The 108523-nt window shown below is 65.8% G+C and carries 96 protein-coding genes and 1 riboswitch; of the genes, 50 read left to right on the top strand and 46 right to left on the bottom strand.

What is annotated here, in order from left to right; genetic code table 11:
• Positions 1 to 411 precede the first annotated feature (411 nt).
• The 9 genes from C4S73_RS24345 to C4S73_RS24305 form a co-directional block, all read right to left on the bottom strand.
• Positions 412 to 1095, bottom strand: coding sequence for a response regulator transcription factor (locus C4S73_RS24345; RefSeq protein WP_103875194.1), 684 nt, complete (start codon positions 1093 to 1095; stop codon positions 412 to 414).
• Positions 1096 to 1244: 149 nt separating this feature from the next.
• The gene (locus C4S73_RS24340; protein ID WP_160115897.1) at positions 1245 to 1892 is read right to left on the bottom strand and encodes an outer membrane protein; all 648 of its coding nucleotides are present in this window, start codon (positions 1890 to 1892) and stop codon (positions 1245 to 1247) included.
• A 278-nt stretch (positions 1893 to 2170) separates the two neighbouring features.
• Complete coding sequence (locus C4S73_RS24335; protein ID WP_103875163.1) at positions 2171 to 2929, bottom strand: SDR family NAD(P)-dependent oxidoreductase; 759 nt, start codon at positions 2927 to 2929, stop codon at positions 2171 to 2173.
• Positions 2926 to 4311 (bottom strand): MmgE/PrpD family protein, encoded by a 1386-nt coding sequence (locus tag C4S73_RS24330; protein ID WP_200828093.1) that lies wholly within the window; start codon positions 4309 to 4311, stop codon positions 2926 to 2928. The genes C4S73_RS24335 and C4S73_RS24330 overlap by 4 nt, the downstream gene beginning before the upstream one ends.
• Positions 4308 to 5804 (bottom strand): tripartite tricarboxylate transporter permease, encoded by a 1497-nt coding sequence (locus C4S73_RS24325; RefSeq protein ID WP_103875162.1) that lies wholly within the window; start codon positions 5802 to 5804, stop codon positions 4308 to 4310. The genes C4S73_RS24330 and C4S73_RS24325 overlap by 4 nt, the downstream gene beginning before the upstream one ends.
• Positions 5801 to 6295, bottom strand: coding sequence for a tripartite tricarboxylate transporter TctB family protein (locus C4S73_RS24320; protein WP_103875161.1), 495 nt, complete (start codon positions 6293 to 6295; stop codon positions 5801 to 5803). The genes C4S73_RS24325 and C4S73_RS24320 overlap by 4 nt, the downstream gene beginning before the upstream one ends.
• Before the next feature lie 18 nt (positions 6296 to 6313).
• Positions 6314 to 7273 (bottom strand): Bug family tripartite tricarboxylate transporter substrate binding protein, encoded by a 960-nt coding sequence (locus C4S73_RS24315; RefSeq protein WP_103875160.1) that lies wholly within the window; start codon positions 7271 to 7273, stop codon positions 6314 to 6316.
• A gap of 76 nt (positions 7274 to 7349) precedes the next feature.
• A complete protein-coding gene (locus C4S73_RS24310; protein WP_103875159.1) occupies positions 7350 to 8783 on the bottom strand; it encodes an MmgE/PrpD family protein in 1434 nt (477 codons plus the stop codon).
• On the bottom strand, positions 8780 to 9460 hold the full coding sequence (locus tag C4S73_RS24305) for an FCD domain-containing protein (protein ID WP_103875158.1): 681 nt from the start codon (positions 9458 to 9460) through the stop codon (positions 8780 to 8782). Before C4S73_RS24305 ends, C4S73_RS24310 begins: the two co-directional genes overlap by 4 nt.
• Positions 9461 to 9638: 178 nt before the next feature.
• Between C4S73_RS24305 and C4S73_RS24300 the strand changes: the two genes are divergently transcribed.
• The 3 genes from C4S73_RS24300 to C4S73_RS24290 all read left to right on the top strand — a co-directional run bounded on the left by C4S73_RS24300 (position 9639) and on the right by C4S73_RS24290 (position 13689).
• Entirely contained in the window at positions 9639 to 10733 is a 1095-nt protein-coding gene (locus tag C4S73_RS24300; RefSeq protein ID WP_244595758.1) for an ABC transporter ATP-binding protein, read from the top strand.
• Between the two features lie 55 nt (positions 10734 to 10788).
• Entirely contained in the window at positions 10789 to 11850 is a 1062-nt protein-coding gene (locus C4S73_RS24295) for an ABC transporter substrate-binding protein (RefSeq protein WP_103875156.1), read from the top strand.
• A 108-nt stretch (positions 11851 to 11958) separates the two neighbouring features.
• Positions 11959 to 13689: an ABC transporter permease gene (locus tag C4S73_RS24290; protein ID WP_103875192.1), complete on the top strand. Its 1731-nt coding sequence runs from the start codon at positions 11959 to 11961 to the stop codon at positions 13687 to 13689.
• Here the strand turns inward: C4S73_RS24290 and C4S73_RS24285 are convergent, their stop codons facing one another.
• Positions 13690 to 14376, bottom strand: coding sequence for an FCD domain-containing protein (locus C4S73_RS24285; protein ID WP_103875155.1), 687 nt, complete (start codon positions 14374 to 14376; stop codon positions 13690 to 13692). It abuts the gene before it with no gap.
• Positions 14377 to 14499: 123 nt separating this feature from the next.
• Between C4S73_RS24285 and C4S73_RS24280 the strand changes: the two genes are divergently transcribed.
• Together C4S73_RS24280 and C4S73_RS24275 are read left to right on the top strand one after the other, a co-directional pair.
• The gene (locus tag C4S73_RS24280; protein ID WP_103875154.1) at positions 14500 to 15918 is read left to right on the top strand and encodes an MmgE/PrpD family protein; all 1419 of its coding nucleotides are present in this window, start codon (positions 14500 to 14502) and stop codon (positions 15916 to 15918) included.
• Positions 15919 to 15934: 16 nt separating this feature from the next.
• Positions 15935 to 17002, top strand: coding sequence for an isocitrate/isopropylmalate dehydrogenase family protein (locus C4S73_RS24275; RefSeq protein WP_103875153.1), 1068 nt, complete (start codon positions 15935 to 15937; stop codon positions 17000 to 17002).
• On the opposite strand, the gene C4S73_RS24270 is transcribed toward C4S73_RS24275, so the two are convergent.
• Positions 16986 to 18560: a rhodanese-like domain-containing protein gene (locus C4S73_RS24270; protein WP_103875152.1), complete on the bottom strand. Its 1575-nt coding sequence runs from the start codon at positions 18558 to 18560 to the stop codon at positions 16986 to 16988. The two genes, C4S73_RS24275 and C4S73_RS24270, sit on opposite strands and share 17 nt — an antisense overlap.
• A complete protein-coding gene (locus C4S73_RS24265) occupies positions 18560 to 19525 on the bottom strand; it encodes an alpha/beta fold hydrolase (protein ID WP_244595757.1) in 966 nt (321 codons plus the stop codon). Before C4S73_RS24265 ends, C4S73_RS24270 begins: the two co-directional genes overlap by 1 nt.
• Before the next feature lie 77 nt (positions 19526 to 19602).
• Here C4S73_RS24265 and C4S73_RS24260 point away from each other — a divergent pair, with 77 nt between their 5' ends.
• The gene (locus C4S73_RS24260) at positions 19603 to 20619 is read left to right on the top strand and encodes a PdxA family dehydrogenase (RefSeq protein WP_103875151.1); all 1017 of its coding nucleotides are present in this window, start codon (positions 19603 to 19605) and stop codon (positions 20617 to 20619) included.
• 285 nt (positions 20620 to 20904) lie between these two features.
• On the opposite strand, the gene C4S73_RS24255 is transcribed toward C4S73_RS24260, so the two are convergent.
• Positions 20905 to 22398, bottom strand: a complete 1494-nt coding sequence (locus tag C4S73_RS24255; protein ID WP_103875190.1) for a Do family serine endopeptidase — start codon at positions 22396 to 22398, stop codon at positions 20905 to 20907.
• Positions 22399 to 22669: 271 nt separating this feature from the next.
• Between C4S73_RS24255 and C4S73_RS24250 the strand changes: the two genes are divergently transcribed.
• Positions 22670 to 23632, top strand: coding sequence for a LysR family transcriptional regulator (locus tag C4S73_RS24250; RefSeq protein ID WP_103875150.1), 963 nt, complete (start codon positions 22670 to 22672; stop codon positions 23630 to 23632).
• Here C4S73_RS24250 and C4S73_RS24245 read toward each other — a convergent pair.
• From C4S73_RS24245 to C4S73_RS24230, 4 genes are all read right to left on the bottom strand, one after another.
• A complete protein-coding gene (locus C4S73_RS24245; RefSeq protein WP_103875149.1) occupies positions 23599 to 24717 on the bottom strand; it encodes a YeiH family protein in 1119 nt (372 codons plus the stop codon). The genes C4S73_RS24250 and C4S73_RS24245 overlap by 34 nt on opposite strands.
• Positions 24718 to 24999: 282 nt before the next feature.
• Positions 25000 to 25347 carry a RidA family protein gene (locus C4S73_RS24240; RefSeq protein ID WP_103875148.1) on the bottom strand — a complete coding sequence of 116 codons (348 nt, stop codon included), beginning with the start codon at positions 25345 to 25347 and terminating at the stop codon, positions 25000 to 25002.
• A 23-nt stretch (positions 25348 to 25370) separates the two neighbouring features.
• The gene (locus C4S73_RS24235; RefSeq protein ID WP_103875147.1) at positions 25371 to 27695 is read right to left on the bottom strand and encodes a molybdopterin-dependent oxidoreductase; all 2325 of its coding nucleotides are present in this window, start codon (positions 27693 to 27695) and stop codon (positions 25371 to 25373) included.
• A gap of 40 nt (positions 27696 to 27735) precedes the next feature.
• Positions 27736 to 28491 carry a GntR family transcriptional regulator gene (locus C4S73_RS24230; RefSeq protein WP_103875146.1) on the bottom strand — a complete coding sequence of 252 codons (756 nt, stop codon included), beginning with the start codon at positions 28489 to 28491 and terminating at the stop codon, positions 27736 to 27738.
• A gap of 292 nt (positions 28492 to 28783) precedes the next feature.
• On the opposite strand from C4S73_RS24230, the gene C4S73_RS24225 reads away from it, so the two are divergent.
• The 9 genes from C4S73_RS24225 to C4S73_RS24185 all read left to right on the top strand — a co-directional run bounded on the left by C4S73_RS24225 (position 28784) and on the right by C4S73_RS24185 (position 37536).
• Complete coding sequence (locus tag C4S73_RS24225) at positions 28784 to 30709, top strand: TRAP transporter permease (RefSeq protein WP_103875145.1); 1926 nt, start codon at positions 28784 to 28786, stop codon at positions 30707 to 30709.
• Entirely contained in the window at positions 30706 to 31428 is a 723-nt protein-coding gene (locus tag C4S73_RS24220; protein WP_103875144.1) for an aspartate/glutamate racemase family protein, read from the top strand. The genes C4S73_RS24225 and C4S73_RS24220 overlap by 4 nt, the downstream gene beginning before the upstream one ends.
• 6 nt (positions 31429 to 31434) lie before the next feature.
• Positions 31435 to 32559: an NAD(P)/FAD-dependent oxidoreductase gene (locus C4S73_RS24215; RefSeq protein WP_103875143.1), complete on the top strand. Its 1125-nt coding sequence runs from the start codon at positions 31435 to 31437 to the stop codon at positions 32557 to 32559.
• Positions 32534 to 32839, top strand: coding sequence for a (2Fe-2S)-binding protein (locus C4S73_RS24210; RefSeq protein ID WP_103875142.1), 306 nt, complete (start codon positions 32534 to 32536; stop codon positions 32837 to 32839). Before C4S73_RS24215 ends, C4S73_RS24210 begins: the two co-directional genes overlap by 26 nt.
• A complete protein-coding gene (locus C4S73_RS24205; RefSeq protein ID WP_103875189.1) occupies positions 32836 to 34233 on the top strand; it encodes an FAD/NAD(P)-dependent oxidoreductase in 1398 nt (465 codons plus the stop codon). The genes C4S73_RS24210 and C4S73_RS24205 overlap by 4 nt, the downstream gene beginning before the upstream one ends.
• The gene (locus C4S73_RS24200) at positions 34230 to 34622 is read left to right on the top strand and encodes a carboxymuconolactone decarboxylase family protein (protein WP_103875141.1); all 393 of its coding nucleotides are present in this window, start codon (positions 34230 to 34232) and stop codon (positions 34620 to 34622) included. The genes C4S73_RS24205 and C4S73_RS24200 overlap by 4 nt, the downstream gene beginning before the upstream one ends.
• Before the next feature lie 6 nt (positions 34623 to 34628).
• Complete coding sequence (locus C4S73_RS24195) at positions 34629 to 35459, top strand: RraA family protein (RefSeq protein ID WP_103875140.1); 831 nt, start codon at positions 34629 to 34631, stop codon at positions 35457 to 35459.
• A gap of 12 nt (positions 35460 to 35471) precedes the next feature.
• A complete protein-coding gene (locus C4S73_RS24190; RefSeq protein WP_103875139.1) occupies positions 35472 to 36458 on the top strand; it encodes a TAXI family TRAP transporter solute-binding subunit in 987 nt (328 codons plus the stop codon).
• Between the two features lie 139 nt (positions 36459 to 36597).
• Positions 36598 to 37536, top strand: a complete 939-nt coding sequence (locus C4S73_RS24185) for a LysR substrate-binding domain-containing protein (protein ID WP_103875138.1) — start codon at positions 36598 to 36600, stop codon at positions 37534 to 37536.
• Positions 37537 to 37575: 39 nt separating this feature from the next.
• Here the strand turns inward: C4S73_RS24185 and C4S73_RS24180 are convergent, their stop codons facing one another.
• Positions 37576 to 38547 (bottom strand): agmatinase family protein, encoded by a 972-nt coding sequence (locus C4S73_RS24180; protein ID WP_103875137.1) that lies wholly within the window; start codon positions 38545 to 38547, stop codon positions 37576 to 37578.
• A 389-nt stretch (positions 38548 to 38936) separates the two neighbouring features.
• On the opposite strand from C4S73_RS24180, the gene C4S73_RS24175 reads away from it, so the two are divergent.
• From C4S73_RS24175 to C4S73_RS24160, 4 genes are all read left to right on the top strand, one after another.
• A complete protein-coding gene (locus C4S73_RS24175) occupies positions 38937 to 39710 on the top strand; it encodes an ABC transporter ATP-binding protein (protein WP_210201407.1) in 774 nt (257 codons plus the stop codon).
• Positions 39711 to 39814: 104 nt separating this feature from the next.
• Positions 39815 to 40591, top strand: coding sequence for a transporter substrate-binding domain-containing protein (locus C4S73_RS24170; protein ID WP_103875136.1), 777 nt, complete (start codon positions 39815 to 39817; stop codon positions 40589 to 40591).
• Positions 40592 to 40595: 4 nt separating this feature from the next.
• Positions 40596 to 41285 (top strand): ABC transporter permease, encoded by a 690-nt coding sequence (locus tag C4S73_RS24165; RefSeq protein WP_103875135.1) that lies wholly within the window; start codon positions 40596 to 40598, stop codon positions 41283 to 41285.
• Positions 41282 to 41962: an ABC transporter permease gene (locus tag C4S73_RS24160; protein ID WP_103875134.1), complete on the top strand. Its 681-nt coding sequence runs from the start codon at positions 41282 to 41284 to the stop codon at positions 41960 to 41962. Before C4S73_RS24165 ends, C4S73_RS24160 begins: the two co-directional genes overlap by 4 nt.
• 126 nt (positions 41963 to 42088) lie before the next feature.
• Here C4S73_RS24160 and C4S73_RS24155 read toward each other — a convergent pair whose 3' ends face one another.
• From C4S73_RS24155 to C4S73_RS24130, 6 genes are all read right to left on the bottom strand, one after another.
• Positions 42089 to 42856 carry an SDR family oxidoreductase gene (locus C4S73_RS24155; RefSeq protein ID WP_103875133.1) on the bottom strand — a complete coding sequence of 256 codons (768 nt, stop codon included), beginning with the start codon at positions 42854 to 42856 and terminating at the stop codon, positions 42089 to 42091.
• A 10-nt stretch (positions 42857 to 42866) separates the two neighbouring features.
• The gene (locus C4S73_RS24150) at positions 42867 to 43784 is read right to left on the bottom strand and encodes an ABC transporter substrate-binding protein (RefSeq protein WP_200828092.1); all 918 of its coding nucleotides are present in this window, start codon (positions 43782 to 43784) and stop codon (positions 42867 to 42869) included.
• Positions 43785 to 43988: 204 nt separating this feature from the next.
• On the bottom strand, positions 43989 to 44738 hold the full coding sequence (locus C4S73_RS24145) for an ABC transporter permease (RefSeq protein ID WP_103875132.1): 750 nt from the start codon (positions 44736 to 44738) through the stop codon (positions 43989 to 43991).
• The gene (locus tag C4S73_RS24140) at positions 44735 to 45511 is read right to left on the bottom strand and encodes an ABC transporter ATP-binding protein (protein WP_103875131.1); all 777 of its coding nucleotides are present in this window, start codon (positions 45509 to 45511) and stop codon (positions 44735 to 44737) included. The genes C4S73_RS24145 and C4S73_RS24140 overlap by 4 nt, the downstream gene beginning before the upstream one ends.
• The gene (locus C4S73_RS24135) at positions 45501 to 46949 is read right to left on the bottom strand and encodes an acyl-CoA reductase (protein ID WP_103875130.1); all 1449 of its coding nucleotides are present in this window, start codon (positions 46947 to 46949) and stop codon (positions 45501 to 45503) included. The genes C4S73_RS24140 and C4S73_RS24135 overlap by 11 nt, the downstream gene beginning before the upstream one ends.
• A gap of 4 nt (positions 46950 to 46953) precedes the next feature.
• Positions 46954 to 48051: a LuxE/PaaK family acyltransferase gene (locus tag C4S73_RS24130; protein ID WP_200828091.1), complete on the bottom strand. Its 1098-nt coding sequence runs from the start codon at positions 48049 to 48051 to the stop codon at positions 46954 to 46956.
• 103 nt (positions 48052 to 48154) lie between these two features.
• Positions 48155 to 48281, bottom strand: a riboswitch (TPP riboswitch).
• A 295-nt stretch (positions 48282 to 48576) separates the two neighbouring features.
• Here C4S73_RS24130 and C4S73_RS24125 point away from each other — a divergent pair.
• The 5 genes from C4S73_RS24125 to C4S73_RS24105 all read left to right on the top strand — a co-directional run bounded on the left by C4S73_RS24125 (position 48577) and on the right by C4S73_RS24105 (position 55285).
• Entirely contained in the window at positions 48577 to 49146 is a 570-nt protein-coding gene (locus C4S73_RS24125) for a TetR/AcrR family transcriptional regulator (RefSeq protein ID WP_103875128.1), read from the top strand.
• A gap of 61 nt (positions 49147 to 49207) precedes the next feature.
• Entirely contained in the window at positions 49208 to 50416 is a 1209-nt protein-coding gene (locus tag C4S73_RS24120) for an efflux RND transporter periplasmic adaptor subunit (RefSeq protein ID WP_103875186.1), read from the top strand.
• Between the two features lie 5 nt (positions 50417 to 50421).
• The gene (locus C4S73_RS24115; protein ID WP_103875185.1) at positions 50422 to 53577 is read left to right on the top strand and encodes an efflux RND transporter permease subunit; all 3156 of its coding nucleotides are present in this window, start codon (positions 50422 to 50424) and stop codon (positions 53575 to 53577) included.
• Between the two features lie 93 nt (positions 53578 to 53670).
• Positions 53671 to 54495 carry a hypothetical protein gene (locus tag C4S73_RS24110; protein WP_103875127.1) on the top strand — a complete coding sequence of 275 codons (825 nt, stop codon included), beginning with the start codon at positions 53671 to 53673 and terminating at the stop codon, positions 54493 to 54495.
• 94 nt (positions 54496 to 54589) lie between these two features.
• Complete coding sequence (locus C4S73_RS24105; RefSeq protein WP_103875126.1) at positions 54590 to 55285, top strand: pentapeptide repeat-containing protein; 696 nt, start codon at positions 54590 to 54592, stop codon at positions 55283 to 55285.
• A 62-nt stretch (positions 55286 to 55347) separates the two neighbouring features.
• On the opposite strand, the gene fhuB is transcribed toward C4S73_RS24105, so the two are convergent.
• The 4 genes from fhuB to C4S73_RS24085 form a co-directional block, all read right to left on the bottom strand.
• Positions 55348 to 57351 (bottom strand): Fe(3+)-hydroxamate ABC transporter permease FhuB, encoded by a 2004-nt coding sequence (fhuB, locus tag C4S73_RS24100; RefSeq protein WP_103875125.1) that lies wholly within the window; start codon positions 57349 to 57351, stop codon positions 55348 to 55350.
• Complete coding sequence (locus C4S73_RS24095; protein ID WP_103875124.1) at positions 57326 to 58216, bottom strand: ABC transporter substrate-binding protein; 891 nt, start codon at positions 58214 to 58216, stop codon at positions 57326 to 57328. Before C4S73_RS24095 ends, fhuB begins: the two co-directional genes overlap by 26 nt.
• The gene (locus C4S73_RS24090) at positions 58213 to 58992 is read right to left on the bottom strand and encodes an ATP-binding cassette domain-containing protein (protein WP_244595755.1); all 780 of its coding nucleotides are present in this window, start codon (positions 58990 to 58992) and stop codon (positions 58213 to 58215) included. The genes C4S73_RS24095 and C4S73_RS24090 overlap by 4 nt, the downstream gene beginning before the upstream one ends.
• 79 nt (positions 58993 to 59071) lie before the next feature.
• Entirely contained in the window at positions 59072 to 61309 is a 2238-nt protein-coding gene (locus C4S73_RS24085; protein WP_103875123.1) for a TonB-dependent siderophore receptor, read from the bottom strand.
• A gap of 222 nt (positions 61310 to 61531) precedes the next feature.
• On the opposite strand from C4S73_RS24085, the gene C4S73_RS24080 reads away from it, so the two are divergent.
• Positions 61532 to 62413 (top strand): AraC family transcriptional regulator, encoded by an 882-nt coding sequence (locus C4S73_RS24080; RefSeq protein WP_103875122.1) that lies wholly within the window; start codon positions 61532 to 61534, stop codon positions 62411 to 62413.
• Between the two features lie 3 nt (positions 62414 to 62416).
• Here the strand turns inward: C4S73_RS24080 and C4S73_RS24075 are convergent, their stop codons facing one another.
• The 3 genes from C4S73_RS24075 to C4S73_RS24065 are packed head-to-tail and all read right to left on the bottom strand — an operon-like array spanning position 62417 to position 66296.
• On the bottom strand, positions 62417 to 63667 hold the full coding sequence (locus C4S73_RS24075; RefSeq protein WP_103875121.1) for an MFS transporter: 1251 nt from the start codon (positions 63665 to 63667) through the stop codon (positions 62417 to 62419).
• A gap of 13 nt (positions 63668 to 63680) precedes the next feature.
• The gene (locus C4S73_RS24070; protein WP_103875120.1) at positions 63681 to 64055 is read right to left on the bottom strand and encodes a hypothetical protein; all 375 of its coding nucleotides are present in this window, start codon (positions 64053 to 64055) and stop codon (positions 63681 to 63683) included.
• Positions 64056 to 64058: 3 nt separating this feature from the next.
• The gene (locus tag C4S73_RS24065) at positions 64059 to 66296 is read right to left on the bottom strand and encodes a TonB-dependent receptor (protein ID WP_103875119.1); all 2238 of its coding nucleotides are present in this window, start codon (positions 66294 to 66296) and stop codon (positions 64059 to 64061) included.
• Positions 66297 to 66524: 228 nt separating this feature from the next.
• On the opposite strand from C4S73_RS24065, the gene C4S73_RS24060 reads away from it, so the two are divergent.
• From C4S73_RS24060 to C4S73_RS24010, 11 genes are all read left to right on the top strand, one after another.
• The gene (locus C4S73_RS24060; RefSeq protein WP_103875118.1) at positions 66525 to 67616 is read left to right on the top strand and encodes a helix-turn-helix transcriptional regulator; all 1092 of its coding nucleotides are present in this window, start codon (positions 66525 to 66527) and stop codon (positions 67614 to 67616) included.
• Positions 67617 to 67728: 112 nt separating this feature from the next.
• Positions 67729 to 69477 carry an ABC transporter ATP-binding protein gene (locus C4S73_RS24055; RefSeq protein ID WP_103875117.1) on the top strand — a complete coding sequence of 583 codons (1749 nt, stop codon included), beginning with the start codon at positions 67729 to 67731 and terminating at the stop codon, positions 69475 to 69477.
• A 97-nt stretch (positions 69478 to 69574) separates the two neighbouring features.
• Entirely contained in the window at positions 69575 to 69817 is a 243-nt protein-coding gene (locus C4S73_RS24050) for a type II toxin-antitoxin system ParD family antitoxin (RefSeq protein WP_200828089.1), read from the top strand.
• Between the two features lie 28 nt (positions 69818 to 69845).
• Positions 69846 to 70112 (top strand): type II toxin-antitoxin system RelE/ParE family toxin, encoded by a 267-nt coding sequence (locus tag C4S73_RS24045; protein ID WP_244595754.1) that lies wholly within the window; start codon positions 69846 to 69848, stop codon positions 70110 to 70112.
• A gap of 99 nt (positions 70113 to 70211) precedes the next feature.
• Positions 70212 to 71027, top strand: a complete 816-nt coding sequence (locus tag C4S73_RS24040) for an ImuA family protein (RefSeq protein ID WP_146071481.1) — start codon at positions 70212 to 70214, stop codon at positions 71025 to 71027.
• Entirely contained in the window at positions 70933 to 72483 is a 1551-nt protein-coding gene (locus C4S73_RS24035; RefSeq protein WP_103875113.1) for a Y-family DNA polymerase, read from the top strand. Before C4S73_RS24040 ends, C4S73_RS24035 begins: the two co-directional genes overlap by 95 nt.
• Positions 72480 to 75983 (top strand): error-prone DNA polymerase, encoded by a 3504-nt coding sequence (locus C4S73_RS24030; protein WP_200828088.1) that lies wholly within the window; start codon positions 72480 to 72482, stop codon positions 75981 to 75983. The genes C4S73_RS24035 and C4S73_RS24030 overlap by 4 nt, the downstream gene beginning before the upstream one ends.
• 109 nt (positions 75984 to 76092) lie before the next feature.
• On the top strand, positions 76093 to 76878 hold the full coding sequence (locus tag C4S73_RS24025; protein ID WP_103875112.1) for an SDR family oxidoreductase: 786 nt from the start codon (positions 76093 to 76095) through the stop codon (positions 76876 to 76878).
• A gap of 169 nt (positions 76879 to 77047) precedes the next feature.
• Positions 77048 to 77878, top strand: a complete 831-nt coding sequence (locus tag C4S73_RS24020) for a phosphoadenylyl-sulfate reductase (RefSeq protein ID WP_103875111.1) — start codon at positions 77048 to 77050, stop codon at positions 77876 to 77878.
• Complete coding sequence (cysD, locus tag C4S73_RS24015; RefSeq protein WP_103875110.1) at positions 77875 to 78777, top strand: sulfate adenylyltransferase subunit CysD; 903 nt, start codon at positions 77875 to 77877, stop codon at positions 78775 to 78777. Before C4S73_RS24020 ends, cysD begins: the two co-directional genes overlap by 4 nt.
• Positions 78777 to 80417: a GTP-binding protein gene (locus tag C4S73_RS24010; protein WP_103875109.1), complete on the top strand. Its 1641-nt coding sequence runs from the start codon at positions 78777 to 78779 to the stop codon at positions 80415 to 80417. Before cysD ends, C4S73_RS24010 begins: the two co-directional genes overlap by 1 nt.
• A gap of 49 nt (positions 80418 to 80466) precedes the next feature.
• Here the strand turns inward: C4S73_RS24010 and C4S73_RS24005 are convergent, their stop codons facing one another.
• From C4S73_RS24005 to C4S73_RS23975, 7 genes are all read right to left on the bottom strand, one after another.
• A complete protein-coding gene (locus C4S73_RS24005) occupies positions 80467 to 81111 on the bottom strand; it encodes an EF-hand domain-containing protein (protein ID WP_103875108.1) in 645 nt (214 codons plus the stop codon).
• A gap of 276 nt (positions 81112 to 81387) precedes the next feature.
• Positions 81388 to 81795 (bottom strand): RidA family protein, encoded by a 408-nt coding sequence (locus tag C4S73_RS24000; RefSeq protein ID WP_103875107.1) that lies wholly within the window; start codon positions 81793 to 81795, stop codon positions 81388 to 81390.
• 48 nt (positions 81796 to 81843) lie between these two features.
• Positions 81844 to 83484 (bottom strand): benzoate-CoA ligase family protein, encoded by a 1641-nt coding sequence (locus tag C4S73_RS23995; RefSeq protein ID WP_103875106.1) that lies wholly within the window; start codon positions 83482 to 83484, stop codon positions 81844 to 81846.
• Between the two features lie 2 nt (positions 83485 to 83486).
• Positions 83487 to 84716 carry an acyl-CoA dehydrogenase family protein gene (locus C4S73_RS23990; RefSeq protein WP_103875105.1) on the bottom strand — a complete coding sequence of 410 codons (1230 nt, stop codon included), beginning with the start codon at positions 84714 to 84716 and terminating at the stop codon, positions 83487 to 83489.
• Between the two features lies 1 nt (position 84717).
• Complete coding sequence (locus C4S73_RS23985) at positions 84718 to 85554, bottom strand: enoyl-CoA hydratase family protein (RefSeq protein WP_103875104.1); 837 nt, start codon at positions 85552 to 85554, stop codon at positions 84718 to 84720.
• Positions 85551 to 86087, bottom strand: a complete 537-nt coding sequence (locus C4S73_RS23980) for a MarR family winged helix-turn-helix transcriptional regulator (RefSeq protein WP_103875103.1) — start codon at positions 86085 to 86087, stop codon at positions 85551 to 85553. The genes C4S73_RS23985 and C4S73_RS23980 overlap by 4 nt, the downstream gene beginning before the upstream one ends.
• Position 86088: 1 nt before the next feature.
• Positions 86089 to 86844: an SDR family NAD(P)-dependent oxidoreductase gene (locus C4S73_RS23975; RefSeq protein ID WP_103875102.1), complete on the bottom strand. Its 756-nt coding sequence runs from the start codon at positions 86842 to 86844 to the stop codon at positions 86089 to 86091.
• A gap of 244 nt (positions 86845 to 87088) precedes the next feature.
• On the opposite strand from C4S73_RS23975, the gene C4S73_RS23970 reads away from it, so the two are divergent.
• The 3 genes from C4S73_RS23970 to C4S73_RS23960 all read left to right on the top strand — a co-directional run bounded on the left by C4S73_RS23970 (position 87089) and on the right by C4S73_RS23960 (position 90904).
• On the top strand, positions 87089 to 89413 hold the full coding sequence (locus tag C4S73_RS23970) for a bifunctional salicylyl-CoA 5-hydroxylase/oxidoreductase (RefSeq protein ID WP_103875101.1): 2325 nt from the start codon (positions 87089 to 87091) through the stop codon (positions 89411 to 89413).
• An 83-nt stretch (positions 89414 to 89496) separates the two neighbouring features.
• Positions 89497 to 89820 (top strand): hypothetical protein, encoded by a 324-nt coding sequence (locus C4S73_RS23965; RefSeq protein ID WP_146071480.1) that lies wholly within the window; start codon positions 89497 to 89499, stop codon positions 89818 to 89820.
• Between the two features lie 136 nt (positions 89821 to 89956).
• Positions 89957 to 90904, top strand: a complete 948-nt coding sequence (locus tag C4S73_RS23960) for a ring-cleaving dioxygenase (RefSeq protein WP_103875099.1) — start codon at positions 89957 to 89959, stop codon at positions 90902 to 90904.
• 133 nt (positions 90905 to 91037) lie between these two features.
• Here the strand turns inward: C4S73_RS23960 and C4S73_RS23955 are convergent, their stop codons facing one another.
• Positions 91038 to 92672 carry an AMP-binding protein gene (locus C4S73_RS23955; RefSeq protein WP_103875098.1) on the bottom strand — a complete coding sequence of 545 codons (1635 nt, stop codon included), beginning with the start codon at positions 92670 to 92672 and terminating at the stop codon, positions 91038 to 91040.
• 345 nt (positions 92673 to 93017) lie between these two features.
• Here C4S73_RS23955 and C4S73_RS23950 point away from each other — a divergent pair, with 345 nt between their 5' ends.
• On the top strand, positions 93018 to 94127 hold the full coding sequence (locus tag C4S73_RS23950; RefSeq protein WP_103875097.1) for a tlde1 domain-containing protein: 1110 nt from the start codon (positions 93018 to 93020) through the stop codon (positions 94125 to 94127).
• 54 nt (positions 94128 to 94181) lie between these two features.
• On the opposite strand, the gene topA is transcribed toward C4S73_RS23950, so the two are convergent.
• Positions 94182 to 96875 carry a type I DNA topoisomerase gene (gene topA / locus C4S73_RS23945; RefSeq protein ID WP_103875096.1) on the bottom strand — a complete coding sequence of 898 codons (2694 nt, stop codon included), beginning with the start codon at positions 96873 to 96875 and terminating at the stop codon, positions 94182 to 94184.
• 233 nt (positions 96876 to 97108) lie between these two features.
• Between topA and panB the strand changes: the two genes are divergently transcribed.
• From panB to dprA, 6 genes are all read left to right on the top strand, one after another.
• On the top strand, positions 97109 to 97930 hold the full coding sequence (gene panB / locus C4S73_RS23940; protein WP_103875182.1) for a 3-methyl-2-oxobutanoate hydroxymethyltransferase: 822 nt from the start codon (positions 97109 to 97111) through the stop codon (positions 97928 to 97930).
• Between the two features lie 95 nt (positions 97931 to 98025).
• Complete coding sequence (locus tag C4S73_RS23935; RefSeq protein WP_103875095.1) at positions 98026 to 98970, top strand: aspartate carbamoyltransferase catalytic subunit; 945 nt, start codon at positions 98026 to 98028, stop codon at positions 98968 to 98970.
• A gap of 5 nt (positions 98971 to 98975) precedes the next feature.
• On the top strand, positions 98976 to 99218 hold the full coding sequence (locus C4S73_RS23930) for a hypothetical protein (RefSeq protein WP_103875094.1): 243 nt from the start codon (positions 98976 to 98978) through the stop codon (positions 99216 to 99218).
• Complete coding sequence (gene pyrC, locus C4S73_RS23925; RefSeq protein WP_103875181.1) at positions 99211 to 100530, top strand: dihydroorotase; 1320 nt, start codon at positions 99211 to 99213, stop codon at positions 100528 to 100530. The genes C4S73_RS23930 and pyrC overlap by 8 nt, the downstream gene beginning before the upstream one ends.
• A 39-nt stretch (positions 100531 to 100569) precedes the next feature.
• The gene (gene plsY, locus C4S73_RS23920; protein WP_103875093.1) at positions 100570 to 101193 is read left to right on the top strand and encodes a glycerol-3-phosphate 1-O-acyltransferase PlsY; all 624 of its coding nucleotides are present in this window, start codon (positions 100570 to 100572) and stop codon (positions 101191 to 101193) included.
• Positions 101194 to 101209: 16 nt separating this feature from the next.
• Entirely contained in the window at positions 101210 to 102421 is a 1212-nt protein-coding gene (gene dprA / locus C4S73_RS23915; protein WP_103875180.1) for a DNA-processing protein DprA, read from the top strand.
• 21 nt (positions 102422 to 102442) lie between these two features.
• On the opposite strand, the gene C4S73_RS23910 is transcribed toward dprA, so the two are convergent.
• The 3 genes from C4S73_RS23910 to C4S73_RS23900 all read right to left on the bottom strand — a co-directional run bounded on the left by C4S73_RS23910 (position 102443) and on the right by C4S73_RS23900 (position 104152).
• Complete coding sequence (locus C4S73_RS23910; RefSeq protein ID WP_103875092.1) at positions 102443 to 102727, bottom strand: hypothetical protein; 285 nt, start codon at positions 102725 to 102727, stop codon at positions 102443 to 102445.
• Between the two features lie 82 nt (positions 102728 to 102809).
• Positions 102810 to 103061, bottom strand: a complete 252-nt coding sequence (locus C4S73_RS23905) for a hypothetical protein (protein ID WP_103875091.1) — start codon at positions 103059 to 103061, stop codon at positions 102810 to 102812.
• Between the two features lie 176 nt (positions 103062 to 103237).
• Positions 103238 to 104152 (bottom strand): AEC family transporter, encoded by a 915-nt coding sequence (locus C4S73_RS23900; RefSeq protein WP_103875090.1) that lies wholly within the window; start codon positions 104150 to 104152, stop codon positions 103238 to 103240.
• A 272-nt stretch (positions 104153 to 104424) separates the two neighbouring features.
• On the opposite strand from C4S73_RS23900, the gene C4S73_RS23895 reads away from it, so the two are divergent.
• Together C4S73_RS23895 and C4S73_RS28510 are read left to right on the top strand one after the other, a co-directional pair.
• Positions 104425 to 104856 carry a hypothetical protein gene (locus tag C4S73_RS23895; RefSeq protein ID WP_103875089.1) on the top strand — a complete coding sequence of 144 codons (432 nt, stop codon included), beginning with the start codon at positions 104425 to 104427 and terminating at the stop codon, positions 104854 to 104856.
• A gap of 220 nt (positions 104857 to 105076) precedes the next feature.
• A complete protein-coding gene (locus C4S73_RS28510; RefSeq protein WP_200828087.1) occupies positions 105077 to 105433 on the top strand; it encodes a hypothetical protein in 357 nt (118 codons plus the stop codon).
• 67 nt (positions 105434 to 105500) lie between these two features.
• Here the strand turns inward: C4S73_RS28510 and ruvX are convergent, their stop codons facing one another.
• The 3 genes from ruvX to C4S73_RS23875 form a co-directional block, all read right to left on the bottom strand.
• Entirely contained in the window at positions 105501 to 105992 is a 492-nt protein-coding gene (gene ruvX / locus C4S73_RS23885; protein ID WP_103875088.1) for a Holliday junction resolvase RuvX, read from the bottom strand.
• 64 nt (positions 105993 to 106056) lie between these two features.
• Positions 106057 to 107046, bottom strand: a complete 990-nt coding sequence (locus C4S73_RS23880) for a tripartite tricarboxylate transporter substrate-binding protein (protein ID WP_103875087.1) — start codon at positions 107044 to 107046, stop codon at positions 106057 to 106059.
• Positions 107047 to 107148: 102 nt separating this feature from the next.
• Entirely contained in the window at positions 107149 to 107913 is a 765-nt protein-coding gene (locus C4S73_RS23875) for a GntR family transcriptional regulator (RefSeq protein ID WP_103875086.1), read from the bottom strand.
• 90 nt (positions 107914 to 108003) lie between these two features.
• Here C4S73_RS23875 and C4S73_RS23870 point away from each other — a divergent pair, with 90 nt between their 5' ends.
• Entirely contained in the window at positions 108004 to 108291 is a 288-nt protein-coding gene (locus C4S73_RS23870) for a UxaA family hydrolase (RefSeq protein WP_103875085.1), read from the top strand.
• Positions 108292 to 108523: the final 232 nt, after the last annotated feature.

Here is a 108523-nt window from a genome sequence, read left to right as displayed (position 1 = left end):
GTGCGGCTGTCGAAGGACGACAGCCAGCTTGCGATCGCCGCGCCCGTATTGGCGATGCGAAGGCTCTGCCCGCTCGTCTCGTCGAACAGATCGAGATGATGCTTGGCGATATCGCAACCGATGAAGCAGGGGTGTATGGTCATGGTGCCTGTCCCTGTGCTGCGAGGTCCGGTGCTAGCGGCCTCGGTCAACTGTTCAGGATGGGGTTACGCAAACGCGGGCGGGAACCGAGCCGGAACACGGTGTTCCCCACCAGGGATCCAACGGCTTCCCGCCCGCACCAAACATGACACGAATCTGACAAACAGGGATCCATTCCGGAGCGCTTGCCGGTGGGGTTCCGGAATGGATCCCGGATCTCCGCTTCGCTGCGTCCGGGATGACGGCGCGTTTCCAGAGCCCGGCGTCCCGTCACAAGGACGCGCCGGGTTTCCTCAGGATGTAGCCGATGCCGCGCAGCGACGAGATTTCGACATCGGCGGCCGCGTCCCGGAGCTTGCGCCGCAATCTCGAGATCTGGGCTTCGAGCGTATTGGATTCGATCAGGTCATCGAAGCCATAGACCGCCTCGATCAGGACGTTGCGGGTTACGACCCGCCCGGCGCGCTGAACCAGCGCCTGCAGGATGAGCGCCTCGCGCCGCCGCAGTTCAAGCGGTACGGTGGCGACCAGAGTGTTCCCGCCGTCGAGATCGACCGAAACGTTGCCGGCCGACATCACGAGCGAGCGGCCGGGGAACTTGCGGCGGGCGATGACCCGCAGGCGCGCGACGAGCTCGCCGGGTTCAAAGGGCTTGACCAGATAGTCGTCGGCACCGCCGTTCAAGCCTTCGATCACGTCGCATTTCGCATCGCGTGCGGTCAGGACAAGGAAGGCGGGACGGGTCTCGACCGACTTCATCGCCTTGACGATCGACAGGCCGTCGCCGTCCGGCAAACGTCGATCGATGATGGCGAGGTCGAAGGGCGCGGCCTTCAGGGCAAGCAGCCCGTCTTCGACCGTGCCGGCGCGATCCACGACGAGGCCTGCGTCAAGCAGCAGCGACGACAGGAACGACATCAGCTCCGGTTCGTCTTCGACGATCAGAGCTCGCATGTCGTTCCCGTCGCAGCGCATGTCTGGAGCGCGAGGCCGGAAAGCTCGGGGCGACCTGCCAAACGCATCACACTCCGTCCATTCTTGTGAACAGTCGCTCCCGGCTTCCCGATGCGGTAGCCGGAACGACTGATCGAGATATCAGGGGCTTAGAACCGGTAGTTCACGCCGGCCTTGACCAGATGTTCGTTGACTTCGATCTTCTTGCGCGTCGGGCCGAACTGAAAGTCCTGCTTGCCGAGCGACACGTAGTTGTACTCGAGCTTTGCGGACCAGTTCTGCGTGATGCCGTATTCGACGCCCGCACCGACGACATAGCCGGTCTTGCCCTTGGTTTTCGAGAGATTGCCGCTGGTCGCCTTGAGGCTGCCATAGGCGAGACCGCCGGTTGCGTAGACCAGAGCCCGGTCGAAGGCCACGCCTACGCGAGCCTTGGCGGTTCCGGTATAGCGCATATCGGCATTCGTGCCGACGACGCCGCGCGACGAGCCCTTGCCGAAACCGTTCATCGAGAAATCGGTCTCGAGGCCATAGACCATGCTGCCGGCTTGCATGTTGTAGCCGATCTGGCCGCCGAGCAGCGCTTCGTTCCGGCTTTTCCTGGTCACTCCGGTGAACCTTTCGAAGGCGCCGCCGGAATGAAGACCGGCATAGACGCCATTCCAGTTGTAACGGAGCGGCTGGGCGGTATTGGCCTGCCACTCCTGGGCTCGCGGCTCCCTGCGATCGGCCGCAGCTGCTGGGATAGCGGCCACCGCCAGCAGGCAGAGGCTTATGATCGGGATATGACGATGCATCGATAACTCCTCGCAGCTGCCGTCCGGCATCGCCGCGTCTGCTTGCCCCCGAATCCGTCGATCGGATCAGTCGAGCGAGGTGCAGAAGACCGGTGAAGGTTACGCCAACATTGCCTGTCCGCTCCGAGCGGCGGGCGGGCGCGGCAATGCTTGCGAGCGTCAGCGACGGGGCGTGAGCTGACTGTCCTGTCAGGTCTCTAGGAAGAGCCAAATGATTCAGCTCGGGAACGGGTCGACCTTCGGTCGCACAGGATGACGGCGTGTTTCCACGCTCACATCTAGGGCAGGAAAGCGCCGCCGTTCACATGCATCGTCTGGCCGGTGACGTAGCGGGCGTCGGGGCCGGCCAGGAACCGAACCATGGCCGCGACCTCCTCGGGTGTGCCGCGCCGTCCGACGAGATTGGCTGCTTTCGCATGGTGGTGCGGCTGATGCCCGTCGGCGCGGACAGTCTCGATAAGGCCGGGAGACACCAGATTGACCGTGATTCCCTGGGGGGCGAGGTCGTGGGCGAGCGCCTTCGTCAGCCCGTCGAGCCCGGCCTTGGCGGCGACCACCGCGGCGCGGCGTGGCGCGCCGATATAGGCGGTGAGGCCGCCGATATTGATGATCGCGCCGGCCGGCGAACGGGCGAGATGCGGCAGCGCCGCTTTCGCGCACAGGAACGGCGCGTCGAGCGCCAGAGCCATCACTGCCCGCCACTGGGCCAGCGTCATCTCCTCGAAGGTTGCTTCGGTGCGGATCGCGGCGTTGTTGACGAGGATGTCTAGCCCGCCAAAGGCGGCGACCCCGGCTTCGACGATGGACGAGACCGCCGCCTCGTCGGTCACGTCGCCGAGAACGGGGAGGGCGCGTCCACCCTCGGCCTCGATCGTGCGGACAACCTCGTCCAGTGCCGCCCGGTCGGTGCGTGCGGCCACGATCACGGCGCAGCCAGCCCGCGCCAATGCGAGCGCGATGGCGCGGCCGATATTGCGCGAGGCGCCGGTGACGAGCGCGACGCGGCCCGAGAGGTCCTGCGCCACCGGACCGGTCATGCGCGGGCCGCTCCGAGATCGACGGGACCGCCATCCGCGATTCCAGCCAATGCCGCGCGCAGCGCCGCGATAGCGGGGGCATCGAGGCGGCCGAAGCGAAGGTTCGCTTCGAGCTTGGCGTCGAGTTCCGCATCATCCAGCGGCTCGCGGGCACCGCCACGCATATGCGGCTGCGTGAATTCGCGCGTCGTCCCGTCGACCAGCTCGGCCTTCAGATGGCCTGAGAAATTGCGCGGATACTCGTCATCCGGGTCGATCACATAGGACATCCTGGCAGCGAGCTTGCGCAAAGCAGGATCGCGCGCCCGCATGTCGGTGAACTGGCCCAGCCCGGCCTCGCCATCGATGAAGGCCACCGCCATGCAGTAGGGCGTCGAGAACTTGCCCGCATAGCCGTTGGGCGGATTATGCTTCTCGCTGAGCGGTTCCCAGAGGCGATGCACCGTGCCCTCGCCGACCTTGCAGGTTATGGCGACGATCTCGTCCGCCTTGACGCCGGAAGCAGCCAGGCGCAGCGCGCAATCCACGAAAGGCTGGGTCATCGTCCCGCAGGCATAGGGTTTGAAGGCCAGTGTCTCCATGACCCAGCGCTGCCCGAGCCCGTCGAGAAGCTTGCTGAAATCGGGTGTCTTCGATGGGGCGAACGCCTTGTAAAGCCCATGCGAGCCCTCGAAAACGGTGAGCGGGCCCGTGAAGCCGGCCTGGGCAAGATGGGCGGACCTGAGACCTGCCTGCGCTGCAGCTCCGGCATGGAGGCGCTTGGTCGAGCTGCCGTCAGCCAGATACTCGATGATGCCCGAGGCGAGGCTGCCGGCGATGCCGAAGGCGCGCGCGATCGCTTCCGCGGACAGGCCGAGCGCCACGCCGACAGCGGCCGCAGCGGCGGGAGCCCCGAAGATCGCGGTGGGATGGAAACCGGCCTTGTGCGTCGCCTGCGGCGCGACGAGGCTGAAGCGACACATCAGCTCGGCGCCGACCGTGATCGCGCGCATGACGGTGTCGCCGGAGAGGCCGTGCCGCTCAGCCGCTGCCAGCACGGCCGGCACGATCACGGCGCCCGCATGGATCGGGCCCCCCTCGAAGGTGTCGTCATAATCCTCGCCATGCGCCGCCGTGCCGTTGACGAGGGCGGCGTCATACATGGTCAGGCGACGGGCATGGCCGAGCGCCGTGCAGGGTCCCTCATCGACCGCGCTGGCCAGCGCCGCCGTCACGTAATCCGTGTCGCGCGCTGCCACCGCCAGTCCGGTTACGTCGAAAAGCAGGCGCCGGCTGATCGCGAGCGCCGCCTCGGGCGGCCGGGCCTCGACAGCGAAGGCGGCGAGTTGGCTGGCGATGGGCGTGGCGGCCTGCGATGCAGCGGGCGTGTGATGCTGGTTCACGAATGCGCTTCCTGGATTTTCGGCTTGCGGGCGTCGCGGAGTTCGCGGGTCAGCGAGAAGATGACGAAACCGAACGCGAAGAGGAGGAAGCCGACCGCGATCGGATCCTCCAGGAAGATGCCGTGATCGCCGCCCGACAGCACGAGCGAGCGCCGGTAGCTGGACTCGATCATATGGCCGAGCACGACGCCGAGGATCATCGGCAGGAAGGGGAACTTCGCGATCCGCATGAGATAGCCGACGATGCCGAGGCACAGCGCGATCGAGAGATCGAACAGGCTGTTGTTGAGCGTGTAGATGCCCGACAGGATCAGCGCGAAGATAAAACCGGCGCGATAGGGGCGAGGGCGGTTCACCAGCCAGACGCAGGCCGGCAGAATGACGATGCCGATGCCGATCTGCGCGATGATCGCGATGAAGGAGCCGAGATAGAGGCTGTCGATCACCTGCGGATTCTGCTCGAACAGGCGGGGTCCCGGCAGCAGGCCGTGCATCAGCAGGCCGCCGAGCAGCACCGCGGTGGAATTCGAGCTCGGAATGCCGAAGGAGAGCAGGGGGATGAGCGCAGCGCTCGCCACCGTATTGTTGGCGGTCTCCGGCGCGGCGACGCCTTCCTCCGAGCCCTTGCCGAACTTCTCCGGCGTCTTCGACCAGCGGCGCGCCTCGTTATAGGACATGAAGGCGGCGATGGAGCCGCCGCCACCCGGCGTCAGCCCCTCGAATGTGCCCAGTATGCAGCCGATGAACTGGGAACGCTTGAGCTTGTTCATCATGGCGAGGCTGGGCAGGCGGATGCGGACGGAGGCATTCAGCTTCAGCACGTTCGACGAGCCCGACTGGCTCATCAATTCGGTCAGCGCGAACAGCCCGACCATGACCAGAACAGGCTCGATGCCATTGAGTAGATCGGGCACGCCGAAGGTGAAGCGGGTGACGCCGGAAATCGGGTCGGTGCCCACCGTGGCGATCATCAGGCCGATCACGGCGGCGGCAAGGCCTTTCACCAGCGAGCCGCCGGTCATCGAGGCGATGACGGAGAGGCCGAGAATGCCGAGGCCGAAATAGGAGGTCGGCTTGAAGGCCAGCGCTAGCCAGGACAGAGGCTCGGTGAGCATGATCAGCATGACCAGCCCGAAAAGGCTGCCGACCACACCCGACATCAGCGAGATGCCGAGCGCCTCGCCGGCCCGGCCCTGGCGGTTGAGCTCGTAGCCATCGATGACGGTGGCGGCGGCGGAGTTGGTGCCGGGCGTGCGGATCAGTATGGCTGGGATCGAGCCGCCATATTCGGCGCCGATATAGACGCAGGCGAGCAGCGCGATCGCCATCGCCGGGTCCATCGTGTAGGTGAACGGCAGCACCAGCGCCATGGTGATGGACGCCGAGATGCCCGGCAGCGCGCCGCCGAGAATGCCCCAGGTCAGGCCGATGAGGGCGACGGGGACGAGCGGCGTCGCCGTGAGAAGATGCAGCATGCTCCAGAAGGTCGTCACGAGAACAGCCCCTGGAAGAGCGAGCCGACCGGCTGGTTGACGCCGAGCAGCTTTACGAAGATCGCCCAATAGAGCAGGGCTCCGCCGATCGCCGCGATGGGCACGGTCCAGCGGCGCGGAGCGCCTTCATAGAGCGCGACGGCGCCGATCAGGAGCGCGACGCCGGCGATGTAGCCGATGAGGGGCAGCAGCGCGATATAGGCCGCGCCGAACAGGAGGAAGCCCAATGCGCGGGGCATGCGGGCATCGTCCTCGACCGCATCGCCGGAGGCCTCTTTCGTCCGCACTGCGATTGCGACAGGCTTGGGCGCGAACATGGCGCGCACGATCAGGATGCCCGCCAGCATGACGAGCGCGATCGTGAGCAGGCGAGGCAGTCCTGCGGCCCCGACTTCGTCGGCCAGCGTGCTGTCGGCGATGGCGCCGCTCGCCCGATGATAGAGCCCTGCGATAACGAGCAGGACGAGCCCGCTCACGATATCCTTGTTCATGGCCGGTCCCGTCAGCTTTTACTTGATCGCGCCGGTTTCCTTCAGGAACGCTTCCGTTCGTGTGGCGAAGTCGTTGACGAAGGCGGGATAATCCTTGTGGGCGATGAAGTTCGGCACGAGCACCTCTGCCGAATAGGCCTTCTTGTAATCGGGGTCGGCGAGAACCTTCTGAACTGCATCGTCCCAGATGGCCGTTACGTCCGCCGGGATGCCTTTCGGACCGGCCAGGCCGCGAAACTTCACCAGCGCGACGTCGAAGCCGCTTTCCCTGACGGTCGGCACGTCCGGCTTGTCCGGGATGCGCTGGGGATTGAAGGTCGCGAGCAGCCTGATCTTGTTCGCGTCGAGCTGCGAGCGCAGCTCCTGGATCTCGCCGATGCCGATATCGAGCGTGCCGTTCAGCGTGTTCAGCATCAGGTCGCCGCCGCCCTCATGGGTGACGATGGCGGCGTTGACGCCGGCTGCGCGTTTCAGCTGCTCGGCCGCCTGCCTTTCGAGGGAGGCGGGGTTGGCCGCGCCCCAGCGTCCGCGCGTCTTGCGGGCATGGTCGATGACCTCGGCCAATGTTTTGAACGGCCCATCTGTGCGCGTGTAGATGACCTCGCTATCGGCGAAGAAGTTCACCAGCGGGTCGAGGTCCTTGTAGGTGTTGGTCGGCTGCGAGAGCAGCGAGGTGTAGATGTAGGTCGGCGTCGTCGCGTAGAAGACGCTTCCGTTCGCCGGCGCGGAGGCGACGCGCGCGATGGCCTTCGCCCCGCTGCCGCCCTGCACGTTCTCGATGATGAAGGTCGCGCCGATATATTTGCTGAGATATTTCGACATCTCGCGCAGGAACACGTCCGAGCCGCCGCCGGGGCTCGAATGAGTGACCAGCGTCACCACCTTGTGCGGATAGGCGGCCGGCTCGGCCAAAGCGAGCCCCGGCAGGGCAATGGTAGCCGCGATCGCGGTGCCGATGAAATGGCGTCTTGTCAGCATGGCTCATCCTCCCCTGGAAGGCGGCGCCGCCTCTTGATGGGCGACGGCCGCGTGGCCTCGGTTTATCTAGGCAAAGTCATTCGGCCGCCGAACGGATCGACTGCGCCGTCCCCGTCATCAGGCTCATCAGGCGCTTCAGATCGGCGCCGGTATCGAAACTCCGGGTCAGCGCCAGGATTTCATCCTGCGCGGCGCTGTCGAGCACGCCTTCGGCGCACATGCGGAACTTGCCGTCGAGATCGGCATCGCTGATCGGGTTGAGCGGGCCGCCGCGATAGCGCTCGTCGGCCCATTGCACGAGATTACGCCCGTCCCTGGTCTCGACCTCGATGCGCGAGCGGATGAGGTCGTAGCCGCGAGCGTCGATCTCGGGATCGTTGATCACATCGGTGCGGGCCTGCAGGTCCTGCATCGCCTCGCCGGCCACGAACGCGTCCTCGAATTCGTGATGGCTGGCGCGCCGGCAGAGCACGATCATCGCCAGCAGGGCCGGCATCGAGAACTTGGCCTGCAGATGGTTTTTGGCGATCGGATAGCGGATCGGCTCGATGATGTTCTTGCCGGCGAAGAAGCGCACGCGCTCCACCTGCTCGGGCTTCAGGTCGTGATCGAGGACGAGCTTCAGCATCGCATCCATGGACTGGTGAGTCAGGATGCCGGACGGGTAGGGCTTGATCGAGATGCCCGGGCTCTCGATCGTGAGCGTGCCGCCGAAGCCTTGGCTGGCCTTCTGCGTGTCAAACCCTTCGCCCATCACGGAGAAGAAGCCCCAGGGCCCGTCGAGGGCCGCAGGATCGGCATCGAACCCGCGGGACGCGAGGAGGGCGGCGGTGACGCCGTTCTCGCAGGCGCGACCGACATGCAGCGGCTTGGTCATCGTGCCGAAATTGCAGCGGATGCCGGCGGCAAAGCTCGCCGCCATTCCCAATGCATGCGCAAGCCGGTCTCCCGACAGGCCCAGAAGGTGAGCGGCGGCGACGCAGGCGCCGAACGTACCCACCGTGCCGCTGGTATGATGGCCGCGCCGGTAATGCCGCGGCGTCATCCATTCCGAGATCTTGCACTCGACCTCGAAGCCGAGCTGGAAGGCGAGCATCACAGCCTTGCCATCGGTGATGCCGAGGCGCTCGGCCATGACGAGGGCGGCCGTCAGCGGCGGTATCGTCGGATGCGTGAGCAGCCCGTAGATATGGGCAGGATCATGCGAGACCTGCGTATCGTCCCAGTCATGCGCATGGCCGGCCGTGCCCCAGACACGGGCAGCCAGCGCCGCGGGCACGCGGGCGCCCCCGGCCGCCGGCAGCGGCGCATCGGCCCGTCCGCCCTGTTCCAGCGCATCAGCGACGAGGATCTCGACCGAATGCTCGCGGCTGCCGGCGAGATAGAGCCCGAGCGCATCGACGATGCAGCGTCGCCCGATCCGCAGCGCCTCGGCCGACAGGTCGGCATAGGCGGTGGTCTCGACGAAGCGGAGAGCTTGGCGGGTGATGTCGCTGGCGGCTGCGCTCACGGGAGTTCCTTCTCGGTCAGATGGTTCGCCATCAGGCGGGTCTTGGCCGTGGCCACATGGTTGAAATGAGCGGCATAAGCGCGCACGGGGTCATGCGCCGCGATGGCCTCGACCATCTCGTGATGCTCCTCGTTCGAGGCGTGCACGGAATCCGCCAGCATCAGGTTGCGGGTGCGATAGAGGCGCAACTGCTTGACGAGCGCGAGATAATGCGAGGCGAGCGTCGCATTGCCCGCGCCGGTGACGATGGCCTCGTGCAAGGCGAAATTCTCGATGATGTAGGTCTCGAAATCGTCGCGCGCGACGGCGTCGTCCATCGCCGCGACATGGCCGCGCAGGCGCTCCACATCCGCAGCGCTGGCACGCAAGGCGAAACACTGGCCCGCCAGCGCGAAGAGCGCGGCGCGCACGTCGTAGATGTCGGCCGCCTGCGCGGCGTTAAGTCGCCGCACGAAGACGCCGCGATTGGGAATGGTGTCGATCAGCCCCGTGCGGTCGAGCGAGCGCAGGGCCTCGCGAATGGGACCACGGCTGATGCCGAAGCGCAGGGCCAGCGCCTGTTCGTTGATCTTGTCGCCGGGCGCGTATTCGCCGCCCAGGATCACGCGCTCGATCTCCTGCTCGATCAGCATGGGCAGGGAGCGATCCCTCAGCAGCTCGATGGCCTGGGCGAGCATTGGCTTTCCTTTGTCAGGAATGGTGGATAGAATGTCGTCTGAAGAATGTCAACAATCTGCAAACCGAAATGCTTATTGTTGACAATTTATATGGAGCTTCTTACGCTTCGGTCGATAGCTCACATAGAGGCGCTCTCGGCCCGGCTCGATGCCGGATACGAGACAATGCCCGGAGCTGTTGTCGCAACGAGACGGCGTCTGGGAGGATGCATTGGCGTTTCTGGAGCTAGCCGACCTTAGCATGCGGTACGGCGCGCTGACCGTGGTCGATCGCGTCAACCTCAATGTCGAGAAGGGCAATCTCGTCTGCCTGCTCGGCCCGTCGGGCTGCGGCAAGACGACGACGCTGCGCCTCATCGCCGGTTTCATCACGCCCAAGGGCGGGCAGATCAATGTCGGCGGCCGGACGATCTCGTCCGCCGGCTGGAGCGAGCCGCCCGAGCGGCGCGGCATGTCGATGATCTTCCAGAGCTACGCGCTCTGGCCGCATATGACCGTTCGCGAGAATATCGGCTACGGGCTGATGCTCCGGAAGATGCCGCAGGCCGAGATCGTGCGGCTCGTCGACAAAATCCTCGACGTCACCCGGCTGAAGCCGCTTGCCGAGCGCTATCCCGGGGAGCTCTCCGGCGGCCAGCAGCAGCGCGTCTCGCTGGCCCGCGCGCTCGTTGTGGAGCCCGAGATCCTGCTGCTCGACGAGCCGCTCTCGAATCTCGACGCCAATCTGCGCGAGGAGATGCGCTTCGAGATTCGCCGGCTGCATGATGCCTACCGCTACACCACCGTCTATGTGACGCATGATCAGGCCGAGGCCATGACCACGGCCGATCTGATCGTGGTGATGAATCAGGGCCGCATCGAGCAGGCAGGAAGCCCGGAAGAAATCTACGAGCGGCCGCAGTCCGAATTCGTGGCGCGCTTCCTCGGCGGCACCAACATCCTGAAGGGCCGCTGGCTCGATGCCGATACGGTGGAGTGCGGGCCGCTGAAGCTGCGCTGCGGAGCAGGCGATTTTTCCGCCGGGGGCGACGGCGTCGTCTCGGTGCGCCACCACGACATCGTGCTGGACTCAAAGCCACAGGGCGACGGCATCAACCGGACGCAGGGCACGGTGCTGCGCCAGGTCTATCTCGGCTCGCATCGCGACTACCTGATCGAACTTCCCGGCGGAGCGCAGATCCGCACGGTCGCCGAGCCTCATCTGTCCATCGATCGCGGCCAGCCCGTCTGGCTGCATTTCCCACAGGAGCACTGCCGCGCCCTGGCCCGCTGAACACGGCGTCGGGGCCGTTCTAGCCAACCCATAACAACAATAGGGAGGAACACGAATGAAACGCCCAACGTTCGACAGGCGGTCCGTGATGGCCGGCCTTCTTCTCTCCACCGCTCTCGGCGGTCTGCCCGCCCTGGCACAGGCGCCGGCACCCTACAACGTGACGCCGGAACTGATCGAGGCCGCCAAGAAGGAAGGTACCGTGACCTTCTATACCGCGACCGACGTCGCGGTCGCCGAGCGGGTCGGCAGTGCCTTCGAGGCGAAATATCCCGGCATCAAGGTCAAGGTCGAGCGCTCCGGCTCGGAACGCGTGTTCCAGCGGCTGAGCCAGGAATATGGCAGCTCGATCTATAATGCCGATGTCGTGGAAACCTCGGACGCTGTGCATTTCGTGCTGTTCAAACGCAATGGCTGGCTGGCCCAGGCCGTGCCGGCCGAGGTCGCCAAGGACTGGCCGAAGGAGGCGAGGGACCCGGACGGCTACTATGCCGCCTATCGCGCCCATCTCTCGGTCATCGGCTACAACACCAAGCAGGTGAAGGCCGAGGAGGCCCCCAAGAGCCATGCCGACCTGCTGAATCCGAAATGGCGCGGTCGCATCGTCAAGGCCCATCCGGGCTATTCCGGCACGGTGATGACCGGGACCGATGTGCTGAGCCAGGCGCTCGGCTGGGACTTCTTCGAGAAGCTCGGCAAGCAGCGCGTCATGCAGGTGCAGTCCTCGACCGAGCCGCCGAAGAAACTCGCCCAGGGCGAGCGCTCCATCGAGGCCGACGGCAATGAATACAACATGTTCATGCTCAAGGAGACCGGCGTCCCCGTCGAGGTCGTCTATGCGACCGAGGGCACGCCGATCGCCATCGGCCATGGCGGCATGCTGAAGAACGCGCCGCATCCCAATGCCGCCAAGCTGTTCTACTCCTTCCTCTACGATCAGGAGACGCAGCAGCTCAACAGCGATTTCGGCGGCCTGCGCTCGTTCCATCCGCGCGTGAAGGAGAAGGAGACGCGCACGCCGCTCTCCAAGATCAAGCTGCTCTACTCCGACCCGCTGAAGCTCGAGCCCAATATCGAGATGATCAAGAAGAAATACGAAGAGTATTTCGGCACCTGATCCGAGGCCGCCTTTGCGGCGCGGAGGTTCCGCGCCGTTCCCTCGCCTTATGGACGTGAGTGCGCTCGGCATTTGCGCGTCGAGTGCCGGCCGCGCATGGAGATCCTCATGACTGCGATAACCGGGGTCGACGCCGGCGTTCCCACGCGCCGTGTCACATTCGACTGGTCGAAGCCGATCTTCGTGCTGCTGACGGTGATCCTGGCCGTACTGGTGGTGCTGCCGCTCGGCTGGCTCGGCTACTACGCGGTGACCGACCAGACGGGCAGCCTGAGCCTCGCCAATTTCAGGGCGCTGGTCACCGATGTGACGCTGCGCCGGCCCTTCATCGTCGCCATCACGATGTCGCTCAGCGTTGGCGCGATGTCCTGCGTCATCGCGGTCCCGCTCGCCTGGATCGTGGCGCGCACCGACATGCCCGGCCGCACCATGGTGCGCGGTCTCGTCACCGCGTCCTTCGTGACGCCGCCCTTCCTCGGCGCCATCGCCTGGGAAATTCTGGCTGCGCCCAATAGCGGCATCATCAATGCCGTCTATCGCTGGCTCTTCAACCTCGACCCCTACGAATACCTCGTCGACATCTACACGCTGTCGGGCCTCGTGTTCGCCATCTCCTGCTACACCTTCCCTTATGTCTTCACGCTGGTGACGAACGCGCTCGAACGTGTGCCGACCGAGCTCGAGGAGGCATCTGCCATTCTCGGCGGCGGCCTGTGGCCTACGTTGCGAAAGGTGACGATCCCGCTCGTGCTGCCCGCCATGCTTGCCGGCTCGCTCATCGCGATCCTGCAGGCACTGACCATGTTCGGCTCGCCGGCGATCCTGGCCCTGCCGGCGAATTTCCACGTCATCACCACCAAGATCTGGAGCCTGTTCCAGTACCCGCCCAAGCCCGGGCTTGCGGCGGCTGCGGCCCTGCCGCTGCTGCTGGTCACAATCGTGCTGCTGTGGACCCAGCGGCGCATCCTCGGCCGGCGCGGCTACACCACTGTCGGCGGCAAGAGCGGCACCGCGCGCATCACCGTGCTCGGCCGCTGGAAATGGCTGGCGATCGGCTTCACCTTCTTCATTCTGTCGCTGACGGTGCTGATGCCCTACGCGGCGCTCCTGAAGACGGCCCTCACGCGCACGGTGGCAGAGCCGCTGACCTTCGAGAGCTTCACGCTCCACCACATCTGGTTCGTGTTCTTCGAGTTTTCCGCGACGCAGCTCGCCTTGCGCAACACCTTCCTGCTCGGCTTCCTGACTGCGACCATCGGCACGGCGATCGCGCTCGTCGTGGCCTATCTCGTCACGCGCGGCACCTCGCGGGCCGCGCCCTATCTCGGCTATCTCGCGACCGCACCGATCGCCATTCCCGGCATCGTGCTCGGCGTCGGCCTCTTCCTGAGCTATTCCAGCCCGATCCTGCCGCTTTACGGCACGCTCTGGATCCTGCTGATCGCCTTCCTCACGATCGAGATGCCGGCGGGTTACCAGCAGCTCTCATCGGCCTTCAAAAGCGTGCATGTCGAGCTGGAGGAGGCGGGGCGCATCCTCGGCGCGACGCGCATGATGACGCTGCGCACGATCACGGCGCCCTTGCTGCGCTCGAATGTCGTGGCGGCCTGGTGCTTCGTCTTCATCGGCACGATCCGCGAGCTCTCCGCCACGATCCTGTTGACGACGGCCGATACCAAGCTTGTCTCGGTGATCATCTACGATCTCAACGAATCCGGCGATCTCGGCGCGATCTCCGTGCTCGGGATCATGCTGCTGATGGTCTCGTTCGCCGTCGTCTTCCTTGCCAACCGGCTGCCGCTTCTGGGCGGGTTGAAAGTCGCGCCGGTCCGCGGTTGATCAGGCGTCGGGGTAATGGCCCAGAGGCCCGAACAGCGCGTTGCGGCTGATCAGGACATGCTCCTCCAGTGCCGCGGCGGCGCCCGCAGCGTCGCGCGCCGCGATGCGCTCGACGATGGCCCGATGCTCGGTGTTGGACGTCGCCATGCGGCCGGGCATGTCGAGGGTGCGGCGGCGGTAGAGATGCATTTCGCGGTGGATCGCGGCGCATTCGCTGACAAGCCGGCTGTTGCCGCCGAATTCGACGATGGCTTCGTGGAAGCGCAGGTTGCGCGGATAGAAGCCGTTCAGGTCTCCCGCCGCCATGGCGGCGTCCATCTCCTCGACATAACGGGTGAGGGTGGCGACCTGCTCATCGGTGACGATCGGCGCGAGCAGCCGGCCGGACAGGCCGTAGAGCACGGCGCGCACCTCGTAGAGCTCGGCCGCGTCGCGCCCGTTGAGGGCGCGGATGAACACGCCGCGATTGACCACGACATCGACCAACCCGCTTTGCTCGAGCCCACGGCAGGCCTCTCGGATCGGCCCCCGGCTGACACCGAGCTTGGCGGCGAGCGCGTTCTCGTTCAGCCGCTCGCCGGCGCTGAGCTCGCCGATCTCGATCATGCGCTCCAGCTCGCGCCGGATGATCGAGGTGAGGGACTGGCTGCGGCGCAGCTGCAGGGCGGAATCGGTATCGAGACTCATGGCTGGTTTTCCGTTGCTTCCCACAATCTACCAGCGGGCGCGGGTTCATGCCACCGATCTTAAAATGTTGACAATCGACAAAAGGCAATTACGAGATGGACCCACGTTCAAGGAGGAAGCCCGATGAAGACGCCTGACAATCTCTCCCCCTCGGACAATGGTCTGACGCGCTATGTCGCGACCTTCATCTTGGGAGCCACGCCTGCGAGCCTGCCGGCCGATGTCGTGGCGCTCGGCAAGAAATCGATCCTTGACGGGCTCGGGCTGGCACTGTCGGGGTCGGTCGCCCATAGCGGCGAATATGTCCGCCGGCATCTGGCCGATCTGAATCTCGCCGAGGGGCCGGCCACTGTGATCGGCTCCGGGTTGAAGGTTGCGCCGCGTTTTGCGGCCTTCGCCAACGGTGTCGGCATCCACGCCGATGATTACGACGACACCCAGCTCGCGGTCGCCAAGGACCGGGTCTACGGTCTGCTCACCCATCCCACCGCGCCCGCGCTTCCTGCCGCGCTTGCCATGGGCGAGGCGAAGGGCGCCAGCGGGCGCGACGTGATGCTCGCCTATCATCTCGGCGTCGAGGTGGAGTGCAAGATCGCCGAGGCGATCCATCCGCGCCACTACCAGACCGGCTTTCACGCCACCGCCACTTGCGGCACCTTCGCGGCGGCTGCCGCCAGCGCCAAGCTGCTGGGGCTGAACCTCGACCAGACCCTGCGCGCGCTCTCCATCGCCGGCAGCCAGTCGGCCGGCCTGCGCGAAAATTTCGGCACGATGACCAAGCCCTTCCACGCCGGGCGCTCGTCGGAGAGCGGCGTCGCGGCGGCGCAGTTTGCCGAATATGGCTGGAGCGCCACGGACAAGATCCTGGAGGCGCCACGCGGCTTCTTCCGCGCCGCCGGCGGCGGCTATGACGAGGAGGCGATCCTGAACATGCTCGGTGCGCCCTGGACCTTCGCGATGCCGGGCGTCTCGATCAAGCCGCATCCGTCAGGCTCGCTCACCCATCCCGGCATGACCGAGATGCTGCGCCTGATCCGGGAGAACAAGATCACGGCTGGCGATGTCGAGCGGGTCCGCATCGGCACCAACCACAACATGCCCAACGCCTTGATCCACCATCGCCCGACCAATGAGCTTCAGGCCAAGTTCTCGATGGAATTCTGCATGGCGATCCTGCTGATCGAGGGCAAGGCCGGCCTTGCCGAATTCACCGACGAGGTCGTGAACCGTCCCGACGTCAAGGCGATGATCGAGCGCGTCGATTTCGTGGTGGACGAGGAGGCCGAGGCCGCCGGCTACGACAAGATGACGACCCTGATCGAGATCGCCCTGAAGGACGGGCGCAAGGTCTCGGGCCGGTCCGATTTCGGCAAGGGAAGCCCGGCCAATCCGATGAGCTATGAGGAGGTCTCGGACAAGTTCCGCGAGACCGCCGGCTTCGCCAGCCTCGGCCGCGACAAGATCGACGATGTCATCGCCATGGTCAGCGATCTCGAAAACCTGCCCTCGATCGAGCGCCTGATGGCGCCGCTGCGGCTCTGAGGCGACGGGACCAGCCATGACACAGCTCACCATCGGCATCCTCGACGGGGACGATATCGGCCATGAGATCGTGCCGGCAGCAGTTGCGGTGGTGAAGGCTGCCGCAGCCCGGCACGGCCTGCAGATCGACTGGCGGCCGATGCCTATCGGTCGCACCGCACTCGACAGTCACGGCACGACGATGCCCGAGGGCACGCTGGAGACGCTCGCCACCTTCGACGGCTTCATCCTCGGCCCCATCGGTCATCAGGCCTATCCGAAAGGGCCGGGCGCGATCAATCCGCACCCGATCCTGCGCAAGCATTTCGACCTGTTCGCCAATGTCCGCCCGACGCGCTCCTATCCCGGCATCGGCTGCATCTACGATGATATCGACCTCGTCATCGTCCGCGAGAACAACGAAGGCTTCCAGCCGGACCGCAATGTGGTGATGGGCTCCGGAGAGTTCAGGCCCAATGACGACCTGACCATTTCGGTGCGCGTCATCTCGCGCAAGGGTAGCCGCAAGGTCGCACGCGCGGCCCTCGACATTGCCCGCTCGCGCAAGAAGCGCCTGACGCTCGTGCACAAGAACACCGTGTTCAAGCTCGGCTGCGGCATGTTCGTCGAGAGCTGCTATGAGGCGGCGAAGGACTATCCCGACGTCACGGTCGACGAGGTGATCGTCGATACCTTCGCGATGCGCCTCGTCCGCGATCCGCAGAGTTTCGATACGGTGGTGACGACGAACATGTTCGGCGACATCCTGACCGACGAGGCTGCGGGCCTCGTCGGTGGGCTCGGCATGGCGCCGGGCCTGTGCATCGGGGAGGGCGGGCTTGCCATGGCGCAGGCGACGCATGGCTCGGCCCCCGACATCGCCGGCAAGGACATCGCCAACCCCTATGCGATGATCGAATCGGCGCGGATGCTGATCGAACATCTCGGCCGCGCCCGGAATTTACCCCACGCGCTCGACGCTGCGCGCACGATGCAGGCTGCGATCGACAAGGCGCTAGCCGCGCCGCAGACGCGCACGCGCGACATTCGCGGCACGGCCGGGACGCGGGCCATGACCGAGGCGATCGTCAGCGCGATCGGCTGAGGTTGATCGCGTCCAGCCGGTATTCGCCCCGTTCGGCGTCGTCGAGCTGGCTGAGAAGGCCGGTTTCCCAGGCAAGATAGCGCCGGGCGGCATCGAGATTGCCGTCATGCCGGTCATGAACGAAGAACAGATAGTCGATCGCCTCGGCGTCTTTCGGGGATTGCGGTGACGCGTCGAGAGCCTGTCCTGCGTTGCGCCAATCCCGCGCGTCGCCTGCTATCCGTTCGACCGACGCTGCGCCGCCCTCCATCAGATCGATGGCGGCCAGCGCGGTGATGCTCGCATCGCCCGCCAGAAGGACATTACGACCTGCCGCTGCCAGCAGGCGGGGCCGGACCGACCATAGGGCTCCCGCCAGATGGCCGGCACGATAATCGAACGAACCGCGCAGATCGAGCAGGAGGTCGCCATTCTGCGCGCGCGCGACGGCATCGCTCGCCGCGATTTCGGGCAGCGCGGGACAATGCTGGGGCACAAAGGTCCCGGCAGGCAGGCTCCAGTCGGCGGGCCATTCGTCGATGCCCGCGAGCACATAGGTCTCGTAGCCGAGCTGACGCAGCCAGAAGGCGGCAAGCGCTGCCCGCAGGCCGGTATCGTCGGCAAGGATCACGCGAGCGCGGCGCGCGCCGATCCATTGATCCGTTGCTTGTACGAGCTGGCCACCTGGGGCGGAGGGCGCTGCGGCATGTGGCGCGGCCGCATGCTCGGCCGGATCGCGCACATCGAGGAGGTAGGTGGTCCGGCCCGGCTCGCGCGCGAGCGTTTCGGCCTCGGTGCGGTCGAGCCGACGCAGCCGGTGGACCGCCATGAAGGCCTCGGCGCGCAGCCGGCTCCCCTCGGTCTGTGCGGCGGGCAGGGGCGCGGCAACCTGACCATGCGCCAGCGCGCGGCCCGACAAGGCCCAGCCCTGAGTGCCGTTCTCCAGCGCCAGCACGGGTAAGCGGGGTTGCACAAGCGCCAGACCCGCCGCCCCGATGATGCTGCGCGTGCGCCCGGCGCAGTTGACCACGACAGGCCCGTCATTCGAGACGAGCGCATCCCAGCGATGGGCGGCCTCGCCATTGGGCATGGATCGCGAGCCGGGGATGGTCATCTTGGCGAATTCGACGGCGGGGCGGCCGTCGAACAGTTGAAAGGGCCGCTGCTCGCTGCGCCATGCCTCGAGAGCCGCTGGACCGATGGCGGGGATGTGCCAATTGTCCTCGACCAATTCGCCCAGCGTCTTGCTTGGCAGGTTCACGCCCTTGAACAGGGTGTAGCCGGCGGTTGCCCAGGCGGGAGCGCCGCCTTCGATCCAGTCAGTATCCGTATAGCCCATCGCTTCCAGACGCGCGGCGGCTCGCTGGGCCACGCCATCGCCCTCGTCGACCAGGATGATCGGCACGTCGCGGCGCGGCACGAGGCCCACGACCATGGTCTCTAGCCGGCTATAAGGGCAGGGGACGGCGAGGAATGGATGGCCCTCGCCATACTGGCCGTGCTCGCGCACATCGAGACAGGCGATCTCGCCGGCAGCGTGCAGGCGCCGCTTCGCTTCATGCGGATCGATCGCAGCCATCAGGCGGCTTCGCTGTAGGGCGCGGGCTCGCTGCCCGAGAAGAATTCGTGGAAGGTGGCGTAGACCAGATCGGGCCGGTGCTCGGCCGGGTAATGCCCGGTGGGGATATCCCATCCGCGCAGGTCGCCGGCCCATTCGGCCCAGGCCTCGATCGGCTTGAAATGCCGGCCGCAATGGCTGTTCGAGCCCCATAGCACGAGGACCGGACACGCGATCTTGCGCTTGCCATAGTCGGCCGTGTCCATGGCGAGGTCGAGCGTCACCGTGGCGCGGTAATCCTCGCAGACAGCGTGGATCTGCTCCGGCGTGGTGCAGCGCGCATAGTCGGCCAGCGCCTCCGGCGTGAAGATCTCGAGTCCGACGCCCTTCTTGTTGAGCTTGTAGCGGATGTAATAGTCGAGATCGGCGCAGATCAGCCGCTCGGGGAAGGGCGCCTTCTGCGCCATGAAGAACCAGTGATAGGATTCCAGCCCCCAGCCCAGGCTGACATGGGTCAGGACATGGTGGGTTGGCACGATGTCGAGCGCCGCCAGTGCCGTGACGCGGTGCGGCTGGTCGAGCGCCATGCGGAAGGCGACACGCGCCCCGCGATCATGCCCGGCGACCGCGAAGGTCTCGAAGCCGAGCGCGTCCATCACGTCGAAATTATCCTCGCCCATGGCGCGGAAGCTGTATTCGGAATGGTCTCCGCCGCCCTCGGGCTTGGAGCTGTCGCCATAGCCGCGCAGATCCGTCGCGATCACCGTGAAGCTCTGCGCCAGCGACGGCGCGATCTTGTGCCAGCTCGCCAGATTGAGCGGATTGCCGTGTATGAGCAGCAGCGGCGGCCCGCTGCCGGCGATGGCCACCTCGATCTCGGCGCCGCGCGTCTTCACCTTGCGCCGCTCGAAGCCCGCCATCAGCACCGGGCCATGCGGCAATAAGGGTGGTCGGCTCGCGCCGCCGTCCAGTCGTTCCAGCATCATGGGCATTGCTCCTGGCCTGATCCCATGCGATGGATATCATATTGTCGACAATAAGCACATTGAATCTGAGGACCGTCATGGCCGCCATGCAAGACAAGCCCCGCCTCGGCTTTCTCTTCGGGGATTGCACCGGCATCGGCCCAGAAATCGCGGCGAAGGTGCTCGCAGAGGGGGGCTGGCGCGATCACGTGCGGCTGGTTGCGATCGGCGATCGGCGCGTGCTGGAGCAGGGTGCGCGCGATGCCGGCGTTCAGTTGCGCTGGACGCAGGTTCCCGAAGGCGGCGAGATCGATTGGCAGGCCTCCGGGTTCCCGCTGATCGACCTCGGCAATGCCGACCCTGCCGCGCTCGGGCGCGGGCAGATGTCGGCGGAATCGGGCCGCATCACCGGCGAGACGCTGGCTCACGCGATCACCATGGCGCAAGCGGGCAAGCTCGACGCCATCACCTTCGCGCCGCTCAACAAGGCGGCGATGTTCGCGGGCGGCTGGCGCTTTCCCGACGAGCACAAGATGTTCGCGCATCTCCTGAAGCATCAGGGCTATTTCTCTGAAATGAACGTGCTCGACGGCCAGTGGATGTCGCGCGTGACCTCTCACGTCTCGCTGCGCGAAGCGCTCGACCTCATCGATGCGCGCGCGATCACGGACGCGGTGGAACTGGTGGATCGCATGATGAAAAGCGCCGGCATCGCAAAGCCGCGCATCGCGGTCGCCGCACTCAATCCCCATGCCGGCGAAAACGGCCTGTTCGGCCGCGACGAGATCGAATTGATCCGCCCGACGGTGGAGCGCATCGCGGCGACGGGCATCGCCTGCACCGGCCCCTATCCGTCGGATACAGTCTACATCCGCGCCTTTGCCGGCGAGTTCGACAGCGTCGTCGCGATGTATCACGACCAGGGCCAGATCGCGACAAAGCTTAAAGGCTTCAGTCGCGGCGTAACCGTGACGGCCGGTCTCGACGTCATTTTCACGACGCCCGCCCACGGCACTGCCTTCGACATCGTCGGCAAGGGCGTGGCCACCCCGGGCGCCTTGAATACTGCGGTCGAACTCGCGGGCCGCCTGGCGGCTGCGCGGCTGGCGGCCTGAGGATGCGCGGTAGAGGATGCTGATTCCACTCGGAAACGCGCCGTCATCCCGGGCTTGACCCGGGATCCATTCCGGAGCGCTTGCGGTCATCGTTCAGGCGTGGATCCCGGCTCTGCGCTTCGCTTCGGCCGGGATGACCCGCACTTCCACGAAAACGCAGAGTGCTTCAAAAATTCAACCTGAACAAAAAAAGGGTGGAGCGGCGCTCACGCCGCTCCACCTCCTGGAGTGCATTGGGAAGGGGCTCAGCGATGAGCCCCTTCCATTCTACGCAGCGATTGCGCCTCAGGCCTTGGCGAGCGGGAAGGCGACGAAACGCTGTCCCTCGGCGGTCTTGATCTTCACCAGAACGGCCTTCTTGCCCTCCTGCTTGGCGCTGGCGATCCCGGCCTTGACCTCGGCCGGGGCATTGACGGCCTTGCCTGCGACTTCGAGGATCACGTCGCCGGACGAGACGCCCTTGCTGGCAGCCACGCCATCGGGGTCGACATTGATGATGGCGACGCCGCGATCACCCGCGCCCTTCAGCTGCTGCACCGGAGCAAGCTGCACGCCGAGAACGGCAGCGCTGTCCTGGGCCTCAGCGGCTGCGGGCTTGCCTGAGTCGCCGCTCTGGGCGGCAAGCGTGATCGGCAGGGTTTCCTCCTTGCCACCGCGGATGATCGCGAGTTCGGCCTTGTCGCCGGGCTTGAGCTGGCCGACGCGGCGCGAGAGCTCACGTCCGTCCTTCAGCGGCTGGCCATTCAGCTTGGTGATGACGTCGCCGGACAGAACACCGGCCTTGGCTGCAGGCGTGCCCGGCTGGGCTTCGTCGACGAGCGCGCCGGCTGCCGTCTTGAGGCCCAGGCTGTCGGCGATTTCCTGCGTCACCGGCTGGATCTGCACACCGAGATAACCGCGCTGCACCGAACCGTTGCGTTCAAGCGAATCGACGACGCTCGTCACCGTTCCCGCGGGAATCGCGAAGGCCAGTCCGACGCTGCCACCCGATGGCGAGAAGATCGCCGTGTTGACGCCGACGACTTCGCCCTTGAGGTTGAAGGTCGGGCCGCCCGAATTGCCCTTGTTGATGGGCGCATCGATCTGCAGGAAGTCGTCATAGGGGCCTGCGCCGATATCGCGGCCGCGTGCCGAGACGATGCCGGATGTCACCGTGCCGCCAAGCCCGAAGGGATTGCCGATCGCGACAACCCAATCGCCGACCTTGGGCGTCTCCTTGGCCAGCGCGACGAAGGGATAGTCGCCCGCCTCGACGACCTTCAGCAGGGCGAGGTCGGTCTTCGGATCGGTGCCGATCACCTTGGCGTCGAGCGTCCGGCCATCATCGGTGGTGACGGTAACGGTCTTGGCGTGCTCGACGACGTGGTTATTGGTGACGACATAACCGTCGCCGGAGATGAAGAAGCCCGAGCCCTGCGCCATGCCGAATTTCGGCTTCTGCTGGGGCGCCGCGCCGCCTTCCTCGCCGAAGCGCTTGAACAGCTCACGCAGCTGCGGCGGCAGCTTTTCGATCTGCTGGGACGTGTCGGAGCTGGTGTCGGCTGCGTTCTCGATCTTGACGCGAACGGAGACGACCGCCGGCTTCACGCGCTCGACGACTGTGGAAAAAGAGGGGACAGCCTGCGCCTGCAGGTCGGAGGTTACGACCGCGCCGGCCTGGGCCGGGGTCGCATTGGTCAGCATGGCGCCGCCGGCCGCGCCGGACACGACGAGGGCGATGGCGGCCACGGATGCGAGCATGCGCTTGCGGCCGACACTGGCGAGGTTTGTCTGAAGCATCGACATGGAAATTCTCCGTTGAGCAGCGGACCAACGGTCTGTGGCCCATGGGAGCAAACTAGACGGAGCAAGATGCCGTGCCGCTGGCCGCAGCATTAACGAACGATCATGTTTGAAGGCGCCTGAGCGCGGAGGCGGCACGTGTCCTGGGCACCGGGCAGCGTTTGCCGGCATCGATCGTCGACCTCGATATAATCTGTTGGATCGATGAATTGGGCGCGATATCCCATCATGGCGCAACCGCGCTTCAAGAGGCAAAGAGCGTATCGCAATGACCCTCGAACAGCTCCGGATTTTTGTCGCGGTTGCGCAGCGCGAGCATGTCACGCAAGGCGCACGCGATCTCAACCTCACTCAATCCGCGACGAGCGCCGCCATTGCCGCGCTTGAGGCGCGCCATGCGGTCAAGCTGTTCGATCGCGTGGGGCGGCGCATCATGTTGACGAAAGCGGGAGAGGTTTTCCTCAACGAGGCGCGTGCTGTACTGGCGCGTGCTGCCGCCGCCGAGACCGTGCTCGCCGATCTCGCCGGATTGAAGCAAGGCTCACTCGCGCTCGCCGCCAGCCAGACAGTGGCGAATTACTGGCTGCCGCCGCTGATGCAGCGCTACAAGCTGCGCCATCCCGGCATCGCGCTCAGCCTGACGATCGGCAATACCGAAACGGTCGCGGCCGCGGTCCATGACGGTGTCGCCGATCTCGGCTTCGTCGAGGGCCGGATCGACGACCCCCATCTCGCCGTCGAACGTGTGGGTGCCGACGAAATGGTGCTGGTGGTTGCGCCCGGCCATCCCTGGGCCGATCGAGGCAAAATCGATGTCAGCCGGTTTTCGGAGACGTCCTGGCTATTGCGGGAGCCGGGATCTGGCACGCGCGCGCAGTTCGAGGAGGCTTTGACCGGCGCCGGCCTCTCGCTGGACGGCCTGACCATAGCCCTCGAGCTGCCTTCCAACGAAGCGATATGTGCTGCCGTTGCCGCCGGAGGTGGCGCGACCATGATCTCGCGACTGGTGGCGGAGGGAGCCCTGAAGACCGGATCGCTCGTCGCGCTCGATATCGCCATGCGCGGCGGCACGGACAGGTTCGCTTTGTGGCATCGCGATTTCCTGGCGCTGCGGCACAAGGAGCGCCACCTCACCCAGGCAGTGCGCGCGTTCTATGCGCTGATCTCGGAGGCTGTCAGCGGGAAGGGTCCGTCCGTTCAGGCAACCCCGAGCAGACGGATCAGCCCATAGCTGATGGCGGCCAGCGTGATCAGCGAGAGCGTGACTGCCGCCGTGACGCGGGGGCCGGCCTTGGCGACGGTTCGGATATCGACGCCGAGACCGAGCGCGGCCATCGAGACCACCGTCAGCAGACTGGCTGCAGTTGCGATCGACGGCAGCGCAAATGTCGGGATCAGGGCTGCCGACCGCAGAGCGGCCATGACGAGAAAGCCTACGATGAACCAGGGCACAAGTTGATTGACCGGCACCGGGCGGGGGGCCGTGCGATCGCCGGCCCCAGCCTGTTGCGCAGAAGCCTCCTGCACAGACCTGTCGCTCTCCTCCCGCAACCGGCTGGACAGGATCGACAGGACAAGCACGACCGGCCCCAGCATCAGCACACGCACGAGCTTGACCAGCGTGCCGATCTGGACGGCGATCAGGCCGGCCGGGGCGGTCGCGGCGATGACCTGCGGCACGGCATACACCGTCAGCCCCGACAGGATGCCGAACTGCGTCACGCTGAGTCCCAGCGCCGGAATGAGGAGCGGCAGGCCCAGGACGACGAGAACGCCGAGAACCGCGGTAAAGGCGATCGACGACGCGACGTCCTCGCTATTGGCGCCGATCACAGGTGCAACCGCTGCGATGGCGGAGTTTCCGCAGATCGAATTCCCGCATGCGATCAGGATCGCCATCCGGCGCGGCAGTTTGAGTGTCCGGGCGATCCCGTAGCTCGTCGCTATCGCGATCATGACGATGCCGGCAATGCCGAACAGCAGTCCCGAACCTGCCGCCAGGATCGTGGCCGCGCTCAGCGAGGCGCCCAGAAGCACAACGGCGATTTCCAGAAGCGTCTTGGCCGAGAAGGTGATGCCACCGCGCCAGCGTGCGCTCGGCGCCCAGGCTGTCCGCACCGCCGTGCCGATCAGGATCGCGAGGACGAGGGCTTCCAGCCACGCGCGCCCGAACAGATGCTCTTCAATACGCTCCAGCGCAATCGCGGCGAGCGTCACCGCGATGCACAGGCCAAGACCCGGCAGGATGCGGCGCGCCTTGCTCGTGCTCGCGGCAAGAAAGCCGGCCGAGCCGGTTTCGGAGCTGAACGCTGCCATGGGAGAGGGCCTTGAGTGACTGGGCGGTCGTGATGCCGAGACGATGCGTCATCGCGATTGAGCGATCAAACGAGTAATAAATGTGGATTCGTTCGATAAAATCGATCGATTGCTCCGGGCGCGACCTCTCGGCTGTCCTAGCGTCCAGACTAGACGGTGTCGCCTCTGGTGGCGACTGCGGTATCGCCGAATCTCATCCCCCGATTCGGGCCGTGGCGGAGGCGGGCTCGGAAAACTCGCCTGGCGCCGCTGCCCTCGATCTGCTCGTTGCGGTGCTCGGCCTCAGGCCGCCGCAACCATGATGATTTCGACGAGAATGCCGGGGTCGGCCATTTCCACCACGCCACAGCAGCGCGCCGGCGCGTTGTCCCGGTCGATCCAGCCGTCCCATACCGCGTTCATCCCGGCATAATCAGCCATCGTCTTGAGCCAGATCGTGGCGCTGATGACGCGGCTGCGGTCGCTGCCGGCCTCGCCCAGCAGCCGGTCTATCCGGGCCAAAACTTCCTGCGTCTGGCTGGTGATGTCGCCACCGAAATCGTCGGCGACCTGCCCGGCGAAATGCACGAGGCCGGCGTGAATGACGGCACGGCTGCGGCGGCCGTTGGAATCGAGGCGTCGAATGGTCATGATCGGCTTCGTCTTTCTTTCACTCACGGCTGACGGCTGAAGAAGGGCGGCGGCTCGTGGCTCGTCACGGGAGGGGCGCTTTCGCGATAGGCTTCGATCTCGACGAGGCAGGAATGAGCGCTCGGACCCTGTCCGAGGCGCGACGTGCCGCGATCGGGCGTCAGCACATTGGGGTTGCCGTGTTTGTCGAGCGATCCCGGCTCGCCCGGCTGAAGCGGGTCAAACCAGGCCCCGGTGGCGAGTTGAACGACGCCGGGGCGCAAGGCGTCGGAGGTCCGCAGGCCCGCCAGGCAGGCTCCCCGGTCATTGAAGACCCTGACGATGTCGCCATCGCGGAGGCCGCGCGCGGCGGCATCGTCGGGATGCATGCGCAACGGTTCGCGGCCGGCGATCTTGGAGGCGCGCGCATGGCTGCCATTGTCGTATTGGCTGTGCAGCCTGGTCGCAGGCTGGTTGGAGATGAGATGCAGCGGAAACCGTTTCGCAGCGGCTGCACCGAGCCACTCCGCCGATGGCAGCCAGGCGGCATGGCCCGGGCAATCCGCATAGCCGAAACTCGCTATGCGCTCCGAAAACAGCTCGATCAGACCTGATGGCGTGGTCAGGGGGTAGGCGTGCGGATCTGCGCGGAAATCGGCCAGGAGAGGCTTCACCTTGGCCGGTTCCGGCAAGAGGGTGATGCCATCGCGCCAGAACTGGTCGAAATCGGGGATCTCTATATCGACCGCGGCGATGCGCTGCCGCGCCAGCCCGTACAGGTGCCGGATCCAGCTTTCCTCGTCGCGACCTTCGGTGAAGGCCTCCTCGACGCCGAGCCGGGCGGCCAGCGCCGAGAAGATCGCGAAATCGTCGCGCGCTTCGCCGGCCGGGTCTGCCAGCCTGTGCGAAGCGGCGAGCATCAGATCGCGATTGGCGCAGACGAGATCGTTGCGCTCGAACTGCGTCGTCACGGGCAGCACGATGTCGGCATGCCGCGCCGTTGCGGTCCACCAGGCGTCGTGGACGATGATGGTCTCCGGGCGTTTCCACGCCGCGACCAGACGGTTGAGATCCTGATGATGATGGAAGGGGTTGCCGCCGGCCCAATAGACCAGCCGGGCATGGGGATAGCGGCGCTGCTCGCCATTGAAATCATAGGGTTCGCCGGGATGCAGCAGCATGTCGGCGATGCGGGCGACGGGGATGAAATCCTCGACCGCATTGCTTCCCTGCGGCAGCGAGGGCCACGCGATCTCATGGGCCGCGTTGCCGACGCCATTGACCGAGCCATAGCCGAAACCGAAGCCCCCGCCGGGCAGGCCGATCTGGCCCAGCATCGCGGCGAGCGTCACCGTCATCCAATAGGGCTGTTCGCCATGGTCGGCGCGTTGCAGCGACCAGGACATCATCAGGAAGGTCCGCGAAGCGGCCATGCGGCGGGCAAGCGCGCGGATGTCCTCGGCGGGAAGCTCGCACAGGGCCGCCGCCCAGTCGGCGCTTTTCACGACGCCATCGGGCTCGCCGAGCAGATAGGCCGCGACACGCTCGAAGCCCGTCGTGTGGCTGGCGAGGAAATCGCGGTCGTGGAGGTTCTCGCTCAGAAGCGTGTGGCAGAGCCCGAGCATCAGCGCGACATCGGAATTGGGACGGGGCGCCCACCATTCAGCGCCGGCCTCGGTGGCGGTGTCATCCCGGATCGGGCTGATTGAGACCAGCCGGGCGCCCGCATCGCGGCAGGCCAGAATGCCCTCGCGCAGGGTATGCCGGCTCAAGCCTCCCGAGCTGACCTGGGCGTTCTTGGGGGAGGCGCCGCCGAACATGACGATGAGCTCCGCATGCCCCGCGAGCAGCCGCCATGGCGTGTGGCCGCTCGCGAGCCCGCGCCGGTCTCCGATGACATGCGGCAGGATCGTATCGGCGGCAGCGAAGCTGTAGTTCTGGACCGAGCGGGTATAGCCGCCGATCACATTAAGGAAGCGATGGATCTGGCTTTGCGCATGGTGGAAGCGGCCAGCGCTGGCCCAGCCATAGGAGCCACCATAGATCGCGGCGTTGCCGTGATCCTTGCGGACGCGGTCGACCTCGCCGGCCACGATCGCCAGCGCCTGCTCCCATTCGACTTCGACGAAGGGTTCGGCGCCGCGTGCCTCGCCGCCTGCCGCTGCGCCGCGCTCCAGAAAAGAACGCCTGATCGCCGGGCGCAGAATGCGGGCCGGCGAAGTGCGCGCCGCGATCATCGCATCGGCGATCGGGGAGGGGTTCGGGTCGCCCTCATAAGGGCTGAGACCGACGGGAACGGAGCCGTCGCTGTGAACCCTGTAGGTGCCCCAATGCGTTGCAAGGGTGGGACGCTCCGGCGTCGGCAGCATGCGTCTCTCCTGTTGGAGCGGGGTTGAAGTCCAGCCGGATTCAGGCTGTTTCGGCTGATGGCGCCTCGCCTGAAGCGATCTCGCCCTTGGCCTTGGCCTCGAGCGTCGCGATCGCCTGCCAGGCTCCCGACAGATGCTCGACCAGAAGCCGACCGAGCAAGGGCCCGTCGCGGCGGTCGAGCGCTGTCAGGATCGCTTCGTGCTGATTGCTGACGAAGGTCCAGCTGCGATGCTGCATGATCGCGAGATAGCGCACCCGGTAAAGGCGCAGGTTGAGGTGGTGATGGACCTCGATCAGCGGCGCATTGCGCGATGCGGCGATGATGCCGAGATGAAAGGCCTGGTTTGAGCGGAAATAGCTGAGCCGGTCCTGATGCTGGTAGGCCTGCAGCATGCCGTCCTGATGCCGGTGGATCAGCGCGAGATCGGCGAGTGTCATCCGCTCGCAGGCAAGTTCGCCGCCCAGCGCCTCGAGCGATGAATAGACACGCAGCAGATCGCGCAGCTCTTCGATCCCGAGATCGGTCACGATCGCCCCGCGATTCGGCGGAAGATCGACCAGCCGCTCGACCGAAAGTATCTTCAGGGCGTCCCGCAAGGGCGTGCGCGACACGTTGAGTTCGGCCGAAAGCGGCTGCTCGCGGATGCGTTCGCCGGGCTTCAGCACGTCATGGATGATCTGATGGCGCAGATGCGCGGCGATCTGCTGCGGCAAGGGCTGCGGCGACACCGGCAATCCCGGACCCTCGACCGGCTCGGCGGAAGCCAGCTTCATCGTGTTCTGCTCGTCGTTCATCTGGATCTCCCCCCGCAGTGTTCACCGATCCATGAGGATGGGAAGCCAGACCTTTCGGCGGCTCTCTTGTCATATCGTTCGCCCTAAAGAACAATACGTTCTCTATGGAGAATATTTTTCTCAAATTTGCCAATTCTATGGAATTGACGACAGCATTCTAAGCTGTTTTGATCATTGCATGCAATCCACAATGTCAACAAGCCGGGCTTCGACCATCGAATGAGACGGGCATGCCGGTCTCGCGCCGGAGCCGCCCGAACCGACGAAATCCGGCCAAAAGAGGGGGCATGAGATGCGGCGTATCGAGGGAATACCCGGTGCCATTCTTGGGCTGTGGTCGGTTGGTGCGGTGCTGCTGCACCTCTATTTCGCGGGGCGGGGCTATCCCGAGCCGCTTGAACTGGCGGCGATCCACCTGGCCCTGTTCGTCCCGCCGGTGTTCCTGCTCTTTCCCGCCGGCGCCAATTCGCCGACCGACAGGGCGACCGTGCTCGATCTCGTGCTGGCGCTCTGCGCCTTCGTCCCCAACGTCTACATCTATCTCAATCAGGAGCAGATCTACGAGCGCACGAGCTTCATCGATCCGCTGACGACCACCCAATATGTCCTGGGAACGATAATGGTGCTGGCCGTCGTGGAGGCGACGCGCCGCTCGATCTCGTACACGCTCGCCGGGCTCGTCCTCGTCGTGATCGGTTATATGGCGATCTGCCATCTCCTGCCGGGCGCTTGGTTCTACCGGGAGCTCAGCTTCGCCCATATCACCGAGATCAACTTCCTCTCCGTCGGCAGCGGACTCTACGGCTCTTTGACCGTGATGAGCGCGACGATCGTCGCCTCGTTCCTGATTTTCGGCTCGCTGATGCAGGCGAGCGGCATGAGCCGGCTCTTCGGCAATTTCGGCGCGGTCACCGGCGGCCGCTTCACGGGCGGACCGGCCAAGGTGGCGGTCATCTCCTCGGCGCTCTTCGGCACGATGAGCGGTTCTTCCGTCGCCAATGTCGTCGTCACCGGCTCGATGTCGATCCCGCTGATGAAGCGTCTCGGCTTCCGCCCGGTCTTTGCTGCCGGCATCGAAGCCGCAGCGAGCGTCGGCGGCCCGCTGATGCCTCCGGTCATGGGGGCTGCGGCCTTCATCATGTCGGAGATGATCGCGGTGCCCTATTCGGCGATCATCATCGCCGCGGCGATGGGGGCGGTGCTGTATTACGTCAACATCCTCTCCGCCGTGCATTACGAATCGAAGAAGCTCGGCATCGGAGCGATCCCGCGCAAGGATCTGCCGAGCCTGCGTGACCTCGGCCGCGATGCTCATCTGATCATCCCGCTGGCCCTGCTGGTCACGTTGATGATGATGCGCTTCTCGCCCTATCTGGCTGCATTCTGGGCGACGATCGCCACGGTTCTCGTCGCAGCGCTGCGGCGGCACACGCGCATGAACCCGCGCGCGATCCTGGTGGCGCTGCGCGACGGCGGTTACCTGATCTCGATGATCGCAGTCGCGGTCACCTCGGCGGGCATCATCACCGCGGCCTTGACCAGCACCGGCCTGCTGCTGGCCTTTACAGGCATGATCAAAGCCGCTGCCGGCGGTTCGCTGTTCCTGCTGGCCCTGCTGATCGCGGCAACCTGCCTCTTCCTCGGCGTCGGCATTCCCACGACCCCGGCCTATATCATCACCGCCGCCATCGGGGCGCCGCTGATCGCCGAATACAATGTCCCGCTGATCGCGATCCATCTCTTCATCTTCTACTTCGCCGTGCTGGCCGACGCCTCGCCACCGGTTGCGCCCGTCGCCGATGCGGCGGCGACGATTGCCGGCGCACCCGCGATGACGACGGGGTTCTATGCCTGCCGCTTCGCGCTCGGCGGCTTCGTCACCGGAATGGCCTATATCTACGAGCCCGGCCTGATCCTGACCGGCTCGCTGGTCGATATCATCGCTACCGCGGTCGCGCTCTCCACGGGGCTCGTGCTGATCTCGGCCGGGCTTGCCGGCTATGCATGGGGTCCGCTGCCTGCATGGCTGCGGCTCGGCTTCGTTACCGCCGGCTGCTTCTGCTCGCTTTGGTACACCGTGCCTGTCCTGCAGCGCGGCCTTGTCGGCGCGGCCCTTGTCGGGGCGGTGATCGTGATGAGCCTGCTGGCCGCCGCACGCGGTGCCGCCGCCCCCTTGAGGCCCTCGATGGCCCATCCCACCGAAGGAGAGATTCGTTGAACGAGCGCAAGAAGACCTATTACGGCGTCAGCGTCGGCATCTTGATGGTGCGCAGTTATTTCGAGCGCTTTCTCGGCGATATCGGCCATGCCGGCACCTGGGATTTCCCGGTGCAATACCGCATCGTGCACGACGCGATCCCCGCCCGGATGACCGACCTGCACAATGTCGACCTGCTCGACAAGTTCAAGGTCGCAGCCCAGGAGCTGATCGACGCCGGCGTCGACGGCATCACCACCACCTGCGGCTTCCTCTCGATCTACCAGCGCGAGCTGGCCGAGTTCTCCAGCGTTCCCGTCGCAACCAGCGCGCTGCTGCAGGTTCCGATGGTTGCGCGGCTGATCAAGCCGAGCCAGCGTGTCGGCATCCTCACCTATAATGCGACCTCGCTGAGCGGGCGCTATTTCGACGGCGTGGGCGTTTCGCCCGATACACCTGTGATCGGCATGCCGCCCGACAGCGAATTCGTGCGCTCGATCCGCGATGGCGACAATTCGGTGCCGTTCGAGACGCTGAAGGCCGAGGTTCTCGAAGCGGCCGGCCGACTGTTGCGCGAGCATCCCGATGTGGGCGCGATCGTGTCCGAATGCACCAACCTCACGCCCTACAGTGCCGACATCGCGCAGCGCTTCGGCGTGCCGGTCTATGACGCCGTTTCGCTGGTCAACTGGTTCCAGGCCGGCCTGCGGCCACGCCGGTTCCGGCAGGACGAGCGCTGAGCGCCGATGCCGGGACAGGCCGATATCGCTGTCGTCGGAGGCGGGCTCGTTGGAGCCGCGATCGGCCACGGCCTGGCGAGAGGCGGGGCGAAGGTCGTTCTGCTCGACGAAGGCGATATCGCCTTCCGTGCTGCCCGCGGCAATCTTGGCAATGTCTGGGTTCAGGGCAAGGGGCTGACGAGCCCGCCCTATGCCGATCTCAGCCGAACCGCCGCGCTGGCCTGGTCGGAATTCGCGGCGCGCATGAAGGGCGATACCGGCATCGATCTCGGGTTCCGCCAGCAGGGGGCCTATTATGTCTGCTTCACGCCCGAGGAGCTTGAGCGCCGGGCCGCCCAATTGCAGGCGGCCGAGGCGCGGTCGGCCATAGCCAGCGGCTTCTCGGTCGCCAGCGCAGCCGATCTGCGCGCCGATTTCCCGATGATCGGGCCCACGATTCCAGGCGCCACCTTCTGCAAGCTCGACGGCATGGTCGATCCGCTGCGCCTGCTCAGGGCGCTGCTCGCCGGCTTCCAGGCGCGAGGCGGGCTGTACGTCCCCAGCGCGCGCGTCAACGGCATCTACCATGATGGCAGCTGTTTCCGCATCGACAGCGCGGCGGGCGAGCATCGCGCCGAGCGGGTCGTGCTGGCAGCAGGGCTGGGGAATGCCGCCCTGGCGCCGCAGCTCGGCCTCGACGCTCCGGTGCGGCCGGTGCGAGGCCAGATCGTCATCACCGAGAAGCTGCAGCCTTTCATGCCGCGCGGTGTCCACTTCATCCGGCAGACGGCCGATGGTGGCCTGATCTGCGGGGAATCCTCGGAGGAAGTGGGGTTGGACGAGGGCACGACCCGGCCCGTCCTGCAGAACACCGCGCAGCGGATCGTCACCGTCTTTCCCTTCCTCCGCAGCGTCAGGATCGTCCGCAGCTGGGGCGCGCTCCGCGTGATGAGCCCGGACGGGCAGCCGATCTACCAGCAATCCGCCCGCCATCCCGGCGCCTTCCTGGTTTCCGTCCATAGCGGCGTGACGCTCGCGCCCTTCCATGAGCAGCAGATGGCGGCGGCCATTCTGGCCGGCCATCTCGACCCGACCCTTGCCGCAACCTTCTCGCCGGGACGCTTCCATGTTCAAGATCATCGCGCTGCCTGACCGGCCCATGGTCGCCCTGCGGCTCGCCGGCCGCAGCGTGCTGGCGCCAGAGGGCGACAACCTCGCCGCGACCTTGCTGCGCGAGGGGTTCTCGCCGTTCCGGTCGACGCCGAAAAGCGGTGCGGCGCGCGCGGCCTATTGCATGATGGGCGTCTGCTTCGACTGTCTCGTCACGATCGATGGCGAGCCCAACCGGCAGGCCTGCATGGTGCAGGTCAGGTCAGGGCTGGTGGTCGAACGTCAGGATGGCGCGCCGCTGGCTGCGGGATGTCGCTCATGATGCCGCGCGCGGTCGATCTGGCGGTGATTGGTGCCGGTCCGGCCGGAATGGCGGCTGCCCTGCGGGCGTGCAGCCTCGGCCTGTCCGTCGCGGTTCTCGACGAGCAGCCCTCTCCGGGCGGCCAGATCTATCGTGCCGTCACGCAAGGCTCGACCTTGCCTGCCAACGTGCTGGGCCCCGATTACCATTCCGGCCGGGATCTCGCCGAGCGCTTCGCCGCCTGTGGTGCGCATTATCGGCCGGGAGCGCTGATCTGGCAGATCCAGAATGACACGCTCGACTTTACCACCTCCTACGGCCCCGATTCCGTGCAGGCGAAGCGCATCGTCGTGGCGAGCGGTGCGATGGAGCGCCCCTTTCCCGTCAAGGGCTGGACCCTGCCGGGTGTGATGACGGCCGGTGCGGCGCAGATCATGCTGAAGACCTCAGCGACCGCGATCCCGGACGCGGTCTTCGTCGGCAGCGGGCCGCTGCTCTATCTCGTCGTGGCGCAATATATCCGCGCAGGCGTGCCGATTGCGCTGGTGCTCGACACGACGCCGCGTGGAGCACGCCTGCGCGCAGCCCGGCATTTGCCCGGCGCGCTTCGCGCCGCAAGCTATCTGGGCAAGGGGCTCGGATTGCTCCGCGAGATCCGGCGAGCTGGAATCCGTGTGGTCAGCCATGTCGAGGATCTCTCGATCGAGGGCGAGGGCGCAGTGACGGGGCTGCGCTGGCGGACCCGCGACGGCGAGGAGGCGGCTTCGGCGACGCAGGTCTTCCTGCATCAGGGCGTCATCCCCAACGTCAATCTCGCCATGGCGCTGGGCTGTCGCCAGCTCTGGGACGAGAGCCAGCGCTGCTGGCGCCCGGAACTCGACCGTTGGGGGCGATCGAGCCTGCCGAATGTGTTCGTCGCCGGCGATGCCGGCGGCATCGCCGGAGCGTTGTCGGCAAGGCTGGCGGGCGATCTCGCGGCGATCGCAGTCGCAGCCGAGCTCGACGCGTTGGACGATGCGGCCGCCGAGCGGCTCGCGGCTCCGCTCTTCGCCAGCCAGCGCCGGGACAAGGCGGTCCGGCCGTTCATCGAGGAGCTCTACCGTCCGGCGGCGCAGTTTCGCGCGCCGTCCGACGACGCGGTGATCATCTGTCGCTGCGAGGAAGTGACCCGCGGCGCGATTGCCGCTGCGGTTGCAGAAAAATGCGCCGGGCCGAACCAGCTCAAGAGCTTCACCCGCTGCGGCATGGGACCCTGCCAGGGCCGTATGTGCGGGCATAGCGTGAGCGAGCTCATGTCCGCGCTGACAGGGCGCCAGCCGGCGGAGATCGGCTATCTGCGCATTCGCATGCCGGTGAAACCGGTGACGCTCGGCGACATCGCCGGAGAGCGATCCAAAGGGAGTTACGCATCATGAGCAGGCCGCAGCCGGTTTCCTACGAAGAGGCGTCGCCCGAGGCGCGCGAGGTGATCGACGACATCAAACGCTCGCGCAACGTGCCGGACGTCAATGATTTCTGGAAGTATCTCGCCCGCGATCCCAAGACGCTGAAGCGCACCTGGGAGAGCATCAAGGAGGTCATGGCGCCCGGTGCGCTCGATCCCCTGACCAAGGAGATGGTCTATCTCGCCGTCAGCGTCACCAATAACTGCACCTATTGCATCGCGAGCCACAGCGCCGCCGCGCGCAAGGCGGGAATGAGCGAGGCGATGTTCGCCGAGCTCGTCGCGGTGATCGGCATGGCCAATGAGACCAACCGGCTCGTGACGGCCTATCGCGTGCCAGTCGACCCGGCGTTCGAGTGACGCGCGATGAGTGAAGCCGCAGCAGACGTTTCGCCAAAGCCCGAATTGCTCGCCCGCCTTGCCGCGATCGGGACGCCGACCTTGTCGAGCCAGCTGATCAAGCATGGGCTGCGCTCGAGCTACCTTGTCGGCGCGCACCGCCTTGTCGGCCAGGACGCCATCTGCGGCCCGGCCTTCACCTTGCGCTTCGTTCCTGGCCGCGAGGACAAGGCGACACCTGCGAGCTATGGCTGGCCCGGCGCTCTGCCGGCCGCCATCGACGCGGTATCGGCGGGCAGTGTCGTCGTGATCGATGCCCGCGGCCATCAGGGCGCGGGCACGGTCGGCGACATCTTCGCCGAGCGTCTCCGCCTGAAACAGGTCAAGGGCATCGTCAGCGACGGCGTCGTGCGCGATCTGCCGGGCTTGCGTCAGGTCGGGTTGCCGATCTGGGCAGGCGGCACCGCCTCGCCGCCCTCGATCGGCGGACTGAGCTTTGCCGGCTGGGGGGAGCCCATCGGCTGCGGGGGCGTCGCGATCTGGCCGGGCGACCTGATCGTCGCCGATGAGGACGGCGTCCTCGTCGTGCCGCTCGGGCTCGCCGAAGAGATCGCGGCTGGTGGCGAGAAGCAGAACCGGTTCGAGGCCTGGGTGCAGAAGCGCGTCGCCGGCGGCGCGGCACTGGTCGGGCTTTACCCAGCCGACGCGGCAACCCTTGCCGCATTTGAAACGAGCGAGGCGGCGCGTGCCGCTGCGCTCGATCCAGGTGCGCCCGATCCAAGTCTTTCCCCCAGCACAGGCCTTTCCTCCAGCACAGGCCTTTCCTCCAGCACCGGCCTTTCCTCCAACCCATCCTAAGGAGACGTCACCATGTCCCGCCGTCTGTTACCTCGCCTCTCCGTATTCGCATTGCTGGGCGCGATACTTGCCGCGCCGCTGCCGGCCGCATCCCAGACCAAGAATGTCGAATGGACCTCCGGCTCGCCCGGCGGCGCCTGGTTCACGCAGACGACCGGCGTTTCGACGCTCGTCATGGAGGCCGTGCCAGGCGTCAACATCCGCGTGGTGCCCGGCGGCGGCAAGGACAATCCCAGCCGCATCCAGGCCGGTCTCAGCCAGATCGGCATGGGCATCGACTTTCTCAGCGCCGCCGCCCTGAAGGGCGAGGAACCCTACAAGCAGAAGCACGACAAGCTGCGCACGCTCGGTTCCAGCGGCGTCGACGTCTATTACATGGTCTATGTGCCGGTCGAGGAGAAGCGTTCGCTCGCCGAACTCCTGAGCGATCCGAAGCTCACGATCGGCGTGACCTCGCAGGCAACCTCCGAACACCTGACCCTTCAGCGCGCACTTGAGTTCTATGGCAATTCCTTCGCCAAGATCCGGCAGGGCGGCGGCAAGGTCGTGATCTCCGCCTATGGCGAATTGATCCAGGGCTTCAACGACAACCAGTTCGACATCCTCTGGACGGCCGGCGAAATTCCCTCCGGGCTCGCGAGCCAGATCATCGACGGACGCCGCAAGGTGAAGTTCGTCTCGTTCTCCGATGCCCTCCAGAAGAACCTGACCGATAAATACGGCTACAGCACCGGCGTCATCAAGGCCGGCACGTTTCCTGAACTGCAAAGCAGCGACATCTCGGTCAGCGCGATGGGTAACCTCTACCTCGTCTCGGCCGACTTGCCCGATGATTTCGTCTACGCGATGACGAAGGCGATCATCAGCAATCGTCCGCGATTGGCCAACATCTACCAGGCGATGAGCCGCTACGACCCCGCGACCGCCTGGAAGATGCAGCCCGTGCCGTTGCATCCCGGCGCCGAGAAAGCCTTCCGCGAGGGCGGCTTCATGAAATGAGCGGGCTGTAGCCGAGATCAAGTGCGGTTCTCCGACCCTCGTCGGATGGCGCTCTGACCGGCCCTCGTCTGGACAGGCCGAGCCTTGCGCGGCAGAACTGCGCTTCTGCCGCGAGCGGCCTGTCCGAGATGCCCTTACCGTGATCCGCAATCTGCCCCTGGCGACGCTGCGCACTTTCGAGGCGGCGGCGCGTCATCAGAGCCTGGCGAAGGCGGCCCTCGAGCTGAACCTGACCGACAGCGCGGTGAGCCATCAGCTCCGGCGGCTGGAGGATGCGCTCGGTATCGATCTGTTCGAGAAGGCCGGGCGGGGCGTGGCCCTGACGGATGCGGGGCGGGTGTTCGCCCGCTCGGTCGGAACCGCCCTGCACGACATCGCCCGCACGGCCCACAGCCTCGCCGATGCCGATCAGGTCGGCGGGCGGCTCACCATTGCCTGCCCGCCGATGTTCGCCAGCAAGTGGCTGGCAAAGAACCTCGCGGATTTCTGCTACGATCACCCCGCTATCGAATGCCATATCCAGCTTGCCGACAACGAGCGCGTCGCGGATGCCGGCGACGCCGATCTCGGCATCCTCTTCGGCAGCGGCGCATGGCCGGCCAAATGGTCGGCGCTGCTGGAAAACGTCGCGATCGCGCCGGCCTGTAGTCCTCTGCTGTTTCGCCGGGCCGGCCGCAGCTTCACCCAGCCTTCGGACCTGCGCGACGTGATCCTGCTGCATCAGGATGACGGTACCGAATGGCGGCGCTGGCTGGCGGGCGAGGGCGAACATGCCTTCGAAAGCTACCGGCGGCATCTCTATTGCAGCGATCTCAGCATCGCCATCGACCTTGCCGCCGAAGGGGCAGGGGTCGTGCTGGTCAGCGATACGCTTTCTGCCTCGCATGTCGGCGAAGGCATGCTGCTGCGCCCCTTCGCCGGCTCGATCCAGGCCACGGGCGGCTGGTATGTGCTGTGCGACGGCTACAAGCTCGAGCGTTCGAACGCCCGGCTCTTCCTGCATTGGCTGCTCGGCCGTTTCGGCAAGACGCTCACCTTGCCATCCGCCGAGGAGGCGGAGGCGCAAAACGGGGCGTGAGCGGCCGATGTCCAATGACCGGCCTATGTCACGACGGCATCAGGCCTTTGTCGAGGACAAGCCGTAGAGCAGGCTCAGGATCAGCGAGGCGCCGGTCGAGCCCGTCATGTTGCGCGGATCGAAGGGTGGTGAGATCTCGACGAGATCGGCGCCGGCCAGCAGGCCGCTCGCACCGATCTTGCGCAGCGCAAACTGAACGTCATGGGCGGGCAGGCCGAACGGGTTCGGTGCAGCGGTGCCCGGCGCCTGCGACAGATCGAGCACGTCGATATCAACGGAGAGATAGATCGCGTCGGTACCGTCGCCGGCGATCCGCAGCGCCTGATCGACGACCGCGGCAATGCCGCGCTCGCGGACCTCAAGCCCGGAGATCACGGTCACGCCCATCTCCTTGGCGTAGTCGTCGAGCGCGGGCGAGTTGGTGAACTCGGCCATGCCGATCTGCACGAGATTGGGGCCGCTGAGCAGGGTGCCCGGCATTTCCAGCGCCTTGCGGAACGGCACGCCGCTCGATTCCGCGCCGAGATGGGCTTTGCGCAGATCGTGATGAGCGTCGAAATGGATGACGCCCAGCTTCTTGCCCGGCCCCATCGCCTCCATCACGCCGCGCAGGTTCGGAAAGGCGATCGAATGGTCGCCGCCGATCATTACCGGAACGATCTTCTTCGAGACCAGCGTGCGCACGGTGTCGGTGATGCGCTTGAAGGTGCCGTCCATATCGGTGAGCACGACCTCCACGTCGCCGATATCGGCGGCGCGGAAGTCGGTCATGGTGCGGCGGTCGCGGCTCGAATAGGTGGTGAAATACATCAGGCCCTGACGCACGGCATCGGGGCCGTGGCGCGAGCCCGAGCGAACCACGGAGGCGCCGTCATAGGGCACGCCGACGATGGCGCAGTCGAGATCGAGCGTGCCGTCCCATGTCAGCCAGGCGCCAGCACGGTGCTCGGCCACATCGCCCTTCATCGTATTGACGATCAGGCCCGGGGGAAGAAGGTTGAGTTTGTCCAAGGCACGCTCCTGTCATCTGCCGAGCGGGATTTGGCATGCGATGCGACGATGCGTGAAGTGAAGCTTCGTCAGCCATCGGTTGATGACATTTCAGGTATTTGCCGGCGTGCCCAAGAATTAATCCAGTGATGTCGGTTTAAACATGAATTTGAGTCATGTTTTTGGTGACGATTCATCATTTGCTCTGACCGGCCGGGCTTGCTTGATAGGTTGACAAGGGCTGCAAGAGCCCGGTCGCCGGATGACTTCACACCATTTCGGCCAGGGGACAAAAGAAGGCGCGGGCGGACACGAGACGGTGCCGCACGAGAGCACGTTCGAGATCGGCGCCGCCATGCCTGCGCGGTTTTGCGGGCTCGACAAGCGCCGCCTTCTCTGGAGGAGCACTGATGATGATGAAACTGGCCGTCACGGATATTCACAAGCATTACGGGCCTCATGAAGTGCTCAAGGGCGTCAGCCTGTCGGCCAGGGCGGGCGATGTCGTCAGCATTCTCGGCTCCAGCGGCTCCGGCAAAAGCACCTTCCTGCGTTGCATCAATTTTCTCGAACGGCCGCATCGCGGCACGATCGAAGTCGGCGGCGAGACGCTGGTCACCGTGCCCGATCCGCGAACCGGCGAATTGCGGGCCAAGAGCCCGGCACAGCTTCAGCGCATCCGCACGCGCCTTTCGATGGTGTTCCAGAACTTCTGCCTGTGGTCGCATATGACCGTGCTGCAGAACGTGATCGAGGCGCCGATCCATGCGCTCGGCATTCCCCGCGTCGAGGCGCTGGAGCGGGCCTACGCCAACCTCGCCAAGGTCGGCCTCGGCAAGGACATGCACGACCGCTATCCGGCGCGGCTGTCGGGCGGCCAGCAGCAGCGCGTTGCGATTGCGCGCGCGCTTTGCATGGAGCCGGAGGTGATGCTGTTCGATGAGCCGACCTCCGCGCTGGATCCGGAACTCGTCGGCGAGGTGCTCAAGGTCATGCAGGCTCTGGCGGAGGAGGGGCGCACCATGGTGATCGTGACCCATGAGATGGGCTTCGCGCGCCATGTCTCCAGCGAGGTGCTGTTCCTGCATCAGGGGCTCGTCGAGGAGCGGGGATCGCCCGCCGAGATCTTCGAGCACCCGCAAAGCGTCAGGCTCCAGCAGTTCCTCGCGGGCCGGCTGCACTGAACGGTCTCCAGGTCCCAACCGAGCCGGGTCCATGTGCCGGGGCCCCGGATTCCTGGTTTCCGGCGCGATTCCACAACCAGCCACCAAGAAACGGAGAACCCGCCATGAAACCGCTCTTCCGCCTGTTCGGCGCAGCGATGCTGATTGCCTCGAGTGCTCTCCAGATCCAGCCCGCAGCCGCGCAGAAGGTGCTCACGATCGCGACTGACGCAACCTTTCCGCCGTTTGAATCGATCGACAGTTCGGGCAAGGTCGTGGGCTATGATGTCGAGCTGATGCAGGCCGTCTGCGACGCTGCGAAGCTCAAATGCAACATCATCAATGCCGCCTGGGAGGGGATGATCCCCGGCCTCATCGCCGGCAAATACGATGCGCTGATCTCGCAGCTGACAGTGACCGAGGCGCGTCGCAAGATTCTCGCCTTCAGCGACATCTACGATCGTCCCGTCTTCCGCTTCGTCGCCAAGCAGGGCGCGACTTACGAATTCACGCCGGAAGGGCTGAAGGGCAAGACCATCGCCGTCCAGACCGGCACTCCGATGGATGCCTTCGTCACCAAGACCTTCCCGCAGGCCGACATCAAGCGCTACACCAGCGGCAGCGCGCCCTATCTTGAGCTGGCCTCTGGCCGCGCCGAGCTGCATATGAGCTATGAGGCGCAGATCACGCACGCCTTCCTCAAGAGCGAGGATGGCAAGGGTTTCGGCCTGCTCGGGCCGCGCTATACCGGCAAGGACGCGCCGGAATTCGGCGAGGGCGTCGCGATTGCGATCAACAAGCGCAATGTGGAGCTGGTGAAATCAGTGAATGAGGGGCTCGCCAAGCTGCGCGAGAACGGCGCTCTCGCCGCCCTCAACGCCAAGTATTTCGGGACCAACTGAGCCGATGCTGGCCGCCTATGCCATGACGGTGCTGGGCGCCGGACTGGTCACGCTGCAACTGGCGGCGGGCGCGCTTGCGCTCGCCGTCCTGTTCGGGCTGGCGGGAGCTTTGTGCAAACTGTCCTCCAGCGTCGTGTTGCGCACGCTGGCGGGCATCTACACCTCGGTCGTCCGGGGCATTCCCGATCTCGTCCTGATGCTGCTGGTGTTCTACAGCCTGCCGACGCTGGTCAACGAGGTTCTGACCGCGGCCGGCATTTCCTATTATTTCGAGCTCGATCCCTTCATCGCGGGAACCGTGACGCTGGCGTTGATCTTCGGCGCCTACATGACCGAGACCTTCCGCGGCGCTCTCGTCGCGATCCCCAAAGGGCAGGTCGAGGCGGCTCGCGCCTACGGGCTTGGCCCCATGCGGACCTTTACCGGCATCCTGCTGCCCCAGATGGCGCGTCTCGCGCTTCCCGGCTTCACCAATAACTGGCTGGTCCTGCTCAAGGCCACCGCGCTCGCCTCGCTGATCGGCCTGCAGGACGTGATGTTGACCGCCAAGGGCGCGGCGGAGGCGACCGGGCAGCCCTTCACCTTCTATCTGCTGGCCGGTGGCTTCTATCTGGCGCTGACCTTGTCTTCCGTCCTGTTCCTGGCCTGGCTCGGACGCAGGCTCGATCTCGGCACGCGCGAGTTGTCACGATGAACTGGACGATCATCGCCGACAGCCTGCCGCTTTATGCCCAGGGCGCTCGCCTGACGGTGCTGCTGACCGTGTCCGCTCTGGCGATCGGCTTCGGGCTGTCGCTCGGTCTCGCCTTGCTGCGCAATTCACCCAATCCCTGGATCAGACTGCCGATCGCGAGCTACACGCTGGTCTTCAGGGGAACGCCGCTGCTGGTGCAGCTCTTCCTGATCTATTTCGGCCTGGCGCAGTTCGGATTGCTCCGCCAGAGCATTCTCTGGCCCTGGCTGTCGAGCCCGCTGTTCTGCGTGCTGCTCACCTTCGTGCTCAACACCACCGCCTATACGACCGAGATCTTCGCGGGCGGCTTGCGTCATCTGCCGCCGGGCGAGATCGAAGCCGCGCGCGCCTATGGCATGTCGCCCTGGACGATTGCGCGGCGCATCCTCATCCCCGCCATGCTGAGCCGCTCGCTGACGCTCTACGGCAATGAGACGATCATGATGATGCATGCGACCTCGCTCGCGAGCACGGTGACGCTGCTGGAGATCACCGGCGTCGCCCGCAACATCACCCTCACATCCTACATCCTGTTCGAGCCCTATGTGACGGCGGCGGCGATCTATCTCTGCCTCACCTTCATCCTCGTCGGGGCCTTCCACATGGCCGAAAGGCGTTGGGTCGACGCCCGGGGTTGAACTGGCATCGTCGCGGACCGTCTCGATGCTCGCCCGGTAAAGCTCCGCGAGCCGCTCCGGTGTCAGCATCGCCGCCGCCGGGCAAAGCCGCTTGGCAATGGTGTCGCCGCGGCTGGACAGCTCCCCTTATGTCATCACCAGCCCGCCATCGACATGCAGAATCTGCCCGGTCACGAAGCGGCTCCAGTCGGAAGCCAGGAACAGCACGGGGCCGGTCACGTCCTCGACCGTCGCGATCCGTCGCAGGGGGGTCTGAGCGATCAGCATGTCCTTGACCTCCTCGCGGGTCGCACGGCTCGAATCCGTCGGATAGACCAGCCCGGGCGCGACGCAATTGACCCGGATGCCCAGAGGGCCGAGTTCCGCGGCGAGCGTCCGGCTGAAGCCGATCAGGGCCGCTTTGGCCGTGGTGTAGTCGTGATAGGGGATGCTCGGCCGTGCGACGAGGTCGCTCGCCATGTTGACGATGCTGCCCTGAACCCGCTGCTTCATCAGCGGCAGCACCGCCTGACAGACATTGTAGGTCGCCTTCAGCGCCCCATCGATCTGCGTCTGATAGGCCGACCAGGGCGTGTCCCAGAACCGGGTCCGGTTGTCGGGGTCGAACACGTAAGGGGCGAAGGCGTTGTTGACGACCGCGTCGATCCTGCCGATCTCGTCGGCGATGCGGGCGACCATCGCGCCCACCGCTGCTTCCGAGGTGACGTCGGCTGCGATCGCCAGCGCCTGCCCGCCAGCGGCCTTGCAGGCCTCGACCACGCCAAGCGCAGCAGCCTCGTTGTGCCGGTAGTTGACGATGACGAGCCCGCCCTCGGCTGCAAAAGCCTTTGCGATCGCGGCGCCGATGCCGCGGCTCGCGCCGGTCACGAGAATGGCCCTATTGCGGAACTTCATGATGGACGCCTCAAGGGATCAGGTCGCTCTTGACGATCTGGCTCATGTCGATCGGCTTTGCGATCAGCCCGAGCTTGTGGAATGCATCGGCGCCCGTCTGCATCACGCCTGCATCGAAATGGCCGAGGCCCTTGGCGTCCGTCGTCGGCGATATCGTGGAGATGTTCCGCAGCTTGATGATTTCGAGATTCAAGGCCTCGTCGCGGCCGTTGATCGCCCGCGTCACGGCGATCTTCGCGGCCTCCTCGGGCTTGGCGATCATCCAGGCGGCGCTGTCGCGATAGGCGGCTAGGAAGCGCTTCAGCAGCGGCTTTTTCGCCTCATAGGTCGCCTGCGTCACCACGAAGATGTCGCTGGGCAGGTTGAGATGATCCTTGACCTCGATCACGTCGACCTCGGGCAGGCCCTTCATCCGGCCGACCAGCAACCCGGTATCGGTCGCGGCGGTGGCGTCGACCTGTCCCTGGATCAGCGGCGCGAAGTTGAGCAGGCCGGTGACCTCGATCGTCACGTCGCTTTCGCTAATGCCGGCCTGGTTGAGCAGCACCTGCAGGTTCTGGCGCGTGCCGCTCGACAGGCTGTAGACGCCGATGCGCTTGCCCTTGAGATCGGCCGCGCTCCTGATGCCCCGCGATTTCGGCGAGACCACGTTGAAGACGTTCTGCGGATAGATGTTGTAGATCGCGACCAGCTTCTCGCCCTTGTCGAGGGCGAGGTAGAGCGAGGCCGGGTCGGTGAAGGCGATGTCGGCCTGGCCGGTCAGCATGGTCTGGATGGCCGAGCCGCCGCCGGTGCCCGGCACATAGTCGAGCGCGATCCCCTGCGCCTTGAAGAAACCTTTGTCCGGTTCGGCCAAGAGGTTGGTGATCTCGCTGATCGGCTGGCTCCAGCCGGCGACGGTGACCTTGTCGAGGGTTTGAGCCTGCACTGCCGAGCACCCGAGCAGTGAAGCGACGACGGCAAACGTCAACCGCGCCGTCATCCTGGGCGACCGAAGGTCGACCCGGGATCCATCGGAGGGCTCCGAAGCTCTAGGATGGATCCCGGCGCTCCGCTTCGCTCCGGCCAGGATGACCAGTTTCTTCCGGAAGTTATCCGGAAGGCGGAAGCCCTGGTGGATCGCGAACATGACTTATCCTTTCAGATGATGGCGCAGCATCAGGCGCTCGACCCAGAGGGCGGCCTGGTAGAACAGCATCCCCAGCAGGGTGATCACGACGAAGAGCGCGAACATCAGGCTCGAATCCATCACGCTCTGGGCGGCGATGATCGAGGCGCCGAGCCCCGCGCGCCCGCCGATGAACTCGCCGACGACCGCGCCCACCAGCGCCAGCACGACGGCGACCCGCAGACCGGCCATGATCATCGGCAGGGCGCTCGGCAGTTTCAAGCGCAGCAGCGTCTGCAGGCGGCTGGCGCCCAGCATGCGAAACAATTCGCGCCGCGCCGGATCGACCTGCCGCAGTCCGGTGACGGTGTTCTCCATCAGCGGAAAAAAGCAGATCAGGGCCGTGATCACGATGGTCGAGGTCATGCCGAAGCCGAACCAGATGATGAAGAGCGGCCCCAGGGCCAGCTTGGGCACGACCTGGCTTGCAACGATATAGGGGTGCAGCAGGCGCCGCAGGAACTCGGCCTCGGCCAGCACGATGCCTGTCACCAGCCCGATCGCGCAGCCCAGAGCGAGGCCCAGCGTCATCTCGGTGGCCGTGATCCGCAGATGCGGCAGCAGGCGTCCGCTGGCGACCTCGCTCCACAGGGTGGCCAGAACGGCGGAGGGCGCCGGCACGATCAGGGACGAAACGCCGGAGCTGCGGCAGTACAGCTCCCAGCCCGCGAGGAGGGCAAGCAGAAGGAGCGCCGAGGACAGCCGCGGGATCATGACGCGCAATCCATCGCCTGCCGCAACTCGCGGCAAAGCGCGTTGAATGCCTGTCCGTAGCGCATCTCGCGGTTTCGCGGCCGGGGCAGGTCGATGGTGAGTTCGTGATGGAGCCGCCCCGCTGCCATGATCGCCACGCGATCGGCGAGATAGACCGCCTCGGCGATGTCATGGGTCACGAACAGCACCGTGGTGCGGTGCAGCGCGCAAAGCCTCAGCAGATCGTCCTGCAGCTCTTCGCGGGTGAGGGCGTCCAGCGCGGCAAAGGGCTCGTCCAGCAGCAGCACGGCGGGCTCCGCGATCAGCGCGCGTGCAACCGCGACCCGGCTTTGCTGGCCGCCGGAGAGTTCGGATGGATGACGCTGCGCGAATGCACTGAGCGAAACGAGCTCCAGCAGTTCGGCAGCCTTCTTGCGATGCTGCGGGCGAACTTTTTGCTTGAGCGAGATCGGCAGCAGGACGTTGTCGGTCACGCTGTGCCAGTCCAGCAGGGTCGGCTGCTGGAACACGAAGCCGATCTGCGAACCCGGCTCGCGCAAGGTCGCGCCAGCGATGCGGACGGCCCCCTGATCGGGCAGCAGCAGGCCGGCTGCGAGTTTCAGCAAGGTCGTCTTGCCGCTGCCGCTGCGCCCCACCAGACAGTGGATCGCGCCGCGCGGAATGGCCCAGTCGACGCCGTCGACGGTGGCGGGATCGGTGCCGTAGCGGTAGCTCGCCCGCTCGATGGCGACGAAATCCGGATCGTGCGGCTCAACCTGCGGCTCAATCGGCATAGGGCGCGAACCTCTCTGCCTCTGCCTCTGCCGAGTGCTCGATCTCCGTCATCGTGACGAGGTCGAGCAGGTTGAAGCGCCCGTCATTGTGCCAGCCTGCCTCGGGCGACGTCATCAGGCCCAAAGCCGAGATGCGGGTGACGCCGGCCTGTCCGAGCAATCCCGCCAGCCGGAAGAGTTCCTCGGGCTCTGCCGCGACGCCCGCGCTCTGGAGGAAGCTGCGATAGGGGGCGATCAGGCCGACGACATCGTCGAGCCCGTCGACCGCGACGACGGAAAGCGTCCGGTTCAGGCCGCTGGGAGCCAGCTCCTGTTCGTCCTCGACATGAACGACGCTCCAATCGTTGTGCGCATCGCCGATCAGGTCGCGATCGCCGCCGAAGGTGCTGAGCTCCGCGGCGCTGCGCCAGTTCGCGACAGCGCTGGCCTCCTCGATCGACAGCACGCGGCGGGGATGCTTCTGGCTGAAGCTGGCCAGTTCATGGGCGACATAGCCCGAGAACTCGCGGGGCGAGACTGTCCCGCCGCGCTCGACGAAGAGCATCTGCGGTGAGTAGCAGCCCTGCTGCTCGTAGCGGATCACGTCATAGGCCGCCTGACGGGCAAGCACGCCGGCCTTGCGCGTATCGAGCGCGGCGCGCGAGACCATGCCGAAGCCGATCTTGTGGCCATGGGGCAGGTAGCGCGTGGTGACCGGCAGGCGCTTCTGGACTGCCGCGAGCGCGTCGTTACCACCATAGGCGACGACGACATCGGCCTGTTCAAGCCAGATGCGCTCCTGCGTCTCGTCCCCACCCTTCCACCAGACCACGGCCAGACAATCGCCGAGCCTGGGGTCGATCTCGGCGATGAGCCTGGCAAACCAGCTCGCCAGCAAGGGCTCGGCACTGGGCACCTTGCCTATCGTTCCCGCCTTGACCAGCAGGCCGGAGATCAGGCTCCAGAGCGGCAGGCCGGGCACATTGCCCGCCCAGACATGCAGCAGCAGATCAGGGCCGAATGCTCTCGCGAAGCCGCCCTTTACCGCCGGCTGGAACGCGTCGAGGATCTGCGGATTGGCAAAATCCTCGCTCAGGAAGCGCTGCAGCTGCGGGCCGCGGAAGGTCTTCAGATAGCCGGTCAGGCCGAGCCGGACCATCTCGCGATCATAGCCCGTCACGATCGGCAGCAGCGCCTCGGCCTTCTGCCGCCAGGGATCGTCGCGATCGAGCAGTCGCGCGATCGCGCGGTCGAGGATCGCAACGATTTCGGTGACGCTCAGGGTCTTGAGATAGTTGCGGGCATTGTCCCTGACGCGTGTCGCCAGCGCCGCGCTCTGGGCATCGCTCAGCATGGGCACGGCGACCTCGACGGTCTCGCCCCAGGCGCCGAAGTGAAGCCGCCGCCAGTCGACCTCGTCGATGGCAAACCCCGGCAGATGTCCTGCGAATTCGGTCACGCTCTTACCCCTGCGCGGCCTTCAGGAACTCCTCGACCGCGACCGAACAGCCCTTGGAATCCGCGCCGTCGACACGGCCGAGCAGGCGGAAGCCCCCCGGGACCGCTACGCCCGCATCCTCCGTGAGGATGGCCGAGACCGAGTTGAAATGCGCGAGATCATGATGCACCAGCACACCGGTCGCGCCGTCGGGCACGTCCTGCCCGGTGATCGGGTTCACCACCCGGCTGCGAGCCCAATGCGGTCCTGATTTCAGCGGCGGGCAGACCGCGTTGCCGTCATCGTAGAACTGGGTGCTGAGTTCAGTCATGCCGTACATGTTGATGCAGGAGCTGCGCGGCACGCCCAAGGCGCCCGACAGCCCATCGTAGAACTCGTCGGCGGCGAGTTCGCGTGACTGGCCCTTGAAGCCACCGGTATCGAGGATGCGGCTGCCTTCGGGCAGCGCAAAGCGCCGGCCCAGCCGCTGCAATTCGTCGAGCAATGGCACGAAGCTGTAGCTCGCGCCCAGCAGCGCATAGGGCTCCCCGCTCACCTCAGCGCGCTCCAGCGTCGCGAGCAGACGGGGCATGTCGAGCCCGTTTTCGCCGATGAAGCCGGCGCTGTCAGGCGTTCCGAAGCTGCGCATCGCCAGAGCCAGATAATGCGCCAGCGAGGAGTTCGGCATCGCCACCTCGTCGGGGAACAGGATACCCATGCGGATACGCTCGAGCCCTCTCATCCCGTCCGGCCCCTGCATGAAGCGCTGGCGGAAGTTCAGGGTCATCGAGCGGTCGTAGACGGCCAGCGTCGGGTGGTAGCTGCGGCCTCTGACGCCACCGCGCGTCGTCCCGCTGGTCATGAAGACGTGCTCGATCCCCTCCACCGGCCGGCAGCTCAGCGTCAGATCCTTGAAGGCGGTGATCGGCACGGCGGGGATGTCGCGCCAGGACCGGACGGTGAGGGGCGTCTTGCCCCGCTTCACGGCGAAGCGGCGATAGGGCTGATTGTTCTCGAACTGATAGGCGAAGATCAGCAGCGCCTGCCGCTCGAACGTCGCCTCCGTGCGGTCTTCGCCGCCGATATAATCGAGCAGCGTTGCAATGATCTGCGCTTCCGTCACGTCCCGAACACCTTCAAACAGATCAAGGCGCATGCCCCGGCACGATGCCGGTATGCCACCTTCTGTCCGGTCGACAGCGCGAGCATGGAAAAGGGGCGGCTGGCCACCCAATGTCCCGCATCCCTACGCCGGTATGAGCCGGATCAGGTTCGGAGGGTCACCGCGTCGCTCGAAACAGGTCCGAACCGGCGGAATCTCAGCCTCCTAGCGAGGCCCCCCTGGGAACGGCCGCAACATGACGGCCGCACCAGGGCTCTGTCAACACCGGGCTCTGTCAACAATGCAGGCGCGGGGCAGGGGCCGGGCGATTGCATGTCGCACAGGCTTTCATCGCGACAGTAGCGCCTCATAGGAGCCGTGCGATCGTTCAATGCCGCATTCCCTCGCGAAGCCTTCGGCCTTGCCGGCATCGCGGCTTGCGACTGCCGCCAAGGCGCGGGCGATGTCGGCCAGCCGCCGGGATCCGCTTGACAACACGCTGGCTGGATTTATATCCAACTGGTCGGATATAAATAAGGACGAAGCATGGGCCGCCACCGGGTCATCGATCGCGAGGCTGTTCTGGACGCTGCCGAGAGGGTGGTGAGCCGGGATGGAGCGGTGCGCCTGACCCTCGACGCCGTAGCCACCGAGGCCGGCATCAGCAAGGCCAGCGTCCTCTACGACTACAAGACCAAACAGGCCCTGACCAAGGCCGTGATCGAGCGTCGCGTTGCGGTCGAGGAGGCGCGTGTGCAGGAGCAGATCGCGAATCTCGGGCCGGTCGACAATGCGCAGATCCTGGGTTGTCTTGCGGCGGCGTCCCGCCCCGTTTCGGACGATGAGCGCGCTGTCGCCATCAGCCTCTGCGCCGCGCTTGCCCATGATGCGGAACTGCGCCAGCCGATCCAGAAGATCCACCGCGAGCGGATCGATGAAATTCGCAGAACTTCCACCGATCCACGTGGTGCGATGCTCGCTTTCCTCGCGGTGGAAGGACTGATGCTGCTGGAATGGTTCGGGCTGCACTCATGGCCTGCCGCCGAGCGCGAACAGCTCACCGCGGATATCGCCTGGCTCGTTGCCCAGAGCCCGAGCGGACCGAGCGCCGGCTGAACGCCGCCGTCCTCGCTTTCGCCCTCTCAAACTCATGACAATGTCGACCCGGAAGTCCCTGATGACCTTTTCACTTTCTGCGACCGGCCGCGCTCTGGCCCTTGGCCTTCTCGTGCTGGTAGGAGCCTGCACCGAGGACAAAAAGGCGGCCAGCAATGCGCCAAAGGCGCCACCGCCGGCCACCGAGGTCGGCATCGTCGTCGCCAGGCCGGAGACGCTGCCCGTCACCAACAACCTGCCGGGCCGGATCGCAGCCACCCGGATCGCCGAGGTGCGTCCGCGTGTTTCGGGGATCGTGGTCGAGCGCGTTTTCCAGCAGGGCAGCATCGTCAAGGAGGGCGACGTGCTCTACCGGATCGATCCGGCGCCGTTCAGGGTGCGGGTCGAAAGCGCGGCGGCCACGCTGAAGCGCGCCCAGGCGACCCATTTGCAGGCGCGCCAGCAGTCGGACCGGATCGTCGAGCTGCGCGAGCGCAACGTCGCCAGTGTCCAGCAGCAGGAAAGCGCGACGGCCGCTCTGGCGCAGGCGGATGCCGACGTGGCGGTAGCGCAGGCCGGCCTGACCTCCGCGCAGCTCGATCTGCAATATTCCGAGGTCAAGGCGCCGATCAGCGGCCGCATCGGCCGGGCATTGATCACGGAAGGCGCGCTCGTCGGCAACAATGCGGCCGATAATCTGGCGACCATCCAGCAGCTCGACCCTGTCTATGCGGACTTCACCCAGTCGGCGGGGGATCTTTTGGCCCTGCGGCGGGCGCTCAAGCTGGGAGCGTTGACCGGTTCCGATCCCGGCGCGGCCAATGTCCGCCTGCTGTTCGACGACGGCAGCGAGTACAAGCATCCCGGCCGGCTGCTGTTCTCCGAAGCCACTGTCGACGCGACCACGGGACAGGTGACATTGCGTGGCGAGTTCCCCAATTCCGATGGCGACCTGCTGCCGGGAATGTATGTCCGCGTCGTGATCGAACAGGGCATGCAGAGCAATGCGATCGCCGTTCCGCAGCAGGCCATCCAGCGCGACGGCAGCGGGCAGGCGCAGCTCTACATCGTCAAGCCGGACGGCACGCTCGAACTGCGCCCCGTCAAGGCCGGCCGCACCGTCGACCACCGCGTGGTGATCGACGATGGGCTGAAGGCCGATGAGCACGTCATGGTCGAGGGCTTCCAGAAGATTCGCCCCGGCGCGCGGTTCACCGGCAAGCCGTGGCGGCAGGACCCCGCCAGCACGGGCGCGTCCGCGCCTGCCGCCACAACCGGCAAGCAGGGCTGATCACGATGCCGAGTTTCTTCATTGACCGCCCCATCTTCGCGTGGGTCGTCGCGATCTTCATCATGCTCGCGGGCGTCATCACCCTTCCGATGCTGCCGATCGCGCAGTATCCGAATGTCGCGCCGCCGACGATCACGATCGGGACGAACTTCCCTGGCGCCTCGCCCGAGGAAATCTATCAGAGCGTCACGCGCCCGATCGAGGAAGAGCTGAACGGCGTGCCGGGGCTGCTCTACTTCGAGTCCACCTCGGAGTCGAACGGCCGCATCAACCTCACCGTCACCTTCAACCCGGGCACCGTCATCGGCGAAGCCCAGGTCGAGGTGCAGAACCGCATTCGCCGCGTTGAGCCCCGCCTGCCGCAATCGGTCGTGCAGCAGGGCATGCGCGTCGAGCAGGCCGGCTCCGGCTTCCTGATGTTCGTTACCCTGACGTCGGAGGACGGCAAGCTCGATGCGGTCGGCCTCGGCGACTATCTCAGCCGCAACGTCGTCGGCGAAATCCGCCGTGTTCCCGGCGTCGGCAGCGCGACGCTGTTTGCGACCCAGCGCTCGATGCGGATCTGGATGGATCCGGAGAAGATGCTCGGGCTCGGCCTGACGTCGAACGACGTCATCGCAGCCGTCCGGGCGCAGAACGCGCAGGTCGCGGCAGGCCGCATCGGCGCCCAGCCCAATCCGATCACCCAGCAGACCTCGGCCAGCGTTCTGGTGCGCGGCCAGCTGGTATCGCCCGAGGAGTTCGGGGCGATCGTGCTGCGCGCCAATACGGACGGCTCATCGGTGCGTCTGCGCGATGTCGCTCGCATCGAGGTCGGCGGCGAATCCTATAACTTCTCGACACGTCTGAACGGTCAGGCCAGCGCCGGCGTCGGCGTCCAGCTTGCCGCGACCGGCAACGCGCTCGCCACCGCCAACGCCGTGCGCGCCAAGATGGACGAGCTCGCCCGCTTCTTCCCGGCCGGGCTGAAGCATGACGTGCCCTACGACACCTCGCCCTTCGTTCAGGTCTCGATCGAGAAGGTGCTGCACACGCTGCTCGAGGCGATGGTGCTCGTCTTCATCGTCATGTTCCTGTTCCTGCAGAACTTCCGATACACGGTCATTCCGACGCTGGTGGTGCCGGTCGCGCTGCTCGGCACCTGTGCGGTGATGTTTGCCGCCGGCTTCTCCATCAACGTGCTCACCATGTTCGCGATGGTGCTGGCGATCGGCATCCTCGTCGATGATGCCATCGTCGTCGTCGAGAATGTCGAGCGCATCATGGCCGAGGAAGGGCTTTCGCCCAAGGAGGCCACGCGCAAGGCGATGACGCAGATCACCGGCGCCATCATCGGCATCACGCTGGTGTTGACCGCGGTGTTCGTGCCGATGGCCTTCTTCCCCGGCGCGGTCGGCATCATCTACCAGCAGTTCAGCCTGACCATGGTCGTCTCGATCCTGTTCTCGGGCTTCCTCGCGCTGACGCTGACGCCGGCGCTCTGCGCCACCTTCCTCAAGCCGATCGCGCATGGTCACCACGAGAAGAAGGGTTTCTTCGGCTGGTTCAACCGCAATTTCGACAAGGCCTCGCGCGGCTATGGCGGCATGGTCGGCGCCGTCACGCGCCGGCCCAGCCGCTACATGGTGATCTATCTCGCTTTGCTGGTCGGTTTGGGCTGGAGCTTCATGCGCCTGCCCTCGGCCTTCCTGCCGAACGAGGATCAGGGCTATCTGCTGGTCGACGTGCAGGCGCCGCCTGAAGCGAGCGCCAACCGCACGCTCGACGTCATCAAGCAGATCGAGAAGATCGCGCTGGCGGAGCCTGCCGTCTTCAAGATGCTCGGCATCGCCGGCTACAGCTTCGCCGGTGCAGGCGAGAACGCGGCACTGGCCTTCATCACCCTGAAGGACTGGAACGAGCGCGGCGCCAACGATTCCGCCGCGGCGATCTCCGCCCGCATCAACGGCAAGCTGATGCAGATCAAGGACGCGCAGACCTTCGCGCTGTCCCCGCCGCCGATCCAGGGGCTGGGCAATTCGAGCGGCTTCACCTTCCGCCTGCAGGATCGCGCGGGTCTGGGCCAGCAGGCGCTCGCGGCCGCGCGCACGCAGTTGATGAGCGCTGCGGCGCAGAGCCCCGTGCTCGCCGGCCTGCGCGTCGAAGGTCTCGCCGACGCTGCCCAGGTCAGCCTGGTCATCGACCGCGAGAAGGCGAACACCTTCGGCGTCGCCTTTGCCGACATCAACCAGACGATCTCGGCCAATCTCGGCTCGTCCTATGTCAACGACTTCCCGAATTCGGGAAGAATGCAACGCGTCACCGTGCAGGCCGATGCGGGCCAGCGCATGCAGACCGGCGATCTGCTGCGCCTGAACGTGCGCAACGTCCATGGCGGCATGGTGCCCTTTTCCGCCTTCGCCACCATCGAATGGCAGAAGGGCCCGACCCAGGTCGTCGGCTATAACGGCTATCCGGCGGTGCGCATCGCCGGCCAGGCCGCGCCGGGCTACTCCTCGGGCGCGGCGATCGCCGAGATGCAGCGGCTGGCGCGCGACCTGCCGTCGGGGTTCGGCTATGAATGGACGGGGCAGTCGCTTCAGGAAATCCAGTCCGGATCGCAGGCGCCGTTCCTGATCGGCCTCAGCATCCTCCTCGTCTTCCTGCTGCTGGCGGCGCTCTATGAAAGCTGGTCGATCCCGCTTTCGGTGATCATGGTCGTACCGCTGGGCGTCATCGGCTCGGTCGCGGCGGTGACGCTGCGCGGCATGCCCAACGACGTCTACTTCATGGTCGGCCTGATCGCGATCATCGGGCTTTCGGCCAAGAACGCGATCCTGATCATCGAGTTCGCCAAGGATCTGCGCGCCGAGGGCAAGCCGTTGCGGGAGGCCACGATCGAGGCGGCGCAGCTGCGCTTCCGCCCGATCTTGATGACGTCGCTCGCCTTCACGCTCGGCGTCGTGCCGCTGGCGATCGCGTCGGGCGCCAGCGCCGCGAGCCAGAACGCGATCGGCACCGGCGTTCTCGGCGGCATGATTTCGGCGACGATCCTGGCGATCTTCTTCGTGCCGGCCTTCTTCGTCTTCGTGATGAACCTGTTCGGCCGCCGCGAGGATGCTGGTCGAACTTCGGCTGTCGCGCCCTCGGACGCAAAGCTTGCGGAACATGAGAAGGTCTGAGGCTCGTCAAAAACCGAGCACGGTATCAATGCGATGGAGCATTTTGCTGACTCAGGCATTGAGCTGATTTCCGCAGCCGCCTAGGCTTGGCAGGTGACAACTCTTCTTCCCGCCTGGCACCTGCTCGAGCCGCAATCCGTCAAGGCTCTCCTGGAGCCTCCAGCCGGCGTTCCGAAGGCGCTTGCGCTCGTGCCGGCCAGGATCGCTCCCGAAGTCGCGCTTCAGGCCCCGATGATCGTGGCCGCGAGGCTTCTGCTGGAGCGGGTTCAGGAGGGCGCGGGCCTGATTTTGACGAAGGCCGGCTTTCTCAAGCGGGCCGATGTCTGGGAGGTCTTCGACCGGACCGAATGGCCCGGCCTGAGCAAGGCGCACACCCTTGCCATGAACAAGGTCCTCAACGAGCAGGACGCCTTCGGCGTGCTGTTCACGCGGATCGTCCTGCAGAGCGCCGGGCTCCTCAGGAAGCGCGGCGGCGTGCTGCGGGCAAGCAAGGTCGGCAAGTCGCTGCTGGAGCCCGAAGCCGCGCCGGCCTTGCTCTCCCTTCTGTTCGAGTCGGCGTTCTGGAAGACAAACCTGCAGGATTTCGATCGCAATCCGCTGGAGTTCTGGCCGCAGCACCATATGGGGCTGGTGCTGTGGAGCCTCTCGGTCGCCGCTCATGACTGGTCCCGCGCGAGCACGCTTGTCGAAAGCTGCACGTTGATGGAGACGATCGGCGATCCGATCGCGCCGGACTATCCTGAATTCGCGCTGATCACCCGCGCGCTCAGGCCCCTGACATGGCTGGGGCTGCTGGAGGTGAGGGAGGCCGGAACGCGCTCCGACGATGATGTGCAGGAATATCGGAAAACGCCGCTCTTCGACCAGTTGTTGAGCTTCGACGTGCGGCTGCGGGAGGCGGAAGGTCCGCTTCAGTGAGGCGGGGCGCATGCCGGCGGATTTGCACGCCCTGCACGGAATTGAATGTCCCGCACGGAATTGAATGCAGGCGCTGAGGTCGCTACGGACACGTATGATTGAAGCCCTGCCTCCCGACCGAACCGTCTCCGACAAGCCGCTTCAGCGGGCTGATGTGGAATCCCTGGCCAGGCAGGGGACGCCCTGTCATCTGACCGCTTGCGATCTCGACGAAACGGACCTGTCCGGCCTCGATCTGTCGGGATGGGTGTTCGAGCGCTGCAGCCTGAAGCGCGCGAAGCTCAAGGGCGCGAAGCTCGAACGGACGCAGTGGCTGGGATGCCGTGCGGCCTTCGCCGATTTCATGGGCGCCGATCTCACGGAAAGCCGGTTTCAATCCGGCGATTTCAACAATGCGAGCCTGCGCCGGACGACGCTCGTCTCGGCCTCGTTCAAGGGCAGCAAGCTCACCGGCGTGGATTTCTCCGAGGCGAGGGCGCTGAACGCGCAATTCGAGGAGGTGCTCCTCATCAACGCGAAACTCCCCTCGTTCGGATTTCGCAAGACGACGCTTGCGAGGATCGATTTCAGCCAGGCCGATCTCCGCAAATGCGATTTCCGTGATTCGGTCTTCGAGGATTGCAATCTGCGGGATACCACCCTGACCGGCTGCCGTTTTGAGGGGGCCGACCTGCGCGGCGCCGATCTCGGCGGGCTGCGAATGGTCGACGCCGCGCTCTTTCGCGGCGCAACGATTTCCCGGCAGCAGGCGGGGCAACTGCTCGCCGAACTCGGGCTTAAAGTCCGGTAGCGTCAGCTAACCGGCTCGCAGAGCTTGTTCAGCATCGCTGCAGGATCCGCGAGCTTCACCCATCAGCCATGGTGCGGCCCTGCTCGGCTCAGCAGCCAGATGAGATAGGGGCCGCCGATCAGCGCGGCGAACAGGCCGACCGGGACCTGATAGGGAAAGGCCACCACGCGCGAGAGCCAGTCCGCCAGCACCATCGTCGCGCAGCCGATCAGCACGGCAGCCGCCAGCTGGTGGCGGCCATGCGCAAAACCCGCAAGCCGGGCGAGGTGGGGGGCGATCAGCCCGATCAGGCTGAGCGGCCCTATCAGCAGCGAGGCAAGACCGGTGAGCACGGCGGCGAAGGTTGCGAGCGTCAGCCGGCTTGCCCGTCGCGACAGGCCGATGCTGCCGCTCATGCCCTCGCCGAGCGGCAGGATGTCGAGCCAGCGCGAGAACAGGAACAGTGGCGAGATCAGCGCGAGACAGGCGACAACGCCCGTCCAGGCCTCGAAATCGCCGACCCGATTGGTCGAGCCCGACATCCAGAGCAACAGCGCGTAGGAGCGCATGTCGCCTTGCGCGAGCACGGTCGAGACGATCGCCATGCACAAAGCTCCCATGGCGACGCCGGCCAGCAGCAGGCGCGTCGGGCCAAAGCCGGGACGCGACGCAAGCAGCAGCATCGCCAGGATGACCGCGAGCGATCCCGCGACCGCGCCCAGCAACAGATGGAGCGGCTCCATGCCCGGCGTAAGCATCAACATGACAGCCAGTCCGACACCGCCGCCAGCGCTGACGCCGAGGACCTCGGGTCCTGCGAGCGGGTTGGCGGTCAGCCGTTGCATCAGCGTGCCGGCCGCGCCCAGCATGGCGCCCGCCGTGCCGGCCGCGACGATGCGTGGCGCGCGGAAGGGCAGGAGGTCGAGGAACAGCGAGCCGGTGGCCAGGTTCCAGCCGTCCGGACCGCGCCCCGCAACCAGCGCCAGGATGGCGAGCAGGGCCGCGACGAGAGCAAGGCCGGCGGCAGCCAGCCACGGCCGAGCGATGCGGCGCAGCGGGCCATGCGGAAGATTGGCCTGGGGCGGAATTGTCAGCGGAACGCGCCTGAGCATCCAAAGCAGGATCGGCCCGCCGAGCAGCGCGGTGGCCGCGCCCGTCGGAGCAAGATCGGCGGTGCCTGAGCCGAGGAGTTGCACCGCGCTGTCCGTCAGCGACAACAGGATGGCACCGATGAAGGGCGAGGCGATCAGGACGTCGCGCATCCGGCGCGCACCGGCAAAACGCGCCAGCGCGGGGGCCGCGAGGCCGACAAAGCCGATGACGCCGACCTCGGCGGTGACGGTCGCCGCTAGCCAGACCGCGATGGCGAGCACGAGAAAGCGCGCGCTGTGCAAGGCAAGGCCGAGGCTGCGCGCGCCGCTATCGTCGAGACCCAGCAAGGCCAGAGGCCGCAACAGCAATGCCGCGGCGATGCAGCCGAGGATGAGGCGCGGGCCGAGCGCGATCGCGGCATCCCAGCTCTGCTGGTTCAGCGAGCCCGCGCCCCAGATGAACAGCGACAGCACATACTCGCCCTTGGCGAGGATCACGGTCGCGCTCAGCGCCGCCGCCACCAGCGACAGCACCATGCCCGAGAGCACGACAGTGACCGGATCGAGCCCACGGCGCCAGCTCAGCGCCAGCACGATGGTGACCGCCGCGATGCCGCCGCCAAAGGCCACGCCTTCGCGGGAGAACGCGATCAGGGCCGGCGCATAGGCGGTCGCGATGGTGAGCGCCAGCTGCGCGCCCGATGCGATGCCGAGCGTGGATGGATCGGCGATCGGATTCCGCAGGACGCGCTGGAGCAGGGCGCCCGACAGGCCAAGCGCCGCCCCGCAAAGCAGCGCCGTGACGAAACGCGGCACGAGGCTGTGCCAGAGCAGGATGCGCTCCAGCACGAGCGTCACGGCAGGGTCGCCAGCCAGCGGCGGGCGTGTCGCGATCACCGCCGCGAAGAGCAGCGCGATGGCGAGGACTGGCAGGAACCAGATTGCCGCGATGCGCGGTGTCGGAACGACGCTAGCCACGCCCGCTCGCTCCGGCATGGCCAAGCGCTTCGGTCAGCAGCCGCGCGAAGCGGCGCGCGGCGGGCAGGGCGCCATAGGGATTGATCGAGCCCAGCGTCAGCAGGCGGCCTTGCCGGACATTGGGCAGCGCGTTCCAGAAAACGCTCCCGGCGAGAATTCGCATCGCATCCGGCGGGACCGGCGGAATCAGGACGATCCAGGCTTCCGGCACGCGCGCCAATGCCTCCAGCCCGACGGGGGCCATCGCCGAATAGCTGGTCGCCTCGGTCCAGGCATTGGCGATGCCGAGCCGCGCCAGCGCCTCGCCGAACATGCTGTCGGCGCCGAAGACGCGGAAATGGCGGGCATCGCCGAGATTGATCGGGATGACCGGCCGGCCGTCGAGCCTGCCGAGTTTGGCGCGCAGGGTCGCGAATTCGGCGTGGGTCTCGGCGAGATAGCGCTCTGCGGCCTCGGAAACGCCAAGCCGCTCTCCGATAGCGCGCGTCATCGTCTCCGACGCTGCGAAGGGCTGCACGCCGCGCGCATAGATCGAGAAACTCTCGAGCGGGGCGATGCGGCGCATGCGCGGCTCGGACGAAACATAGAAGCTCGAGCTGAAGATCAGGTCGGGACGCGCCAGCCGCAGCATCTCGAAATTCACGGTGCCGCGCAGCCCGAGATCCGCGACCCCCGCGGGAACCTCCGGCTCGACCGCGACCTCGCGGAATTGCAGCAATTCGGTCGCCGCCACTGGCGTTACCCCCAATGCCAGCAAGGTCTCAAGCACGGCCCAGTCGACAGTCGCAACGCGCAAGGCGGCCGCTTGGGCAGGCGAGGCCGCAGCCACGCCCGCCAGCAGCGCCAGCGCATGGCGCCGCGTGAAGAGGCAGGTCGGGCTCAAAGCATGTACCCGATCGTGCCGCCCCGCGTCGGATGCGGAAGCACGCCCATGGGCACGCCATAGATCTCGCCGAGAACCTCAGGCTGCATGATCGCCTCGACAGGTCCTTGCGCGACGAGCCGCCCGGCTCGCAGCGCGATGATGTCGTCGCAGTTGCGGGCGGCGAGGTTGATGTCGTGGAGCACGACGACCACGGTGACGCCACGCTCCAGGCAGGTTTCGCGCACCAAAGCGAGCATCGCCGCCTCATGCGCCACGTCCAGCGCCGAGGTCGGTTCGTCCAGCAGGATGCAGCGGGTCGTCTGGGCCAGCATCAGCGCGAGCCAGACCTTCTGGCGTTCGCCGCCCGAGAGGGTGTCGACCGCGCGGTCGGCGAAGGCGCCGAGATTGGTGCGGGCGATGGCGCGCTCGACATGCTCGCCATCCTCCGTTGTGAAGCGCCCAAGCGTGCCATGCCAGGGAAAGCGGCCGAGCGCGACGAGCTCGCGCACCGACATGCCCTCGGCCGGCGGCGTGAACTGCGGCATATAGGCGACGTTGCGGGCGAAGTCGCGGTCGCGCCAGTGCGCCAGCGACATGCCGTCGAAGCGCAAGCTCCCGCCGCTCGGCGCCAGCTGGCGCGCCAGCATCTTGACCAGCGTGCTCTTGCCCGAGCCGTTGGGGCCGATCAGGCCATGGATCCGGCCGGGCTCCAGCGTCAGCGACAGCGGGTGCAGGATGTCGCGGCCGGGAACCGAGAAGCTGAGGTCAGTGAGATCGAAACGGGGAGCGGTCACGGGGTTCTGCCGGCTTGTGAAAGATATCGAGGCCGCAGCATGGGCCACGGCCTCGATATCCGGGGTTGTCGCCCGAATGCTACCACTTGTAGTTGGCCGATAGCGTGACCGTGCGGGCATCGCCATAGCCACAGCCGGAGATGCCCTGGCAGCTCTTGACGTATTCCTTGTCGAACAGGTTTGTCACGTTGAGCGCCACGCCCCAGTCGCCGATCTTGTAACGGATCGCCGCATCGACGAGCGTGACGGCGGGCACCTTCAACGTGTTCTCGTTGTCGACCCAGGATTGGCCGACATAGCGCACGCCGCCGCCAAGGCTCACGCCTTTCAGCAGACCCTCGGAGAAGGTGTAGTCGACCCAACCGGAGGCGGTGACCTCCGGCACGATCTGGGGCGTCCTGCCGACATAAAGCGGGCGAGAATCCTTGGTGGTTTCGAGATCGAAAGCGGTGAAGGCGGCCAGCACCTTGAGATTCTCGGTGATGTTGGCCTTGGCCTCGAATTCGAAGCCGGTCGAGGTGACCTCGCCGAGCTGCTGCTGGGCGAAGGGATTGACCACGGTCGGGGCGGGGTTGAGTACGTTCTGCTTCACGAGACGGAACGCGGATGCCGTGAACAGCGCGTCCATGAAGGCCGGCTTGTATTTGATGCCCGCCTCGAACTGATGCCCGGTTTCAGGCTGGAAGGGCTGCGCGGCTCCGCCGGTCAGGTTCGGGTTGGCGTCGAAGACCGGGTTGAAGAAGCTCGCCGCGCTGACATAGGGGGTCACGCCGTTGGCGAATTCATAGGCGAGCCCGGCGCGGCCGCTGAAGGCGACCTCGGTCTTCTCATAGCTCGGCGAGAACAGCAGGCCGGGCGCGCTGACCGATTTCTTGTCCACATAGTCGTAGCGCCCGTTCAGGGTCACGAGCCAGCCGCCGCCGAAGCGGATCTGGTCCTGCGCGTAGAAGCCCAGCTGCTGCTGTTTCAGATTCTGGTCGAGATAGACGGAGGAAGGTCCCTGCGGCGCGCCATAGACCGGGTTGGTCACGCTGATCGTCGTGGCGCCGCCCGATGCCTGGGTGTGGTCGATGTTGAAATATTTATAGTCGGCCCCGAGCAACAGCGAGTGGTTGAGCGCGCCGGTGCCGAAGCTGCGCTCCAGGCGGTTGTCGATGGTGAAGGTGTTGACCTCGCTGCGCTCCTGGAAGCCGATGCGATAGAGCTGGTTGTCCGGCCCCACCGGCAGGAAGCCGTTGCCGAATGGCGAGCCCGGCCCGGCATAGCCATAGCCATAGGGGCCGAGCTGCGAGCCCTTCATGCGGCCATAGCGCGCGTTCTGGGTGAAGGTCCACGTATCGAACTGGTGCTGGAACTCATAGCCCACCATCGCCTGCGTGCGCTTCTGGCTGTCGATGTCGGGTTCGCCGAGGAAAGCCTTGCGCGGGATCCTGCCGAAGGGCGCGTTCACGACCGTGCCGACATAGGGCAGGAAGCCGCCGCCGACATGGATCTGGTCGAGGGCCTGATACATGCCGAATGCCGTGAAGCGTGTCGCGCCCGTCGGCTGATAGGTGATCTGCGGCATGATCACGCCGCGAAAATCCTTCGCGACATCGGTGTACTGGTCGCCGCCGCTGATGCGCCCGGTCAGCCGCGTGCTCCACAGGCCCTGCTTGTCGCTGACGCCGATATCGACATCCGTATAGGCATTGCCCCAATTGTTGATGCCGGCTTCGATCGAGCCGAAAGTCTTGCCGTTGGGGCGCTTGCTGACGAGGTTGACGATGCCGCCTGGATTGCCGCCGCCATAGAGGGCCGAAGAGGGGCCCTTGAGCACCTCGACGCGCTCGAGCAGGACGGGATCGATCTGGAAGCCGCCGAAGCCATAGGCGAAGAGCGAGAGGCCATCGAGGAAGACGCCGTTCTGTGTCGCCTGGAAACCCCGGATGAAGAACCAGTCCGTGTCGGGGTCCGGTCCGAAGGCCTGGGCGGTGACGCCGGCCGTGTAGCGCAGCGCCTCGTCGACCTTCTGCGCCTTCCGGTCATCGATCTCCTCGCGGCCGATCACCGAGACGGATTGCGGAATAGCGGTGATGGGCGTGTTCGATTTAGAGCCGGTGGCCGAGCGCTGGGCGACATAGCCGCGAACCGGGCCCCCGGCGACCTCGCCCTGTCCCTCGACGACGATCGTCTCGAGCTGGACAGAGGTTTCAGGCGCAGGAGAGGACTGGGCAGCCGAAGGCTGGGAAAATGCCGCCGGTCCGTACAGCAAGGCGGCAATCGACGCGGTCGAGGCAAGAATAAATCTGGCATTCATTATTCTGCGATAGCACATTTTTATGCTCGATCTGAATAAAGGGCGCTATCTCAGAATTGTTCAAATTTAGAACGGTTCAAAACACGCCTCATCAAGGATGCGCGCTGATAACAGCTTGGTTCAGGCGTGGATTGATCGTTTCTGTTGCGTGTTGAACGTTCCTGGGTGCTGGCGTATCATTGCTTGCCGATAGTTGCATTTTCACCGCTTCGCCCACCGCGGCGGGCCAGGAGATGGCCGATGACGTTCCAGCCGCGCATGACGTCGCTTCGCGAGGGCGTGACCGTCATCGGAGCGCTGAAATGGCGCGCCTTCAACGGCGTGGTCGCTGATCTCTGGCATGCAGAATGCGGGACTGGCGCGCGGGGCGAGTACGTTTCGGAGCATCCGCGCCTGTTCATCGTGCTCGACAAGATCGGCGGCGAGTTCGAGACGAGGCTTCGCCCGGATATGCCCGGCCCGACGAGCCATGAGCGCGACGGCTCCATAACCTATATGCCCGCCGGCGTACCGATCTGGGGCCGGACCCGGCAGAGGATGCAGATCAGACATCTCGATCTGCATTTCGACCCGGCGGAGGTGAGCGAGCGCCTGTCCGAGCGCTTCGATGCGAGCCTTTTGGCCGAGCCGAAGATCATGTTCTCGAACGAGCGCATCCTTGCTCTCGCGCGCCTGATCGCAGCGGAGTGCGCCGAGCCCGATGCGCGCCATGACCTCTATGGCGACGGGTTGACGCTGGCCGTGCTGATCGACCTGTTTCAGATCGGCCGCAAACAGCCGCGCAAGCGTTCGCCCCTGACGACATGGCAGCTAAGGCGCGTGACCGACTATATGTCCGCCCATTGCGACGACAACATCCGGCTGCAGGATCTGGCTGCCCTGGTCGACCTTTCGCAATCCCATTTCAGCCATGCCTTCAAGGCCTCGACCGGCGTGCCGCCGCATCAATGGCAGTTGCAGGCGCGGGTGCGCCGGGGGCAGGAGATGCTGGTCGCGGGCGATCGCACCTTGACCGAGATCGCGGTCGAGGCCGGATTTTCCGACCAGGCCCATTTCACCCGCGTCTTCAGGCGCGTGGTCGGGGAGACGCCGGCCGCCTGGCAGCGCTCGCAAAGGGCGTGAGGTTCACGCCGCGCCAGCGCCTTTTCGTGCGGCGGCCGTAGTGGCGATCATCCTGACCGTGGCGATGACCGCCAGCGCCGAAATCGCCGTCGCGATCGAGAACAGCCAGCCATAGCCGAGCGTATCGGCGAGCTTGCCGGCCATCATCGAACCCGCGAGATAGACCAGCAGCTGGGCGCAGGCCAGGATGGTGAAATCGGTGCCGGGCTGCTCCGAGGTCGTCACCGCCATGAACAGCGAATAGAGCGCGACGATTTCCATATAGCGGATCAGCGTCTGGAAGCCCGCCGCTCCGAACAGCGGCCAGGCGCCCGTGACGACGCCGAGCGCGTGGCCGGCGAAGAGCAGGAAACAGAAGGTGCGCAAGCCCCCGAGCAGGGCAAGCACGAAGGCAAGCCCGCGCGTCCTGACCATCCAGGCCGCCAGGATCGAGCCGCCAAGCCCCGCCGTCGTCGCCGCGATGCCGGAGAGGTAGCCGATCTGGTTCAGCGGAATGCCGGCATCGACGAGATATGAGCCCTCCATCGCCTTCACCAGCCCCTCGCTGGCGCGGTAGATCAGGGCGATCCAGAGGATCTGCCGTGCCTCCGGCCGCCTGAGGAAGGCGCGGATCGAAGGTCGCTTGGCGGCGGGATCGGGAACCGGATCGTCCTCTCGCATCAGCGCTGCCGCGACGAGCGGCAGGAGGGAGATGATCGCGATGGTGACCAGCATGCCGGTCCAGCCGATGTAATGGTACAGCACCAGTCCCAGCGTGCCGCCGATGACGACGCCAAAGGCGATCGAGCCGCCCTGGATGGCGTTCCCGATCGGCCTGTCGGCTTCCGGCAGGTATTTCGCCGCATAGCCGTCGGTCGCGATGTCCTGCGTCGAGATCAGCAGCGAGGCAACAAAGCCGATGGCGATGATCCAGCCGACCTGCGTTGGCCCGACCGCGATCAGGGCCAGAATGGTCGCGATCACGCCGATCTGGGTGATGAAGACCCAGCCGGCGCGATGGGCCCGCGCGAACGGCCGGATACGGTCGATCCAGGGCGCCCAGATGAATTTGAGCACCAGCGGCAGCAGCAGGATGCTCATATAGCCGATCGCGGTGCGCGAGACGCCGACCTCGCGCATGATCGGGGGGAGGGCGGCGACAAACAGATAGGACGGGATCGACTGCGCCAGATAAAGCCCGCCGAGCACCGCAAAGAGCCGGTTGCGCATGATCGTCTTGCCCGGCTGAGCGGGGGAGGTCACTGAGACGCTCATGCCAGTCCTTCTCTCATGTCATGTCCTTCTTATGCCCAAGCAGGAAGGCACGCCCGACCGCCTCCTCCCGTTCCGCGCAGATCGGGAAGGGCCAGAGCTTCCTGAAGGTTTCGGCCGTGCGTTCGCTGGCGTCGGGCCTCACGATGGCGCAGGCGCGGCAATGCTGGCTGAACCGTACCCGCGTGGCCTTGAACCAGAGCGCCTGTTCGCGCTCGCCGGCCGGCGAGAGTCCGCGCCCGCCGCCGAAGACGGTGAGGAGCAGAAACGGCTCCTCACGGCGGCCGATCTCTGCGAGCGCGTCGAGATAGGCGCGCTCGTCCTCCGCTTCGTAAGGCGGCATGAAGCGCAGCGTCACGATCGCGTCCGCGTCGATGTCGAGGCTGACCACGGCTCAGAAGGTCTTCTTGAAGCCGACCGTGACGGTCCGGCCCCAGGCATAATTGTCGAGATTGCGCACCGAGGTCGCCGTGGGGTTCTGATAGGCCCGGTCGAACAGGTTGTTCACCGCGACATAGGCCTCGCCCGAGAACACTGGCGCTGTCAGCGCCACGTTCATGGTGGCTGCGCCCTTGAGCTTGTAGTGAGTGCCCCGCAGATCGATGGCGACGTCGCGCTCGGAGAAGGCTTCGCCCTCGACCCGGAGTTGCACGCCGTTCACGAAGCGGTAGCTGCCATAGAGCATCCCGCGCCAGGGCGAGCCGATGCGGTTGTTCGGCAGGTCGCTGTCGAGCCGGCCGTCGCCATTGGTATCGTAGCGGCCCTCGCGATAGGACAGGACGGTGCCCATGGTGAACTGCTCGGTGAAGGCGTAGTCGCCGGTCGCCTCGACGCCCCAGATGCGTTCCTTCTGCTGCGACACCGTATTGGTGACGGAATCGAAGGTCACGCCGTCTTCGGACGTGCTGACATAGCCCGACAGCGAGCCCTTGAAGGCGCCGTAGCTGCCGCGCACGCCGAGCTCGTAATTGTTGACGATCTGCGCCTTGGGCGCGATCGAGCTGTAGCTGATCGTGCTGCGGCTGGCGGGCAGGCAGTCAGGCCGCGCCACGGAGCAGGCAAAGGCGGTCGAGATGCCGGCGCGGCGCGTGAAGGCGCCGACATCGGGCAGGGCGAAGCCTTGCGAGAAGCCGCCGAAGACTTCGCTGGATTCGCTCAGCTTGACGGTGGCGCCGAGATTGGCGGTCAGCGCCGAATAGTCGAAATCCCCGCCGATCACATTGAGCGCCGGCAGCACGAAAGGCTGGTAGCCCAGCGCATTATTGGCGGCGACGGCTGCGTAGGCCGCTGGCCGGGTGTAGTTGCTGACCGACAGCCCGAAATGCTCGTAGCGCAGGCCGCCGCGCACCACGATGCGCTCGCCGATCGGGATCTGGAGCTGGCCGAAGCCCGCCGCCGTATTCTGCTTCAGCGGCGTGAACACGTCCTGGCCGCTGGTCAGCGTCTGCCAGGTCTTCTCCTGGATCAGGTCGCCGCCCCAGGTCAGCTTGGCGCCGGGCAGGAACCGGTCGAGCGCCGTGTCGATCGTGACGTTCACGCCGCCGCGCTGGGAATAGAGCGTCGTCTGGTTGGCAGGGCTCGTCGGCGATGCCGGGTTGAAGGAATAATAGACCTGCGAGTTGTAGGGATAGGAGAAGGTCGAGAAATTGAAACGCTTCTTGATGTCGTTGTAGAAGCCCAGCACGCTCAGCTTGCCGAGCGCAAAATCGCTGTCGGTGTAGCGCAGCGAGATCGACTTGGTGTCCTCCAGCACGCTCTGGCCGGTATAGGGCTTCGTCCGGTCTGGGCGCGCGAAGGGCGCGGCGTAGTTGGTCAGGTATTTCGGGTCCTGGTCGAAGGCGATCAGCGAGCCGTTGAGTTCGATGCGCTTGGACGCGTCGAAATCATAACCGAGCTTGGCCAGCAGGTTGCCGGCCTTGTAGCGATCGCCGCCGCCCTGGCCGAGCAGGCCGTCCGAGGGCAATTCACGGCCCGCGCCATCATAAGTGCGGCCTGCGCCCCGAATCTGGCCTGAGAGCAGATAGTCGAAGCCATTGGGCACCTTGCCCGAAACGGTGGCCGAGAGTTCCGGCGCGAGCGAACGGCCGACATTTTGCGTGAAGGCGCGCATGGCCGTGTTGATGGTGACGGTCGGCTTGCCGTCTGTCGCCTTCTTGGTGATGAAATTGACGGTTCCGCCCGTCGCACCCGCTCCATAAAGACTGGAAGCGCCGGACACGACCTCGATGCGCTCGACCGTATTGAGGTCGATCAGCGCCAGGATGCGCGAGACGTCGCGCAAGGGCGTGTTCATCGGCACGCCGTCGATCATGACCAGCAGGTCGCGGCCGCGATAGTTCTCCGAGGCGCTGGAGACCGTCTGCGTCGCTGTCGAATAGCCCGGAACGAGCTTGCCGAGCGCGGCTGCGGCGTTGGGGCTGAACTTGAGCTGCTCCTCGATCTGCTCGCGGTTGAGCACCTGCACGGATTGCGGTGTCTCCGCCGTGCTGCGCTCGGCGCGGGCGGCCGTGACGGTGATGGTGTCGAGGTCGATGACGGCAGGCGCATTGGCTTGGGGCGAAACCTGCGCCACCGCGACCGAGGACACCAGAAGCGCCGTGACGCTGGTGGCGAGGGAGATTGGTCTGATCATGGAGTGCACCTGTCAACGCCGGCTGTTGCATCCGTGAGAGTCGGGCGGAGTTTTTCTCCGTTCGGCCTGCACGTTATTACTTGAGTCTGTCGTGTGTTTCTTGTTTAGAATTATAATAAAGAGGCTATATCTTGTTCATTGCTGCGCTTTGGCATATCTGATGCCTCGCTTGTTCAATTCCTGTATCGATGTCACAGGGATTTAATCTTGGACTTGCGCGAACGGGTCATGGGACTCAGGCGAACCGAAGTGCCGAAAGCGATGGATGTGGCTGTAGCGACACGCTCCCGATCGGGCGTCGCCCGGGGAGGCGACGCCGCGGGGAGCGAAACCTTCTCGCCGTTCTGGCTGGTTTCCAGCATGGTCGAGCGCGAGGAAGCGAGCGCGCTCTCGCACAAGGTCCTGGGCCACGGTGTCGCGCGCGAAGCCGTCGGGGCTGGCCTGTCTTTGCCCTTCGACGCACGCTGCGTGCTGACGACGCGCCCCGATATCGGCCTGATGTCCTGCTTCAGCCCGGCGCCGCGATGGTCATGGCCGCAGGGCGGCGCAGCTTTGCGCGGTGGAGCAGGTCTGCAGAAGGCACCGCGCCATGTCCTGGTGCGGCCGGCCGATGGGCGGGTCGCGATCGAGCAGGCGGGCCGCCGGATCGTGTTGCGCGCGCGGGAGGCCGCCGTCATCTGCGTCGGCTGCGAGACGCAGTTCTCGCTCGTGGAGATCGGCCGCATTGATCTCATCGCTCTGGATGCGACAAGGTTGCCGGCGCTCGACGATGCGCATGATTCTGGCCTGATGCAGGCGATGCCGCGTGGCAATCGCGGTTTGCAGGTGCTGGCGCATTATGGGGCGCTGCTGATGCGGGGCTTGCTGCCGCTCAACTCGGCGGGCCTGCAAAGCCTCGCGATCGGTCATATCCATGATCTCGTCGGCATCATGCTGGCCGAGCGCGATCTTCCTGCCAGCATGCCGGCGATCGATCGGCGTTCCGGGCGGCTGGCCGCCATCAAGGCCGATGTCGAAGCGCGGCTCGAGCGGCGCGATTTGAGCATCGACATGATCGCGGCCCTGCACGGCGTGAGTTCGCGCGCCATCCAGAAGCTGTTCGAGAGCGAGCGGCGGACGTTTTCGGATTATGTGCTGGAGCGGCGGCTCGAGCGGGCCTGGCACCGTCTGGTCACGATCGAGGGGCGGGGGCCGACCATCAGCACGGTCGCCTTCGAGGTCGGCTTCGGCGACCTCTCCTATTTCAACCGCAGCTTTCGCAAGCGCTTTGGCCGATCGCCTTCGCAGGTGAAGGCCGGCGCCCAGCCGGAGCCGGCCTGAGCCTTTTTGCGTTAAACCACCTCACTTCGGAAACTATACCCTTTCGGGAGGCATGGCCGGCGTGTCGTCAACAGTCTGACGCCTTGAGCCCGGAACCTGCTATGAGCCCAGCATGCTGAAAGAGTTCTTCGCCTATTATCGCCCGCATCGGGCCCTGTTCCTGGTCGATTTCGGCTGCGCCGTGCTGTCGGGCCTGCTCGAACTCGGCTTTCCGATGGCGATGAAGGCCTTTGTCGATCTCCTGCTGCCGCGCGGCGACTGGCCGCTGATCATGCTGGCCGGCGCGGTCCTGCTGCTGATCTACACGCTCAATACCGGGCTGATGGCGATCGTGACCTATTGGGGCCATCGGCTGGGCATCAATATCGAGACGGAGATGCGCAGGCGCGCCTTCGATCACCTGCAGAAGCTCTCGTTCCGCTTCTATGACGACCAGAAGACCGGCCATCTCGTCGCGCGCGTCACCAAGGATCTGGAGGAGATCGGCGAGGTCGCCCATCACGGGCCCGAAGACCTGTTCATCGCGATCATGACCTTCCTCGGCGCCTTCGCGCTGATGCTCAGCGTGCATGTGCATCTGGCTTTGATGACCGCGCTGATCGTGCCGCTCGCGGGCTTCATCGTGGCCCGCTATGGCGGCCGCATGACGCGCAACTGGCAGGCGCAATATGGCCGCGTCGGCGCTTTCAATGCGCGGCTGGAGGAGAATATCGGCGGCATGCGTGTCGTCCAGGCCTTCGCCAACGAGGCCCATGAGCGCCGCCTCTTCGCCGGCGACAACAACCGCTACCGTGCCACCAAGCTCGAGGCCTACCGCATCATGGCGGCAAGCCAGGCGCTCAACTATCTCGGCATGCGCCTCGTCCAGCTCGCGGTCATGCTGGGCGGCACCTGGTATGTCGTGCAGGGCACGCTGTCGATCGGCGGTTTCGTCGGCTTCCTCCTGCTGGTCGGCGTATTCTACCGCCCGCTCGACAAGATCGCCGCCGTGATCGAGACCTATCCGAAGGGGATCGCCGGCTTCCGGCGCTATCAGGAGCTGCTCGCGACCGAGCCCGATATCGCCGATGCTCCGGGCGCCATCGACGCGCCGGCCCTGAAGGGCGATATCCGCTTCGAGCAGGTCGGCTTCGGTTATGCGAAGGAGCGTCCCGTGCTGTCGGGCATCGATCTGCGGATCGGGGCGGGGGAAACCATCGCCTTCGTGGGGCCGTCAGGGGCGGGCAAGACCACCTTGCTCTCGTTGCTGCCGCGCTTCTACGAGGTCGATTCCGGCGCCATCACCATCGATGGGCTGGATATCCGCAAGCTGACCCTTGCCTCGCTGCGCCGCAAGATCGGCATCGTGCAGCAGGATGTCTTCCTCTTCGCCGGCACGATCCGCGAGAACATCGCCTATGGCAGGCTCGATGCAAGCGAGGCCGAGATCAACGAGGCGGCGCGCCGCGCCCGTCTGGAGACGATGATCGCCGATCTGCCGGCCGGGCTCGATACGTTGATCGGCGAGCGCGGCGTAAAACTGTCGGGCGGGCAGAAGCAGCGCCTCGCCATCGCCCGCATCTTCCTGAAGAACCCGCCGATCCTGATCCTCGACGAGGCGACCTCGGCGCTCGACACCGAGACCGAACAGGCGATCCAGGCCTCGCTGACCGAACTCGCCCAGGGACGCACGACGCTTGTCATCGCGCACAGGCTGGCGACGATCCGCCATGCCGATCGCATCGTGGTGGTAACCCAGGCCGGCATCGCCGAGCAGGGGCGGCATGACGAACTGGTCCATGCGGGCGGCCCCTATCAGGCGCTGCACGAAGCCCAGGTCGCGCCGTTGCGATTGGCGACAGGAACCGCCGCCGCCGAATAGGCCTGGATGGCCGGCGAGCTCGATCGGCTTGCCCTTGCAGTGGCAATTAATGCCAAAGAATGCCATCCTGCCGGCAGGAGGATGAGCCATGGCATCTATGAATGTGTCATTGCCGGACCTGATGCGCGAATGGGTTCAGACCCGGATCGACAGCGGCCAATATGCCAGCGTGAGCGATTATGTCCGGGATCTGATACGGCGGGATCAGGAGTTGGCGCGCCAGTTATCCGTCGAGGATATTCGGCGCTCCATCGCAGAAGGTCGGGCCGATGGGACAACGCGCCCTGCGGCGGCAGTTTTCGATCGTATCGAGGCCAAGCTGAAATCCATGGTGGGGTAGGGTGGGCTTCCCTTGCCGTTTCACACGCTTGGCGGAATCCGATCTCGAAGAGATAGCCCTCTTCATTGCGATGGACAGTCCTCGCGACGCTCTGGCTTTCGTGGCCGAGCTTCGGGCTCATTGTGAAATTATAGCTTTGCAGCCGGAAGCCTATGCATTGAGAGAGGAATATGGCGCGGGCGTGCGCATCACCGCCCATGGCCGCTACCTCATCTTCCATGCCGTGCGAGACGGCGCACTCGTCATCGAACGTGTGCTGCACGGCGCCAGGCACCTTTCGGCATTGAAGCTTTAGTCAGGATCACGGGCGATGCAGGTCGCTCCTGTCGCAAGGATGACTCGCCTTGGCGCAAAGCGCACTCTATAAAGGAACAAAGAGTGAACAATTGCTGTCATGAGCCAAAAACCTGCCCCTTTCGCCTTGTCGGACCTGCGGCGCAGCCTTGCCGAGGCGGCGTTGCGTGCCGCGCCGGCCGCGATCGGGCGCGTGACCTTCGGCACGCCGGCGCTGGACGAGCCCCTGGGTGGCGGCCTCGCGCGGGCGGCGCTGCATGAGGTCTATGCGCCCGCAACAGCCGATCTTGCCGCGGCGACGGGGTTTGCCGTCGGGCTGGCCATCCGGGCGGCGGGGCAGCGCCCGATCCTCTGGGTCAGGCAGGATTTCGTCGATGCCGAGACCGGGCGATTGCATGCACCGGGCTTGACCGAACTCGGCCTCGACCCGGCGCGCATTCTGCTGGTGCGCGCGCGCGATGCGGAAGGAGTGCTGCGGGCCGGAGCCGAGGCTGCGCGTTGCTCGGGACTGGGAGCCGTTCTGATCGAGCCATGGGGCGAGCCGCGCCTGCTCGATCTGACCGCGAGCCGGCGGTTGTCGCTGGCGACGGAGACGTCCGGCGTCACCACGCTGCTGCTGCGGGTGGCGGCCGCCCAGGCGCCGAGCGCCGCCCGGACCCGCTGGCTGGTGCGCCCCCTGCTTTCGCGGGGGCTGGAGGCCAACGCGCCGGGCGATCCGGCTTTCAACCTCAGGCTGCTGCGCCATCGCGGTGGCCTGAGCGAGCGTGAGTGGTGTGTGGAGTGGAACCGTGGCCGACAATCATTCGAGGAGAGAAGGCTTGATGCCGCGCCGCTATCTCGCCCTCTGGTTCCCCTTCCTGCCGATCGACCGGCTGCGCTGGGAGCGCCGGATTCCGGCTTGCGCCGGACGGGTTGAGCTGCCGGTGGTGGTGGTCGAGACACAGCAGAATGCGCTCAGGCTCGTCGATTGCGACCAGCGCGCGGTCGCGCTCGGGCTGACCCGTGGCCTGACCCTGGCCGATGCGCGCGCGCGCATCCCTGACCTTACCGTGATCGAGGCCGAGCCCGAAGCCGACCAGCGCTTCCTCGACCGCCTGGCCGCCTTCTGCGATCGCTTCACGCCGCTGGTCGCGCTCGATCCGCCTCACGGATTGATCCTCGACATCACCGGTTGCGCGCATCTTTTCGGAGGCGAGGCCGCGCTTCAGGACGCGATCGGCGCCAGGCTGCGGCAGATCGGGCTCTCCCTCCGAAGCGCCGTGGCTGGAACGCCGGATGCGGCACGCGCCATCTCCCGCTTCGGCCGGGGCGGCATCGTGCCGCCGGGCGCAGACGAGGCGACGGCGCGTCCGCTTCCGATTGCGGCGCTGGGCGTCACCTCCGAGACCGTGATCGCTTTGTCGCGGGCGGGGCTGAAGACCCTTGCCGACCTTGCCGATCGCCCATCCTCGGCCCTGTCCGCCCGCTTCGGCGAGGAGGAGGTGGCGACGCGGCTGCGGCGCACGCTTGGCCGCGAGGATAGGCGCATCACGCCATTGCGCCCGCCGCCCGATTGCGTGGTCGAGCGGCATTTCGCCGAACCCCTGCTCGATATGGGGGGGCTCGAGACGGTCGTGACGCGGCTGATCGCGGAAGCCGCGCGGGTGCTCGAATTGCGGGGAGAGGGCGGACGCGCCTTCGAGGTCAGCTTCTTTCGCACGGATGGCGCGGTCAGACGGCTGATGGTCGAGACCGGGCGCCCCTCGCGCGATGCAAAGGCAATTCTCAGGCTCTACCGTGAGCGGCTCGACACGGTGGCGGACCCGCTCGATCCCGGCTTCGGCTTCGATGCGGTCCGGCTCGCGGTCCCGGTCTGCGAGCCCCTGAACACCCACCAGCCCAGCCTGGACGGGCGTGCGGTCGAGGATGAGGCTGTGGCCGATCTGGTCGACCGGCTGGTCGCCCGTTTCGGTCGCGACCGGGTGCTGCGCTTCGTGGCGCAGGACAGCCACGATCCCCTTCGGGCGGCAAAGGCGATCTCCGCCGCTGCGAAACTGTCTTCGGGCACCGCCTGGCCGGCGCCTGCGCCGGACGAACCGCCGACGCGCCCGCTCCAGCTCTTCGAACCGCCGCAGCCTGTCGAGGCGATTGCCGAGGTTCCCGATGGTCCGCCGATCCGCTTTCGTTGGCGCCGCCTGCTCCACGATGTCGCTCGCGCCGAGGGGCCTGAACGTATCGCCCCGGAGTGGTGGCGCGATGGCTCGGGTGAGCCGATGCGCGACTATTACCGCGTCGAGGATGCGCAAGGACGCCGTTTCTGGCTCTTCCGGGTCGGCTTCTACGAGCCCGAATGCGAGCCGCCACGCTGGTTCCTGCACGGGCTCTTCGCATGAATCAGATTGCGAACATGTATGCGGAACTCGTTGCCGCCACGAATTTTTCCTTCCTGCGCGGTGCTTCGCCCGGTCCCAATCTGGTGATGACGGCGCTGCTGCTCGGGCATGGCGGCATCGGCATCGCCGATCGCAACACGGTTGCCGGCGTGGTGCGCGCCTGGAGCGCCTTGAGGCATCTGCGCGAGACGGGTTTGCCGGAACCGGAGAAAATCCGCGAGGGCGGCAGTCCCGGCGAATATATCTGGATCGAGAACCCGGCTTTCGCCGAATTGCCCTTCATTCCCGAGCAGATGCAGGCCATGGCGAAGGCCTTCAAGCTCGTCCTGGGCAGCCGGCTCGTCTTCGCCGACGGCACGCCCGACATCGTCGCCTATCCCGCCAACCGCGCCGGCTGGGGCCGGCTCTGCCGCCTGCTCAGCCGGGGTAATCTGAAGGAGGGGGTGAAAAAGGGCGATTGCATCCTGCATCTCGACGATCTCCTGAACGATGCGCGCGACCTCCTGCTGATCGTCATGCCGGGCCTGAACCATGACGGGTTGCCAGCCCTTCTGGCGCGTCTGGCCGAAGCTGCCCCCGGCGCCGTCTGGCTTGGAGCCTGCATGCATCGCAGGGGTGACGACCGCCGCCGCCTCGCGCGCCTGAAGGCGATCGCAGCCGCAACCCGCACGCCGCTGCTGGCAACCAATGACGTGCTCTATGACGCAATCGAGCAGCGCGACCTGCAGGATGTGCTGAGCTGCATTCGCGAGGGCGTCACCATCGAGCGGGCCGGGCGCCTGCTCGAAGCCAATGCCGAGCGCTATCTCAAGCCCTCAAAGGAGATGATGCGACTTTTTCGGGATGCGCCCGAGGCGATCGAGGAGACCAGCCATCTGCTCGGCCGCATCGATTTCGATCTCGACCAGCTGAAATACGAATATCCCGACGAGCCGGTCCCGCCGGGCTGGACGCCACAGGGCTGGTTGACCGAACTGGTCCATCGACGAGGTCGGATGCGCTACCCCCAGGGCGTGCCGGAGAAGGTCCAGGCCCTGCTGGCCCAGGAACTCGTCTTGATCGAGAAACTCGATTACGCGCGCTATTTCCTGACCATCCGCCAGATCGTCGAGTTTGCCGACAGCCGGGGCATCCTCTGCCAGGGCAGGGGCTCGGCCGCCAATTCCGCCGTCTGCTACGTGCTCGGCATCACGGCGGTCGACCCCAACGAGAACGATGTCCTCTTCGCCCGCTTCATCTCCGAGGAACGCCGCGAGCCGCCCGATATCGATGTCGATTTCGAGCATGAGCGGCGCGAGGAGGTGATCCAGTGGATCTACAAGACCTATGGCCGCGAGCGCGCCGGCATCGCCGCGACCGTGATCCGATACCGGCCGCGCAGCGCGATCCGCGATGTCGGCAAGGCGCTGGGCCTGACCGAGGACGTCACGGCAAGGCTTGCCAACACGCAATGGGGCAGCTGGGGCACGGAGATCGGGGCCAATCATGTCCGTCAGGCCGGGCTCGATCCGACAAACCCGACCATCCTTCGGGCCGTGGGCTTCGCCATCAGGCTGCTCGGTTTTCCGCGCCATCTCTCGCAGCATGTCGGCGGCTTCGTGCTGGCGCGCGGTCGCCTCGACGAGACGGTGCCGATCGGCAATGCCGCGATGGAGGACCGCACCTTCATCGAATGGGACAAGGACGACATCGACGCGCTGCAATTGATGAAGGTCGATGTGCTGGCGTTGGGCATGCTGACCTGCATCCAGAAGGCCTTCGATCTTCTGCGCGAGCACGAGAGCATCGACTGGGGCCTCGCCGACGTGCCCACGAAAGACGAAGCGACCTACGACATGCTCTGCGAGGGAAAGTCGCTCGGCGTCTTCCAGGTCGAGAGCCGGGCGCAGATGAACATGCTGCCGCGCCTCAAGCCGCGTGAGTTCTACGATCTGGTCATCCAGGTCGCGATCGTCAGGCCCGGCCCGATCCAGGGCAACATGGTCCACCCCTATCTGAAGCGGCGCGCGGGCGTAGAGGAGGTTGTATACCCTTCGCCGTCGCCCGCGCACGGGAAGGCCGACGAACTCGTTCCGGTTCTCAAGAAGACCTTCGGCGTGCCTCTCTTTCAGGAACAGGCGATGAAACTCGCCATGGTGGCGGCGAAATTCACCGACCCTGAGGCCAACCAGCTACGCCGCGCCATGGCGACCTTCCGCAATCTCGGCACCATCGGCCAGTTCGAGACGATGATGGTGGAGCGCATGGTCGCGCGCGGCTATGAGCGTGATTTCGCCCAGCGCTGTTTCGACCAGATCAAGGGGTTCGGCAGCTACGGCTTTCCCGAAAGCCACGCGGCCTCCTTCGCCAAGCTGGTCTACATCTCCTCCTATCTGAAGTGCCATCACCCGGCGATCTTTGCCTGCGCGCTGCTGAATTCGCAGCCGATGGGCTTCTACGCGCCCGCCCAGATCGTGAGGGAGGCGCAGGAAAATGGCGGCGTCGAGCCGAGGGCGATCGATGTGAACTTCAGCTTCTGGGACAATACGCTGGAGGTGGCGGCTTCAGTAACTCAGGAGCCGTGTTCGCCTTGCCGTCATCCCGGGCGAAGCGAAGCGCATGCCCGGGATCCATCGTCGAGTGCAACGCCCTTCGATGGATCCCGGGGCAAGCCCGGGATGACGGCGGAGAAAAAGCCAAGCCCCTTCGCCTTACGCCTGGGCCTGCGGCAGATCGACGGTTTCGCTGAGGATTGGGCCAAGCGTCTCTCTGACGCGCGAGGCGAAGGCTACACCGACATCGAGAGCCTCGCCCGTCGCGCCAATCTGCCCGCCCGCGCCATGCGCCTGCTGGCCGATGCCGATGCCTTTCGCTCGCTGGGGCTCGACCGTCGCGAGGCGCTGTGGGCGGTGCGTCGCCTTCCCGATGACGAGGCGCTTCCCTTGTTCGCGGCCGTTCAGGCCCGTGAACTGGGCGAGGAACCGGCGATGACTCTGCCTGCCATGCCGCTGCCGGAGCACATCGTCGCGGATTATCAGACCGTCCGGCTCTCCCTGAAGGGCCACCCCATGGGCATTCTGCGGCCGCTGTTCCGCAAGCAGGGCATCCTCAGCTGCGAGGAAACGGATGCCAAGCCGGATGCGAGCTGGGTGAGAACTGCGGGCGTGGTTCTGGTGCGCCAGCGTCCGGGCAATGGCAAAGCCATCTTCATCACGCTGGAGGACGAGACCGGCATCAGCAATGTCGTGCTCTGGGCCAGGCTGTTCGAGCGCTTTCGCCGCGAGGTCATGGGCGCGCGGCTTCTCCTCGTCGAAGGCCGGGTGCAGAAAAGCCCGGAAGGCGTCACGCATCTGATGGCGCAGCGCGTCTTCGATCGCTCGGCCGATCTCGACCGCCTGTCAGACACGCACCGCGCTACGATCGAACTGACGCGGGCCGACGAGTTCCTGCATCCGCAGCTGCCCCGTGGCCGCCACCCGCGTGACGTTCGGATTTTGCCGAAATCGCGCGATTTTCATTGAATGTCCCGCACTAACCCCGGCTGCGCGGTTTCCACGACGCGGCCGAGCCGCTATCAGCGATCACAGCCGCGCGGCCTGGCCGCGCCGACTCGTCCCGACGGAGCGAAGCATGGATCTCGGCCTTCACAACAAGCGCGCACTGGTGTTGGGCGCGAGCCGCGGCCTTGGCGCGGCCATCGCCCGGACATTGGCGAGCGAGGGGGCGTCGGTGATTGCGGCTGCCCGCAATGTCGCAGCGACGGACGCCTGGGTGGCCGAGTGTCCGGAGGATGTGCGGGCGCGCGTCTTCGCCGCGAGCCTCGATCTTGCCGATCTCTCTTCTGTCGATTCGCTTGTCGGCGTGCTCAAGGACGCCGGCGGCGTCGATATCCTGATCGGCAATTCCGGTGGCCCGCCGCCGGCCGAGGCTCGGGAGGCCGGGCGCGACGACTGGCTGAAGCATTTCGAGGCGATGGCTGCGAACCTCTTCCACCTCACGCAGGGCCTGTTGCCGGGCATGGTCGAGCGCGGTTTCGGCCGCATCATCACCATCGCATCGTCGGGCGTCGAACAACCGATCCCGCGCCTTGCCCTGTCCAACGGCATCCGCTCGGCCGTGATCGGCTGGTCGAAAACCCTGTCGGCGGAAGTCGCGGCGCAGGGCGTCACCGTCAACGTCGTATTGCCCGGGCGCATCCATACCGAACGCGTCGACCAGCTCGACAAGGCGGCGGCCGACCGCACCGGCACGACCCCGGAAGAAGCAGCCAAGGCGTCGCGAGCAACGATTCCCGCTGGCCGCTACGGCACGGCCCAGGAATTCGCCGATGTCGTGGCCTTCCTCGCCAGCGAGCGCGCCAGCTACGTCACCGGCGCAAAAATCCGCATCGATGGCGGCGCCACCCGAGGCATCTGACAGGCCGCGGTTGAACACTTCTCGCGCGACGTAGCGATAGGTCGAAACGGTTGTTCTACATTGGATGTGAAATAAGAAAAATCACGCTACCTGCCGTGAATTGATCCGATTTGCCGTTGGCTATACATAAAGCGTTCGATTTACCGAACGTTTTGCGTAGCTCAAGATCATGTCGACGCAACCTCGGGGCGCGGTGCCCCTGCATAGCCAGAGCGAGGCGAGCGCCAATGAGGCGCCCGCAGCCGCGCTGGTGCGGCGGGCGGCAGCACTGAACGACGCGTTCGGCAAGGCGGATGCTGCGGATCGTCTCAGCGGCATCGTGTCCAGCGCTGCCGGCAGGCTCGTCTTCACCACGAGCTTCGGGCTGGAAGACCAGGTCCTGACCCATCTCATCGCCGAGGCTGGGTTGCCGGTCGTCTTCGCCACGCTCGACACGGGCCGGCTCTTCCCGGAGGTCTACGCGCTCTGGGCGCAGACCGAGGCCCGCTACGGCATCAGGATCCAGCCCTTCTACCCGCGCCACGATGCGGTCGAGGGCTTTGTCCGCGACCATGGCATCAACGGCTTCTACGACACGCGCGAGGCTCGCAAAGCCTGCTGCGATATCCGCAAGGTCGAGCCGCTCGGCCGTGCCCTCAGCGGCGCCGATATCTGGATCACCGGCCTGCGTGCCGATCAATCGGCGGCGCGCGGCGGCGTAGTGCTGGCGGAGGCCGATGCGGGCAGGGGCCTGATCAAGGTCAGCCCGCTGCTCGACTGGTCGCGGGATCGCGCGCTCACCTTTGCGGAGGCACACCGCGTCCCTCTCAATCCCCTACACGGCCAGGGCTTCGTCTCGATCGGCTGCCAACCCTGCACGCGCGCCATCGAGCCCGGCGAGCCCGAGCGGGCCGGGCGCTGGTGGTGGGAGGATGACGCGGCCAAGGAATGCGGCCTCCATGTCGGGCCGGACGGAAAGCTGGTGCGGACGAAGTCCCAGCCCGCGCAGGTGCTTGCATGATCCAGCTCAGCCATCTCCAGAAGCTCGAAGCCGAAGCGATCTTCATCATCCGCGAGGTCGTGGCGACCTGCGACAAGCCGGTGCTGCTCTATTCGATCGGCAAGGACTCGGCCGTCCTGCTGCATCTCGCCATGAAGGCGTTCTATCCGGCCAGGCCGCCTTTTCCGCTGCTCCATGTCGATACGACCTGGAAGTTCCGCGAGATGATCGCCTTTCGCGACGAGACGGCGGTCCGGCTCGGGCTCGATCTGATCGTCCACATCAATCAGGAGGGCGTCAGGGCCGGCATTGGCCCCTTCGCCTCGGGTTCGCGTGTCCACACCGATGTGATGAAGACGCAAGGGCTGAAGCAGGCGCTCGACTTCCACAAGTTCGACGCGGCCTTCGGCGGCGCCCGCCGCGACGAGGAGAAGAGCCGAGCCAAGGAGCGGGTCTTCTCGCTACGCTCTCCCGAGCATCGCTGGGACCCGAAGAACCAGCGCCCTGAACCCTGGCAGCTGTTCAACACGCGCAAGCACAAGGGCGAGAGCTTCCGCGTGTTTCCGCTCTCGAACTGGACCGAGCGCGACGTCTGGGACTACATCGCGCTTGAGAACATCCCCGTCGTGCCGCTCTATTTTGCCGCCCCGCGTCCGGTCGTGAGGCGCGGCGACGCCTGGATCATGCGCGATGACGAGCGGATGGATCTGCTGCCCGACGAGACCGTCGAGACCCGCATGGTCCGGTTCCGGACGCTGGGCTGCTATCCACTGACCGGCGCGGTCGAGAGCGAAGCGACGAACCTCACCGACATCATCGCCGAGATGCGCTCGTCCCGATCGTCGGAACGCGAGGGCCGCGTCATCGACCATGACGGCGCCGGCTCGATGGAGCAGAAGAAGCAGGAAGGCTATTTCTGATGGGCCTCGCCGCCGCAAAGAAGAAACCGGTCAACCCGGCCCAGGGGCTGCTGCCTGCCAATGACGCATCCGGCCTCAGCGAGACCGGCCAGAATTCGCTGCTGCGCTTCATCACCTGCGGCTCGGTCGATGACGGCAAGTCGACGCTGATCGGCCGCATGCTCTACGAGGCCGGCGCCGTCTTCGACGACCAGCTGACCGCGCTCGACAGCGATTCCCGCAAATTCGGCACGCAGGGGTCGCAGCCCGATTTCGCGCTGCTGGTGGACGGCCTGTCGGCAGAGCGCGAACAGGGCATCACCATCGACGTCGCCTATCGCTATTTCGCGACCGACAAGCGCAGCTTCATCGTGGCCGACACGCCGGGCCACGAGCAGTATACCCGCAACATGGCGACGGGCGCCTCTACGGCCGATCTCGCCATCATCCTGATCGATGCGAGAAAGGGCCTGCTGCCGCAGACCAGGCGACATTCCTTCATCGTCTCGCTGGTCGGCGTGCGCCATGTCGTGGTCGCCATCAACAAGATGGACCTCGTCGGCTATGACGAGGCGGTGTTTACACGGATCGCCGACGACTATCGCGCGGCGACCAGGAGCCTGGGCTTCGCCTCCATCCAGTTCATCCCGGTCTCGGCCCGGGACGGCGAGAACGTCATGCGCCGCTCGGCCGCGATGGCCTGGTATGACGGGCCGGCCTTGCTGCCTTTGCTCGAAGCCGTGACGGTCGCGTCCGCCCAGCAGGAGGGCGACGGGTTCATCCTGCCTGTGCAATGCGTCAACCGGCCCGATCTCGACTTTCGCGGCTATGCGGGCGCCTCGATACGGGGCCGCGCGCGGGTTGGCGACGCCGTCATCGCCTTGCCCTCGGGGCGGACCAGCCGGATCGCGCGGCTGATCGGGGCGGTCGGCGAGACCAGCACGATCGCGGCCGGCCAGGCCGTCACGGTGACGCTGGAGGACGATATCGACATCTCGCGCGGCGATGTCATCGCCGCCGCCACCAGGCCTGTCCCGGTCAGCCGTACGGTGAAGGCGCGCCTGCTCTGGACCGGCGAGCGCGCTCTGCTGGAGGGCGGGCAGTTTCTCGTCAAACTCGCGACGCAGAGCGCCAATGCGACGCTGGAGACGCTGCATCACGCCATCGATATCGAGGGTTTCCGCGCTGTACCGGCGCAAAGCCTGCGCATGAACGGCATCGGGCTCGTGACGCTGCGGCTCGACAAGTCGCTGGTGTCGCTGCCCTATGCCGAGAGCCACGAGCTCGGCGGCTTCATCCTGATCGATCGCATCAGCAACGAGACGGTCGCTTTCGGTTTCGTCGAGGCAGGCGAGGGCGGTGCGAAGCGGTCGGACGGGATCGGCGAAAGCGGCCCGGCCGCGCAGCTCAGGCGAAATGTCATTCGCGTGGTCGGCCGGCGCGGCACCCCCGACCGACGCGCCTGGCTTACCGCCGTGAGCTGGCGCGTGCTCAGCACCATGGGCCTCTTCGCCGCAGCCTTCGCGTTGACGGGGCGGCTCGGCATTTCGGCCGTACTGGCGCTTGGTGACATTGCGTTGCGGCCGCTCCTGCGCAGCCTGCATGCGAGGCTCTGGCGAAAGGGGCCGGCTGCGGCGCTGCAGGATGGGGCGGGTATTTGAAGAGCGCCGGGCAGCCTTCTGCTGACCGGCGTTGAGCAGGCTATGCGGGTTACGCTGCCTGCGAGTAGGCGGTGCCGGCCGAATTCGTCGCGCCGAGCTGGGAGGTGCTGCCATAGGCTTGCGAGGCGCCCAACGAGGCTGTCGCGGGTAGAGCCGGCGGTGGGCCGCGCCTTTCAAGCGCCGCCTGGAAGGACTTCGTCTCGTCTTCCGTGATCGAGCCGTTTGAATCGGAATCGATCGCGTCGAAGAGCTTGCTCAGGAGGTCGCTCGACGTCTTCTGACCGGCGGACAGCGCCTTGAGGAACTCGTCCTTGGCTATGCTGCCATCGGCATTGGCGTCGAGCTGAGCAAAGATGTCTTTCTTGTCATCCTTGCTGTCGCCCGCCTTCGCTGTGCTGCCCGGCTGCAGCGAGAACAGGAACGCCTGCAGCTGTTGTTCGGCCTTGTCCGCCTTGGTTTTGTCCGCCTTGGTCTTGGCGGCGTCGAGTTCGGCTTTGGTGACCGATCCGTCGCCGTCGGAATCGATCGATTTGAAGCGCGCTTCGAGCTTGGCGCTGTCGGCCTCCTTGGGCGCACCGCTCTTGAACTCGTCAAGGCTGAGCGCGCCATTGCTGTCGCTGTCGAGCTTCTCGAAGCTCGGCGGTTTTCCGGGCGGAGGTGGGCGATGGCCACCGACGCCGCCGATGCTGGACATGAATGCATCTCCGATGCTGTTGATGCCGCCGATTGACGGCGACAGTCAGCATCAGGGTGAATCATTGGTAAACTGCTAAGCTCCCGTTTGGAAATTCCTACAGCCCTCATCCTGAGGAGCCATTTCGTCAGGAATGGCGTCTCGAAGGATGCTCCAGATGGTTCAGGAGCCTCCTGAATCATCCTTCGAGACGCCGCGTTCCGCGGCTCCTCAGGATGAGGGCTGAATTGTCAAACCGTCTCTAAGCTCCCGCGCAATTCACGCGGCATGGACGGCTCAGCCGGCGATCACGGCCGTCGCCTCGATCTCGACCAGCGCCTGCGGCTCGACCAGCGCCACGACCTGCACCACCGCCATTGCGGGAAAATGCCGGCCGAGCGTTTCGCGATAGATCGGCCCCATCTCCTTCAGGCTGGCGCGATAGTCCGCGATATCGGTGACGTACCAGGTCAGGCGCACGATATCCTCGACACGGCCGCCACCTGCCTCGACCACGGCCTTGATATTGATGAGGGTCTGCCGAAGCTGCGGCAGGAGCCCCTCCGCGAACACGCCGTTGGCATCCCAGCCGACGAGCCCGCCCGTCACCAGCACACGGCCTTCCGCGACCATGCCGTTGGCATAGCCCCGTGGCACGGGCCAGCCCTCGGGCAGAATGGCGCGGGAAGCAGGAGCATTCGACATGGTATCGCCTCGATTTCGGCCGTTCCGGCTCGTCGTTCGGGAAGAAATTCAGCTTTCGTCGCGCGCCATCTGGCGCAGGGCGAAACGTTGCAATTTGCCAGTCGCCGTTTTCGGCAGGGCATCGACGAAGGCGATGGCGCGCGGGTACTTATAGGGCGCCAGACCCGCCTTTACATGCTCCTGCAAGGCTTTCGCCAGGCCCGCATCGCCGGTCAGGCCGCTGCGCAGCACGATATAGGCCTTCACGATCTGGCCCCGGTCGGGGCAGGGCGCGCCGACGACGCCGCACTCCGCCACCGCCTCATGCGTCAACAGGCAGACCTCGACCTCCGGCCCGGCAATATTGTAGCCGGCCGAGATGATCATGTCGTCGGAGCGGGCCTGATACCAGAAATAGCCGTCCGAATCGCGCAGATAGGTGTCGCCGGTGACGTTCCAGCCGTCGAGCACATATCTGGCCTGGCGCGCGTCGGCGAGATAGCGGCAACCGGTCGGCCCGCGCACGGCCAGCCGTCCGGCTATGCCGTCGGCAACCTCGCGGCCCTCCTCGTCGACGATCTTGGCCTCGTAGCCGGGTACGGGGAGTCCGGTCGATCCCGGGCGGATCTTGTCGCGGGCGGCGCCGATGAAGATGTGCAGCATTTCGGTCGCGCCGATGCCGTCCATCAGGGGCAATCCCGTCTTTGCCTGCCAGGCGTCGAAGGTCGGCTTGGGCAAGGCCTCGCCGGCGGAGACGCAGATGCGCAGCGAGGATATGTCGCGCCCATCGAGCTTGTCGAGCATGGCGCGATAGGCGGTTGGCGCGGTGAAGCTGACGCTGGCCTTGTAGCGTTCGATCGCGTCGATCAGGTCGGGCGGGCCGGCCTTGTCCGGCAGGACCATCGCGGCCCCGATCCGCATCGGGAACAGCACGAGGCCGCCGAGCCCGAAGGTGAAGGCGAGCGGCGGCGAGCCGATGAAGCGATCGTCGGGCGAGGCCTTCAGCACGCGCGCGCCATAGGCATCGCAGATCGCCAGAAGGTCCTGATGGAAATGCATCGTGCCCTTCGGTTCCCCGGTGGTGCCCGAGGTGAAGCCGATCAGGCAGACATCGTCGCGGGAGGTGTCGGCGGCTGCGAAACTCTCATAATCGTCGCGCCGCATCAGCGCGTCGAGGCTGTCCTCGCCGTCGCCACCCCAGGTCACGATGCGCTTGAGTTCGGGCGCCTGTGCCTGCGCGGCGGCAAGGTCGGCGACGATCCGGTCGTCGCAGAGCGCCAGCGCGATCCTGGCCTTGCGGATCGGATAGACCAGCTCGCCCACCCGCAGCATCGGCATGGTCGCAACCGCGATGCCGCCCGCTTTCAGCACGGCGAGATAGGCGGCGACCATCATCGGCGTATTGGCGGCGCGCAGCAGCACGCGATTGCCGGCAGTGAGCCCGAGATCACGCACCAGCACGTTGGCGATGCGGTTCACCTTCTCGGCGAGGTCGGCATAGCTCCATTCCAGGCCGGGAGCGATAATGGCGGTGCGCGATCCGCGCCCCTCGGCGACATGGCGGTCGAGCAGTTCGGTGACGACATTGAGGCGGTCGGGATAGCTCAGGCCGGCCTCGGCGAGGCGCAGATCCGGCCATGTCTCGCGCGACGGCAGGTTTTCGCGCGCGAAGCCGTCGACATGTCCCGATCGCAAAAATTCGGCCGCCATCGTCAGCCCCTCATCCTGTCGGAATTCTGCTTATCGGCATGGGATTTCAACAGGTCGCGCGCGATCACGACCTTCTGCACCTCGGTCGCGCCCTCATAAATGCGCAGCGCCCGGATCTCGCGGTAGAGCTCCTCGACCTTGACGCCCCTGGTCACGCCGAGCCCGCCATGGATCTGCACGGCGCGGTCGATGACGCGCTGGGCGTTCTCCGTCGCGACCATCTTGGCAAGTGCCGCCTCGCGCGTGACCCGGGCCGCGCCCTGATCCTTGGTCCAGGCGGCGCGGTACACCAGTAAAGCGGCAGCATCGACCTCGGCCGCGCTGTCGGCGATCGCGGCCTGGCTGAGCTGAAGATCTCCCAGCGTGCCGCCGAAGAGCTTGCGGCTGTTGGCGTGCGAAACGGTCTCGTGCAGCGCGCGCCTTGCGAAGCCCAGCGCCGCGGCTCCGACCGTCGACCGGAAGATGTCGAGCGTCGCCATCGCCACCTTGAAGCCGTCGCCGGGGCCGCCGATGCGGTTTGTCACGGGGACGCGGCAGGCCTCGAAGCGCAAGGTGGCGAGCGGATGGGGCGCGATCACATCGATCCGCTCCGTGATGCTCAGGCCGGGCGTATCGGCCTCGACCAGGAAGGCCGACAGGCCGCGCGCGCCCGGCGCCTCGCCCGTCCGGGCGAAGACGACATAATGGTCGGCGATGCCGCCATTCGAGATCCAGCTCTTCTCGCCGTCGATCCGGACATGATCGTCGCCGTCTGGCACCGCGGTCGTCGCCATGGCCGCAACGTCGGAGCCGGCCTCCTTTTCCGACAGCGCGAAGGCGGCGATATGCGTGCCCGCGCAAATGCCGGGCAGGATGCGCGCCTTCATGGCCTCGGACCCGGCAAGCGTGATCGAGCCCGTTCCCAAACCCTGCATCGCAAAGGCGAAATCCGCCAGCCCGTCGCGTGCCGCGAGGATTTCGCGGGCGAGGCACAGCGTGCGCACGTCGAAGGTCTTGCCGAGCCCGCCATAGGCGGCCGGCACGACCGCCTTCAGGAAACCGGCCTGTCCCAGCGCCGCGACCCGCGCCCGGCAGGCGGCATCGACATCGTCATGTGGCAGGTCAGGCAGATAGGCATCGGCCCAGGCGGAGAGCTCGGCGGCGAAAGCGCGGTGGCGCTCCTCGAAGAAGGGCCAGGACAGCGTGTCGCCGAGCAGTCCGTCACCAACAAAACGATCGCCGGGCGCGCTCATCTCAATTGCCCTCGAAGACCGGCTGCTTCTTCGCCGCGAAGGCGCGGTAGGCGCGGGCGAAATCCTCGGTCTGCATGCATAGGGCCTGAGCCACCGCTTCCGCCTCGATCGCGCTCTCGACCGACATCGCCCATTCCATTTCCAGCATGCGCTTCGTCATGGCGTTGGCGAAGGTCGGCCCGTTCGCAAGCTCCGAGGCCAGCGTCTGGGCCTCGCCGATCAGCGCGTCCTTCGCGACAAGGCGGTTCAGGAAGCCCCAGCGCTCGGCCTCCTCGCCGCGCAGGACGCGGCCGGTATAGAGCAGCTCGGCGGCACGGCCCTGGCCGATGATGCGCGGCAGCATCGCGCAGGCGCCCATGTCGCAGCCGGCGAGCCCGACACGGTTGAACAGGAAGGCGATCTTGCTCTCCGCCGTTCCCAGCCGGATGTCGGAGGCCATCGCCACGATCGCGCCGGCGCCAGCGCAGATACCGTCGATCGCTGCGATGACCGGCTGCGGGCAGGCGCGGATCGCCTTGACCAGCTCGCCGGTCATGCGGGTGAACTTCAGCAGCTCCTTGGTCTCCATCGCGACCAGCGGCCCGATGATCTCGAAGACGTCGCCGCCCGACGAGAAATTGCCGCCGGCGCCGGTGACGACGATCGCCGCGATCGCCTCATCCTTCTGTGCCGCGAGGAAGAAATCCGTGAGTTCGCGGTAGCTTGCGAAGGTCAGCGGATTCTTTTTCTCAGGCCGGTTCAGCGTCACGGTCGCGACCTTGTCGCTGACTTCGAGCTGGAAATGGTTCGGCTTGAACGTCGCCAAAGGCAGGGTCGTGGTGTTGGCGAAGCTCATCATTTCTCTCCCTTGGGCGTCTCGCTGGCACGCTGCGCGATCGCGCGATGCAGCGAGGTCTTGGTCTGTCCGAGCAGGCGGAAGAGCTGCACGATCTCCGGCTGCTCAAGCCCGGCGAAGAGCTCGGCGATCCAGCCTTCATGCCGTTCCGCCATCGCCCGGAAGGCCTTGCGGCCCTGCGCCGTCAGCGTCAGCACCTGCACGCGCCGGTCCTGCGCGGCCGCGCGCTTGTCGACCAGCCCGTCGGCAAGCAGGCCGGCGACCACGGCGGTGACATTGCCGTTCGACACCATCAGCCGTTGCGAGACCTCGCCGACCGTCATGCCGGTCGTCGATTTCTCAAGCTGGGCCATCAGGTCGAAGCGCGGCAGTGTCGTCTTGAACTCCTCGCGCAGGCGGTTGCGGATCTCGGTCTCGATCAATGTCGAGCAGGTCAGCATCCTCAACCAGAGCCGCAACTCGTCCTTATGATCGCCGGGACGCTCGCTCGCCTTGGTCTCGCGGTCGAGGATGAGGCTGTGGGAGGGCGCTTCCATCTCAGAACTCCCCGCCATTGATCAGCATCGACTGGCCCGTGACGGACGCGCTGCCGGGGCCGCAGAGATAGAGGATGGCGGCGGCGACTTCATCGGGGGCGATCAGGCGCCCTTGCGGGTTTGCCTTGACCATTTCGGCAAGCGCTTGCTCGCGAGACACGCCGGTCTTGGCGGTGATGGTGTCGAGACCCGCAGCGACCATGTCGGTATCCGCATAGCCCGGGCAGACGGCATTGACCGTGACGCCCGCCCGCGCCGTCTCCAGCGCCAGCGAACGGACGAGCCCGATCACGGCGTGCTTGGCGGCGGCATAGGCCGAAACATAGGCATAGCCGCGATGACCTGCCGTCGAGGCGATGGCGATCAGCCGGCCGTGGCCGCGCTCCAGCATGCCCGGCAGCACGGCATGGAAGGCGTTGACGGTGCCGATGAGGTTGATCTCGCTCATGCGCCGGAAACGTTCGGCATTGCTGCGCGTGAAAGGGCCGGTCTCGACCGCTCCGGCATTGGCGACGACGATGTCAAAGGGCTGGGCCTCGGCGAGTTCGGCGACGCTGGCTGCGACCGCGGCCTCGTCCCGCACGTCGCAGATCGCGAAGGCGTCGGCGGCTTCGGTCGCAACGGCGTCCTGCAGCACGGTGGCATCGCGGCCGATGATGCTGACGCGCGCGCCTTGCATCTTCAGGGCCGTTGCGATGGCGCGGCCGATGCCGCGTCCGCCGCCGGTCACCAGCGCGTGTCGTCCTGCCAAGGTCATGCCGAGCAGCCTCCCGATCTCGTCAATATATTTTAGGTCTAAAGCAATTTGCAAGCGGCATCATGAGGCCGGATGCGATATCGGTTCCGCGCAAGTTTATCACTGTTGTGCGGCAAAAAACGTTTTCGGTGAGGTCAGGATCGGCTCCGGGCAAGGGGTCTGGAAACTGCCTCTTGAGATAAAATTATTTCAGACCTAAAATAATTTTCGACCGATCGTTCCCATCGGCTTCGGGAGAGCTCAGATGCGCATCGCAGTGGTTGGCGGCGGTCCCGCCGGACTTTATTTCGCGCTGCTGATGAAGCGCGACTGGCCAGCGCTCGACGTCACCGTTCTCGAGCGCAATCAGCCCGACGACACCTTCGGCTTCGGCGTGGTCTTTTCCGATCAGACGCTCGACATCTTCAAGGCCGCCGACGCTGCAAGCTATGCCGCGATCCGCGACAATTTCGCATATTGGGATGATGTCGAGGTCCATTTCAAGGACAGCGTCCATCGCGTCTCGGGAAACGGCTTTTGCGGCTGTTCGCGCCGCTCGCTGCTGATGCTCGTGCAGGCGAGGGCGCGCGAACTCGGCGTAACCCTCCGTTTCGGCGAGGAGGCGGCCGATATCGAGGCGTTGAAGCGCGACTACGATCTCGTCGTCGCGGCCGATGGCATCAACAGCCGCATCCGCGAGGGCTGGCGCGATCGTTTCCAGCCGGAGGTCGATCTGCGCCCCAATATGTTCACCTGGATGGGCTCGACCCGGCCCTTCGACGCTTTCACCTTTTTCTTCAAGCAGACCGAGCACGGCCTCTTCATCGCCCATTGCTACCAATACGAGGCGGGTCGTTCGACCTGGGTGCTGGAGACCGATCCGGAGACCTTTGCGCGCGCCGGCCTCGACACGATGGATGAGGCGGCCTCCGCCACCTTCCTCGAAGGCATTTTCGCCGACGAGTTGCAGGGCCACAAGCTCATCACCAACCGCTCGCTCTGGCGCAATTTTCCGATGATCCGCTGCCGCAGCTGGGTCAGCGAAAACGTCGTGCTGATCGGCGACGCCAAGGCGACGGCGCATTTCTCGATCGGCTCGGGCACCAAGCTCGCGATGGAGGACGCGATCGGCCTGCACAGGGCCTTCCACAAGGCTGGGCTCAAGGTCCCCGAGGCGCTCGCTCTGTACGAGCGTACGCGCCGCGAGGAGGTCGAGAAGACGCAACATGCGGCCGATGTCTCGCTGGTCTGGTTCGAGCAGCTGCGTCGCTTCTGGGATTTCGACCCGCTGCGCTTCGCCTTCGGCCTGATGACCCGCTCCAAGGCGATCACCTATGACAATCTGGCATTGCGCGCGCCCGACTTCGTCGCGGGCGTCGACAGGCTGGTTGCCCAGGAACTCGGCCCGCTGGCCCGCACCCGCAAGGACGGTTCGGCCGTCCCGCCGGCCTTCCAGCCCTTCAGGATGCGCGAAATGCAGGTGGAGAACCGCATGGTGCTCTCGCCCATGTGCCAGTATTCGGCCGATGAGGGCATGCCCAACGATTGGCACCTGATGCATTATGGCTCCCGGGCCATCGGCGGCCCGGGGCTGATCTTCACCGAGATGGTCTGCGTGGCGGCAGATGCGCGCATCACGCCGGGCTGCGCCGGGCTCTATACGGACGAGCAGGAGGCCGCCTGGGCGCGCATCGTCGCCTTCGTTCATGCGAGCTCGGCAGCAAAAATCTGCCTCCAGCTCGGTCATGCCGGCCGCAAGGGCGCGACCAAGCTGATGTGGGAGGGCATGGACCAGCCGCTGGAGCAGGGTGCCTGGCCGATCATCTCCGCCTCGTCCTTGCCCTACTACCCCGAGAGCCAGCTTCCGCGCGCCATGTCCCGCGCCGACATGGACCGCGTGCGCGACGAATTCGTCGCGGCGGCCGAGCGCGGCGAGCGCGCCGGCTTCGACATGCTGGAGCTGCACTGCGCCCATGGCTACCTGCTGGCGAGCTTCCTCTCGCCGCTGACCAATCTGCGCAGCGATGCCTATGGTGGCTCGATCGAGAACCGCTTGCGCTATCCCCTTGAGGTTTTCCGGGCGCTCCGGGAGAACTGGCCGCGCGAAAAGCCGATGTCGGTGCGCATCTCCGCGACCGACTGGAAGGCGGGCGGCCTGACGCCGGAGGATTCCGTCGCGATCGCGTCAGCTTTTGCGAGTGAAGGCTGCGATCTGGTCGATGTCTCGACGGGACAGACCGTCAATGACAGCCGGCCGATCTATGGCCGCATGTTCCAGACGCCGTTCTCGGACCAGATCCGCAACGAGGCCGGAATTGCGACCATGTGCGTCGGCAACATCACCACGGCCGATCAGGTCAACACCATCGTGGCATCCGGCCGCGCCGATCTCGTCGCGCTTGGCCGGCCTCATCTGGCGGATCCATCATTCGTGCTGCGTGCGGCCGCGTGGTATGGCGTCGATATCGCCCAGCCCGTCCAGTACCAGCCCGGCAAGGACCAGCTCATGCGCAACACGCCGCGCGAGCGCGACGATCTTCAGGAGCTGAAGCTGAAGGCAAAGCCAAGCCGGCACGCACCGGCCTCCTGAGCGGAACGGCGTGCTCGGGGGAACCACGGAGCATGCGTCGCCGTTCCCTTCTGATGCCCGTTTCGGGGCGTTGGGAGATCGATATGTTTCGTTCCGTTCGTTGGGCCGTTCAGGCCACTGCCTTGACCTTTGCGCTGTCGCAAGGCGCGATGGCGCAGACGACACCGGCCGCACCGCAGACGCCCCCCTCGACCGGCCAGCAAACTCCTGGCACGGGCCCGACCACCACGCATCCCGGTCAGGTCGACAAGGGGCAGAACAATATCCTGCCCTCCGCGGGACAATCCGCCCCGTCCGCCGCCCCGACGATGGTCTATGATTGCAAGGCGAAGCCGGAGGATTGCACGGTTCCCGCAACGCCGGGCGACAAGGCCGGCGCGTCGCGCACCAACCCGATCAAGCCCTGACAGGTATCCGAATCTCGATCGATATTGCATTGGTGCAATCAATAGATTGCCGGCGTGAATCTGGCGCGGCAAAAAATCAATGCTATCTCGGGAGCATCGGCGGCTCCAGAGAGCGGCCTGTCCAGACGAGGGTCACATGAAACTCACCGGCATCCACCATGTCACCGCCATTTCCGCCGACGCTCCCGGCAACCGGCGCTTCTATGCCGAGGTGCTCGGCATGCGGCTGGTCAAGAAGACCGTCAATCAGGACGACACCTCGGCCTATCATCTGTTTTATGCCGATGGCGCCGGCTCTCCCGGTTCCGATCTGACGTTCTTCGATTGGCCGGCTGCGCCTGCGCGCCGTGGCACCCATTCGATCAGCCGCACCTCGCTGCGCGTGGCAAACGAGGCCTCGCTGGAGTGGTGGCGCGAGCGCTTGACCAAGGGCGGCATCACGGTTTCGCCGATCCGTGCGATCAATGGCCGCTCGGCCGTCGATTTCGAGGACCCGGAAGGCCAGCGCCTGACGCTGATCGCCGATGGCGGCGATATCCCCTTCGTCGTCTGGGAGAAGAGCCCGGTTCCCGCCGAGCATCAGATCCGCGGTCTCGGGCCCGTCACCATCTCGGTGCCGAAGCTCGACCGTACCGAAGTCGTACTGACCCAGTTGCTCGGCCTGGAGCGCATTTCGAGCTATCGCGATGCGGACCACGCCACTGGCGAGATCCATGTCTTCAAGATCGGGGAGGGTGGCCCGGCCGCTGAACTCCACGTCGCGGTCGAACCTGATCTGGCTCAGGCCCGCGAAGGCGCGGGCGGCGTCCACCATCTGGCGCTGCGCACGCCGAGCTTCGCGGATTACGACGCCTGGGCCGAAAAGCTGAAGGCAGCCGGCTATCCCAATAGCGGCAAGGTCGATCGCTTCTACTTCCGCTCGCTCTACCTGCGCGAGCCGAACGGCATCCTGATCGAGATCGCGACGGACGAGCCCGGCTTCTCAGCAGACGAGCCCGCCGAGACGATGGGCGAGAAGCTTGCCTTGCCGCCCTTCCTGGAGCCCAGGCGCGCCCAGATCGAGGCGGGATTGAAGCCGCTCTAAGCATCGGCCCGAAAAGTGGAATGCGGTTTTCGGGAAAAGCCGATGCAAAACCAAAGAGCTGGATCATCGGCCCGAAAAGTGGAATGCGGATTTCGGGAAAAGCCGATGATCCAAAGCACTACGAACGGCTCGCTCAGGCGAGCCGTTCACGTTTGAGGCGGATGCCGGCGGCGTCGCGGTCGAATGTATCGACCGTTACGCCCTCGCTGCGCAGGACATGCTTCTGGAGCTTGCCGCTGGCCGTCTTGGGCAGGTCCGCGACCACTCTGACGAAGCGTGGCACCATGTAGTGCGGGACCCGCCCGGCAAGGAAGGCGGTCAATTCGGCGGGATCGATCATGCCGCCCGCGACAGGCGTGACCACGGCCAGAACCTCATCCTCGCTGTCGGCGCTCGGGACCGCGACGGCAACCGCCTCGCGCACGTGGGGATGGGCCAGGATTTCGCTTTCCAGTGCGAAGGAGGAGATGTTTTCGCCGCGCCGGCGGATCACATCCTTGATCCGGTCGACGAAGAAAAAGCGGCCATCGGGAGCCTGCCGGAAGGCATCGCCGGTGTGGAACCAGCCATTGCGCATGGCGGCAAGCGTCGCCTCGGGATTCTTGTAGTAGCCCTTCATCAGGGCCCAGGGCCGGTTGGCGCGCACCAGCAATTCGCCGACTTCGCCACGCGGCCGCTCACGGTCCTCGCTATCGGCGACCTTGACCTCGAACCAGGGTCTCGGCGTGCCCGCAAGACCCGGCTCCGCAATGCCGGGGCCAGCGCTCAGCGGGCTGGCGATCTCGGTCATGTTGTAGACGGTATGGAGCGCGACGCCGAACCTGTCCCGGAAAGTGGCGGCATCTTCGCCAAAGGGCACGATGAAGGCCTTCTGCAAGGGATGTTCGCGGTCACGAGGATCGGGCGGTTGCTTCAGCAGGAAGGTCGCCATGACACCCAGCAGCAGCACGACGGTCGAGCCGGTGTCGCGGATGGCGTCCCAGAAATCAGTCGTGCGGAACTCGCGCACCATCCCGATCGAGCCGCCGCAGGCCAGCATCGCATAGACGTAGAGCGTCGAGCCGCAATGGAAGATCGGCCCGCAGATCATGCAGCAATCATCGGGGCCGATGCAGTCGAACGCGTCCGGCCCCATCGTGTAGAGCTGGACATAGGATGACAGCACGCCCTTGGCGTTCCCGGTCGTGCCGGAGGTGTACATGATCGCCTGCGTGTCCCAGGGCTCGATCGGTTGATCGAGCGCAAGGGCCGTATCCGGCACGGATGCTGGATCTTCGAGCGCGGCCATTTCGAGGCCTTCGACGGCCGAGTGCTCGGTATCCCCGGCCTCGCCGACCAGCAGCACGCGCCGGACCTTTCCGGGCTTCACCTCGGCCAATCGCGGGACAAGAGCGCGATGGGCGATCATCAAGGCTGCGTCCGCATCATCGAGGACGTATTCGAGCGGCCGCCCGCGAGCGGCCGTGTTCAAGGGCACATACACAGCCCCGAGATAGTTGATCGCGAACCAGCTGAGCAGCAGATCGGGGCCGTTGCCCATCCAGCACAGCACATGGTCGCCCTGCCGCACGCCCGCCGCGGCCAGCGCAGCCGCCCGCAGACGCACGCGATGCAGCGTTTCCGCATAGGTCCATGTCGAGCCGGGCCAGAACTGGACAAAGCGGCGCTCAGGGACAGTCGCTGCCTGACGTTCGAGCATGTAGCGCAGCACACATGTCGCAGGCTCCGGAACTTGCGCCGGGTTCCTGTCTTGGCTATTCGACGCCATCCACTGCTCCCTGCCGCGTCGCGCTCCTGTCCTAGGCAGGCATGGTCAAGCGACGTCTGACACGAGCCTGCGGCATGGCCACCTCCGGCGTCAACCGATCTCGCAGAGACAAGCGATGTTGCGGTGCGTCTCAAATTATTTTGGAAAAAACACAGCACTTCATTCACCGGCAATTAACCACGCAAGCCTCCTATGGAGGCAAGTGAAGTTGCTGAGTTTCCTGCACTGACGGTCGGTTTTGTGCGTCACGCGCTCATTCGATGAGCGCGCGTGCGCGCCGTGTTGGCGCCTCCGATTGCCCGGGCAGGACGTGTGTTGCGTAAGAGCGTCTCGAGAGCGTCGCGAATGATAGACCGGCCCCGTACGTCATCCGTTTTCGTCCCTCGCTCACGCCGTCGCGGACGCCGGATATCGTTCTTCCCCTTTGCGCTCGTTGCAATCGCCGCAGCCGGCCTCGGCCTGCTGGCTATCAGCTGGCAGCCTGAGACGACGCCCGTCGCCTTGCCCGCGGGCAAGAGCGAGCCAGCTGCTCCGGTGCAAGTCGCGGTCGCTCGTCCCGCAAAGCTCTACAACCCGATCCTGGATCCGGGCTTCGCTTTGGGGCCTGCACCGGTACCGCTGGGGCAGAATGCGCCCCTCGACGCGCGGTTTCAGTCAATCCAGCCCCAGCCTGCCGCTACTGCCTTTCCTGCCGCTCCCGCCGCTCGCCCTGTCGAGACAGCTGCGCTGGCGGAGCCGAAAGTCTCGCAGCCTGATCCGGCCGGCATCGCGCCGTCACTGCCGCTGCCCAAGCTCGTCGAGGGCGTAACCCTGCCGGCGCCGCGACCGTCCGATCTGCGGGCGCCCGTGGAGCCGCAGCCGCCGCGTCTGGCCGAGCGGCCGAGCATGAGGCGCAGCAAGGCGGCCGTGGCACTGGCCACGCCGGCCGATGGTCGCTCGTTCTTCGAAAAACTCTTCGGCGCGACGCCATCGACCGGGACTGCGCTCGCTTATGCGGCGCCGGAGGATGATGTCGTGGACAGGGGGCGCGGCAGAAGGCTCAGCCCCACGCTCCCGTCCGGCCCGGTTTCGGCGCAGGGGACCGCCGTCTACGATATCTCCGCCCGCACCGTCTACATGCCCAATGGCGAGAGGCTGGAGGCCCATTCCGGGCTCGGCGACAAGCTGGACGATCCACGCTTCGCCCATGTCCGGATGAAGGGCGTGACGCCGCCCCATACCTACACCCTGACCGAACGTGAGGCCCTGTTCCATGGGGTGCGGGCACTGCGCCTGAACCCGGTCGGCGGCAGCGGCGCGATCCATGGCCGCGCCGGCCTGCTGGCTCACACCTATCTCCTCGGACCGAACGGCGATTCGAACGGCTGCGTGTCCTTCAAGGACTACGACAAGTTCCTGCAGGCCTATCTCAGAGGCGAGGTGAAGCGCCTCGTCGTCGTGGCCAGCGCAAGCTGACCGCGACGAAAGCAGCGATCATCCCTTCGCGGCAGATTATCCCTCCGCCGCAGATCATCCCTTGGCGGCAGCTTTGGCTTTCGCCGGCGCTTTCGGCTTGGCAGTGGCCTTGGCCTTGGCAGGCTTGTCGCCAGCCGATTTGGCGGCGGCCTTCTTCGCAGGAGCAGCCTTCTTCGCAGGCGCCTTGGCGGCCTTCGCCTTGCCCGGTCCCTTGACGCCGCTGGCTTCCGCCTTGGCGTTGACGAGTTCGACTGCCTGTTCGAGCGTGATCGCCTCCTGCGTCAATGACTTGGGAAGCGTCGCGTTGACCTTGCCCCAATTGACGTAAGGCCCGTATTTGCCGGCGCGGACGACGAGCTTGCCGCCGCCGGGATGTTCGCCGAGATCGCGGCCCGGCACAGCTGCGCCACGCCCGAAGCGGCTTCCACCGCCACCGCTTTCCTTGGCGACGATCAGGTCGATGGCGCGATTGCCGCCGATCTGCAGGATGTCGTCGTCCTTGTCGATATTGGCGTAGGTCTTGCCGTGCTGGACGTAAGGCCCGTAGCGGCCGATGCCGGCCAGGATGGGCTCGCCGCTTTCGGGATGCTTCGCAACTTCCTTCGGCAGCGCCAGCAGCGCGAGCGCCATGTCGAGGTCGACTGTCGCCGCGCTCATACCCTTGGGCAGGCTCTGGCGCTTGGGCTTTTCGCCCTCGCCAAGCTGGACATAAGGCCCGAAGCGCCCGTCGCGCAGCGTGATGTCGACCTGCGTCACCGGATCCTTGCCGAGGATGCGCACGCCCGGCGCGCCCTGTCCGCCTTCGGCCGTCGCCTCGCCGTCAGCGGCGGCGACTGTGAGGGGGCGGGTATAGCGGCATTCCGGATAGTTGGAGCAGCCGACGAAGGCGCCGAACTTGCCGAGCTTGAGCGAGAGCGTGCCTGTGCCGCAGACCTGGCACGAGCGCGGATCGCCGCCATCTTCCCGCGCCGGGAAGACATGGGCGCCGAGCACGCCGTTCAGCGCCTCCAGCACTTCGGTGACGCGCAGGTCCTTGGTCTCGCCGATCGACTTGGTGAACTCTTCCCAGAATTCGCGCAGCACGACCTTGAAGTCGATCTCGGCATTGGAGACGCGGTCGAGCTTCTCCTCGAGGTTCGCCGTGAAGTCGAATTCGACATAGCGCTTGAAGAAGCTCTCCAGGAATGCCGTCACCAGCATGCCCTTGTCCTCGGGCACGAGCCGCTTCTTCTCGATGCGGACATATTCGCGGTCGCGCAGGGTCGAGAGCGTCGCGGCATAGGTGGAGGGCCGGCCGATGCCGAGCTCTTCCATGCGCTTGACCAGGCTCGCTTCCGAATAGCGCGGCGGCGGCTCGGTGAAGTGCTGGGTCGCGGCAATCGCGCGCTTCTCCAGCCCGTCCCCGGTCTTCATCGGCGGCAGCTTCTTTGAGTCCTCGTCCTCTTCGTCGTCGCGGCTCTCCTGATAGAGCGTCAGGAAGCCATCGAAGAGAGTGACCTGGCCCGTGGCACGCAGTTCGAGATTGCGGCCGGCCACCTTGGCGGCGATGTCGACGGTCGTGCGTTCCAGCGAGGCCGATTCCATCTGGCTTGCAATGGTGCGCTTCCAGATCAACTCGTAGAGCTTGGCCTGCTCGGGTTCGAGATGGCGCGCGACCATGGCCGGCAAGCGGGCGAGGTCGGTCGGTCGGATGGCCTCGTGGGCCTCCTGCGCGTTCTTGGCCTTGACCGTATATTTGCGCGGCACGCCAGGAACATAGGCGTCGCCGAATTCCTTGCCGATGACGCTGCGCGCAGCTGTAATCGCGCTGCCGTCCATGTCGACGCCGTCGGTACGCATATAGGTGATCAGGCCGACCGTCTCGCCGCCGATATCGACGCCCTCATAAAGCCGCTGCGCCAGCTGCATGGTGCGTGCCGGCGCCATGCCGAGCTTGCGCGAGGCCTCTTGCTGCAGGGTCGAGGTCTGGAACGGCGGGTAGGGGTGGCGCTTGACCGGTTTGGCCTCGACATCCGCCACGCTGAAGGCGGCGGTCTCCAGCGCATCCTTGAAGGCCTGCGCCTCGTCGCCCTTGCCGATGTCGAGCCGGGTGATCTTCTTGCCGTCGGCGCCGACGAGGCGGGCGTCGAAGACGCCGCCCGCGCCCGTCGCCAGCGTTGCGATCAGCGACCAGTACTCCCGCGCCCGGAAGGCCTCGATCTCGCGTTCGCGATCGCAGACGATGCGCAAGGCGACGGACTGGACGCGTCCGGCCGAGCGGGCGCCGGGCAGCTTGCGCCAGAGCACGGGCGAGAGGGTGAAGCCGACGAGATAGTCGAGTGCGCGGCGTGCCAGATAGGCGTCGACCAGCGCCTGGTCGACCTGGCGCGGATTGGCCAGCGCCTTCTGCACGGCGTCCTTGGTGACGGCGTTGAAGGTGACGCGCTCGACCGGAATACCCTTCAGCGCCTTCTTCTGGTTGAGCGCTTCGAGCACGTGCCAGGAAATCGCCTCTCCCTCGCGATCCGGGTCGGTTGCGAGAATCAGTTTGTCGGCGCCCTTCAGCGCCTTGACGATCTCGGCGACCTGCTTGGCTCCGCGCCCTTCGATCTCCCAGAGCATCTTGAAGTCGTCTTCGGGGTCGACCGAGCCGTCCTTGGCAGGAAGGTCGCGGATATGACCGAACGACGCCACGACCTCATAGTCGGAGCCCAGATACTTGTTGATCGTCTTGGCCTTGGCCGGCGACTCGACGACGAGGAGCTTCATGGTGCGTTTCAGTCTCAAAAAGGGCAAAGGACAGGATCGGGCAAAGCGCTGGTAAAGCACTTTATGTGCCCGCCCGGCCGAGTGGGGCACGGGGCGCGTTGATACAGGGTCGGAATTGCGCGCGAAAGTGGTTCACGCGCTTCGCTCTGTCAAACGCCGATTATGCTGTTCGCCGAGCGGCGGAGGCTTTACCGGGAACTCAAGTGCCCGACGAGGCCGAGCAGGAGGATATCGTGTCGCTTCACACCGCAATCAAGCGTCGGACGGCGCAGGATATCAGGACCCGCAAATCCGGCGAGCCGATCGTGTCGCTCACGGCCTATACGGCGACGATGGCCGCGATCGTCGATGACGTCGCCGACTTCATTCTGGTGGGCGACTCAGTTGGCATGGTGGTCTACGGCCTCGACAGCACGGTCCCGGTCACGCTGGAGATGATGATCCTGCATGGCCAGGCCGTGATGCGCTCGACCAGCAAGGCCCTGGTGGTGGTCGACATGCCCTTCGGCACCTATGAGGAAAGCCGCGAGCAGGCCCTGCGCAATGCGGCGCGCATTCTCAAGGAAACCGGCTGCGGCGCCGTCAAGCTGGAAGGCGGCCTTCGCATGGCCGACACCATCCGCTTCCTGGTCGGTCGCGGCGTGCCGGTGATGGCCCATGTCGGGCTGACCCCGCAGGCGGTCAATACGCTGGGCGGCTTCAAGGCCCAGGGCCGCAGCGAAGCGGAATGGCCGGCGATTCTCGCCGATGCCGAGGCTGTCGCCGAAGCCGGGGCCTTTGCGGTCGTGGTCGAGGCTGTCGCCGAGCCGCTGGGCGCCGAGATCACCAGACGCGTCGCCGTGCCGACCATCGGAATCGGCGCATCCGCAATGTGCGACGGCCAGATCCTGGTGCTGGACGATATGCTCGGCCTGACGCCGCGCGTCCCCAAATTCGTCAAGCAATACGGCAGCCTGGGCGCGGACATGCGCGCCGCGCTTGCACAATATGCCGAAGAGGTCCGGTCCCGGCGCTTTCCGGGCCCCGAACATGGCTATGCGCTGAAGGCGCCGTGATGCGCGTCGGGTGAGGCTTGTGGGTGGCGTCCAGCGATAAGGTCGGGATCGCCGCTTGCGCGGCGTCGAGGCTGGGCATAAACACCCATCTTCAAATGACATCGCCAGCCCCGATCTATCCGCACCGCCATCTCCTCGGCATCGAGGGGTTGTCCCATCTGGACATCGAGGCGCTGTTGGACAGAGCCGACACCTATGTCGCGCTCTCCCGGCAGGTCGAGAAAAAGACCGCGACCTTGCGCGGTCGCACCCAGATCAACCTGTTCTTCGAGCCCTCGACACGCACGCAGGCCTCCTTCGAGCTCGCGGGAAAGCGCCTGGGCGCCGACGTCATGAACATGTCGGTCGCGTCCTCTTCCGTGAAGAAGGGCGAGACCCTGATCGACACGGCGGCCACGCTAAACGCCATGCGCCCCGACATCCTGGTGGTGCGCCATCATGCGGCCGGCGCCGTCAACCTGCTCGCCCGCAAGGTCGACTGCTCCGTCGTCAATGCCGGCGACGGCGCTCATGAGCATCCGACGCAGGCGCTGCTCGACGCGCTGACCATTCGCCGCAACAAGGGCCGCATCGCCGGGCTGACCGTCGCGATTTGCGGGGACATCGTGCATTCGCGCGTTGCCCGCTCCAACATCATCCTGCTCAACGCCCTTGGCGCCAAGGTCAGGCTGATCGCCCCCTCGACGCTGCTGCCGCCGGGCATCGAGCGCATGGGCGTGTCCATCTTCACCGACATGAACAAAGGGCTCGAAGGCGCTGACATCGTGATGATGTTGCGGCTTCAGCTCGAGCGCATGCACGGCGCCTTCGTGCCGTCGTCGAAAGAGTATTTCCGCTATTTCGGGCTCGATCGCGACAAGCTCGACCGCGCCCAGCCCGATGCGCTCGTGATGCATCCCGGCCCGATGAATCGCGGCGTCGAGATTTCCTCCGAGGTTGCCGACGGGGCGCAGTCGCTGATCCGGGAACAGGTCGAAATGGGTGTCGCGGTCCGCATGGCAGTGCTCGATGCGCTTGCCCAGCACCTGCCCAATGGCTGAGCCCGGTGGACAATATCCTCGCCTGGCTGTTGCGACAGATGCGCCGGGCCAGGTTCGTCTTCTCAGGACTTTACGTCGTGGTGGCGGCTGGCTTCCTCTATGCCGATCCACGCGCGGGCTGGACCTGGTTCATTATCATCGCGGGCGCGCTGCTGTGCCTGTTGTTCTGGGGGCTGGTCGGATTCTGGACCTCCGTCTTCACGCACAGGCAGGGCCGTGATGGCGCTGGTGGAACCGGGCATGGCTGAACTGCAGGACATCGAGCTACAGGACATCGAGATCGTCAACGCGCGGCTGGTCGATCCTGCGACAGGCCGCGACGGACGCGGATCGATCCTGATCCGCGCCGGCGCCATTGCAGACGTCAACTGGGGCGAAGCGGCCCCTTCTGGCGGTGAGGGTGTCCGGCGTATCGACGCCCGGGGCCTCGTGCTGGCGCCGGGCCTCGTCGATCTGCGCGCCTTTCTCGGCGAGCCGGGCGCGGAATTCCGTGAGACGCTCAGCACCGGGTCGCAGGCGGCCGCTGCCGGCGGCGTCACCACCGTCGTCTGCCGGCCCGACACCGATCCGCCCATCGACGATCCCGCGATCATCGATTTCATCAAGCGCCGCGCCCGCGACAAGGCGATCGTCAACGTCCTGCCATCGGCTGCCCTGACCAAGGGGCTGCGCGGCAAGGAGATCACCGAATTCGGCCTGTTGCTGGAAGCCGGTGCGGTCGCGTTCGGCGATGGCGCCAGGGCGTTGCGCAATCCGCAGGTGATGCGGCGTGCGATGATCTATGGCCGCGACTTCGACGCGCTGATCATGAACCATGTCGAGGACCCCGATCTGCGCGGCTCCGGCGTGATGAACGAGGGCGAATTCGCCAGCCGGAGGGGCTTGCCGGGCATTCCGCTGGAGGCTGAGACGATCATGCTGGAGCGCGACATCAGGCTCGCGAGGGCGACAGGCGTCCGCTATCACGCGGCCATGATCTCCTGCGCGGAATCGGTCGAGCTGGTGCGCCGGGCCAAAGCCGAGGGCGTGCGGGTCACCTGCGGCGTCTCGATCAACAATCTGACCTTGAACGAGAACGACGTCGGCGATTACCGCACCTTCTGCAAGGTCTCGCCGCCGCTGCGCCATGAGGACGAGCGCCTCGCCATGGTCGCAGCACTCGCCGAGGGTGTCATCGATGTCGTCGTCTCCGATCACGACCCGCAGGATGTCGAGACCAAGCGCCAGCCCTTCGCGGAAGCGGCCGATGGCGCGCTCGGCATCGAGACGCTGCTCCCGGCTGCGCTACGCATGGTGCAGGCCGGCCAGATCGAACTCGCGCCCTTGCTGGCGGCGCTGTCGACACGCCCTGCCGCGCTGCTCGGCCTGGCCTGCGGGCGCCTCGCGACCGGCGCACCGGCCGATCTGATGCTGCTCGACCCCGATGCGCCCCATGTCGTCGACAAGCGCAAGCTGAAATCGCGGGCCAAGAACTCGCCTTTCGACGAGGCACGGCTCGAAGGCCTCGTTCAGGTGACTTTCGTGGGCGGGCGAGTGGTCTACGAGGCGCAGGCAAGCTAGTCTGCCGCGGGTGGATTGGGCTGGGACAAGAGGGGCGGCATGCCGGAGACGTTGAGTTGGGGCCTTGCATGGCCCGCGAGCCTTGCTGCCCTCGTCATCGGCTATCTGTTCGGATCGATTCCCTTTGGCATCATCCTGACCCGGCTCGCTGGCGGGCCGGATCTGCGCAGCATCGGCTCTGGCAATATCGGCGCGACCAATGTGCTGCGCACCGGCAACAAGAAGCTCGCGGCGCTGACGCTGCTTGGCGATATGCTCAAGGGCACGGCCGCCGTGCTGGTCGGCGGCTGGCTCGTCGGGGGGCGCGAGGCTGCGCTGGTTGCGGGGCTCGGCGCCTTTCTCGGCCATGTCTTTCCGGTCTGGCTCAAGTTCAAGGGTGGCAAGGGCGTCGCGACCTATCTCGGCGTCCTGATCGCGCTGAAATTCTCGATCGCCATCGTGTTCGCGGCATTGTGGCTCAGCATCGCCTATCTCTCCCGCTATTCCTCGCTTTCGGCACTGGTCGCGAGCCTGCTGACGCCGCTCCTGCTCTGGTTCTGGCCGGGCCTCTACCAATCGGCGCTGCTGATGGGAGTGCTGACGGTGATCCTGTGGATCACGCATCGTGAGAACATCCTGCGCCTGCTTCGCGGGCGCGAAGGCAAAATCGGCCAGAAGGGCTGAGGCGAAAATGGCTGGCATCGTCCTTTCAGACCGCCAGCGCCTCGATTGGCTGAGACTGATCCGCAGCGAAAGCGTCGGCCCCCGTACCTTTCGCTCCCTGATGAACCGTTTCGGCGGGGCTGCAGCCGCGCTCGACGCCTTGCCTGAACTTGCCCGGCAGGCCGGTCGAAGCGTCCGGTTATGTCCGCTGGTGGACGCCGAACGCGAGTTCGAGAGCCTTCGACGGCTTGGCGGCAGCCTGATCGCGCTGGGCGAGGCGTCCTATCCGCTGCCCTTGCAGGCGATCGATTCGGCGCCGCCGCTCATCGCCGTGCTGGGGCGGGCTGACGCCCTGCTGCGCCCGAGCGTGGCGCTGGTCGGATCGCGTAATGCCTCGGCCGCGGGCCAGAAATTCACCGCGAGACTGGCGCGCGACCTCGGCGAGGCAGGCTTCGTCATCGTCTCCGGCCTCGCGCGCGGCATCGATACCGCAGCCCATGAAGCCAGCGTCGCGAGCGGCAGCGTCGCCGTCCTGGCCGGCGGCCTCGACGAGGTCTATCCGCCCCAGAACCTGCCGCTGCTCAGGCGCATGCTGGAGGAGGGCGCGGCTATCAGCGAAATGCCTCTGGGCTGGAAGCCGCGCGGACGCGACTTCCCGAGGCGCAACCGGCTGGTTTCGGGGCTGTCGCTGGGCACGGTCGTCGTGGAAGCCGCCCGCAAATCCGGCTCGCTGATCACCGCGCGCTTTGCCAATGAGCAGGGGAGGCAGGTCTTCGCCGTTCCGGGATCTCCGCTCGACCCGCGTGCGGAGGGTGGCAACCATCTGATTCGCGAGGGGGCGACGCTATGCGCCGAGGCCGCTCATGTCATCGAGGCGCTCGAACCGCTATTGCGCGGCGGCCATGATTTTCGCCAGCTGCCATTGGTCATGAGCGAGGGAGTGCGGGAGGACGCGTCTCAGACGTTGTGGGACGAACTCGATCTGCCGGGCGTGCCGGCTGCCCCGTCCGCGCCGCTTCCCGAACCGCAGCTTGGAATGGAGCCACCGGCTCTCGTGGATGGCGCTGATGGCGAAGCGGTGCGCGCCCTTGTCATGCGCCTGCTCGGGGCGGCTCCGGTCTCGGTCGACGAGTTGGTGCGCGCCAGTGGCCGCTCTGCCCGCGAGATCAACCATACCGTGTTCGAACTCGAGCTCGACGGCGTGATTCTGCGTCATCCCGGCGGAGCTCTGACGCGCATCGCCCCCTGAGCCGGCGGAGACGCTCCGACGCTACCGGTCGGGCCTGTCGCGCTGCGTCTGGTTTTTCGCTTCCTGCCGCGTGAGCTCGATAAAATAGTGCAGATGCATGAGGTTGGCCGCTTCAGCAATCGTTCCGAGCTCGCCCAGGATGGTCTCGATATGATGCGAGGCCTCGAAGCGCCGCTGGCGATGCTGCTCAGGAGCGAGGGCGTTTTGCGCGGTTGCCGAGGGAGCAGTCGCGGAGGGCTGACTGGCGCTGGTCGCTTCGGCGGCTCGTGTTGGTGCAGCGATGGCTGCGCCGAGGGGAGGTTCCATAATATTGCATCTCTGGCGTGTGATTGCCGCTTAATGCAATCGATAGTTTAATATTCGATGGTGATTATGCGCCGGATTGCAGCTAGCTCTCCGACATCGACATCGACATCGACATCGACATGGCGTGACGCTCGACCTGGATCGAAGCCTCCAGCCGCGCCATCTCCAGAAAATACGCAAGGCTCTTCAGGTCGGCCGCCTTCGCCATTTCGCTGAGCTCGGCGCTGAGGATTTCGATATAGGATGCAACCTCCAATTGCGTTCCGCGCGAGGCGCTCTCGTCTCCCTCGTCGTCCGGGGGCGGCGTGACGTCCCCACCCCTTTCGGCATCCATATCCTCATTCTCACCCGGTAAGAGTGGGGTTGGCGCTCTGGATTTCATCGGGCTGGACTCACACCTGCGTGCCGGAAACATGCTCTGATGTGTCAGTTCCGTTCCGGCATCTCACGGTTCGACTGAGCATATACAATCATAGCGTGTATTTAAGTTGAATCTCAAGCGAGGATTGTTCACCCGAGCAACAGCACAGCGACCGGAAGCGTCGCAAGCGCGAGCAGCGTTTGCATGGTCGTGATCTCAGCCATCAGAGGTGCATCGCCTCCCAGATCTCGTGCCAGGAAATAAGCAGCCGTTGCGGTCGGAACAGCCGAAGCCACGATCGTCATGGTCAGGGCCGGGCCGGAGACGCCGAGTTGCCGCGCGAAAAACCAGGCGACCAGCGGCATGACGACGAGCTTCAGGCCGATGGCGATGCCGTGGGCCAGGCGCGGTCGCGCCAGCCGGCGCAGATCGAGGCCGGCGCCGACGACCAGGAGCCCGACGCCGAGCGCGGCGCGGCCGAGCACGTCGACATAGGTGGTCAGGGCGGTCGGCAGCATCCACTGCATCTGGTTGAGCGCAAGGCCGAGAACCGAGGACCAGATAAACGGGTTGAGCGCGATCGAACGGGCGGTCGCTGCTGCGCCCATCGGCCGTCCATTCGCGTAACGCGCCAGAACGAGGACGCAGAGCACGTTGAGCAGGGGGATCATGGCGGCAACCGCGATGGCCATCAGTGTCGCACCGGTACGGCCACTCAAGCCTGCGGCAAGCGCCAGCGCGACGAAGGTGTTCCAGCGCACCGACCCCTGGAAGATCGAGGTGAAGGCCGGGCCGTCTATGCCGATCCGCGCCATCAGCGGGCGGCAGAGGAGCAGAAGCGCCGCTACGCTGAGAATCGAGAATACCAGGCTCAGCCCCATCGCCACGACGGGAAGCCGGCTCAGGTCGGCGGTGGCCAAGGTATGGATCACGACGGCCGGAAACAGCACCTGATAGGTCAGGCGCTCGACGCCACCCCAATGCGCGGCTGAAACGATCCCGCTTGTCTTGAGCGCCCAGCCGGTCGCGATGACGAGAAATACGGCGATCAGGCTGTCGAGCATTGTGCGATCCAGGTCGGGCTGCGCCGGGTCCAAGATGCCCGCCTGTCCGCCGCGACCCGGAACAACCGGCTCCGCTCGTCGTTGATGGACAGGTGCTGTCTTGGGAAGCGCTGATAGCTTCCTTTCACGGCGGCCGTTCGGGGACAAGGGCTGAGGGCGGAGAGGGCGTTGCGCCCGCCGCAATCCAGCCGCGATTGGTTCACGCGCCATTCAACCGGACTGCGCGAACCTGTCCTCATCTTCGGGAGAGCCCGAAAACAGGAGATACGATCATGATGTCTCTCAGGAAAACCGCCATCATCGCGCTGGCTTCGATCAGTGTGGTCTCGGCAGGTTCGGTCGCTCCGGCCTTCGCCGGCGAAACGCGCCCGGCTGTGGACGCGTCGAGGCTGGACAAGGCTGCGGCGGAATACACGCAATACCGCGGATACCGCGGATATCACGGTGGATATCGTGGATACCGCAATGGCTGGTATGGCGGCGGTCGTGGCGCGGCCGTGGCAGGTGCCGTGGGCCTCGGAATTCTGGGTGCCGCAGCGATTGCCGCGAACCGCAGCGCCTACGCCGACCCGTATTATTATGATGACGGCTACGCCTATGGCGCGCCGGTCTATGCAGCGCCGGTCTATGGCGGGCCCGTCTATGCCGCGCCGGTTTATGGCAGGCGCTATTATGCCCCTTACGACTTCCGCGATCATCGCTGAAGTCTGATCCAGGCTCCTTCTCCTGCGCGCTCGTTTGGGGCGCGCAGGATACCTCGAAGCTTCCGGTCATCCCTGGCTTCGGATTTCCTTCACGACAGCCGTGCTACTTCGTTCGCAAGCGATAGCGGGCACAGACGACACTTGGCCTACAACTCGGCCTACACGACACTTGGCCTACACGACATTTGAGCAGCCGCTTCAGGCTTTGGGGGATTACGAGATGATATCGGTTCGACAGGCGCTGGCAGCTGGCTTCGGCTTGCTGGCGACGGCTCTGGTTTGGGCTCAGCCCGCTTCGGCCCAGTATTACGGGGGCGGCTATGAGCGCGATCGTGGTTACGAGCGCCGTGAACGATATGACCGTGGGGGCGACAATTACGGACGTGGTCGGGATTATGACCGCGGCGGCTATGATCGCGGCCGCGACTATGGTCGTGGTGACGGCTATGGCCGGGGGCCTCGGGGCGGCAATGCCAATCCGCTCGCCGGAATGAGCATCGAGGACCAGAAGCGCGCCGTGAAGAATCATCGCCGGGCCCAGAAGAAGGCCTTCAAGCAGGGCGTGATCATCCCGTAAGGGAGCGCAATCCAGCCCGGCATTCGAAAGCGCCGCTCCGGCCAGGCCGGGGCGGCATTTTCTTGTCTCAATCCTCGGTTGGCTCGTCCGGCGGCATGCGCATCAAGCGATCGAGCGCGCCTTGCAGGATGTACGCGGCTGCCATCTTGTCGACGACCGAGGCGCGCTTGGCGCGGGACGCATCGGCATCGAGCAACGTCCGGGTCACGGCCATGGTCGACATGCGTTCGTCCCAGAAGACGATCGGCAGGGGCGTCAGCGGCACGAGGTTGCGCACGAAGGCGCGGGTCGACTGGACGCGCGGGCCCTCCGAGCCGTCCATGTTGAGCGGTAGGCCGATGACGAGGCCGGCGACCTGATATTTGTCAGCGATCTTCAACAGAGCGGCGACATCGACGCCGAATTTGACGCGTTTGATCGTTTCCAGCGGCGTGGCGATCTGCCGTTCGACATCGGACAGCGCGAGGCCGATCGTCTTGGTACCGAGATCGAGCCCCAGCAGTCGGGCATGGTCCGGCAGGCCCAGAAACGTTTCGAGTGGCACGACATTGCTTGACATGAACCGCCGGTAGCACGCGCCGCCGCATCCTGCGAGCGGCGCGTGCGTTAGGCGGCGGTTGCGACTAGTTGACGTTCTGCGGATTTACGCCGGCAGCCTTGAGCGAAGCGGCCCATTTCGCGATCTCGGCGCCAAAGCGCTTGGCATGGGCCTCGCGGGTCCATTCCGTCTCCGGAAAGGCGTTGGTGCCGACGGATTTGAAGCGATCGAGCACGGTCGGGTCCTTCAGGGCGGCCCGCAGCGCCGTGTTCAGCCGGTCGAGCACCGGCGCTGGCGTGCCTTTGGGCGCGTAGAGCCCGTGCCAGATCGTCATTTCCAGATCGACGCCGGTTTCGCGCACCGTTGGCGTATTCGGCAGCACGCCGAGCCGTTCGGTCGAGGTGACCGCATAGGCGCGAATCTTGTCGCCCTGGATCTGCGGGACGGCGGTGGTCGACTGGTCGCAGAGCATGTCGACCTGTCCGGCGACCAGGTCGTTCATGGCGGGGCCGGTACCGCGATAGGCGACCTGCGCGAATTTCGCGCCGAGCGCCTGCGACATCAGCACGGCGCAGAGATGCGCGTTCGAGCCGACGCCGGCATGAGCGATGGTCAGCTTTTCCGCCTGGGCCTTGGCAAAGGGAAAGAACGATTTTGCGTCGACAGGTGGCAGAGCGAGCTTGCCCGCGATCACCATGGGGCCGGCATTGACGAGGCCCACGGGGGCGAAGGCCGTCTGGGTGTCGTAGCCGAGATTATTGTAGAGCGCGGGCGCTGCCGCCAGAGCAAGGTGATGGATCAGCAGGACATAGCCGTCCGCTTCCGCCGTCAGCAGGCGTTTGGCTCCGGCCGTGCCGCCGGCGCCCGCGACGTTCTCGACCACGAACTGCTGGCCGAGCGTGCGCCCCATATGGTCGCCGACCAGGCGGGCGATCACGTCGCTGGGGCCGCCGGCCGCGAAGGGCACGATCAGGGTGACGGGGCGGCTGGGGAAAGTCTGCGCCGAGGCGGGCGCGGCGAGCCCGAGGGCCAGGAGCCCCCCAAGCGCAATTCGTCTGGCAGTGTTCACGAGCATTCGTTTCCTCCGGTTGCAATGAACCGCTCTGCGGCGGCTTGGCGGGCAAACTTGCTTGGCGGCAAGCTTGGTCGATGGAAAGCGTATGGCTGCGCTAGCGCTTCAGCGCAGGTCGGACAGGTAGTGAGCCTCCTCCGTGAGACAGAGGCTGACGCGCAATTCGACGGGCGAACCGTCGAGAGAGAGGGCGACCCGGTCGATGCGCAAAGCAGGGGTTCCCTGGGCGACGCCGAGCAGCCCGGCTTCATCCGCCGAGAGCGCGATCGCCTTCAGGCGCTCGCGCGCATGGGCGATCGTCACGCCATAGCGGGCGGCGAACAGGCTGTAGAGATTGTTGGGGATCGGCGCTGTCTCAAGCCCCGGGAAGACCCGTTGCGGCAGGCTGAGCGTTTCCAGAATGATCGGAATCGTCTCGAAGGCCCGCAGCCGGCGGATTCGAATGACGCTAGCCCCGGCATCGAGATCGAGCGCGGCGCGTTCCGCGGCGTTCGCCATGCCGGTCTCGACGCCCAGCACAAGGCTGTCGGGAAAGCGCCGCTCGCCATCGTCGTGAACCAGCTTGAAGAACTGGAACAGGATGCGCCGCTCGTCATGTTCGGCGACGAAGGTGCCGCGCCCCTGGCGGCGCACCAGCAGGTTCTCGGCTGCGAGTTCGTCGAGCGCCTTGCGAACCGTGCCCTGGCTGACGCCGATTTCGCTTGCAAGCTGCGCCTCGCTTGGCAGCGCCGTTCCGGGCGACCAGACGCCATCGACGAGCCGCCGCACGAAGATCGCCTTGACCTGCCGGTAGAGCGGCCGGAAGCCGAGCGTTTCAGCTGCATCGGGCACGCTGGTCCGGTCTGCATTTTCGAGCTTGTGCACACTCATCTGTCTTATATAAGACTCTGCATCATTCAGGTCGAGCCCCGTTTTATCGAGGGGGGACCGGCCCGCCACTTGGTTGCGAGGAGGCCATAAATGAGCAAGCCCCATCTCCTGGTTCACGAGAAGAAGGATACCGTCGGCGTCGTCGTCGTCGAGGGTCTCAAGGCCGGCACCGATATGCTCGGCGTCGTCACTCACGACAATTCCGATTTCCGGCTGACCGCCAAGATGGACATTCCCATCGGCCACAAGGTTGCGCTCAGGGACATCAAGAAGGGCGATACGCTCTGGAAATACGGCCAGGATATCGGCGTGGCCAAGGCTGATGTGAAGCAGGGCGAGCACCTGCACGTCCACAACGCCAAGACGAAGCGTTGGTGACGGTCCCCGCGTCATGATTTCGCACGGAATCACCACGTCATCCTGGACAAGCGGCGCAGCCGCGCAGATCCGGGATCCATCGTAAGGCGTTGTTTCTCTACGATGGATCCCGGCGCTCCGCTTCGCTTCGGCCAGGATGACGCGGTGGTTCCTCGAAAGCGCAGCCGACGTTTGAACCACTCAAGATTTGCACGCCACCGGCTCCCCCCGAGGTCGAGCCCGCCATAACGGA

This window comes from Allobosea lathyri (assembly GCF_900108245.1).
Taxonomy (GTDB): domain Bacteria; phylum Pseudomonadota; class Alphaproteobacteria; order Rhizobiales; family Beijerinckiaceae; genus Allobosea; species Allobosea lathyri.
This window is presented reverse-complemented; position numbering and strand designations above follow the sequence as displayed.

What these genes read in the sequence shown, in the direction of transcription:
- C4S73_RS24345 (WP_103875194.1), bottom strand. Translation starts at nt 1,095, where the DNA reads ATGCGAGCTCTGATCGTCGAAGACGAACCGGAGCTGATGTCGTTCCTG.
- C4S73_RS24340 (WP_160115897.1), bottom strand. Translation starts at nt 1,892, where the DNA reads ATGCATCGTCATATCCCGATCATAAGCCTCTGCCTGCTGGCGGTGGCC.
- C4S73_RS24335 (WP_103875163.1), bottom strand. Translation starts at nt 2,929, where the DNA reads ATGACCGGTCCGGTGGCGCAGGACCTCTCGGGCCGCGTCGCGCTCGTC.
- C4S73_RS24320 (WP_103875161.1), bottom strand. Translation starts at nt 6,295, where the DNA reads ATGAACAAGGATATCGTGAGCGGGCTCGTCCTGCTCGTTATCGCAGGG.
- C4S73_RS24315 (WP_103875160.1), bottom strand. Translation starts at nt 7,273, where the DNA reads ATGCTGACAAGACGCCATTTCATCGGCACCGCGATCGCGGCTACCATT.
- C4S73_RS24305 (WP_103875158.1), bottom strand. Translation starts at nt 9,460, where the DNA reads ATGCTCGCCCAGGCCATCGAGCTGCTGAGGGATCGCTCCCTGCCCATG.
- C4S73_RS24295 (WP_103875156.1), top strand. Translation starts at nt 10,789, where the DNA reads ATGAAACGCCCAACGTTCGACAGGCGGTCCGTGATGGCCGGCCTTCTT.
- C4S73_RS24290 (WP_103875192.1), top strand. Translation starts at nt 11,959, where the DNA reads ATGACTGCGATAACCGGGGTCGACGCCGGCGTTCCCACGCGCCGTGTC.
- C4S73_RS24285 (WP_103875155.1), bottom strand. Translation starts at nt 14,376, where the DNA reads ATGAGTCTCGATACCGATTCCGCCCTGCAGCTGCGCCGCAGCCAGTCC.
- C4S73_RS24280 (WP_103875154.1), top strand. Translation starts at nt 14,500, where the DNA reads ATGAAGACGCCTGACAATCTCTCCCCCTCGGACAATGGTCTGACGCGC.
- C4S73_RS24275 (WP_103875153.1), top strand. Translation starts at nt 15,935, where the DNA reads ATGACACAGCTCACCATCGGCATCCTCGACGGGGACGATATCGGCCAT.
- C4S73_RS24270 (WP_103875152.1), bottom strand. Translation starts at nt 18,560, where the DNA reads ATGGCTGCGATCGATCCGCATGAAGCGAAGCGGCGCCTGCACGCTGCC.
- C4S73_RS24265 (WP_244595757.1), bottom strand. Translation starts at nt 19,525, where the DNA reads ATGATGCTGGAACGACTGGACGGCGGCGCGAGCCGACCACCCTTATTG.
- C4S73_RS24260 (WP_103875151.1), top strand. Translation starts at nt 19,603, where the DNA reads ATGGCCGCCATGCAAGACAAGCCCCGCCTCGGCTTTCTCTTCGGGGAT.
- C4S73_RS24255 (WP_103875190.1), bottom strand. Translation starts at nt 22,398, where the DNA reads ATGCTTCAGACAAACCTCGCCAGTGTCGGCCGCAAGCGCATGCTCGCA.
- C4S73_RS24250 (WP_103875150.1), top strand. Translation starts at nt 22,670, where the DNA reads ATGACCCTCGAACAGCTCCGGATTTTTGTCGCGGTTGCGCAGCGCGAG.
- C4S73_RS24245 (WP_103875149.1), bottom strand. Translation starts at nt 24,717, where the DNA reads ATGGCAGCGTTCAGCTCCGAAACCGGCTCGGCCGGCTTTCTTGCCGCG.
- C4S73_RS24240 (WP_103875148.1), bottom strand. Translation starts at nt 25,347, where the DNA reads ATGACCATTCGACGCCTCGATTCCAACGGCCGCCGCAGCCGTGCCGTC.
- C4S73_RS24235 (WP_103875147.1), bottom strand. Translation starts at nt 27,695, where the DNA reads ATGCTGCCGACGCCGGAGCGTCCCACCCTTGCAACGCATTGGGGCACC.
- C4S73_RS24230 (WP_103875146.1), bottom strand. Translation starts at nt 28,491, where the DNA reads ATGAACGACGAGCAGAACACGATGAAGCTGGCTTCCGCCGAGCCGGTC.
- C4S73_RS24225 (WP_103875145.1), top strand. Translation starts at nt 28,784, where the DNA reads ATGCGGCGTATCGAGGGAATACCCGGTGCCATTCTTGGGCTGTGGTCG.
- C4S73_RS24215 (WP_103875143.1), top strand. Translation starts at nt 31,435, where the DNA reads ATGCCGGGACAGGCCGATATCGCTGTCGTCGGAGGCGGGCTCGTTGGA.
- C4S73_RS24210 (WP_103875142.1), top strand. Translation starts at nt 32,534, where the DNA reads ATGTTCAAGATCATCGCGCTGCCTGACCGGCCCATGGTCGCCCTGCGG.
- C4S73_RS24205 (WP_103875189.1), top strand. Translation starts at nt 32,836, where the DNA reads ATGATGCCGCGCGCGGTCGATCTGGCGGTGATTGGTGCCGGTCCGGCC.
- C4S73_RS24200 (WP_103875141.1), top strand. Translation starts at nt 34,230, where the DNA reads ATGAGCAGGCCGCAGCCGGTTTCCTACGAAGAGGCGTCGCCCGAGGCG.
- C4S73_RS24195 (WP_103875140.1), top strand. Translation starts at nt 34,629, where the DNA reads ATGAGTGAAGCCGCAGCAGACGTTTCGCCAAAGCCCGAATTGCTCGCC.
- C4S73_RS24190 (WP_103875139.1), top strand. Translation starts at nt 35,472, where the DNA reads ATGTCCCGCCGTCTGTTACCTCGCCTCTCCGTATTCGCATTGCTGGGC.
- C4S73_RS24175 (WP_210201407.1), top strand. Translation starts at nt 38,937, where the DNA reads ATGATGATGAAACTGGCCGTCACGGATATTCACAAGCATTACGGGCCT.
- C4S73_RS24170 (WP_103875136.1), top strand. Translation starts at nt 39,815, where the DNA reads ATGAAACCGCTCTTCCGCCTGTTCGGCGCAGCGATGCTGATTGCCTCG.
- C4S73_RS24165 (WP_103875135.1), top strand. Translation starts at nt 40,596, where the DNA reads ATGCTGGCCGCCTATGCCATGACGGTGCTGGGCGCCGGACTGGTCACG.
- C4S73_RS24160 (WP_103875134.1), top strand. Translation starts at nt 41,282, where the DNA reads ATGAACTGGACGATCATCGCCGACAGCCTGCCGCTTTATGCCCAGGGC.
- C4S73_RS24155 (WP_103875133.1), bottom strand. Translation starts at nt 42,856, where the DNA reads ATGAAGTTCCGCAATAGGGCCATTCTCGTGACCGGCGCGAGCCGCGGC.
- C4S73_RS24145 (WP_103875132.1), bottom strand. Translation starts at nt 44,738, where the DNA reads ATGATCCCGCGGCTGTCCTCGGCGCTCCTTCTGCTTGCCCTCCTCGCG.
- C4S73_RS24140 (WP_103875131.1), bottom strand. Translation starts at nt 45,511, where the DNA reads ATGCCGATTGAGCCGCAGGTTGAGCCGCACGATCCGGATTTCGTCGCC.
- C4S73_RS24125 (WP_103875128.1), top strand. Translation starts at nt 48,577, where the DNA reads ATGGGCCGCCACCGGGTCATCGATCGCGAGGCTGTTCTGGACGCTGCC.
- C4S73_RS24120 (WP_103875186.1), top strand. Translation starts at nt 49,208, where the DNA reads ATGACCTTTTCACTTTCTGCGACCGGCCGCGCTCTGGCCCTTGGCCTT.
- C4S73_RS24115 (WP_103875185.1), top strand. Translation starts at nt 50,422, where the DNA reads ATGCCGAGTTTCTTCATTGACCGCCCCATCTTCGCGTGGGTCGTCGCG.
- C4S73_RS24105 (WP_103875126.1), top strand. Translation starts at nt 54,590, where the DNA reads ATGATTGAAGCCCTGCCTCCCGACCGAACCGTCTCCGACAAGCCGCTT.
- fhuB (WP_103875125.1), bottom strand. Translation starts at nt 57,351, where the DNA reads ATGCCGGAGCGAGCGGGCGTGGCTAGCGTCGTTCCGACACCGCGCATC.
- C4S73_RS24085 (WP_103875123.1), bottom strand. Translation starts at nt 61,309, where the DNA reads ATGTGCTATCGCAGAATAATGAATGCCAGATTTATTCTTGCCTCGACC.
- C4S73_RS24080 (WP_103875122.1), top strand. Translation starts at nt 61,532, where the DNA reads ATGACGTTCCAGCCGCGCATGACGTCGCTTCGCGAGGGCGTGACCGTC.
- C4S73_RS24075 (WP_103875121.1), bottom strand. Translation starts at nt 63,667, where the DNA reads ATGAGCGTCTCAGTGACCTCCCCCGCTCAGCCGGGCAAGACGATCATG.
- C4S73_RS24065 (WP_103875119.1), bottom strand. Translation starts at nt 66,296, where the DNA reads ATGATCAGACCAATCTCCCTCGCCACCAGCGTCACGGCGCTTCTGGTG.
- C4S73_RS24060 (WP_103875118.1), top strand. Translation starts at nt 66,525, where the DNA reads ATGGGACTCAGGCGAACCGAAGTGCCGAAAGCGATGGATGTGGCTGTA.
- C4S73_RS24055 (WP_103875117.1), top strand. Translation starts at nt 67,729, where the DNA reads ATGCTGAAAGAGTTCTTCGCCTATTATCGCCCGCATCGGGCCCTGTTC.
- C4S73_RS24050 (WP_200828089.1), top strand. Translation starts at nt 69,575, where the DNA reads ATGAATGTGTCATTGCCGGACCTGATGCGCGAATGGGTTCAGACCCGG.
- C4S73_RS24040 (WP_146071481.1), top strand. Translation starts at nt 70,212, where the DNA reads ATGAGCCAAAAACCTGCCCCTTTCGCCTTGTCGGACCTGCGGCGCAGC.
- C4S73_RS24035 (WP_103875113.1), top strand. Translation starts at nt 70,933, where the DNA reads ATGCCGCGCCGCTATCTCGCCCTCTGGTTCCCCTTCCTGCCGATCGAC.
- C4S73_RS24030 (WP_200828088.1), top strand. Translation starts at nt 72,480, where the DNA reads ATGAATCAGATTGCGAACATGTATGCGGAACTCGTTGCCGCCACGAAT.
- C4S73_RS24025 (WP_103875112.1), top strand. Translation starts at nt 76,093, where the DNA reads ATGGATCTCGGCCTTCACAACAAGCGCGCACTGGTGTTGGGCGCGAGC.
- C4S73_RS24020 (WP_103875111.1), top strand. Translation starts at nt 77,048, where the DNA reads ATGTCGACGCAACCTCGGGGCGCGGTGCCCCTGCATAGCCAGAGCGAG.
- cysD (WP_103875110.1), top strand. Translation starts at nt 77,875, where the DNA reads ATGATCCAGCTCAGCCATCTCCAGAAGCTCGAAGCCGAAGCGATCTTC.
- C4S73_RS24010 (WP_103875109.1), top strand. Translation starts at nt 78,777, where the DNA reads ATGGGCCTCGCCGCCGCAAAGAAGAAACCGGTCAACCCGGCCCAGGGG.
- C4S73_RS24005 (WP_103875108.1), bottom strand. Translation starts at nt 81,111, where the DNA reads ATGTCCAGCATCGGCGGCGTCGGTGGCCATCGCCCACCTCCGCCCGGA.
- C4S73_RS24000 (WP_103875107.1), bottom strand. Translation starts at nt 81,795, where the DNA reads ATGTCGAATGCTCCTGCTTCCCGCGCCATTCTGCCCGAGGGCTGGCCC.
- C4S73_RS23995 (WP_103875106.1), bottom strand. Translation starts at nt 83,484, where the DNA reads ATGGCGGCCGAATTTTTGCGATCGGGACATGTCGACGGCTTCGCGCGC.
- C4S73_RS23990 (WP_103875105.1), bottom strand. Translation starts at nt 84,716, where the DNA reads ATGAGCGCGCCCGGCGATCGTTTTGTTGGTGACGGACTGCTCGGCGAC.
- C4S73_RS23985 (WP_103875104.1), bottom strand. Translation starts at nt 85,554, where the DNA reads ATGATGAGCTTCGCCAACACCACGACCCTGCCTTTGGCGACGTTCAAG.
- C4S73_RS23980 (WP_103875103.1), bottom strand. Translation starts at nt 86,087, where the DNA reads ATGGAAGCGCCCTCCCACAGCCTCATCCTCGACCGCGAGACCAAGGCG.
- C4S73_RS23975 (WP_103875102.1), bottom strand. Translation starts at nt 86,844, where the DNA reads ATGACCTTGGCAGGACGACACGCGCTGGTGACCGGCGGCGGACGCGGC.
- C4S73_RS23970 (WP_103875101.1), top strand. Translation starts at nt 87,089, where the DNA reads ATGCGCATCGCAGTGGTTGGCGGCGGTCCCGCCGGACTTTATTTCGCG.
- C4S73_RS23965 (WP_146071480.1), top strand. Translation starts at nt 89,497, where the DNA reads ATGTTTCGTTCCGTTCGTTGGGCCGTTCAGGCCACTGCCTTGACCTTT.
- C4S73_RS23960 (WP_103875099.1), top strand. Translation starts at nt 89,957, where the DNA reads ATGAAACTCACCGGCATCCACCATGTCACCGCCATTTCCGCCGACGCT.
- C4S73_RS23955 (WP_103875098.1), bottom strand. Translation starts at nt 92,672, where the DNA reads ATGGCGTCGAATAGCCAAGACAGGAACCCGGCGCAAGTTCCGGAGCCT.
- C4S73_RS23950 (WP_103875097.1), top strand. Translation starts at nt 93,018, where the DNA reads ATGATAGACCGGCCCCGTACGTCATCCGTTTTCGTCCCTCGCTCACGC.
- topA (WP_103875096.1), bottom strand. Translation starts at nt 96,875, where the DNA reads ATGAAGCTCCTCGTCGTCGAGTCGCCGGCCAAGGCCAAGACGATCAAC.
- C4S73_RS23935 (WP_103875095.1), top strand. Translation starts at nt 98,026, where the DNA reads ATGACATCGCCAGCCCCGATCTATCCGCACCGCCATCTCCTCGGCATC.
- pyrC (WP_103875181.1), top strand. Translation starts at nt 99,211, where the DNA reads ATGGCTGAACTGCAGGACATCGAGCTACAGGACATCGAGATCGTCAAC.
- plsY (WP_103875093.1), top strand. Translation starts at nt 100,570, where the DNA reads ATGCCGGAGACGTTGAGTTGGGGCCTTGCATGGCCCGCGAGCCTTGCT.
- C4S73_RS23910 (WP_103875092.1), bottom strand. Translation starts at nt 102,727, where the DNA reads ATGGAACCTCCCCTCGGCGCAGCCATCGCTGCACCAACACGAGCCGCC.
- C4S73_RS23905 (WP_103875091.1), bottom strand. Translation starts at nt 103,061, where the DNA reads ATGGATGCCGAAAGGGGTGGGGACGTCACGCCGCCCCCGGACGACGAG.
- C4S73_RS23900 (WP_103875090.1), bottom strand. Translation starts at nt 104,152, where the DNA reads ATGCTCGACAGCCTGATCGCCGTATTTCTCGTCATCGCGACCGGCTGG.
- C4S73_RS23895 (WP_103875089.1), top strand. Translation starts at nt 104,425, where the DNA reads ATGATGTCTCTCAGGAAAACCGCCATCATCGCGCTGGCTTCGATCAGT.
- C4S73_RS28510 (WP_200828087.1), top strand. Translation starts at nt 105,077, where the DNA reads ATGATATCGGTTCGACAGGCGCTGGCAGCTGGCTTCGGCTTGCTGGCG.
- ruvX (WP_103875088.1), bottom strand. Translation starts at nt 105,992, where the DNA reads ATGTCAAGCAATGTCGTGCCACTCGAAACGTTTCTGGGCCTGCCGGAC.
- C4S73_RS23880 (WP_103875087.1), bottom strand. Translation starts at nt 107,046, where the DNA reads ATGCTCGTGAACACTGCCAGACGAATTGCGCTTGGGGGGCTCCTGGCC.
- C4S73_RS23875 (WP_103875086.1), bottom strand. Translation starts at nt 107,913, where the DNA reads ATGAGTGTGCACAAGCTCGAAAATGCAGACCGGACCAGCGTGCCCGAT.
- C4S73_RS23870 (WP_103875085.1), top strand. Translation starts at nt 108,004, where the DNA reads ATGAGCAAGCCCCATCTCCTGGTTCACGAGAAGAAGGATACCGTCGGC.